The sequence below is a fragment of the Paracoccus sp. 08 genome (genome assembly GCF_024105395.1).
Classification (GTDB): Bacteria; Pseudomonadota; Alphaproteobacteria; order Rhodobacterales; family Rhodobacteraceae; genus Paracoccus; species Paracoccus marcusii.
This window is the reverse complement of the sequence record NZ_WEKR01000064.1, coordinates 264,835-369,181: the sequence shown is the minus strand read 5'-3', so window position 1 is coordinate 369,181 and position 104,347 is coordinate 264,835. Positions and strand designations below refer to the sequence as shown.

Genomic DNA, 104,347 nt, shown 5'->3' with positions numbered 1-104,347 from the left:
CCGCGGCAACTGTCATGACAACGCAGTCGCCGAGAGCTTCTTCCATCTGCTCAAACGCGAAAGGATCAGGCGCAGGACCTACCGGACACGCAAAGACGCAAGACAGGACGTGTTCGACTACATCGAGATGTTCTACAATCCGAAGCGAAAGCATGCGAGGAACGGGATGCTGTCGCCTGCCGACTTCGAACGGCGGCAGATGAGGAGACGCGAAGCCGTCTAAGAAAATCGGGGCTATTCAGTTCGAGCTTCAGACCAGCAGCCTCTAGGCGTCCGAGAGCGGCCTTGGGGTCAATGGCCGCAACAGACCCATTACTACGGTGATTGGCCCACAGGGCGTCCTGCCTACGGGCATGTTCATTTGCCCTCTTAACTGCCTCTAGCTGGTCGCTCGTCTTAAGGGAAAAGAACAGCTCCGATTGTGGCCTGCCCTTGGCATCCCTGTGCAAACCCTCATATCCCACAGCCACACGGCGGCGGAAATACCAGACGTTGCCCTTCTTCTGGATGTACTTGGCTGACAAGCGGAACGCCCCTGATTGGAACAGTAAGACCACGGTGTGTCGCCTTTTGTGTCACCCTGTGGCTGCTCGAACTGTCACCAAGCAGTTGATTTCCTAGGAAAAACCTGCGTTATGGTGGCGGAGACGAAGGGATTCGAACCCTCGAGACCCTTTCGGGCCTGCACCCTTAGCAGGGGTGTGCCTTCGACCACTCGGCCACGTCTCCGCCGACCCGTATATGGATGTCGCCAAGGGGGGGCAAGGGGCTTTCTGGCCCCTTTTTGCAGATCGCCGTGCGGCGCCGTCCAAGGGGTTCGACGGCGCCGGGCCGTGGCACGCGACAGTTCGTCCTCTTGGAACTGGGGCTGGAACCCGGAAGGCATTGACGCGATAGTCGGATGACGCAACCGGATGGCAGGACATGACCGAAATCTCTCGTCGCAAGTCGGATCACCTGCGCATCGTCACCGAAGGCCGCGGGGCGCAGGACCGGCTGGACAGCGGGTTCGACCAGGTCCGGTTCCTGCATCAGGCGCTGCCCGATCTGGACATGGATGCCGTCGACACGGGAACGCGGTTCCTGGGGCGCAGCCTGGGGGCGCCGCTGCTGATCTCGGCCATGACCGGCGGTCCAGAGGAGGCGGAACGCATCAACCTGCACATCGCCGAGGCCTGTGCCCATCACCGCATCGCCCTGTCCGTCGGATCGCAGCGCATCGCGGTCGAGACGGGCGGCAATGGCGGCCTGGGCGCCAGCCTGCGGGCGCGTGCGCCCCAGATTCCGATCCTGGGCAATATCGGCGCGGTCCAGCTGAATTATGGCTTTGGCGTGGCGCAGGCGCAGCGCGCGGTGGACATGATCCAGGCCGATGCGCTGATCCTGCACCTGAACCCGCTGCAGGAGGCGATCCAGGAGGGGGGCGACCGCAATTTTGCGGCCCTGCTGCCGCGGATCGAGGAACTCGCCACCAGCCTGCCGGTCCCCCTGGGCGTCAAGGAGGTCGGTGCGGGGCTGTCGGCGCCCGTGGCACGTCGTCTGATCGACGCGGGCGTGACGATCCTGGACGTCGCCGGCGCCGGCGGCACCAGTTGGGCGCGTGTCGAGGCCGAACGCGGTCCCGACCGCCTGCAGGCGCTGGCGGCGCCGTTCCACGACTGGGGCATCCCCACGACCGCGTCGCTGCGCGCGATCGCGCCGATGATGGGGCCGGACCAGGTTCTGGTCGGGTCGGGCGGGGTGCGTCACGGGCTGGACGCCGCGCGGGCCATCCGCCTTGGCGCGGACCTCGTGGGGCAGGCGGCCCGCGCGCTGCCCGCCGCGCGCCACAGCGCCGAGGCCCTGTCCGATCACCTGTCCGACGTCGTGACCCAGCTGCGCATCGCGATGTTCTGCACCGGATCGGGCGACCTTGCGGCGCTGCGCCGCGCGCCTTTGCTGGTGCCGGGGCCGGGTGGCCAATGGTCGCAAGCAACGGGGATGGAAACCGGCGATGCGGGACTGTAGTCTGCGCGGATCGCCGGTCCGGGGGACAAGATGAGCGCACATGCCCTGCCCAAGGCAGATCTGACCGCCACAAGCCTGATCGTCTCGGGCGGCATCATCGCTGCGTGGCTGGCCCTGCATGTGCATGCGCTGTGGTTTCTGGACGCGGCGGCGCATCCCATCCTGGCGGTCGCGAATTTCCTGGGGCTAACCTGGCTGTCGGTCGGACTTTTCATCATCGCGCATGACGCGATGCACGGGTCGGTCGTGCCGGGGCGTCCGCGCGCCAATGCGGCGATGGGCCAGCTTGTCCTGTGGCTGTATGCCGGATTTTCGTGGCGCAAGATGATCGTCAAGCACATGGCCCATCACCGCCATGCCGGAACCGACGACGACCCCGATTTCGACCATGGCGGCCCGGTCCGCTGGTACGCCCGCTTCATCGGCACCTATTTCGGCTGGCGCGAGGGGCTGTTGCTGCCCGTCATCGTGACGGTCTATGCGCTGATCCTGGGGGATCGCTGGATGTACGTGGTCTTCTGGCCGCTGCCGTCGATCCTGGCGTCGATCCAGCTGTTCGTGTTCGGCACCTGGCTGCCGCACCGCCCCGGCCACGACGCGTTCCCGGACCGCCATAATGCGCGGTCGTCGCGGATCAGCGACCCCGTGTCGCTGCTGACCTGCTTTCATTTTGGCGGTTATCATCACGAACACCACCTGCACCCAACGGTGCCTTGGTGGCGCCTGCCCAGCACCCGCACCAAGGGGGACACCGCATGACCAATTTCCTGATCGTCGTCGCCACCGTGCTGGTGATGGAGTTGACGGCCTATTCCGTCCACCGCTGGATCATGCACGGCCCCCTGGGCTGGGGCTGGCACAAGTCCCACCACGAGGAACACGACCACGCGCTGGAAAAGAACGACCTGTACGGCCTGGTCTTTGCGGTGATCGCCACGGTGCTGTTCACGGTGGGCTGGATCTGGGCGCCGGTCCTGTGGTGGATCGCCTTGGGCATGACCGTCTATGGGCTGATCTATTTCGTCCTGCATGACGGGCTGGTGCATCAGCGCTGGCCGTTCCGCTATGTTCCGCGCAAGGGCTATGCCCGCCGCTTGTATCAGGCGCACCGCCTGCACCACGCGGTCGAGGGGCGCGACCATTGCGTCAGCTTCGGCTTCATCTATGCGCCCCCGGTCGACAAGCTGAAGCAGGACCTGAAGACGTCGGGCGTACTGCGGGCCGAGGCGCAGGAGCGCACGTGACCCATGACGTGCTGCTGGCAGGGGCGGGCCTTGCGAACGGGCTGATCGCCCTGGCGCTGCGCGCGGCGCGGCCCGACCTGCGGGTGCTGTTGCTGGACCATGCCGCGGGACCGTCAGACGGCCATACCTGGTCCTGCCACGACCCCGATCTGTCGCCGGACTGGCTGGCGCGGCTGAAGCCCCTGCGCCGCGCCAACTGGCCCGACCAGGAGGTGCGCTTTCCCCGCCATGCCCGGCGGCTGGCCACCGGTTACGGGTCGCTGGACGGGGCGGCGCTGGCGGATGCGGTGGTCCGGTCGGGCGCCGAGATCCGCTGGAACAGCGACATCGCCCTGCTGGATGCGCAGGGGGCGACACTATCCTGCGGCGCCCGGATCGAGGCGGGCGCGGTGCTGGACGGGCGCGGCGCGCAGCCGTCGCGGCATCTGACCGTGGGTTTCCAGAAATTCGTGGGCGTCGAGATCGAGACCGACCGCCCCCACGGCGTGCCCCGCCCGATGATCATGGACGCGACCGTCACCCAGCAGGACGGGTACCGCTTCATCTATCTGCTGCCCTTCTCTCCGACGCGCATCCTGATCGAGGACACGCGCTATTCCGATGGCGGCGATCTGGACGACGACGCGCTGGCGGCGGCGTCCCACGACTATGCCCGCCAGCAGGGCTGGACCGGGGCCGAGGTCCGGCGCGAACGCGGCATCCTGCCCATTGCGCTGGCCCATGACGCGGCGGGCTTCTGGGCCGATCACGCGGCGGGGCCCGTTCCTGTGGGACTGCGCGCGGGGTTCTTTCACCCGGTCACCGGCTATTCGCTGCCCTATGCGGCGCAGGTGGCGGACGTGGTGGCGGGCCTGTCCGGGCCGCCCGGCACCGACGCGCTGCGCGGCGCCATCCGCGATTACGCGATCGACCGGGCACGCCGCGACCGCTTTCTGCGGCTGCTGAACCGGATGCTGTTCCGCGGCTGCGCGCCCGACCGGCGCTATACCCTGCTGCAGCGGTTCTACCGCATGCCGCATGGACTGATCGAACGGTTCTATGCCGGCCGGCTGAGCATGGCGGATCAGCTGCGCATCGTGACCGGCAAGCCTCCCATTCCCCTTGGCACGGCCATCCGCTGCCTGCCCGAACGTCCCCTGCTGAAGGAAAACGCATGAACGCCCATTCGCCCGCGGCCAAGACCGCCATCGTGATCGGCGCAGGCTTTGGCGGGCTGGCCCTGGCCATCCGCCTGCAGTCCGCGGGCATCGCCACCACCCTGGTCGAGGCCCGGGACAAGCCCGGCGGGCGCGCCTATGTCTGGCACGATCAGGGCCATGTCTTCGACGCGGGCCCGACCGTCATCACCGACCCCGATGCGCTCAAGGAGCTGTGGGCGCTGACCGGGCAGGACATGGCGCGCGACGTGACGCTGATGCCGGTGTCGCCCTTCTATCGACTGATGTGGCCGGGCGGGAAGGTCTTCGATTACGTGAACGAGGCCGATCAGCTGGAGCGCCAGATCGCCCAGTTCAACCCGGACGACCTGGAAGGATACCGCCGCTTCCGTGATTACGCGGAGGAGGTGTATCAGGAGGGCTACGTCAAGCTGGGCACCGTGCCCTTCCTCAAGCTGGGCCAGATGCTCAAGGCCGCGCCCGCGCTGATGAAGCTGGAGGCCTATAAGTCCGTCCATGCCAAGGTCGCGACCTTCATCAAGGACCCCTATCTGCGGCAGGCGTTTTCGTATCACACGCTGCTGGTGGGCGGGAATCCCTTCTCGACCAGCTCGATCTATGCGCTGATCCACGCGCTGGAGCGGCGCGGCGGGGTCTGGTTCGCCAAGGGCGGCACCAACCAGCTGGTCGCGGGCATGGTCGCGCTGTTCGAACGGCTTGGCGGCCAGATGATGCTGAACGCCAAGGTCGCCCGGATCGAGACCGAGGGCGCGCGGACCACGGGCGTCACCCTGGCGGACGGGCGGTCTTTAAGGGCCGACATGGTCGCCAGCAACGGCGACGTCATGCACAACTATCGCGACCTGCTGGGCCACACGGCCCGCGGGCAGAGCCGCGCGAAATCGCTGGACCGCAAGCGCTGGTCCATGTCGTTGTTCGTGCTGCATTTCGGTCTGCGCGAGGCGCCCAAGGACATCGCGCATCACACCATCCTGTTCGGCCCCCGCTACAGGGAGCTGGTCAACGAGATCTTCAAGGGCCCGAAGCTGGCCGAGGATTTCTCGCTGTACCTGCATTCGCCCTGCACGACCGATCCGGACATGGCGCCTCCGGGCATGTCCACGCATTACGTGCTGGCCCCCGTGCCGCATCTGGGCCGCGCCGAGATCGATTGGGCGGTCGAGGGGCCGCGCTATGCCGACCGCATCCTGGCGTCCCTGGAGGAGCGGCTGATCCCGAACCTGCGCGCCAACCTGACCACGACGCGCATCTTCACGCCCGCCGATTTCGCCAGCGAACTGAACGCCCATCACGGCAGCGCCTTCTCGGTCGAGCCGATCCTGACGCAATCCGCGTGGTTCCGGCCGCACAACCGCGACAAGACGATCCGCAACTTCTATCTGGTCGGCGCGGGCACCCATCCGGGCGCGGGCATTCCGGGCGTCGTGGGCTCGGCCAAGGCCACGGCCCAGGTGATGCTGTCCGACCTGGCGGGCGCATGAGCGATCTGGTCCTGACCTCGACCGAGGCGATCACCCAAGGGTCGCAAAGCTTTGCCACGGCGGCCAAGCTGATGCCGCCGGGCATCCGCGACGACACGGTGATGCTCTATGCCTGGTGCCGCCACGCGGATGACGTGATCGACGGTCAGGCCCTGGGCAGCCGCCCCGAGGCGGTGAACGACCCGCAGGCGCGGCTGGACGGCCTGCGCGTCGACACGCTGGCGGCCCTGCAGGGCGACGGTCCGGTGACCCCGCCCTTTGCCGCGCTGCGCGCGGTGGCGCGGCGGCATGATTTCCCGCAGGCCTGGCCCATGGACCTGATCGAAGGCTTCGCGATGGATGTCGAGGCGCGCGACTATCGCACGCTGGATGACGTGCTGGAATATTCCTATCACGTCGCAGGCATCGTCGGCGTGATGATGGCCCGCGTGATGGGCGTGCGCGACGATCCTGTCCTGGACCGCGCCTGCGACCTGGGGCTGGCGTTCCAGCTGACCAACATCGCGCGCGACGTGATCGACGATGCGCGCATCGGGCGGTGCTATCTGCCGGGGGACTGGCTGGACCAGGCGGGCGCGCGGATCGACGGGCCGGTGCCGTCGCCGGAGCTGTACACAGTGATCCTCCGGCTGTTGGATGCGGCGGAACCCTATTACGCGTCGGCGCGGGTGGGTCTGGCGGATCTGCCACCGCGCTGCGCCTGGTCCATCGCCGCCGCGCTACGGATCTATCGCGCCATCGGGCTGCGCATCCGCAAGAGCGGGCCGCAGGCCTATCGCCAGCGGATCAGCACGTCCAAGGCTGCCAAGATCGGCCTGCTGGGCGTCGGGGGCTGGGATGTCGCGCGATCACGCCTGCCGGGGGCGGGCGTGTCGCGGCAGGGCCTCTGGACCCGGCCGCATCACGTCTAGGCGCGCGCGGCGTAGGGCAGAACCCGTTCCAGCAGGGCCGCGATTTCCGGAGCCTGAAGGCGCTTGCTGCGCAGCATCGCGTCCAGTTGGGCGCGGCTGGCCTCGTAATGACGGGACACGTTCTGCAGGTCTGACACGGCCAGAAGGCCGCGCCGCAGGCCGGGGGCCGCCGCATCGCGACCGGTATCCTTGCCAAGAGCCGCCTGGTCGCCCACGACGTCCAGCAGGTCGTCATAGGACTGGAACACCCGGCCCAGCTGACGGCCAAAGTCGATCATCTGGGTCTGCTCCTCGGCGTCGAACTCCTTGATCACGGCCAGCATCTCCAGCCCGGCGATGAACAGCACTCCGGTCTTCAGGTCCTGTTCCTGTTCGACCCCCGCGCCGTTCTTGGCCGCGTGCAGGTCCAGGTCCTGGCCGGCGCACAGGCCCTGCGGCCCCAGGGACCGCGACAGGATCCGCACCAGCTGCGCCCGCACCGTGCCCGACGCGCCGCGCGCACCGGCCAGCAGGGCCATTGCCTCGGTGATCAGGGCGATGCCGCCCAGCACGGCACGGCTTTCGCCATGCGCCACATGGGTCGCGGGCTGGCCGCGGCGCAGCCCGGCATCGTCCATGCAGGGCAGGTCGTCGAAGATCAGCGATGCGGCATGCACCATCTCGACCGCGCAGGCGGCGTCGACGATCGTGTCGCAGACCCCGCCCGAGGCCTCTGCCGCAAGCAACATCAGCATGCCGCGGAACCGCTTGCCCGACGACAGCGCGCCATGGCTCATGGCCGCGCCGAGCGGCTGCGACACGGCACCGAATCCCTGGGCGATCTCCTCAAGTCTGGTCTGCAGAAGGGTGGCGTGGATCGGGTTGACGTCTCGTCTCATCAGTGCCTTCGCGCTTGGGTTCTGACCTGGCGGGAAGGTCAGGCCGGGGCGGCACCCCGTGACCCGTCATCCACCGTCAACAGTCCCCATGTTGGAACGGTTCACGCCCGATTGCGAGCCTTTTCGACGGCGACGCGGGGTCGCGCGGCAATTTGTCCAACAAGGTCAGTGGACCGGCGCGCCGATGGCTGCGCGCAGCCATGCATCCTTGGCCGGAAACACCCGCGCCGCATCGTGATCGGCCAGGATCGTCCGGCGCGCGGCGCGGCGCAGCTCGGCCGCGTCACCCGGATTGTCCAGCACCCAGGCCATCGCGTCCGCGACCTCGTCCGCGTCGTCCATGTCGACGATCAGGCCGTTCTCCATGTCGCGGACCAGTTCGCGCACCGGGGCGGTGTTCGATCCGATCACCAGGCATCCGGTGGCCATCGCCTCGGACAGGGACCAGGAGGTGACGAAGGGCTCGGTGAAATAGACATGCGCGTGCGAGGCCTGCAGCGTGCGGACATATTCATCGCGCGGGCGCATGGCGTTCACGTGGATGCGGCGGTGATCCAGGTCCAGCTGGTCGATCATCCGCAGCCACCAGCTGTCGCCGCGCGCCAGCGGTCGGCCATAGGACACGCTGTCATTGGCCAGGATCACCGTGTCGAAGTCGTCACGCCGCGCCTGCAGGCGGGCGACGCCGCGCAGGAATTGCGGAAAGCCGCGCAACGGCTCCATCCCGCGGGTGGCATAGGTGATCACGGGGCGGTCGGCGGGCAGGCGCAGCCAGTCGAAATCGATGCGCGCCTGCGGGTCGGGGCGGTGCAGGTCGCAATCGACCCCATCGGGCATCACGGTGATCTGGCGGCGCAGCACCGGGGGAAAGCGGCTGGCCTGGAACAGCGTCGGGCACCAGCTGGCATCGGCCAGGTCGAATTCGCCGGTGATCGGCAGGTTGCGCATCCGGTCCGAGATCATCACCGCCAGGTCGGCGGGCTTTTCCGCCCGGCGCTTGTCCCAGTTGCGGTCGGTGTAATACCATTCGTGATAGGCGACATAGGTGCAGTCCGGCCAGACCAGCTTGACCCCCAGTCCCACGCCCCAGCCCGCATGGGCCACCACGACGTCCGGGACATAGCCTTCGGAATGGCGCATGCGGAACATCAGCTCGGTCGCGCCCCGGCAGTTCTGTGCGGCATGGTCCAGGATGTGACGCGGATCGCCCGTGGGGATCGTGGTGTCGCGCAGCGCGAATCGGCGGGTGCGGATGCCGTCATGGGCAGGGNCGGCGTCGATGCCGCCATGCATGAAGGTGACGTCCCAGCCCTGGCCCGCCAGCCAGCGGCCCAGGAACTCGAACTGGCCGGGGCCGGACAGGTGCAGAAACAGGATGCGCGGCCGCTGCGCCACGGATGTCGCGACCGTCATGACCGGGGAACCGTCTGCCAACCCGTGCAGCCCGCCGCCAGCAGCGGCTGCTGATCGGTGCGGTTCACGATGGCCTGCACGCGGGCATGGGCGACGCCCAGGTCCAGCCGCGCCTTGGTCGCGACCAGGAACGTCGCATCGCCGTCCAGGACCGCGTGGACTGCGGGAAACGCGGCCTGCAGCAGGTCGCGGATCGCGGGCAGGGGGCCCGTTCCATGGATCAGCAGGACGCCGCCGTCGCCCGACAGGCGCCGCCCGGCGTGGCGGATGCGCGCCAGCGCCTCCGGACCGTGCAGCCAGTCGTCATCGGCCCCGGCGACGATCGCATCCAGCCGCGGCGCATCGGGTGCCGCATCCGACAGCTGCGCTGGCCGGAACGCCGCGCCAAGGTCAAGCGCCTGCATCGCCGCCATGGGCCAGCCCGCCGCGGGGTGATGCACCGTCAGGCCGGGCACCAGGGCCAGCGCCGCAACGGCCAGCGGCAGATGCGCCGGCCCTGTCACCATCACGTGCCGCAGGGCCGATGTCGCGCAGAGCAGCCCAAGGCAGCGACGCGCCCAACCCTCGACCGGCATGGCCGGGTTCAGCGCGTCGATCATGCCCAGGGGGGTGCCGTCGTCGTCCAGCACCTGCACCCGGCGGTCATCCAGCATGCGCAGCGCCGCCCCATCCAGGCGGTGCAGGCCGTGATTGATCGCCCGCGCGCGGCCCCGGACCGGGGCGTCGGTCGCCCGCAGCCAGGCGCGGTGGAAGGGCGTGACCCAGGAAAACGCATCGCGGTTGTCCAGCAGCTCGACCGCCTGCTGGACGGCGATTGCTAGCGGACCGTCCAGGTCCAGCGACAGGGGTAGGCCGCCCGGCTGCGTCCCGGCCAGGGTCACGCGCCGCGCACGCCAGGCATGGCGCTGGACGGGGCCGGTCTGGAGCCGCGTCTCGGCACGGTTCAGGTGCAGGTCAGACAGTGACGACAGGCGGGGGTTCAGCCGTGGGGCCCGCGCGGACATTACAGCCGACTGAAGAAAGCGCTGCCCAGGGGCGTGGCGCCATCCGCGGTCAGCAGCGCGTCCATCCGCGGAACGGCAACGCCAAGACCCAGGCCAACCTGGATGCCCCGGACCCCGCGCGGCGCGGACCAGCCGCGCACGGCCAGCATCACCCGCTGCCAGACGGCGGACCCGGTGGCGGTGTCGCGGATGTCGCTGCGCAGATGCGCCGTGTGGATCACCGTGATCCAGCTGGCGGAATGGGTCCGCATCGGTTCGAACGCGAACAGCGCAAAGGCCACCGGCTCGGCCTCCAGCGATACGACGACGGCACCGTGATAACCGCTGTTGTCATGGACCTGTGCCAGCAGGCGTTCCACCTGCGGCTGGTCGAAGGGCAGGTCCGCGAACAGGCTTTCCCGGTGCATCTGGCGGGCCAACGGCACGATCAGGTCGGGCCGGGCCGCGTGCCTGCCGACGGTGACATCGGTGCGGCGCAGCAGGGCGGGGGGCAGGTCGGTGTGGAGTGTCATGATCCCAAGCGGCCCAGCCTTGCCGTTGCCGACATGCTGGGCCTGTCCAATGACCGCAGGCCGGTCCTTACGAATACAGCGGGCGGTCGTTGCGGGCGTGGCGGGCGGCCAGCGAGCGTCCTTCGCGACCCTTCAGGAACGGGATGGCCGGATCGGTCTCGGTCATCGCCTCGAAATCGGGGAAAATCGCGCGCAGTTCGGACAGCTGGTCCTGGCTGAGAAAAGTCAGCGCCTGACGCCCGGGGAACAGGCTTTCGGCCTCGATCCCCTCGACCGACAGGATCTGGTGGTCTGCGAACATCAGGTGCAGGTACTGGACGCTGCGGGCGTCGCCGTCCACGTCGATGCCGTTCACGCCGATCAGCTGCTTGACCGCGACCAGCACCTCGGGGGCGCCGAACATCGTCTCGGCGATGGCCGAGCGGATGACGACGCGGTGCTGGGGCGAAAAGCGGATGTCGCGCAGGGGCAGGCCGTTGCCGAAGGCGCCGGCCGGCACCAGGATCGGCAGCAGCTTGGGGTTCCCTGCCAGATCGACCGCATCCAGCCTGCGCGAACCGATCCAGGCCAGGGCCTTGGGGCCGTTGCGGGTGATGACCGTGTCGCCCTGGCGCAGGGTCTCGATCGGGACCGCGCCACGGGGGGTGTCGATCAGCGTGCCGGCGGTGAAGCAGACCGCGTTGATCGCCTCGAAATTGGCAAAGCCCGACCGTGATGCCACCGTCGATCCGTCGCGAAGCGTCATCGTCCCATAGGAGACCGTGCCCTGCAGGATGCGCGGATAGGCCAGGATCGAGCCGATGTCGCTGTCGCTGTAGACGTTGGTGACCAGGTCGGCCTTGCCGTCGCCGTCGGTGTCCATGGTGACGTTGCCGCTGGACAAGGTCAGCGTCCACTCCCCGCCCAGGTTCAGCGTGTCCTGACCCTTGCCGCCGTCCAGCTTGGCGCCGCTGCGCATCTTGTCGGCATCCGACAGGCTGTGGTCCGGCTTCATGTCGAACCACAGGACGTCGTCGCCCTTGCCAAGGTCCACGCGCGCGCCGAACGACTGCTCCAGCTTCAGCGTGTCGTCGCCGTCGCCGGTAGAGATCGTCTCGAAGGTGGTGCGCGACAGATGGGCCATATCGTCGCCGGTGCCCATGTCGACCTGGCCGAAGGCGACGCGGGCGCCTTGGCCGAACAGGTTTCCGCCCTCCAGCGTGTCGTCGCCGCCCTTCATGCTGATGTCGTACACGCTGCGGTCGTCACAGGGTCCTGTCTGCCGGCTGAACGCCCAGTCTGACAACGTGACGTTCTGGGTGTCTTCCGAAGAGTTGCCCTGAAGAATGGTCGCGCCATCGCCATCATAGCTGCCAAAGATCGTGGCCATGACAGTCATCCCTCTTGAAAACGATTCTTGTTAACTTTGTATAAACGGCGTTACGCCCGCATGGCCACGGTTGTCAACATAATCCACGCACACGCCACGCGTGAAGACCGGTTTGGAGACCAATCTCGCACATCGTGCAATTCGTTGATTAACCTATGAACTTTCCGGTTCACATTGCACGTTGTGCAGGGCCGGTCAGGGTTGATCCGACGCGGGGGCCGGAGGCCGGCGTCCGCGTCGGATCTGCAACTGGAGGCTGTAAATTTGTGCGCTGTTAACTGTTTATTTACGGGTCAGCGGAACAGCAGCACGGATCTGCGGGAATCGATCAGCATGCGCGTGGTGACCGATCCGATGATCAACCGGCGGATGCGGCTGTGCCCATAGGCCCCCATGACCAGCAGGTCGTGATCCTGCTGTTCGATCCGTGCGATCAGCGCGCTGTCGGCGCTGCCGTCCAGCAGTTCGGCGCGCGCATCGCGGCCGGCGGCGCGCAGGCGCAGGATCGCCTCCTCCAGCTGGACCTGCGCCTCGCGGTTGGCCGGGGCGGCCATCGCCACCTCGATCCGCAGCCCGTCGAAGACCGGGCTGGAGGCCACGTGATCGACCGCCTTCATCGCCGACGCCCCGCCGTCAAAGGCCAGCATCACGCTGGCGATGGGGCGGAAGGCGCGGGCGGCGACCAGGACCGGCACCTTGGCCGCGCGGACCACGCGTTCCAGGTTCGATCCGGGATGGTCGGCCGCGAAATCGGCGGCCTCTCCGCGCTTGCCGATCACGATCAGGGCGGGGCCTGCGGCCTTGCCGGTCGCATGGGCGATCAGGTCGCCCTGTTCCAGGCGCGTCTCGACCCGCGCGGCGCCGGCGCCCAGGGTCAGGTTGCGCGCATCCTCCAGCAGGGCGCGGCCCTGGGCGTTCGCCAGGCGCGCGCGCTGTTCGTCAAGGCTTGCCAGCTCGTCCAGCAGGGCGCTGCGTGCGCCAAGGCGGATCGTGCCGGACAGGTCCTGCGACGGGGCGGGGGACCTGCGGCCCAGGACGTGCAGCAGTTCGACCGGCATGCCGCTGCGCGCCGCAAGCCAGCCCGCATGTTCGCACACCGAGGCCGCGTAGACCGAGCCGTCCACCAGGGCGATGATCTTGTCGTTCATGTGCCGGCTCCCCCTCTAATGCGCCGTCAGCTTGTCCAGGGCGCCGGGCTTGTCATGGATGGCAAGCCGGTCGACCAGCGTCTCCGAGGCGGCGTTCATGCCGATCAGCTGCACCTGCGCGCCGTCGCGCCGGAACTTCAGGATCGCCATGTCCAGCGCCTGCACCGAGCTGATGTCCCAGATATGCGCCCCTCTGACGTCGATGGTGACATGATCCAGCGGTTCTGCAAAGTCGAACGCGGCCATGAAATCCTCGACCGAGGCATAGAACATCTGCCCCTCGACGACATAGGTCCGGCTGCGGCCGTCCGCCGACAGGGTCGAGGTCACGCGGAACAGCTGTGCGATCTTGGCGGCGAAGAAGATCCCCGACAGCAGCACGCCCACCAGCACCCCGATGGCCAGGTTGTGGGTCCAGACGACCGTGGCGACGGTTGCCAGCATCACCACCGACGACGAGCGCGGATGGGTGCGCAGGTTGGCCAGCGACGACCAGCTGAAGGTGCCGATGGACACCATGATCATGATCGCGACCAGCGCCGGCATGGGGATGCGGCTGACCAGATCGCCCAGACCCACCACTAGGATCAGCAGCGCCACCCCGGCGGTGAAGGACGACAGCCGACCCCGCCCGCCGGATTTGACGTTGATCATCGACTGTCCGATCATGGCGCAGCCCGCCATGCCCCCGATGAAGCCGGTGGCGGTGTTGGCCAGGCCCTGGCCGATGCATTCCTGGTTGCGGTTGCTGCGCGTGTCGGTCAGCTCGTCCACCAGGTTCTGGGTCATCAGGCTTTCCAGCAGGCCCACGATGGCGACCGCGATGGAATAGGGCAGGATGATCTGCAGCGTCTCCAGCGTCAGCGGGATGTCGGGGATCAGGAACATCGGCAGCGTGTCGGGCAGCGCGCCCATGTCGCCCACCGTGCGCACGTCCCATCCGAAGGTCATCGCAAGACCGGTCAGCACGACGATGGTGACCAGCGGCGACGGGATCGCCTTGGTGATGCGCGGGAACAGGTAGATGATCGCCAGCGACGCCGCGACCAGCACGTAGGTGAACCAGGTCACGCCGGGTGCGGACAGGTCCAGTTCGGGCAGCTGCGCCATGAAGATCAGGATCGCCAGCGCGTTCACGAACCCGGTCATCACCGATTTCGAGACAAAGCGCATGAAGCGTCCCAGACCGGCCAGGCCGCAGCCGATCTGGATCAGGCCGGCCAGCACGGTGGCCGCCAGCAGGTATTCAAGCCCGTGATCGCGCACCAGCGTGATCATCAGCACCGCCGTCGCCGCCGTCGCGGCCGAGATCATGCCGGGACGCCCGCCGGTGATCGCGGTGATGACCGCGATCGAGAAGCTGGCATACAGCCCCACCTTGGGGTCCACGCCCGCGATGATGGAAAAGGCGATGGCCTCGGGGATCAGCGCCAGGGCCACGACAAGGCCTGAAAGCAGGTCGGGCCTGATGTTGCCCAGCCATTCGTTCTTGTAGGTCGTCAGTGAAAACATGTGTCATCCGTTCCTGACCCTGCCGTCGTGGCCTGCGGTCCGACAGTCAAGTGTCAAGGTTCGAATTGTCCGGCGGATCGGCGGCCGGAAGAGCCACCCGGAATCTCACCGGGTCCATGCACGTGTCGGGCTGATAGCCGCAAAGAGGCCGCTGGCGCAACCCCCTTGCGGCCAAGGGGCCTCAGCCGCGGGTGCGCAGCAGGCCCATGATGTCCTTGGTCCGCTCCAGGATCGGCATGGCGACGGCCGCCGCGCGGTCGGAACCGTCGGCCAGGATCGCGTCGATCTGGGCGGGGTCGGCCATGTATTCGGACATGCGCCGGGTGATGGGCGACAGCGCCTCGACCGCGACCTCGGCCAGGGCGGGCTTGAACGCGCCGAAGCCCTGACCCTCGAACCGGGCCAGGACCTGGTCGGGGGTCTCGTCCGTCAGGGCGGCATAGATGTTGATCAGGTTGCGCGCCTCGGGGCGGTCCTTCAGACCGTCCATCTGGCCGGGCAGGGGGTCGGCATCGGTGCGCGCCTTGCGGATCTTCTGGGCGATGGTGTCGGCGTCGTCGGTCAGGTTGATGCGGCTGGCATCCGACGGATCGGATTTCGACATCTTCTTGGAGCCGTCGCGCAGGGACATGACCTTGGTGGCCACGCCTTCGATCAGCGGTTCGGTGATCGGGAAATGCGTGACGCCGTAATCGTGGTTGAACTTGGCCGCGATGTCGCGGGTCAGTTCCAGGTGCTGCTTCTGATCCTCTCCGACCGGGACGGCGGTCGCCTGATAGGTCAGGATGTCGGCCGCCATCAGCGCCGGATAGGCCAGAAGGCCCAGGCTGACGTTCTCGGCGTTCTTGCCGGCCTTGTCCTTGAACTGGGTCATCCGGTACATCCAGCCCACGCGCGCGACCGTGTTGAACAGCCACGCCATCTCGGCATGGGCGCTGACCTGGGACTGGTTGAACAGGATCGACTGCGCGGGGTCCACGCCCGACGCCATGAAGGCCGCCGCCGCCTCGCGCGTGCGCGACAGCAGGATCTGGGGGTCCTGCCAGACGGTGATCGCGTGCAGGTCGACGATGCAGTAGATCGTCTGCGCGTCCGGGCCCTGCAGGGCCGCGAACCGCTTGAGCGCGCCAAGGTAGTTGCCAAGCGTCAGCCCGCCCGACGGCTGGATGCCGGAAAAGATGCGTGGGCGGAACTGGGCGTTGATCGGGTCGGACATGAGCGGCCTGCCTTGGAATTTCCTGCCCGCTGGCTTAGCGGTTGACCGGTGCCTTCGCAACCCAAGGAAACCCCATGCGATCAAGCCTGCCTGAATCGCCGCTGAACCCGCTGCCGCCCGTGATCTGGCTGCTGACCGTGCCCGTCATCGCCTCCGAGGCGGTCTTTGCCTTGGGCGGCGCGGGCCTGATCGGCGGGGCCGAGGGCGTGGGCCTGCGCCTGTCCGCGATCCGCATGGCGGCGTTTCCGCCCGAACTGGCGCAGCGGGCCTGGACGTTGGGGGCGTTCGATCTGGAACAGATGTACCGGTTCCTCAGCTTCGTGTTCATCCATGTCAACGCCATGCATGCGCTGTTCGTCGTGGTCTTCACGCTGGCTTTGGGGAACATGGTCGCGCAGAACTTCCGCCCCTGGGCGGTGCTGGCGCTGTATTTCGGGTCGGCCATCGGCGGTGCGCTGGTCTATGCCGCGATCATCCAGGCGGTGGGCGCGCGGTCCGCGCCGCTGATCGGCGGCTATCCGGCGGTCTATGGGCTGGTGGGGGCGTTCACCTTCCTGATCTGGACGCGGCTGGCGGCAGAGAACGCGAACCGGATGCGGGCCTTCACGCTGATCGGCATGCTGTTGCTGTTCCAGCTGGTCTTCGGCCTGATCTTCGGCGGCGCGGGCCTGGGCTGGATCGCCGAGATCGCGGGCTTTGGGTTCGGGTTCGCGCTGTCCTTCGTGCTGGTCGACGGGGGCATGGCCCGCGCGCTGGCGCAGCTGCGCCAGCGTTAACCGCGCCGGACGGCGGCGCGCAGTTCCGACGGGCGATAGCCGACGATGACAAAGGCCAGCGCGAAATAAAGCGCGGCGCCGCCAAAGACCAGGATCGCCAGCCCCGCGCCGCGACCCAGGCCCGCGGCCTCCAGCCAGCCGCGGGTCGCCCACAGGGCGGCGGCCATCAGCGCGGATGCCAGCAGGATGCGCGGGAACGACCGGCGCAGGCGCGCATCGGCGCGCGCCGCCTGACCCATCGACCGGGTGCCCCACCACAGCTGCGCCACCATGATCCAAGCCGCGATGGTCGTGCCAAGCGCCGCCGCCAGGAAGCCGAAGATCGGCATCAGGCCAAAGGCCGCGACGGCGTTCACCACCATCGAGATCAGGGCAAAGCGGAACGGGGTCCTGGTATCCTCGCGCGCGAAATACAGCGGCTGCAGGATCTTCTGCAGCACGAAGGCCGGCAGGCCAAAGGCATAGACGATCAGCGCCGCCGCCGTCTGCTGCGTGTCGAATGCGGTGAAGGCGCCGCGTTCGAACAGCGTGCTGACCATCGGTTCCGCGATCACCGCGATCGCGAAGGCCGAGGGCAGCGTCAGGAACAGCCCGAATTCCGTGGCGCGGGAATAGGCCGACTGGCCGCCCGCGTGGTCCTCGGCCCGGATGCGGCGGGCCAGTTCGGGCAGCAGGACGACCGCGACCGCCGCGCCCACCACGCCCAGAGGCAGCTGATACAGCCGGTCGGAATAGGACAGCCAGGCGATCGCGCCCTCGAACCGGGATCCGACCTGGCGGCCCACCAGCAGGTTGATCTGCACGACGCCGCCCGCGAATGCCGCGGGCAGGGCCACCGCGATCAGGCGGCGCATGTCGGGCGTCAGGCGCGGGCGGTGCGGCCAGAACGTGTATCCGGTCCGCCGCGCGTCCCACCAGACCAGCGCCAGCTGCGCCACCCCGGTGACGGGCGTGGCCCAGGCCAGGGTCAGGCCCAGGTCCCATCCCTGCCAACGCCCAAGCCCCATCGCCACGATGAACAGCAGGTTCAGCAGCACCGGCGCCGCCGCCGCCGCCGTAAAGCGGCCGTTCGCGTTCAAGACGCCCGAGATCATCGAGGCCATCGAGATCAGCAGGATATAGGGAAAGGTGATCCGCCCGTATTCGACCGCCAGGTCGAACCGTTCATCGCCCGCGAACCCCGACGCCATCAGCCAGACCAGCCCCGGCATGAAGATCATCGCCACCGCCGTCAGCGCCAGCACCGTCATGAACAGCCCCGAGAACGCCTCGCGCGCGAAACGCTGCGCGTCGGCCGGATCGTCCAGCTTCTTCGAGAACATCGGGATGAAGGCGGTGTTGAACGCGCCCTCGGCGAAGAAGCGGCGGAACATGTTGGGCAGGGACAGCGCGATCAGGAACGCCTCGGCCACGGCGCCGGTGCCCAGCCAGGCGGCCATCAGGATGTCGCGCACGAAACCCGACGCGCGCGAGATCAGCGTCCATAGCCCAACGGAGAGGAACCCCCGCACCAATCCGGATTTCATGCCTGTTCAGCCTCGGCCCGTTTCACGCCGTCGGCGATCGCCGTGCGCAGTTTCTTTTCCAGCCCGTCACGTTTCGCGGGGCTGTGCAGCTTCAGGCCGAACATGTCCTTGACGTAGAAGCTGTCGACCACCTGCGCCCCATAGGTCGCAATGACGGCGCTGACAATCTGGATGTGGTTCGCGGCCAGCGTCCGCGTCAGGTCGTACAGCAGGCCGGGGCGGTCGCGGGTGTCGACCTCGATGATGGTATAGATGTCGCTGCCTTCGTTGTCGAAGGTGATGTGGGTCGGGAACTTGAACTCTCGGTTGCGCTTTTTCGGCTTGTCCCGGCTGGCAAAGGCCTCGCGGGCGACGATCTCTCCGGCCAGGGTGCGCAGGATGGTCTGGCGCAGGCGGGGCAGGCGATCCTCGGCAAAGGGGTGGCCCTCCGCGTCCTGGACCCAGAATACCGCCGTCGCATATCCGTCCCGCGTGGTATAGGTCCGCGCATCGACCACGTTCGCCCCGGTCAGCGTCAGCGCGCCCGCCAGACGCGAGAAGATGCCCGGATGATCCGACAGCACGAAGGCCGCGCGGGTCGCATCCCGGTCGGGATCGGCGCGCAGGTCGATGCGGATCTCGTCCGCGCCCAGGCCGGACAGAAGGTCGGCAAAGACGGCCTGGGTCTGGGTCTGCAGGCCCGACCAATAGGCGTCGTAATGGCGCCCCAGTTCGGCGCGGATGGTGCGGGCGTCCCAACCCTTGGCGATCAGCAGGTGGCGCAGCGACCGTTTCGCCTCGGTCTGGCGACGGTCGCGGTTCAGCTCCTCCAGCCCATTCTCCAGCGCGGCCGCGGTCTCCTGGTGCAGCTGGCGCAGCAATGCGGCCTTCCAGTTGTTCCAGGTGCCCGGGCCCACGCCGCGGATGTCGCAGACGGTCAGCACCAGAAGCATGTCCAGCCGCTTGCGGGTCTTCACCGCCTTGGCAAAGTCGCGCAGCGTGCGCGGGTCGCTGATGTCGCGTTTCTGCGCCACGTCGGACATCAGCAGGTGATGGCGCACCAGCCATTCGACCGTGTCGATGTCGTCCTGGGCAAAGCCGAAGCGCGCCGCGATCCGCCGCGCGATACGCGCCCCCAGGATCGAATGATCCTCGGGGCGGCCCTTGCCGATGTCGTGCAGCAGCGTCGCCAGGTACAGCACCCGCCGGTTCACGCCGGCCTGGATGATCTCCGAGGACAGCGGAAGGTCCTCAGGATGTTCGCCGCGCTCGATCTCGGCCAGGGCGGCGACGCATTGGATGGAATGTTCGTCCACGGTATAGTGGTGATACAGGTTGAACTGCATCATCGCGACGACGGGTTCGAATTCCGGGATGAAGGCGGCCAGCACGCCCAGTTCGTTCATGCGCCGCAGCGCGCGTTCGGGGTTCCCGTGCCGCAGCAGCAGGTCCATGAAGATGCGGATCGCCTCGGGGTCGGACTGCACCTTGTCGTCGATGCGGTCCAGGTTCGCGGCCACCAGGCGCAGCGCCTCGGGGTGGATCAGCACGCCGGTGCGCAGGGCCTCCTCGAACAGGCGCAGGATGTTCAGCGGGTCGGCCAGAAAGGTCGCCTCGGTTTCATAGGACAGGCGACCCTGCTGATCGACGAAACCCGCGCGCATCTTGCGCCGCCGACGGAAGATGCGGCCCAGGAAGGGTGCTGCGCGGACATGGCGGGTCTCCAGTTCCGTCAGGAAGACGCGGGTCAACTCTCCGACACGGGTGGCGTGGCGGAAATAGTCCTGCATGAAGTACTCGACCGCGCGTCGGGCGGTGGTGTCGACATAGCCCATGCGCCGCGCCACCTCGACCTGCATGTCAAAGGACAGCACGTCCGACGGCCGCCCCGCGATCAGATGCAGGTGGCTGCGCACCGCCCACAGGAAATCCTCGGCCTGCCAGAAGGCCAGATGCTCGTCGCGGGTGAAGACGCCCAGATCGACCAGCTCGACCGCCCGGTCGACGCGGTGGATGTATTTCGCGATCCAGTACAGCGTCTGCAGGTCGCGCAGGCCGCCCTTGCCCTCCTTGACGTTGGGTTCCAGGACATAGCGCTGGCCGCCCTGCCGGGTGTGGCGCGCGGCGCGTTCCTCCAGCTTGGCCTCGATGAATTCGGGGATGGTCCGCTCGAACAGTTCCGCCCACAGGCGGGTGCGCAGCTCCTCGGCCAGGGGGGCGTGGCCCGTGACCAGGCGGTGTTCCACCAGCGAGGTGCGGATCGTCATGTCCGCCGCACCAAGGCGCAGGCAGTCGTCCACGCTGCGGATCGAATGGCCGATCTTCAGCTTCAAATCCCACAGCATGTACAGCATCGATTCGACGACGCTTTCCGCCCAGGGGGTGATCTTCCACGGGGTTAGGAACAGCAGGTCCACGTCGGAGGAGGGCGCCATCTCGGCCCGGCCATAGCCGCCGACGGCCAGCACGGCCAGGCGCTGCGTCTCGGACGAGGACTGCTGGGGGTGCAGGCGTGTCGTCGCCACGTGATGGACCGCGGTGACCAGCGCATCCGTCATCATGGCGATGGCACGCACCGTCTCGCGCGCGGCGCGGGGATGGGTGGCAAAGGCGGCCTCGATCGCCTCCATCGTCACGGATCGCGTCAGGGCCAGCATCGCCACGGTCTGCGCGCGGATCTGGCGGGGGTCGGTGGTTCCCGCCAGCTGCCGGTCCAGGCGGGCCAGCAGCTGGTCGGTGTCCAGGTCGGGTCGGGCCGCGACGATGGTCATCGGTCGGTGCGTCCGGCCCCGGTCACGATCCCAGCCCGCGCGAATTGCGCGGTGCGGGGTCCAGCACGACCAGCTGGCCGCCGCGGATGGTGGCAACCGCCAGGCCCCGCTGGACGGTGCCATCGCGCTGCAGGCGGAAGACGCCGCCCACGCCGTTGAAGCCCGCGCGCTGCGTCAGGCCCGTGGTGGTCAGCGCGTTGCGCTGTCCATTGCGCACCAGCGAGGAGATCGCCGCCACCCCGTCATAGGCCAGCGAAGCCAGCTGATGGGGCGCCTCGCCATAGGCACCGGCATAGCGGGCCTCGAACTGGCGCTGCAGGGTCTGGTCGGGGATCGCGAACCACCCCTCGGCCAGCTGCGGCATGCCTAGACGCGACGAAGGCTGGTCCCACCGGGTCAGGCCGATCATCTGCGTGCCGGGCGACCGCACGCCCGCCGCCGCCAGCTGTTCGGTCAGATAGGGCAGGACGGCCTGGTTGTTGGCGGTCATGAACACCGCGTCGATCGACCCCGACGTCGCGGCCTGGGTGATGCGGGGCACCACGCCGTCGACCCCGGTGATCGAGACCGGGTGGTCGACCCGACCCGCCATGCGGGCGCCGTTGCGGGCGATTGCGGCCTCGATCGCGCGGCCGCCCAGCTGGCCCGCCACGTCGTTCTCGGCCACGACCAGCAGGTTGCGCTTGTTCTGCGTCATGCCGTACCCGACCAGGCGGTCGGCCACGTTCTCGAAGCTGTTGCCCAGGATGAAGACGTTGCCGCCCGCGACCTGGGTGTTGTTGGAAAACGTCAGCACGTTGATGTCGCGCGCCTTCATGGCGTTGCCCACGGCGTTGGCGCCGTCGGCGAACAGCGGACCCAGCACGATCTGCGCGCCCGCGTCGGCGGCGGCGTTGGCCTGGGCCACCGCGCTTTCGGTCGATGCGCCGCTGTCATAGACGCGCAGGTCGATGGTCGCGCCCTGGGCGTCGGCCGCGGCCATGCGGGCCGCGTTCTTCAGGCTGCGGGCCAGCCACTCCAGGTCGTCCGACCCGGTCCCGCCCGGCGCCAGCAGCGCCACGCGCACCGGTTCGGACGGGTCGATCAGGGGGCCCGTCTCGGGGCCGCTGGCCTGCGTGGTTCCGCCGGTCGGCTCGCACGCGGCCAGAAACAGGGCCGATACCACCGTCGCCGCTTTCAAAAGGACATGGCGCAGACCCGCAGGCCGGGTTGTGGTGAAGGCTGACATGTGAAACTTCCCTGCTTTATGTTATGACGCGCGCGGATGGCGGCAGCCTATGTCCTGTCTTTGCGATTGGCAATCAGCGCCGGCCCCGTGCGGACCGGAACCGGAGGCAGGATGACCGACCGCCGCGACCCCCCGAACCATGGGCCGAACCCTATGCCGAACCATGGGCAGGACCCCGCCCGCCGCCTGGCCGCGCATGTCGAGGCCGCGCGCCTGGACCCCGGCCTATACCTGGTCGCGACCCCCATCGGGGCTGCCCGCGACATCACGCTGCGCGCGCTGGACGTGCTGAACAGCGCTGACATGCTGGCGGCCGAGGACACGCGCGTGCTGCGCCATCTTCTGGACATCCACGGCGTGCCGCTGCGCGGGCGGCGCATCCTGTCCTATCACGACCACAACGGCGACCGGGCGCGTCCCGCGCTGCTGGCGGCGCTGTCGGACGGGGCCAGCGTGGCGTACTGTTCCGATGCGGGCACGCCGCTGGTGGCCGATCCCGGCTATCGGCTGGCGCTGGACGCGGCAGAGGCCGGGGCGCGGGTCCATGCGCTGCCGGGGCCGTCCTCGGCGCTGGCGGCGCTGACGCTGGCGGGGCTGCCAAGCGACCGGTTCCTGTTTCTGGGCTTTCCGCCGGCCACCCAGTCCGCGCGCCAGACCTGGCTGCGCCGCTGGATGGCGGTCGATTCGACGCTGATCCTGTTCGAGAGCCCGCGCCGCGTGTCCCGCACGCTGGAGGATCTGGCCCTGATCGACCCCGCCCGCATCACCGTCGTCGCGCGCGAGTTGACCAAGAAGTTCGAGGAGGTGATCCGCGGCACCGCTGCCGACCTGTCCGCCGATCCGCGCATGGCCACGCTGAAGGGCGAGGTGGTGATGGTCCTTGACCGCCCCTCTGCCGTGGAGATGGACGAGGACCGCGTGCGCGCCGTCCTGAGCGCGCATATGCGCACCATGTCCGTCAAGGACGCCGCCCGCGAGGCCGCGCAGGAGCTGGGCCTGCCGCGCCGCGACGTCTATCAGCTGGCGCTTGGGCTGGCGGATCGTGACTGAGCCGGGCGGCAGGCGCGCGGGCCGGGGCCGCACCGCCGACCTGTCCGGCCGCCTGGCCGAGGAGGCTGTCCTGCGCCTCTATCACCAGCGCGGCGCGCAGGTTCTGGCCACGCGCTGGCGCGGGCAGGGGGCCGAGATCGACCTGATCGTGCAGGACGGTCCCGACCTGGTCTTCGTCGAGGTCAAGGCGTCGCGCAGCCATGCCGACGCCGCCCTGCACCTGCTGCCCGCGCAGATGCGCCGGATCACCCAAGCCGCGCTGGAATATTGCGACCGACAGGGCCTGGGCGAGGTTTCCATGCGTTTCGACGTGGCGTTGGTGGATGCCACCGGTCGGGTGGAGCTGATCCCCAATGCCTTCGGCGAGGTCTGAGGCAGGCTTGCATCCGCCCCGGCGGCGGGCCACAACTTGTCCGAAATTCAGGAGGGCCCCATGAGCCTGTATGTCGCCTTGCAGATGGACCCGATCGAGGATGTCTCGATCCACGCCGACAGCACGTTCCGCATCGGCCTGGAGGCCGAGGCCCGCGGCCACCGGCTGTTCCAGTACACCGTCGATCAGCTGCGCTATGACGAAGGGCGCATCGTCGTGCGCGGCCGCCCCGTCACCCTGCGCCGGACCGAGGGCGACCACGTCACCTTCGGCGACTGGACCGAGGTCGAGGCCGGCGATTTCGACGTGATCTGGCTGCGCCAGGACCCGCCCTTCGACATGGGTTACGTGACCTCGACCCATCTGCTGGACCGGGTGCATCCCCAGACGCTGGTGGTCAACGACCCGTTCTGGGTCCGGAACTGCCCCGAAAAGCTGATGGTGCTGGATTTTCCCGACCTGACGCCGCCCACCATGATCGCCCGCGACCCCGCTGCCTTCAAGGCGTTCCGGGCGCGCCACGGAGAGATCATCGTCAAGCCGCTTTACGGCAATGGCGGGGCGGGGGTGTTCCACCTGAAGCCCGGCGACCCGAACCTGTCGGCCCTGCTGGAGACCTTCGCGGGCATCAACCGCGAACCCATGATCGCGCAGAAATACCTGCCCGCCGTGGTCAAGGGCGACAAGCGCATCATCCTGGTCGACGGCGAACCCGTGGGCGCCATCAACCGCGTCCCGCAGGAGGGCGAGGCCCGGTCGAACATGCATGTCGGCGGGCGCGCCGAGAAGATCGGCCTGACCGAGCGCGAATTCGAGATCTGCACCCGCATCGCTCCCGTGCTGCGCGAGAAGGGCCTGATCTTCACCGGCATCGACGTCATCGACGGCTGGCTGACCGAGATCAACGTGACCTCTCCCACCGGCATCCAGGAACTGGAGCGGTTCGACGGCATCAATGCCGCCGAGGCCATCTGGGAGGCGATCGAGCGGCGCGTGGCCGCCAAGGGCTAACCCCCCGCGACGAAGGGCAGGCGATAGCTGATCGCCTCGGCCAGGTGGCGGGTCAGGACATGGTCCGACCCGTCCAGATCGGCGATGGTGCGCGCGCTGCGCAGGATGCGGTGATAACCGCGGGCCGTCAGGCCCAGCCTTTCCGACGCCTTCAGGATCAGCGCGCGCCCGTCCGCATCGGGCGCGGCGATCGCGTCCAGCAGCGGTGGCGGCGCATCGGCGTTCACCGTCACGCCGGGATGGTTGCGGAACCGCTTTGCCTGGATCGCGCGGGCCGCCGCGACGCGGGCCGCCACCGTCGCGGACGTGTCGCCCGCCGGCAAGTCCAGGTCGGTCAGGCTGACGCCCGGCACCTCCAGCCGCAGATCGAACCGGTCCATCAGCGGCCCGGAGATCTTGCCCAGATAGCTGTCGCCGCAGACCGGCGCGCGCGAACAGGCCCGGCCCGGATCGGCCAGATAGCCGCAGCGGCACGGGTTGGCCGCCGCGATCAGGAGGAACCGGCTGGGATAGCGGATATGCGCGTTGGCGCGGCTGACGAAGACCTCGCCTGTCTCGACCGGCTGGCGCAGGCTTTCCAGCACCTTGCGGTCGAATTCCGGCAGCTCGTCCAGGAACAGCACGCCGTTATGGGCCAAGCTGATCTCTCCCGGCTTGGCCTTGGGGCCGCCGCCGACGATGGCCGGGGAGGACGCGGTGTGGTGCGGGCTTTGAAATGGCGCACGGCGCGAGATCTGGCCGTTCTTCAGCAGCCCCGCCACCGAATGCACCATCGAGGTCTCCAGCGCCTCGCGTGCGGTCAGGGGCGGCATCAGGCCGGGCAGGCGTGCCGACAGCATGGATTTGCCAGCGCCGGGGGGACCGACCATCAGCAGGTGATGACGCCCCGCGGCGGCGATCTCCAGCGCGCGTTTGGCGCGTTCCTGGCCGCGGACATCGGACAGGCACGGGGGCTGGGGACCGTCGACGACCTGGCCGGGGCGGGCCGGCACGATGGGCGCGCGGTCGGTCAGGTGATCGACCACGGCGCGCAGCGTGTCGGCGGCCAGGACGGGAACCTGTTCGATCCACGCGGCCTCGGCGCCGCAGGCGCGCGGACAGATCAGCGCGCGGTCGCCATCCGCCGCCGCGACGGCGGCGGGCAGCGCGCCCGCGACCGCGACCAGCCGCCCGTCCAGCGCCAACTCGCCCAGGGCCACGCAGCGGGCCAGTTCCTCCCGGGGCACGATGTCCAGCGCGGCCAGCACCGCCAGCGCGATGGGCAGGTCGAAATGCGACCCCTCCTTGGGCAGATCGGCAGGCGACAGGTTCACGGTCAGCCGCTTGTTCGGCAGCGCGATGGCCAGCGCGCCAAAGGCCGCACGGACGCGTTCCTTGGCCTCGCTGACGGCCTTGTCGGGCAGACCCACGATGGAGAAGCCGGGCAGGCCTGCCGCCACGGCGCATTGCACCTCGACCAGGCGGGCCTCGATGCCTTCGAAGGCCACGGAATAGGCGATGGCGACCATGTTACCCCTCGGTTGTCCCGGAATGGTTAACGGCAGCGGGCTTAAGGAAGCGTTAACGGGCGCGCTTTCCTTGCGGCAGCGGCGCCGCGTCGCTATCTGGGGCGCAGGACCGATGGGGGTGGCGCATGCAGGGCAGGCGGATATTGCTGATCGTGGGCGGCGGGATCGCGGCCTTCAAGGCGCCGGCGCTGATCCGGCTGCTGCGCGCGGCGGGCGCGTCGGTGACGCCGGTGCTGACAGCTGCGGGCGCGCAGTTCACAACGCCCATGACCCTGTCCGTGCTGGCCGGAGAGCCGGTGCACGACACGCTTTGGGATCAGGGTGCCGAGGCCGAGATCGGCCATATCCAGCTGTCGCGGCAGGCCGATCTGGTCGTCGTGGCCCCGGCTACGGCCGATCTGATGGCCAAGATGGCCCAGGGATCGGCGAATGATCTGGCATCCACCCTGCTGCTGGCGACGGACAAGCGCGTCCTGATCGCACCGGCGATGAACGTGCGGATGTGGCACCACCCCGCGACACAGCGCAACCTGGCCACGCTGCGGGGCGACGGCGTGCTGTTCGTCGGCCCGGACGACGGCGACATGGCCTGCGGCGAATACGGCGCGGGCCGCATGGCCGAACCCGAGGCGATCGTGGCCGCGATCCGTGCGGCCCTGACCGACGGGCCGCTGACGGGACGGCATGTGATCGTGACGTCCGGCCCCACGCATGAGCCGATCGACCCTGTGCGCTATATCGCCAACCGCTCCAGCGGGGCGCAGGGGGCGGCGATCGCCGCGGCGCTGCGCGATCTGGGCGCGCGGGTCAGCTTCGTGACCGGCCCCGCATCCGTGCCCGCGCCGCAGGGCGTCGACGTGATCGCGGTGGAAACCGCGCAGCAGATGCGGGATGCGGTCGCGGCTGCGCTGCCCGCCGATGCGGCGGTGATGGCGGCGGCGGTGGCCGATTGGCGCGTGCTGAACGGCAGCGACCAGAAGATGAAGAAGACCGGCGACATGCCGACGCTGCAGATGGCCGAGAACCCGGACATCCTGGCCTGGATCAGCCGCGATGCGCGCCGTCCGCGCCTGGTCGTGGGGTTTGCGGCGGAAACGCAGGACGTGACCGCTCATGCAACCGGGAAGCGGCTGCGCAAGGGCTGCGACNGGATCGTGGCGAACGATGTCAGCCCCGCCACGGGCATCATGGGTGGCAGCCACAACACCGTCACGCTGATCACCGAAGCCGGGGCCGAGGACTGGCCGCGGATGGACAAGCATGCCGTGGCCGCCCGGTTGGCCGCGCGGATCGCGGAGGCCTTGGCATGAGAACCTATCTGGACTGGAACGCCACCACCCCGCTGCGCCCCGAGGTCAAGGCCGCCATCACCGAGGCGCTGGAAATCTCCGGCAACCCGTCATCGGTCCATACCGAGGGGAGGGCCGCCAAGATGGCGCTGGAACGCGCCCGCGAGCAGGTGGCCGTGGCCCTGGGCGCAGACGGGGCCGACGTGGTCTTCACCGCCGGCGCGACCGAGGCCGCGGCAATGGTCCTGGGACAGGGCGGGTTCCACTGCGCCCCCGTGGAACACAGCGCCGTCAAGGTCTGGTGCGAGGCGGACCTTGCCGTTGACGGCGACGGCATCGTCACCGTGACCGACCCCGCACGAACCAGCCTGCAGCTGGCCAACAACGAGACCGGCGTGATGCAGGACCTGCCGCAGGGGCTGCATTCCAGCGACCTGACGCAGGCCTTCGGCAAGGTGCCCATGGCGTTCAACTGGCTTGGCGTGACGGCAGGCTTCGTCAGCGCACACAAGCTGGGCGGGCCGAAGGGAATCGGTGCGCTGATCCTGAAGAAAGGCACCGACCTGCCTCCGCTGATCAAGGGCGGCGGGCAAGAGCAGGGGCGCCGTGCGGGGACCGAGAACCTGATCGGCATCCTGGCCTTTGCCGCCGCCGCCACGGCCGCGCAGCGTGATCTGGACGGCGGGCTGTGGGACGCGGTCCGCGAGCGGCGCGACGCGCTGGAGGCGCGGATCTGCGACATCGCGCCCGGCGCGGTGATCGTCGGAAAGGCCGTGCAGCGCTTGCCGAACACGACATGCCTTCTTACATCGGGGTGGAAGGGCGAAACCCAGGTCATGCAGATGGATCTGGCAGGGTTCGCGATCTCGGCCGGCTCGGCCTGTTCGTCGGGCAAGGTCCGGGCCAGCGGTGCCCTGCAGGCGATGGGGTTCGATGATCAGCTTGCGCAATCGGCGATCCGGATCTCGATAAGCCCCGCTGTTGGGGACGATCAGATCAACCGATTTGCGGATGCCTGGGAAAAGGCGTATTCACGCTGGCGCGACAGGAATGGACCGACCGCGGCCATTTGAGGAAAAGGACTGAAGGATGACGGACATCACCGATCTTGACGTGCGCGAAGGCGTAGACCGGGAAACGGTCGAGACTGTCCAGAACATGGGCAGCTATAAATACGGCTGGAACACCGAGATCGAGATGGACTATGCGCCCAAGGGCGTGAACGAGGATATCGTCCGTCTGATCTCGGCCAAGAACCAGGAACCGGAATGGATGACCGAATGGCGGCTGGAAGCCTATCGCCGCTGGGTCACCATGGCAGAGCCGAAATGGGCGATGCTGAACTATCCCGAGATCGACTATCAGGACCAGTATTACTATGCGCGTCCCAAGAGCATGGAGGAGAAGCCCAAGTCGCTGGACGACGTGGACCCCAAGCTGCTGGCGACCTATGACAAGCTGGGCATCCCGCTGCGCGAGCAGATGATCCTGGCGGGCGTCGAGGGCGCCGAGGATGCGCCCGCCGAGGGTCGCCGCGTGGCCGTGGACGCGGTCTTCGACAGCGTCAGCCTGGGCACGACCTTCAAGGACGAACTGGCCAAGGCCGGGGTGATCTTCTGTTCGATCAGCGAGGCGATCCGCGAGCATCCCGAACTGGTGCGCAAGTACCTGGGATCGGTCGTACCGCAGTCTGACAACTATTTCGCGACGCTGAACAGCGCCGTGTTCTCGGATGGCAGCTTCGTCTACATCCCGCCCGGCGTGAAGTGCCCGATGGAGCTGTCGACCTATTTCCGCATCAATGCGGAGAACACCGGCCAGTTCGAACGGACCCTGATCATCGCCGACAAGGGCGCCCATGTCAGCTATCTGGAAGGCTGCACCGCGCCCAAGCGCGACACCAACCAGCTGCATGCCGCAGTCGTTGAGCTGGTCATCCTCGAGGATGCCGAGATCAAGTACTCGACCGTCCAGAACTGGTTCCCCGGCGACGAGGACGGCAAGGGCGGCATCTACAACTTCGTCACCAAGCGCGCCGATTGCCGCGGCGACCGGGCCAAGGTGATGTGGACGCAGGTCGAGACCGGATCGGCGATCACCTGGAAGTACCCGTCCTGCATCCTGCGCGGCAATGAGAGCCAGGGCGAGTTCTATTCGATCGCCATCGCCAACAACTGGCAGCAGGCCGATACCGGCACCAAGATGATCCACCTAGGCAAGAACACGCGCTCGCGGATCGTGTCCAAGGGGATTTCGGCGGGGCAGGCGCAGAACACCTATCGCGGGCTGGTCACCATGCACCCGCGCGCCACGAACAGCCGCAACTATACCCAGTGCGACAGCCTGCTGATCGGCGACAAGTGCGGGGCGCATACCGTGCCCTATATCGAGGTGAAGAACAGCAGCAGCCGCGTGGAACACGAGGCGACGACCAGCAAGGTCGACGACGACCAGCTGTTCTATTGCCGGTCGCGCGGGATGGACGAGGAAGAGGCCGTGGCGCTGGTCGTCAACGGGTTCTGCCGCGAGGTCCTGCAGGCCCTGCCCATGGAATTCGCCATGGAGGCGCAGGCGCTGGTCGCGATCTCGCTGGAAGGCTCGGTGGGCTGATCGATCCGGCCGGGCATTGCTGCCCGGCCACCATAGATGCGGCGCCCCGGTGGCGCCTTTGCCGTTTGAGGGAAATATGCTGAAAATCAACAACCTGCACGTCAAACTTGAGGACGAGGACAAGCAGATCCTGAAGGGTCTGACGCTGGAGGTTCCGGCCGGAGAGGTCCATGCGATCATGGGCCCGAACGGGTCGGGCAAATCCACGCTGTCCTATGTCCTGTCGGGCCGCGACGGCTATGAGGTCACCGACGGCAGCGCCACGCTGGACGGCGAGAGCCTGCTGGACATGGAACCCGAGGAGCGTGCGGCCGCGGGCCTGTTCCTGGCGTTCCAGTACCCGGTCGAGATTCCGGGCGTCGGCAACATGACGTTCCTGCGCACCGCCGTGAACGCGCAGCGCAAGGCGCGCGGCGAGGCCGAGCTGACTGCAGGAGAGTTCCTGAAGGTCGTGCGCGCCAAGGCGGCAGAGCTGCAGATCAGCCCCGACATGCTGAAGCGCCCCGTCAATGTCGGCTTTTCGGGGGGCGAGAAGAAGCGCAACGAGATCCTGCAGATGGCCATGCTGGAACCCCGCATGTGCATCATGGACGAGACCGATTCGGGTCTGGACGTCGATGCGATGCGCCTTGTCAGCGACGGCGTGAACGCCCTGCGCAGCGAAGGCCGCAGCTTTCTGGTCATCACCCACTATCAGCGCCTGCTGAACCACATCCAGCCGGACGTCGTGCACATCATGTCCAACGGCCGGATCATCAAGTCGGGCGGCCCCGAATTGGCGCTGGAAGTCGAAGAGAACGGCTATGGCGACCTCTTGGCGGAGGCCGGCTGATGTCCGAATCCGCCGTTCAGGAAATCCAGACTCCGCAGGTCACCGGCGCGCCCAAGCCCGCCAATGCGCTGGATGCGCGGTTGGCTGCGACCACGCTGCCCACGGGTGGGTTCACCGCCGCCGCGCGCGCCGACGCGCTGGCACGGCTGCGCGCCATGGGCCTGCCGGGCCCGCGTGACGAATACTGGCGCTATACCGACCCGCGCCCGTTCAACGCGCCCGAGCCGCAGGCGCTGGCCATCGATACGGGCCCGGAATCGCCGCTGTTCACCGCGCGTGACAAGCTGACGTTGGTCTTTGTCGACGGCGCGTTCGACGCCGCGGCATCCGACGACCTGTCGCTGGAAGGGATCGAGATCACCACCCTGGCGCAGGCCGACCGGGCGGACGATCATTGGTCGGCCGACCTGTACGGGACGCTGGAACTGGCCGGTCAGACCCCGGTCAAGCGCCCCTTCGCGGCGCTGAACACCGCCGTGGCGGCCGACGGCCTGCTGATCCGCGTGACTGGCAAGCCCTCGCGTCCGGTGCATGTGCTGCATCGCCGCGGGTCGGACGCTGCGGATGCCGTCTGGCATCACGTGATCCGGGTCGAATCGGGTGCCGAACTGACGCTGCTGGAAAGCGGCATGGTCGGCGCGCGGTCGAACGGCATGATCGAGGCCGATCTGCTGCCGGGCGCCACGCTGCACCACATCGCGGCCAAGCGCGCCGTCGATCCCAAGGTCGGCCTGTCGCACCTGTTCGCCCGTGTGGGCGAAGGTGCGGTGCTGAAGAGTTTCGCGCTGGTCGTGAACGGCACCACCATGCGCCACGAGGCCGTCGTGGACATGGTCGGCGACGATGCGGTGGCCCATGTCGCCGCGGCGGTGCTGGGCGACGGCGATGTCGGTCCGTTCCACCATGACGACACCGTTTTCGTGACCCATGGCGCGCTGCGCGGCGAAAGCCGGCAGGTGTTCAAGAAGGTCCTGAAGAACGGGGCGACCGGCGTGTTCCAGGGCAAGATCCTGGTCAAGAACGGCGCACAGAAGACCGACGGCTATCAGATCAGCCAGGCCCTGCTGCTGGACGAGGCCAGCCAGTTCCTGGCCAAGCCCGAGCTTGAGATCTATGCCGACGACGTCAAGTGTTCGCACGGGTCCACGACGGGCGCGATCGACGAGGGTGCGTTGTTCTACCTGCGCTCTCGCGGGGTGCCCTATGACCGGGCGATCGTGTTCCTGGTGCTGTCGTTCCTGGCCGACGCCCTGGCCGAGGTCGACGACGAGAGCCTGCGCGACGAGATCAACGAACGGCTGGACGCGTGGCTGACCGAACGCCCGCAGGGATGACCGGCCCGCGCGGCGGGATGGTGCTGCGCGTGCTGGAAAGCTGGTGGGCCCCGCGCCGGGTGGTGCGGGGCCTGTCGGCGATGCCCGACAGCACGCTGCTGGTCGTGCTGATGGTGGCGATGCTGATCACGCTGGTCGGGCAGGCGCCGGGCCTGTCGCGCGCGGCGCAGTTGGACCCGTCGATCCCGCTGGACGCGCGGATCGGGGGTGCGGCCCTTGGGACCATGTTCATGATGCCGCTGGTGGCCTATGCCATGGCGGGGCTGACCGCGCTGCTCAGCCGCCTGACCCCGTGGCGGCTGGAGGCGCGCCATGCGCGTCTGGCGCTGTTCTGGGCGTTGATGGCGGTGGCGCCCGCGACGCTTTTGGGCGGGATGGTGGCGGGGCTGATCGGCCCGTCCCCCGCGCTGACCCTGACCCGCACGGTGGCGGGTGCGGGATTCCTGTTCATCTGGGGCGCCGGGATCATGGCGCTGGCGAGACGCAAATGACCTTCGACGACTTCAAGGCGCTGGCGCGCCGGACCATGCGCGATCCAGAAGGGGCGGCCCGCTGGTTGATCGACCAGCGCTGGCCGATGCAGGTGCGCTGGATGGCGCTGGTTCTGGCGGTGTCGCTGTCGGGGCTGCTGGCCTACGGCTCGACCCTGCTGTTCCCGCTGCCCTCGGACGAGGGGGCGGCCGTGTTCTCGATCAGCCGGCAGCCGCTGGTCCTGGCCGGAATGCAACTGGTCGCGATCGTGCTGGGCGCGGGTCTGATGGCCGGGGTCGGGCGCATGTTCGGCGGCCACGGCCGGTTCGAGGATGCCCTGCTGCTGACCGTCTGGATCGAGGTGATGCTGCTGGTCGTGCAATTGGCCCAGATCGTGCTGTCGCTGGCCCTGCCGGGGCTGGCGGGGATCCTGGGGATCATCGCGGTCGCGCTGTTCCTGTGGCTGACGGTGCAGTTCACCAAGGCGCTCCACGGGTTCACCAGCGGCCCCAAGGTGCTGCTGGTCATGTTCGGCACGCTGCTGGTCATGGGATTCGTCCTGTCGTTCTTCATGGCCGCGCTTGGCCTCATGCCGGAGATGCCGCAATGAGCTTTGACGTCAACGCTGTCCGCGCCGATTTTCCAATCCTGTCGACGACGGTCAACGGGCGCCCGCTGGTCTATCTGGACAGCGGCGCCAGCGCGCAAAAGCCGCGAGTCGTGATCGACGCCATCACCCGCGCCTATGAAGGCGAATACGCCAATGTCCATCGCGGCCTGCATTACCTGTCGAACCTTGCGACCGACAATTACGAACGCGTCCGCGGGATCATCGCACGGTTCCTGAACGCGCCCGCGGTCGACGAGGTGATCTTCACCAGCGGCTCGACCGAGGCGCTGAACCTGGTCAGCTATGCCTGGGCCGCCCCGCGCCTGCAGGCCGGCGACGAGATCGTGCTGTCGCTGCTGGAGCATCACGCCAATATCGTGCCCTGGCATTTCCTGCGCGAACGCCAGGGCGTGGTGCTGAAATGGGTCGAACCCGATGCGGATGGCAGTCTGCCGCCGGAAAAGGTGCTGGCCGCGATCACGCCGCGCACGCGGATGCTGGCGCTGACGCATATGTCGAACGTGACCGGGACGGTGGTGGACATCGCGGCGATCCGCCGTGGCACCGACCTGCCGATGGTCGTGGACGGGTCGCAGGCCGCGGTCCACATGCCGGTGGACCTGTCGACGCTTGGCGCCGATTTCTACTGCATCACGGGGCACAAGCTTTACGGTCCCTCCGGCTCGGGCGCGATCTGGATCCGCGCCGACCGCCAGGCCGAGATGCGGCCCTTTCTGGGCGGCGGCGACATGATCCGCACCGTCAGCCGCGATGCCGTCACCTATAACGACCCGCCCCTGCGGTTCGAGGCGGGCACGCCCGGCATCGTCAACCAGATCGGCCTGGGCGCCGCGCTTGAATACATGATGTCCTTGGGGATGGAGAACATCGCCGCCCATGAGCGCGCGCTGCGCGATCATGCCCGCGACCGCCTGCGCGCGCTGAACTGGCTGCAGGTGCAGGGCGATGCGCCGGGCAAGGGCGCGATCTTCTCCATGACGATGGACGGGGCGCACGCGCATGACATCTCGACCATCCTGGACAAGAAAGGAATCGCGGTCCGTGCGGGCAGCCACTGCGCCATGCCCCTGATGGAGCATCTGGGAATCAATGCCAGCGCCCGTGCCAGCTTTGCGATGTACAACACGCAGGCAGATGTGGACGCGCTGGTCGAAGGATTGATCTTCTGCCGCGAGCTTTTCGCCTGATTCTTGCAAAGATTTTGAGGGGCGTCGAAGAATGCCCGATAAATCTTGCCGGATGGCGGGAATGTCTGCATCCCTGACCCATCATCAGCGATGGGGGCGGGAATGGCCGAGGTTCTGGTTCTGGGTGCGGGTATGGTGGGCGTCAGCACCGGTCTGGCGCTGCAGGCGCGCGGGCATGACGTCACCATCATCGAACGCGGCGTGCCGGGGCGCGAGACCAGCTATGGCAATGCCGGCCTGATCCAGACTGAAGCGGTCGAGCCCTATGCCATGCCGTTGTCGCCCGGCGCGCTGTTCCAGATCGCCCTGGGGCGCGGCTATGACGTGAAATGGACGCCGCAGGGCCTGCTGTCGCAACTGGGCGCGGTGGCCACCTATGCGTGGAATTCGCGGCCTGCCGCGCACAGGCGGGCATCGGTGACCTGGGGCAAGCTGATCCGCCAGTCGACCGACCGTCACGGCCCGCTGATCGCGGCGGCGGGCGCCGACAACATCATCCGCCGCAACGGCTATATCGAGATCCACCGCACCCCCGCCAAGATGGAGGCCGCCCGCAAGACCGCCGAACGTTTCGCGACCGAGTTCGGCGTGCAGGCGCGGCTGATGAGCGGGGCCGAGCTGCGCGCGATGGAGCCCGCGATCCGCATCGAGGTCGAGGGCGCGACCCACTGGTCCGACAGCTGGAACTGCGCCGATCCGGGCGGCCTGGTCGCCAGCTATGCGGCGCTGTTCCAGAAGCGGGGCGGGCGCGTCGTGAACCTGACGCAGCGCTTTGGCCTCAAGGTGCCGATGGTATTCAAGCGCGGCTATCACAAGCATTATCACATGGAGCTGCCGCCCCATCACCCGATCGCCGATTTCGGCAATTCGGTCGTGCTGTCGCCCATGCGCCGCGGTTTGCGCATCGCCACCGCGGCCGAGCTGACGCCCCATCCGCGCCTGTCGCCGCCGCAGCTGAAGCATGGCGAGAAGGCCGCGCGCGAGCTGTTCGACATCGGGGCGGCGGTCGAGGCCGAACCCTGGACCGGACGGCGCCCCTGCATGCCTGACATGCTGCCCGTGGTGGGCCGCGTGCCGGACCAGCCGAACCTGTGGGCGCATTTCGGTCACGGCCACCAGGGCTTTACCCTAGGCCCGGTCACGGCCGAAATCCTGGCGGATGAGCTGTCGGGCGGCGAAGGCTGGGCGGAACTTCAGCCGGGGCGTCTGAAACGCGGTTGAAACCGGGCGGCTGCCATCACATCTTGAGGGCAACTCCGAACGGATCAGGAACCTCATGGGTCACAACAACACCAACGCGCCCGTGATGCGCGTTCCCGAAGTGACCCGCCCCAAGCTGGAGGGCGGGAAACGCTTTGCATTGAAAAGCGAATTTGAACCGGCGGGCGATCAACCCACGGCCATCGCCGAACTGGTGGCGGGCGTCGGCGCCGGAGAGCGCGACCAGGTGCTGCTGGGGGCCACGGGGACGGGCAAGACCTTCACCATGGCCAAGATCATCGAAGAGACGCAGCGTCCCGCGATCATCCTGGCGCCCAACAAGACGCTGGCCGCCCAGCTTTACGGCGAATTCAAGGGATTCTTCCCCGACAACGCGGTCGAGTACTTCGTCAGCTACTATGACTATTACCAGCCCGAGGCCTATGTGGCCCGCAGCGATACCTATATCGAGAAGGAATCGCAGATCAACGAGGCCATCGACCGGATGCGCCACAGCGCCACGCGGGCGTTGCTGGAACGTGATGACGTGATCATCGTGGCCTCGGTCAGCTGCATCTATGGCATCGGTTCGGTCGAGACCTATTCGGCCATGACCCAGGATATGGTCGTGGGCGAGAGCTATGACCAGCGCGAGTTCCTGGGCCAGCTGGTCGCGCAGCAGTACAAGCGGCTGGACACCAGCTTTCAGCGTGGCAGCTTTCGCGTGCGCGGCGATCTGGTCGAGGTCTGGCCCGCCCACCTTGAGGACCGCGCCTGGCGGTTCGACTTCTTCGGCAACGAGCTGGAGGCGATCACCGAGTTCGATCCGCTGACCGGGGTCAAGACCGACAGCTTCAAGCAGATCCGCATCTATGCCAGCAGCCACTATGTGACGCCGCGCCCGACGCTGCAGCAGGCCATCAAGGGCATCAAGCAGGAATTGGCGATGCGCCTGAAGCAGCTGACCGAGGAGGGCAAGCTGTTGGAGGCGCAACGCCTTGAGCAGCGCACCGCCTTTGACATCGAGATGCTTGAGGCGACCGGCGTCTGCAACGGCATCGAGAACTACAGCCGCTATCTGACCGGGCGCGCGCCCGGAGAGCCGCCCCCCACGCTGTTCGAGTTCATCCCGGACAACGCGATCGTCTTTGCCGACGAAAGCCATGTGTCGGTCCCGCAGATCGGCGGCATGTACCGGGGCGACTTCCGGCGCAAGTTCACCTTGGCGGAACACGGCTTCCGCCTGCCGTCCTGCATGGACAACCGCCCGCTGAAGTTCGAGGAATGGGACGCGATGCGGCCCCAGTCGGTGTTCGTGTCGGCCACACCTGCGCAATGGGAGATGGACCAGACCGGCGGCGTCTTCACCGAACAGATCATCCGTCCCACCGGCCTTCTGGACCCCAAGATCGAGATCAGGCCAGTCGAGATGCAGGTCGACGACCTGCTGGACGAGGTGCGCCGCGTCACCGCCGCCGGATACCGCACGCTGGTCACGACGCTGACCAAGCGCATGGCCGAGGATCTGACCGAATACCTGCACGAGCAGGGCATCAAGATCCGCTACATGCACAGCGACATCGACACGATCGAGCGGATCGAGATCCTGCGCGACCTGCGATTGGGCGCGTTCGACGTGCTGGTGGGCATCAACCTGCTGCGCGAGGGGTTGGACATTCCCGAATGCGGGCTGGTGGCCATTCTGGACGCCGACAAAGAAGGCTTCCTGCGGTCCGAGACGTCGCTGATCCAGACCATCGGCCGGGCGGCGCGAAATTCCGAAGGGCGGGTCATCATGTATGCCGACCGGATCACCGGCAGCATGGAACGCGCCATGGCCGAAACCGAACGGCGTCGCGCCAAGCAGATGGCCTATAACGAGGAGCACGGCATCACGCCCCAGACAGTCCGCAAGAATGTCGAGGACGTGCTGGCAGGCCTGTGGCAGGGCGACACCGATCAGTCGCGCGTGACCACGAAGGTCGACAAGCCACTGATCGGCGCGAACCTGGCCGCCCATCTGGACGCGATGCGCACCCAGATGCGCAAGGCCGCAGAGAACCTAGAGTTCGAGGAGGCCGCACGCCTGCGCGACGAGGTCAAGCGGCTGGAGGCGGTGGACCTGGCGATCTCGGACGATCCGATGGCGCGGCAGTCGGTGATCGAGGAGGCGGCCGAGGCCGCCGTCAAGTCATCGGGCCGTTCGACCGCCGGACGGGCCGGTCAGCGGGGCGGCAACAAGCGGTCCAAGCGCGGCCGCTAGCTGCATTCCACCCGGGCGATCCAACCCTTGGCGTCCAGGAACATGGTCAGGCGCGCGGGATTGAAGTCGCGCGTCATGACGCCTTGGTTGTGCACCTCGCGCTTGCGCAGGTTGGGCGGCAGGCGGACTTCTCCGATGTTGCGTCCGACCAGGGCTTGGTGCTGGGACAGGTCGCACTGGCGGGCGGGAATGTCATAAGGGCTGCCGGCGCAGGCGCCCAGGGTCAGCATCAGCAGCGACGCGCAAAGGACAGGGTGGCTAAAGGGGGTCATGATCACGTCTCTCTCATGTGACAACGGCGTGTTGGAATGCCAACGTGGGCCATGTTCAGTTGTTCCGGTGGCAAGATGATGAAACATACGGTTTGGGTGGCGATGGTGGCATTCTGGCCCGCCGTCGCGCAATCCTCGACGGACGAGGCATGGGCCGAACTGCGCGACCGCACCGTGGCGGAATGCACGCGCCTGGCACAGGACGCGGCGCCCGATGCGGAACTGTCCGTGACCCCGAACGAATTCGGCACCCAGACCCACGCGCTGGCACTGGTCGTCGCGACGCTGCCGGACCTTCCGTCGGAACTGTCGGTGTGCCTGCTGGACAAGCAGACCGGCGCGACGCAGCTGAGCGTTCCGTTCCAGGATCTGCCCGATACCCTGCAGCCCTGACCTGCGTCGGCATGACCGGGGCAGGGGGCTTGATCCGCCGCGCGGATTTGGCGATACAGCGGACAGTCAATCCGAAGGATCACCCATGCCCGTGCGCATCTATCAGCCCGCCCGCACCGCGATGCAGTCCGGTACCGCCAAGACCAAGGGCTGGGTGCTGGAATTCCCGCCCACCGACGCGCGCGAGGTCGATCCGCTGATGGGCTGGACCAGCAGCGGCGATACCCAAAGCCAGGTCCGCCTGCGCTTCGACACCCGGAAGCAGGCCGAGGATTACGCCCGCGATCATGGACTGGAATTCGTGGTGCAGGAACCGCACCGCCGTGGCACGAACATCCGCCCCCGCGGCTATGGCGAGAATTTCGCCACCGACCGCCGCGAGCCCTGGAGCCACTGAGGCCGCATCCGCCATCGACACAAATCTTTGCTGACCGCCCCCGGGCGGTCATCTGCATTTGAGGGATATTCCATGACCGTCACGCATCTTGTCACCCACTCCGGCGGCTTTCACGCCGATGAGGTCCTGTCCTCGGTCATCCTGACCCGGCTGCACCCGCAGGCGCGGATCATGCGGACGCGCGACGCCGACTGGATCACGCCTGCGGAAGGGCGGATCATCTATGACGTGGGCCGCGATTTCGATGCCGCGCGGATGATCTTTGATCACCATCAAAAATCTCCTCCGCTGCGCGACGACGGCCAGCCCTACAGTTCCTTCGGACTGATCTGGCGGCAGTTCGGGCGCGACTACCTGGCCGCGCTGCAGGTGCCCGAAGCAGATCTCGGGGCGATCCATGCGGCGATTGACGCCGACCTGGTGCTGCCCATCGACCTGGTCGACAACGGCGCGCTGTCGCCGACGGGGCCCCTGGCCGATCTGTCCCTGCCGATGCTGCTGGAGAGCCTCAAGCCCGTCTTCGATGACCGCAGCCCCGACGCCGACGACCGTGCCTTTGACGGTGCGGTCGCGATCGCCCGCGCCTTCGCCGAGGCGGCCGTGGCCCGCAAGGCCGCAAAGCATCGCGCCGAGGCCGTCGTTATGGCAGCCATTGCCGCTGCGGGTGACGGCCGGGTGCTGGAGTTGCCGATGGGGATGCCGTTTCGCTCCGCCATCACCGCGGCGGGGGCGGACCATCTGCTGTTCGTGATCCATCCGCGGGACACGGACTGGGCGCTGACCGGCATCCGCCGCGATGCGGACGGGTTCGCCCTGCGCGCTGACCTGCCGGCAGCCTGGGCCGGCCTGACCGATGGCGCCTTCGAGGCTGCATCGGGCGTTCCCGGGGCGCGCTTCTGCCACAATGCCCGCTTCATCGCCGTTGCCGCCGATCGCGACGCCGCTTTGCGTCTTGCCGACCTGGCGGTGGCGGCAAGCGAAGTGTGACGGCTGACAGCCGGAACCATTGGACAGCCCTGCGGTCGGAGGACTGCGGGGCGGTCGATTGGATGTGCAAGCTGTCGACCTGAGGGCGCGGCGGAGATCTTCGAAATTGGGAGAATGCTGTGCCGTCTATCTGGCACTTGTGTGTTTAACCAAACCTACTCAAGAACTTAGAGAGGTCTGGCTCCGGCGGTAGGGATCGAACCTACGACCAATTGATTAACAGTCAACTGCTCTACCGCTGAGCTACGCCGGAACACGGGGCGGATATAGCAACCTCGGTCAGGGGCGTCCAGTGGCGTTCTAGGGTTTTTTGTCATCCGGTCGAAAAAACCGTCTCGATCGTCAAAACGCCCGGAAAATCAATGGCTCCGATCTGGGACAGGGCGATCAGATGGGCCAGGACGTTGCGCGTGGCGATGGGAAGGACCGGTTCGGGCACCGCATAGATGCGGCGCGCGAGGCCCGCCGCGGAATCGGGCCGGACCCGCAGGGCGGCCAGGATCTGGGACGTGCGGTCGCGGCGGTGCCGCGTCAGTTCCGCGATCCGGTCCTGCGGGGCCGTGATCGCGGGCCCGTGGGTGGGCAGCAGAACACGCGGCGACAGTGCCGCCAGCCGTTCCAGCGAGCGGAAGTATTCCGCCAGGTCCCCATCCGGCGGAGAGATCAGCGTCGAGGACCAGCCCATCACCAGGTCGCCGCAGAAGATCCGGTCACCCCATTGGAACGACAGGTGCCCTGCCGCATGACCGGGCGTGTGCCACGCGGTCAGCGACCAGTCTGGCGTGGTGATCACCTCCTGGTCGCGCAGGTGGCGGTCGGGCGCGAAGGCGTGGTCCAGCCCCTCGCCCCCGCCAAGACCCTCCAGCGCCAGGCGGGACATCAGCGGCGACCGCCCTGCCAGCGCATCGCCGAAGGCCAGCACCGGGGCGCCGGTCAGGCGGGAAAGGCGTGCGGCTCCGGCGCTGTGGTCGCGATGCGCGTGCGTGATCAGGATATGGCTGATGCGGCCGCGGCCGGCGCGGGCGACGGCGTCGATATGGGCGGGATCGTCGGGGCCGGGGTCGATCACCGCGACATGGCTGTCGCCCAGCAGGAAGGTGGTCGTGCCCGGCCCGGTCAGGGGGGACGGATTCGGGGCCAGGATCTGCAGCGGCTCTTTCGCAGGGGGGGTCATGGGGCTAGCCTAGCGCGCAACGCAGGAGACCGCCATGTCGAACAATGCCGACGCCACGCAGATGCGCAAGCTGGTCCCGCGGGGCCTCTATGCGCGCGCGGCGCTGATCCTGTTCCTGCCGGTCGTGGTGGTGACGACTGTGGTCAGCGTGATGTTCCTGCAGCGCCATTTCGAGGGCGTGACCCGGCAGATGACCGCCAGCATGTCGCACGAGCTGACTTTCGTCGCGCGGCTGATCGACAGTGCCGCGACGCCCGAGGCGGCGCGGCGCGCCGGGGTGTCCGTCGCGCGCCCGCTGGAGCTGGAACTGGCGCTGCCGGTCGATCCGCCTGCCGAGGATCGGCGGCTGTTCTATGATTTTTCGGGGCGGGTGGTGACCGAGGTGCTGCGCGACGCGCTGCCGCAGGTGATCTCGGTCGATCTGGCCAGCAGCGACCGGCGGGTGTCGGTGGCGCTGGACGGGCCGCATGGACCCTATGCGCTGAGCTTCGAGCGGCGGCGGGTCAGCGCGTCGAACCCGCACCAGCTGCTGGTGCTGATGGTGTTCACGTCGGTCCTGATGACGGGGATCGCGATGATCTTCCTGCGCAATCAGCTGCGGCCAATCCGGCGGCTGGCCTATGCGGCCGAGGAATACGGCAAGGGGCGGATCGTGCCCTATCGCCCGTCCGGGGCGGTCGAGCTGCGCAGCGCGGGCACCGCGTTCCTGGACATGCGCAACCGGCTGGAGCGCCAGAACGACCAGCGCAAGCTGATGATGTCTGGGATCAGCCACGACCTGCGCACGCCGCTGACGCGGATGAAGCTGGGGCTGTCGATGATCGGGCCCGACATGCCGCCTGAGCCCGGTGACATCAGCGCGATGGAGGCCGACATCGCGGAGATGAACCGCATGGTCGACGGCTTTCTGGACTATGCCCGCGACGACGCGCAGGACAGCGCGCCCCAGCCCATCGCCGCCGCGGGTTTCCTGGAGGGTCTGGTGGCGGACGCGCAACGCGCCGGCCAGCAGGCCAGCCTGGTCCAGTTCGAGGGCGATCGGGACGGGCTGGCCACCTTCCGCCCCGACATGCTGCGCCGCGCGCTGGAGAACCTGATCGGCAACGCGGTGCGTTACGGCAGCCGCGCCGAGATGGACGCCTCGCTTGGCCCGCGCAGCCTGCGGATCGGGATCGAGGATGACGGCCCCGGCATCCCGGAGGACAGCCTGGACGCGGCCATGCGGCCCTTTACCCGGCTGGATCCGTCGCGGCGCAGGAACAGCGCGCAGGGGGCCGGGCTGGGCCTGGCCATCGCCGCGGACGTGGCGCGCGCGCATGGCGGGCAGCTGCGGCTTGGCCGCGGCCCGCGTCTGGGCGGTCTGCGGGCAGAGATCGTCATTCCACGCTGACGAAATAGGTGGCATTGTTGCGGTCATATTGAACGCGGGGGGCGACACCCCTAGATTGATCGCATGCAGAGGCCGCGCGTCGCCATGACGGGGCCGCGGCTTCGGGCAGAAAGGACATACCATGACGGAATTCACCACCCAGACCTATCCGGTGCTGCCCCTGCGGGATATCGTCGTCTTCCCGCACATGATCGTTCCCCTGTTCGTCGGACGCGAGAAATCGGTCCGCGCGCTGGAGGCTGTCATGGAGTCGGACAGCCCGATCCTGCTGGCCGCCCAGAAGGACGCAGCGATTGACGAGCCGACCGAGGACGGCATTTTCCGCGCGGGGGTTCTGGCCAACGTGCTGCAGCTGCTCAAGCTGCCGGACGGCACCGTCAAGGTGCTGGTCGAAGGGCGCGAGCGTGTCGAGATCACCGATTTTGTGCCTCATGACGACCATTTCATGGCCGAGGCGCGTGTTCTGGACGAGACCATGGGCGACGAGGCCACCGTGGCGGCTCTGGTGCGCACCGTGACCGAGGAGTTCGAGCGGTACGTCAAGGTCCGCAAGAACATCCCAGAGGAGGTCGTGACCGCTGTGTCCGAGGCGTCCGAACCCGGCAAGCTGGCCGACCTTGTTGCCGGACACATGGGCATCGACCTGGAGCGCAAGCAGGACCTGCTGGATACGCTGGAGGTCGCGGCACGCCTTGAGAAGATCTATGGCCACATGCAGGGAGAGATGTCTGTCCTGCAGGTCGAGAAGAAGATCAAGTCGCGCGTCAAGACCCAGATGGAGAAGACTCAGCGCGAATACTATCTGAACGAGCAGATGAAGGCGATCCAGAAGGAGCTGGGCGATGGCGAGGACGGCCAGAACGAACTGGCCGAGCTGGAGCAGAAGATCGCCGCCACCAAGTTCAGCAAGGAGGCCCGCGATAAGGCCGAGGGCGAGCTGAAGAAGCTGAAGTCGATGTCACCCATGTCGGCCGAGGCGACCGTCAGCCGCAACTACCTGGACTGGCTGCTGTCGCTACCCTGGGGTGTCAAGTCGCGCACCCGCAAGGATCTTGGCCGCGCCGAGGCGATCTTGGACGCCGACCACTATGGTCTGGACAAGGTCAAGGAGCGGATCGTCGAGTATCTGGCCGTGCAGGCCCGCAGCCAGAAGCTGAAGGGCCCGATCCTGACGCTGGTCGGTCCTCCGGGCGTTGGCAAGACCTCGCTTGGACGGTCCATCGCCAAGGCGACGGGGCGCGAGTTCATCCGCATCAGCCTTGGCGGCGTGCGCGACGAGAGCGAGATCCGCGGTCATCGCCGGACCTATATCGGATCCATGCCGGGCAAGATAATCCAGGCGCTGAAGAAGGCCAAGACGACCAACCCGCTGATCCTTCTGGATGAGATCGACAAGATGGGCCAGGATTTCCGGGGCGATCCGGCATCCGCCATGCTGGAGGTGCTGGATCCGGAACAGAACTCGACCTTCGTGGACCACTATCTTGAGGTGGAATACGATCTGTCGAACGTGATGTTCGTGACCACGGCCAACAGCTACAACATGCCGGGCCCGCTTCTGGACCGCATGGAGATCATCAGCCTGTCGGGCTATACCGAGGATGAAAAGCGAGAGATCGCCAAGGGCCACCTGCTGTCCAAGCAGATCGCCGCGAACGGTCTGCGCAAGGGGGAATTCGGCGTCTCGGACGAGGCCCTGACCCACATGATCCGGTATTACACCCGCGAGGCCGGCGTGCGTTCGCTGGAGCGCGAGATCGCCAAGCTGGCCCGCAAGGCCGTGACCGAGATCCTGAAGGGCAAGGTCAAGTCGGTCGAGGTGACGCCGGAGAAGGTCGAGGAATACCTCGGCGTGCGCCGCCACCGCTATGGCCTGGCCGAGAAGGAGGACCAAGTCGGCGTGGTGACGGGTCTTGCCTGGACCTCGGTCGGGGGCGATCTGCTGCAGATCGAGGCGCTGCGCCTGCCGGGCAAGGGTCGCGTCAAGACCACCGGCAAACTGGGCGAGGTGATGAAGGAATCGATCGACGCGGCGTCCAGCTTCGTGCGCTCGATCGCGCCGGATATCGGGGTCAGGCCCCCGGAGTTCGACAAGCGCGACATCCACGTCCACGTCCCGGAGGGCGCCACGCCCAAGGATGGTCCGTCGGCGGGCATCGCCATGGTGACCTCGGTCGTGTCGGTCATGACCGGAATTGCGGTCCGCAAGGACATCGCCATGACCGGCGAGGTGACGCTGCGCGGCAATGTGCTGGCCATTGGCGGGCTGAAGGAGAAGCTGCTGGCGGCCCTGCGTGGCGGCATCAAGACGGTGCTGATCCCGCAGGACAATGAAAAGGATCTGGTCGAGATCCCGGACAACGTCAAACAGGGGCTGACCATCATTCCGGTCAGCAACGTGCGCGAGGTTCTGCGCCACGCCCTGGTGTGCCAGCCCAAGGCCATCGAATGGGACGAGGCCGCCGAAGAGGCGGCCGAGGCCGCGCGGCTAGCCAACCATCGCGGCAGCGATGGACAGGGCAGCGCCGTCGCGCACTGACAGGAAAGGGCCGGGGCGATCCCCGGCCCTTTTCCCATGGTGCGGGCGGGCGTTAACATAGATTGACGCAACGTCAAATCGCGCTAGGCTGATCCCATCATTGCCTGACGGGGGGAACAGCAATGCCAGCCGAAATCATCGGGGCCGACGGCCCGACGCCCGTGCTGCACGATCCGCATGTGGCGATTGTCGTTCAGAAGCGAGACTTCATCGACCGGGTCGTGGCCGCGACGGGCGCCCGGCGCACCGATGCGCGCCCGATCATCGAGGCGACGCTGGCGCAGCTTGGCATGGTCCTGTCCGCCGGGCACACCCTTGCAGTGCCGCCCCTGGGGCGGGCGCGAATCAATCTGGAGCGTGACGCTCGCGGCGGCGATGTCATCACGCTGCGGCTGCGCCGCCGTGCCCCCCACCGGCCTGATGGCGTGGAAAACAGCTAGTCGAAACGCGCATCGCCCTCTTGCAACCGGCTGCGGCTGGCGGTAATGACCAGCCCGACGGGTGATTAGCTCAGTGGTAGAGCGCTTCGTTCACATCGAAGATGTCAGGGGTTCAAATCCCTTATCACCCACCATTTCCCTTGCCGGTTTGCGCTTTTCGCCGCGGGCGCCTATATCGGCGGCCTTGACCCGCAATCCCGGACCGCCCATGCCCGACCCGATCAGTGATGCCGCGCGCCTTTCGGTCGCGCCGATGATGGACTGGACCGACCGCAACTGTCGGCGGTTCCACCGGCTGATGTCGCGCCGTGCGCTGCTGTACACCGAGATGGTGACCGCGCCGGCGATCATCCACGGCGACCGGCCGCGCCTGCTGGATCATGATGCCGCGGAACACCCGGTGGCGCTGCAGCTGGGCGGATCGGACCCTGCGGAACTGGCCCAGGCCACGCGGCTGGCCGCCCCCTGGGGTTATGACGAGATCAACCTGAACTGCGGCTGTCCAAGCGACCGCGTGCAGTCCGGCGCCTTTGGCGCAATCCTGATGACCACGCCGCAGGTGGTCGCCGATTGCGTGGCGGCCATGCAGGACGCCAGCGCCGTGCCCGTGACCGTCAAGTGCCGCATCGGGGTGGACGACCAGCAGGCCGAACAGGTGCTGCCCGAGTTTCTGGACATGCTGCAGCGCACGGGCATCCGGCGGGTGACGATCCACGCGCGCAAGGCCTGGCTCAAGGGGCTCAGCCCCAAGGAAAACCGCGAGGTCCCGCCGCTGGACTATCCGCTGGTCCACGCGATGAAGGCGCAGTTCCCGGCGCTGCATCTGTCGATCAACGGCGGCATCGCGACGCTGGATCAGGCCCGTGACCAGTTGGCGGTGATGGACGGGGCGATGATCGGCCGCGCGGCCTATCACGAACCGTGGAACATCCTGGGCGGCGCGGATGCGCTGTGGGGCGACGTTCCGCCCTTTGCCGCCCCGGCCGAGGTCGCCGTGGCGATGCGCCCGATGATCGTCGATCACATCGCCAAAGGCGGGCGGCTGCACCAGTTCACGCGGCACATGCTGGGCCTGTTCCACGGCCAGCCCGGCGCCCGCGCCTGGAAGCGCACCCTGTCCGAGGGGGCGTCCAAGGGCGGGATCGAGGTCTATGACGCGGCCCTGGCGCAGGTGACCGAGGCCGCGCCGGCCTAACCGGTGGCCTTCTCGGCGACCTTGGCCGCGTTCCACAGGCGGTCCATCTCGGCCAGGTCGCTGTCCTCGGGGCGGCGGCCGTCGGCGGCCAGCGCGGCCTCGATGGCGGCAAAGCGGCGCGTGAACTTGGCGTTGGCGCGGCGCAGGGCCAGTTCGGGGTCGATCTTCAGGTGGCGGCCCAGGTTGGCCATCACGAACAGCAGGTCGCCGAACTCCTCCTCCATCGCGTCGGGGCCCAGGGTGTCGCGGGCCTCGACCAACTCGGCCGTCTCCTCGGTGATCTTGTCCAGGACGTCCGCAGGGCCGGGCCAGTCAAAGCCCACGCGCGCTGCCCTATTCTGCAGCTTAAGCGCCCGCGTCAGCGCGGGCAGGCCCATGGCGACCCCGTCCAGCGTGCCGCGTTCGGCCTTGCCGGCCCGTTCGACGGCCTTGATCGCCTCCCAGTCCTTGACCTGCTGTTCGGCGGACTTGTCGCGGGATTCGTCGCCGAAGACATGCGGATGCCGGAAGATCAGCTTGTCGCTGATCGCGGCGGCACAGTCGGCGAAATCGAACATCCCGGCCTCGCGCGCCATCTGGGCGTGAAACACCACCTGAAGCAGCAGGTCGCCCAGCTCTCCGGGCAGCTCGTCCCAGGCTTGGCGCTGTATCGCGTCCTCGACCTCGTGGGCCTCCTCGATCGTGTAGGGCGCGATCGAAGCGAAGTCCTGTTCGATATCCCAGGGGCAGCCGGTCTTGGGGTCGCGTAGGGCGGCCATGATGTCCAGCAGACGCGTGATCTGCGCGGCGGGGTCGAGGGTCATTGCAATTCCCTTCGTCAGGCGGAAGATGGCCCATCGACTGCCACAGCATAAGGCCCAAGTCCACATGCCCGTCCTGAACCGCATCGCCGATTTCGCAGATCAGATGACCGAATGGCGCCGCCACCTGCACCAGCATCCCGAACTGGGCTTCGACTGCGGCCAGACCGCCGCGTTCGTCGCGGCGCGCCTGCGCGAGTTCGGCGTGGACGAAATCCACGAGGGGATCGGCCGCACCGGAATCGTGGCGATCATCCGCGGGCAGGGAGAGGGCCCGACCATCGGCCTGCGCGCCGACATGGACGCCCTGCCCATGACCGAGACGACGGGCCTTCCCTGGGCCTCGACCGTGGCGGGGCGGATGCATGCCTGCGGTCATGACGGGCACACGACGATGCTGCTGGGGGCCGCGAAGTACCTGGCCGAGACGCGCAACTTTGCCGGCCGCGTCGCACTGATCTTCCAGCCCGCCGAGGAGAACGGCGGCGGCGGCGACGCGATGGTCCAGGACGGGATGATGGACCGTTTTGCCATCGAACGCGTCTTTGCGATGCACAACAATCCCGGCCAGCAGACCGGCAGCTTCCAGACCACCCCCGGTCCGATCATGGCCGCCGTCGACACGTTCGAGATCGACGTGCAGGGCCGCGGCGGGCATGGCGCGATGCCGCACCTGACCGCCGACCCGATCGTGGCCGCCGTGGCGGCACCGGCAGCGCCGACAACATCGTGCCGGACACGGCCTATATCTGCGGGACGGTGCGGACCTTCGCGCCCCATGTGCGCGACATGGTGCGCCGCCGCATGACCCAGATCTGCGACGGGCAGGCCCAGGCCTATGACGTGGAGATCCGCCTGAACTATCAGGAAGGCTATCCCGCGACGGTCAACGATGCCGAACAGACCGCCTTTGCCGTGCGCGTCGCCAAGGAGATCGCCGGCCCCGCCAATGTCGATCCCGACGCCGGCCGCGAGATGGGGGCCGAGGATTTCAGCTATATGCTGAACGCGCGGCCCGGCTGCTATCTGTTCCTGGGGCAGGGGGACGGCGCGGGGGTCCATCACCCGGCCTATGACTTCAACGATGCGATCTCTCCGGTCGGGGCCAGCTTCTTCGCGCGGCTGGTCGAACGGGCGCAGCCGGCGCAACCCTGATCACAAGGACGTTCGCCGCCCTTGCCAGCAAGGCGGCGGGCGCTTTCTTGCCAAGGGCGGACAGCGCGGCTAGGTTGCGCGCCAATCCTGACGCGGCCCCGGTCGCGCCCCCAGACCGAAAGGACCCTTGATGTTCGTGACCCCCGCCTATGCCCAAGCCGCCGGCGGCGCCGGTGCCGGTGCTGCATTCGCGCAGTTCATCCCGCTGATCCTGATCTTCGCGATCATGTACTTCCTGATGATCCGCCCCCAGCAGAAGCGTCTGAAGGCACATCGCACGATGGTCGAGAACGTCAAGAAGGGCGACCGCGTCGTCACCCAGGGCGGCATCCTGGGCAAGGTCGTGTCGGTGGGCGAGGACGAGCTGGAGGTCGAGATCGCGACCGGCGTGCGTGTCCGCGTGATCCGCAGCACCCTGGCACAGGTCGTCACCAAGACCGAACCTGTCGCCGCAAACAGCTGAAAAGGCCCTAGCCAAGATGCTTCAGATCGACCGATGGAAGCGCGTCCTGATTTTCGGGATCTGCCTTCTGGGCCTGCTATATGCCTTGCCCAACGCCTTCTACGCCCGCGTCGAGGCGCATAACGATGCCGTGGCCCAGATCGAGGCCACCGGCGTCGAGACGCCCGAACTGGCCGCGGCGCGGGATGGGTGGCCGTCGTGGATGCCGTCGCATCTGGTCAATCTGGGGCTGGACCTGCGCGGTGGCGCCCATCTGCTGGGCGAGGTGCAGGTCGACCAGGTCTACAAGTCGCGCATGGATGCGCTGTGGCCCGAACTGCGTCGCGCGCTGTCGGATGCCCGCGACACCGTCGGATCGGTCCGCCGCGTGGCCTCCCCCGACGGCGTTCTGGCCATCGAGATCGGCAATGCCGACCAGATGGCCGCCGCGACCGAGATCGTGCGCGGATTTTCCGCGCCCGTCACCACGCTGACCGGCGCGGGCCAGCAGTCGCTGGCGATCAGCACCCAGGGCGCGACCCTGACCATCCAGCTGTCAGATGCCGAAAAGGCCGTCACCGACGACCGCACGATCCAGCAATCGCTGGAGATCGTGCGCCGCCGCGTCGACGAGGTCGGCACGCGTGAACCCACCATCACCCGCCAGGGCGAGGACCGCATCCTGATCCAGGTGCCGGGCATCGGATCGGCCGCGGAACTCAAGGAGCTGATCGGCACCACCGCGCAGCTGACCTTCAACCCGGTCGTGGGCACCACCGCCGACCCGCAGGCCCAGCCCGGCGTCGGCCAGACGATCGCGCCGTCCATCGACCAGCCGAACCTGTTCTATATCCTGGAGCAAAGCCCCGTCGTCACCGGCGAGGATCTGGTGGACGCCATGCCCGCCAGCGACGAGAACGGCCTGCCTTCGGTCAACTTCCGCTTCAACCCGACAGGGGCGCGGGCGTTCGGGGCCTATACCTCGGCCAATATCGGCCAGCCCTTCGCGATCGTCCTGGACAACGAGGTCATCTCGGCCCCGGTCATCCGCTCGGCGATCACCGGCGGATCGGGCCAGATCTCGGGCTCGATGGACTTCGACCAGGCGAACCAGCTGTCGATCCTGCTGCGCGCCGGCGCGCTGCCGGCCGAGCTGACCTTCCTCGAGGAACGCACCATCGGCCCCGAATTGGGCCAGGACAGCATCGAGGCCGGGCGCATCTCGGCCATCGTCGCCACCGGGCTGGTCGCGGCCTACCTGATCGCCAGCTATGGGCTGTTCGGCGTGTTCGCCTCGATCGCGGTCGCGGTCAACGTCATCCTGATCCTGTCGATCATGAGCATGATGGGCGCCACCCTGACCCTGCCGGGCATCGCGGGCATCGTCCTGACGGTGGGCACCGCGGTCGACGCCAATGTCATCATCTTCGAGCGCATCCGCGAGGAGCTGCGCCGCGCCAAACGACCGTTCCGCGCCATCGAGGACGGCTTCCGCGAAGCGATGAGCGCGATCATGGACGCCAACGTCACCAGCTTCATCGCGGCGGCGGTGATGTTCTATCTGGGCTCGGGCCCGGTCAAGGGCTTTGCTGTCACGCTGACCATCGGTCTGGTCACCTCGGTCTTCACGGCGATCTTCCTGACGCGCCTGATGATCCTCACCTGGCTGGAATGGCGCAAGCCCGTCCAGCTGAACCTGTAAGGGGGACGCAATCATGGCCTTCCGTCTGAAACTGGTCCCCGACGTCACCCGGATCGACTTCTTCCGCTGGCAGTGGCTGACCGTCGGGGCGTCCGCCGTGGCGGTGGTCGTGTCGATCCTGGCCACGATCTTCATGGGGCTGAACTACGGCATCGACTTCCGGGGCGGCACGACGATCCGCACCGAAAGCACCACCGCCTTCGACATCGGCGACTATCGCCAGGCGCTGGACGGCATGGGTTTCAGCGACGTGTCGATCACCGAGGTGTTCGACCCGTCCTTCGGGGCCGACCGCCACGTCGCCATGGTCCGCATCGGCACGACGGACGAGGCGGGATCGGTCTCTCCCGAGCAGTTGGCCGAGGTCGAGGCTGCGTTGCAGCAGGTCGACCCGCAGGTGACCTTCGCCTCGGTCGAATCCGTCGGACCCAAGGTGTCGGCCGAACTGATCCGCACCGCCATCATGGCCGTCGCCGCAGCGACGATGGGCATCCTTCTGTACATCTGGCTGCGGTTCGAATGGCAATTCGCCATCGGGGCGGTGGTGGCGCTGTTGCACGACATCATCCTGACGGTCGGCATCTTTGCGCTCCTTCAGATGAAGTTCGACCTGACGACCATCGCGGCGCTGCTGACGACATTGGGCTTCTCGGTCAACGACACGGTCGTGGTCTTCGACCGGCTGAGGGAGAACCTGATCAAGTTCAAGACGATGAAGCTGATCGACGTCATGAACCTGACCGTGAACGAGACGCTGTCGCGGACCGTCATGACCGCGGTGACCACCGCCATCGCTCTGACCGCGATGCTGGTCCTGGGCGGCGACGTGGTGCGCGGGTTCGTCTTCGCGATGCTGTGGGGCGTGTTCGTGGGCACCTATTCCACGGTCTATGTCGCCAAAAGCGTCGTTCTGTGGCTGGGCGTGAAACGCGACTGGTCCAAGGACGGCGACGGTCCCAAGAAGAACGTGTCTCCCTTCGAGGGCGCCGAGGAGGTCTGATGCCCGCCCTGACGCCTACGGATTTCACCGGCCAGAACGCGGTCGACGGCTATGGACCCGGCTTCTTCCGCATTGCCGGAAAGGTCCATCAGGGCGCGCAGGTGGTCGAGCCCGACCGCGTGACGCCCTGGGGCGGGCTGGACGATCCCGGCCCGCTGCTGGCGCTGGCCGGGCACGTGGACGTGCTGTTCCTGGGCCTTGGGGCGCAGGTCGGCTATGCCCCGCGCGACCTGGCGGCGCAGCTGGACGCGCTTGGCGTGCGGGTCGAGGCGATGGCCTCGGCCACCGCGGCACGCACCTACAACGTCACCCTGTCCGAAGGGCGGCGCGTCGCCTGCGCCCTGATCCCCGTGTGAGCCTGCTGGCCGTCCATGACCTTGCCGTCGCGCGCGGAGGTCTGCGGACGGTCGAGGGCGTCAGCTTTGCCCTGGACCCCGGTCAGGCGCTGATCCTGCGCGGCCCGAACGGGCTGGGCAAGACCACGCTGCTGCGCACGGTCGCGGGGCTGCAGTCCCCGGTCGCGGGGCGGATCGACATGGCCGACGACGTCGTCGCCTATGCCGCCCATGCCGACGGGCTGAAACCGGCCCTGACGGCGCGCGAGAACCTGACATTCTGGGCGCGGGTCTTTGGCGGGCAGGGCGTCGATCGGGCCTTGGCCGCGATGGACCTGACCGCGCTGGCCACGCGCCCCGCCGCGGCGCTGTCGGCGGGGCAGAAACGCAGGCTGGGGCTGGCCCGGCTGCTGGTTACGGACGAGCCGACGGTGTCGCTGGATGCCGCATCGGTCGCGCGCTTCGCGCAGGTGGTGGCCGACCATCTGGGGCAGGGCGGTGCGGCGCTGATCGCCACGCATATCGACCTGACCCTGCCGCAGGCGCGCGTCCTGGACCTGACCCCGTTCCGCGCCCGGCCCGGCGCGCCCGTCGCGCGGCCGTCCGGCTTCAACGAGGCGTTCGGATGATCGCGCTCTTGATCCGCGACCTGCGTCTGGCCACGCGGGCGGGCGGCGGATTCGGCCTGGGCGTCGCGTTCTTCCTGATCCTGTCGGCGCTGGTGCCCTTTGGTGTCGGTCCGGACCGCGCCACGCTGGCCCCCGTGGCGCCGGGCATCCTGTGGGTCGGGGCGCTGCTGGCATGCCTTCTGTCGCTGGATCGCATCTTTGCGCTGGATCACGAGGACGGCAGCCTGGACCTGCTGGCCACCGCCCCCCTGCCGCTGGAGGGGGCGGTCGCGATCAAGGCTCTGGCCCATTGGATCACCACCGGCCTGCCGCTGGTGCTGGCCGCCCCGATCTTCGGGCTGCTGCTGCACCTGCCGCTGCAGGCCGTGCCGGCGCTGGTGCTGTCGCTGGCCCTGGGCACGCCGGCGCTGTCGATGCTGGGGGCCTTCGGGGCGGCGATCACCGTCGGTCTGCGCCGGGGGGGGCTGCTTTTGTCGCTGTTGGTCCTGCCGCTGTATATCCCCACACTGATCTTCGGCGCCGAGATCACCCGCCGCGGGGTCGAGGGGCAGGCCATCGGCACGCCGCTGGTGTTCCTGGCGGGCATCACGCTGGCGGTGCTGGCGCTGATCCCGCTGGCGGCAGCGGCGGCGCTGCGCGTCAATCTGCGGTGAGACGCCCTTGAGGGCGCGGGGAAAACAGGGAATACACGGACACATGTCGATCTGGGAATACGCAAACCCCGCCAAGTTCATGCGCACCACCGAAGGGGCCTTGCCCTGGCTGGTCGGCAGCGCCGCGATCTGCTGCGTGGGCGGGGTGGTCTGGGGCTTCATGACGCCCGAGGATTTCCGCCAGGGATCGACGGTCAAGATTGTCTTCCTGCACGTGCCCGCCGCGATGATGGCCATCAACATCTGGGTGATGATGCTGGTCGCGTCGCTGATCTGGATCATCCGCCGCCACCATGTCAGCGCGCTGGCCGCCCGGGCCGCGGCCCCCATCGGGGCGGTGATGACACTGATCGCGCTGGCGACCGGGGCCATCTGGGGTCAACCGATGTGGGGGACGTGGTGGGAATGGGACCCGCGCCTGACCTCGTTCCTGATCCTGTTCCTGTTCTACATCGGCTATATCGCGCTCTGGGCATCGGTCGAGGATCCCGACAGCGCCGCCGACCTGACGGGCGTACTGTGCCTGGTGGGGTCGGTCTTTGCCCTGCTGTCACGCTATGCGGTGCTGTTCTGGAACCAAGGCCTGCACCAGGGCGCCAGCCTGTCCGTCGCCCCGGGAGAGCGGATGTCGGCCGTCTATCGCCACCCGCTGTACCTGTCGATGCTGGGGTTCTTCCTGCTGACGCTGGCGCTGATCCTGATCCGCACCCGAACCGAAATCCGCAAGCGCCGCCTGGCCGCGCTGCAAGCCAGGGAGATGCGCGCATGATCGATCTTGGACGGTATGCCGGCACCGTGCTGGCCGCCTATGGGGTCAGCATCGTGCTGATCGCGGGGCTGGTCTGGCACACCGTCGCGGCCAATGCCCGCGCCCGCCGCGCCCTGCAGGAGTTCGAGCGCAATGGCTAGGATCGCGCCGCTGATGCTGCTGCCCCCGCTGGCCTTCGCGGCGCTGGCCGCGACCTTCCTGTGGGGCATGAACCGCGATGATCCTGGCAGCGTACCGTCGGCCATGATCGGGCGTCAGGCGCCGCCCGTGCCGGCCACGACGCTGCCCGGCAAGACCCAGCTGACCGACGCGATGCTGCGCGAGCCGGGGGTCAAGCTGGTGAACTTCTGGGCCAGCTGGTGCCCGCCCTGCCGGATCGAACATCCGACCCTGATGGCGCTGTCCGCACAGCTGCCCGTCTATGGCGTCGATCTGCGCGATGTCGAGGCCAACGCGCTGCAGTTCCTGTCTGCCGACGGCGACCCCTTCGCGGCGCTGGCGACCGATCCGCGCGGACGGGCAGCCATCGACTGGGGCGTGACCGCGCCGCCGGAAACCTTCATCGTCGATGGCGACGGGACGGTTCTGTACCGGTTCGCCGGCCCGCTGGTCGATGCCGATTACCAGACGCGATTCCTGCCGGAACTGGAACGCGCATTGGCCGACCAGGACTAGGCCGCTTGCACCCAGTCCCCTTGCGCGACATGCTGACCCAAAGGCACGCACAAATAAGGGAGACGGCAGATGACACGGACAGGTCTGGCACTGGCGCTGCTGATGGGCAGCACCACCTGGGGCATGGCCCAGCAGGCGACCGATGCGATCGCGCCCGAGGCCGCGTCGGGCACGCAGGTCGCGACCGAAGGCTTTGGTGATCTGACGCAGGCCGCCCGCGACGGGCTGGCCGCCAAGGCCGAGGGTCGCCCGGTTACCGCCCCCGACTGGATGATCAGCGCCGCCCACCCGCTGGCCGTGCAGGCCGGCGCCCGCGTGTTGGAACAGGGCGGCAGCGCGGCCGACGCGATGGTCGCGGTCCAGGTCGTGCTGGGCCTGGTGGAACCGCAAAGCTCCGGCTTGGGCGGCGGGGCGTTTCTTGTCTGGTACGACGCCGCCACGGGCGAGGTGACCACGCTGGACGGCCGAGAGACCGCACCGATGGCCGTGACCCCCACGCTGTTCCAGGATGACGAGGGTCAGCCGCTAGACTTCATGGAGGCGGTGGTGGGCGGTCGGTCCGTCGGTACTCCCGGCACGCCGCGCCTGCTGGAGACAGCGCACCGCAAATGGGGTCGCGCCAACTGGGCCGGGCTGTTCCAGGACGGCATCGATCTGGCCCAGAACGGGTTCACGGTGTCGCCGCGGCTGGCCTCGCTGGTCGCGTCCGAAGGCGATGCCCTGGCCCGCTATCCGGCGACGACGGACTATTTCTTTCCCGGCGGTCAACCCGTCGCGCAGGGGGCGACGCTGACCAACCCCGCCTATGCCGACACGCTGCGGGCGCTGGCCCGCGACGGTGCGGATGCCTTCTATGACGGTCCCATCGCGGACCAGATCGTCGCGGCGGTCCGCGGGGCCGAGGACAATCCCGGCCTGCTGACCCGGTCCGACCTGTCGGCCTATCGCGTCGTGGAGCGTCCGGCGGTCTGCGTCGAGTATCGCGATCACGACGTCTGCGGCATGGGGCCGCCATCCTCCGGGGGGCTGACGGTGGGGCAGATCCTGGGGATGCTGGGCGGCTATGACCTGGCTTCGTTTGGCGCCGAAAGCCCCGAGGCGTGGCGCCTGATCGGCGACGCCTCGCGCCTGGCCTTCGCCGATCGGGGCCGCTTCATGGCGGATGCCGATCATGTGGCGATGCCGACCCAAGGGTTGATCGACCCGGCCTATCTGGACGAACGCGCCGCCCTGCTGCAGGGCGACGACAGCCTGCCCGAGGTCACCGCCGGCTAGCCGGGGTGGAGCCACGCCGCCCTGTGGGGCCAGGACAGCGCGCTGGAACTGCCCTCGACCACCCATATCTCGATCGTGGATGGCGACGGGAATGCGCTGTCGATGACCACCACCATCGAAAACGGTTTCGGGTCGCGGGTGATGGCGGCGGGGTTCCTGCTGAACAACGAGCTGACCGATTTCAGCTTCGAGACGCATGATGCGGACGGCTGGCCCATCGCCAATGCCATCGCGCCGGGCAAGCGGCCGCGGTCGTCGATGGCGCCGACCATCGTGCTGAAGGACGACGCCCCGGTGATGGTGATCGGATCGCCGGGCGGCAGCCGGATCATCGGCTATGTCGCGCGGGCCATCGTGGCGCATCTGGACTGGGGCCTGGACATCCAGGCCACCGTGGCCGGGCCGAACCTGGTGAACCGTTTCGGCCCGATGGATGTCGAGGCGGGGCTGCCCGCGGCCTTGACCGACGGGCTGACCGCGATGGGGTTCGAGCTGAACGAGACCGAGCTGACATCGGGCCTGCAGGGGATCGTGGTCACCCCCGACGGGTTGCAGGGCGGCGCCGACCCGCGCCGCGAGGGTGTCGCCATCGGCGGCTGATCCGCGCCGGGCGGGGGGCTGTCCCAGCGTCGGTCCTCGCCGGGTTTTCGGCAACAAAGATGCCCGCCCCGGCGTGGTCGGCGCCCATCCTGGCCCTGGTCATGAAGAAACCCCCGGCGCGTTGCCGGGGGTTTCCTTTTCGCAGCGCGGGCGGATCAGGCGGCGGCGAGGTTGCGCAGCACATAGTGCAGCACACCACCGTTCTTCAGGTAGTCGATCTCGACCTCGGTATCGACGCGGGCCTTCAGCTGGATCGTCTTCTCGGTGCCGTCGGCGTACTTGATCGTGCAGGGTACCATCGACAGCGGCTTGAAGTCGCCGGCCAGCCCCTCGATCGTCACGACCTCGTCGCCGATCAGGTTCAGCGAATGGCGGGTGTCGCCATTGGTGAACTCGAACGGGATGACGCCCATGCCGACCAGGTTCGACCGGTGGATCCGCTCGAAGGATTCCGCGACCACGGCCTTGACGCCCAGCAGGTTGGTGCCCTTGGCCGCCCAGTCACGCGACGAACCTGCGCCGTATTCCTTGCCGCCGAAGATCACCAGCGGGGTGTCCTGTTCGACATAGGACATCGCGGCGTCATAGATCGCGGCCTGGTTGCCCGACGCGTCCTTGGAGTAGCCGCCCTCGACCCCGTCCAGCATCTCGTTGCGGATGCGGATGTTGGCGAAGGTGCCGCGCATCATGATCTCGTGGTTGCCGCGGCGCGAGCCGTAGCTGTTGAAATCGCGCGGCGAGACCTGGCGCTCCGTCAGGTACTTGCCTGCCGGGGTGGTGGGCTTGAACGAACCTGCGGGGCTGATGTGGTCGGTCGTGATCATGTCGCCCAGCAGCGCCAGGACGCGGGCGCCCTTCACGTCGCTGATCGTGCCCGCATCCTTGGACATGCCCTGGAAATAGGGCGGGTTCTGGATGTAGGTCGACGAGGCCGGCCAGTCATAGGTCTCGCTGTCGGTGATCTCGACGCCCTGCCAGCGCTCGTCGCCCTTGAAGACGTCGGCGTATTTCGCCTGGAACATCTCGCGGGTGACGATGGTGTCGACCAGGTCCGCGACCTCCTTGGAGGTGGGCCAGATGTCCTTCAGATAGACCGGCTTGCCGTCGGGCGTGTGCGCCAGCGGGTCCTTGGTCACGTCGATGTTCATGTCGCCCGCGATGGCATAGGCCACGACCAGCGGGGGGCTGGCCAGATAGTTCGCACGGACGTCCGGGCTAATGCGCCCTTCGAAGTTGCGGTTGCCCGACAGGACCGACACGGCGACCAGGTCGTTGTCGTTCACGGCCTTCGAGATCTCGGGCTGCAGCGGGCCCGAGTTGCCGATGCAGGTGGTGCAGCCGAAGCCCACCAGGTTGAAGCCCAGGGCGTCCAGGTCCTCCTGCAGGTTCGCGGCCTTGAGGTATTCCTCGACCACCTGCGAGCCGGGTGCCAGCGAGGTCTTGACCCAAGGCTTGCGGGTCAGGCCCAGGGCGCGCGCCTTGCGGGCGACCAGGCCCGCGGCCATCAGCACATAGGGGTTCGACGTGTTGGTGCAGGAGGTGATCGACGCGATCACGACCGAACCGTCACGCAGGGTATAGTCCTCGCCCTCGACGGCACCGCTGTTCAGGTGGCCGTGGCTGCCGCCGGGGATTTCCTCGGGCGCGGGATCGGGGGAACCGGCTTCCTCGGTCATCTCCGCCTTCTCCTCGGCCGGGACGGACGGTGCCGGGCGGATGCCGCGGATGTATTCGCCGAAGGCGGTCGCGGCCTCGGTCAGGGGGACGTGGTCCTGCGGGCGTTTGGGCCCCGAGATCGCCGGGACGACCGTGCTCTGGTCCAGCTCCAGTGTCGAGGAGTAGACGGGCGCATAGTCCGCCGTGCGCCAGAAGCCGTTCTCCTTGGCATAGGCTTCGACCAGGGCGATGCGGTCCTCCTCGCGGCCGGTCTGGCGCAGATAGCGCAGCGTCTCGTCGTCGATCGGGAAGAAGCCGCAGGTGGCGCCGTATTCGGGGGCCATGTTGGCGATGGTCGCACGGTCGGCCAGCGGCATGTGGTCCAGCCCCTCGCCGTAGAACTCGACGAACTTGCCGACGACGCCGTGGGCGCGCAGCATCTGGGTGACCTTCAGCACCAGGTCGGTGGCGGTGACGCCCTCGCGCAGCGCGCCGGTGACCTTGAAGCCCACGACCTCGGGGATCAGCATCGAGATCGGCTGGCCCAGCATCGCGGCCTCGGCCTCGATCCCGCCCACGCCCCAGCCCAGGACGGCCAGGCCGTTGACCATGGTGGTGTGGCTGTCGGTGCCGACCAGCGTGTCGGGATAGGCGACGGTCTTGCCGGTCTGGTCCGTGTCGGTCCAGACGGTCTGGGCCAGGTATTCCAGGTTCACCTGGTGGCAGATGCCGGTGCCGGGCGGAACCACGCGGAAGTTGTTGAACGCCTTCTGGCCCCATTTCAGGAACGTGTAACGCTCCATGTTGCGCTCGTATTCCAGTTCGACGTTGCGCTGGAAGGCGCGGGGGGTGCCGAATTCGTCGATCATGACCGAGTGGTCGATGACCAAGTCGACCGGGTTCAGCGGGTTGATCTGCTGCGGGTCGCCGCCAAGCGCCTTGATGCCGTCGCGCATCGCGGCCAGGTCGACCACCGCCGGAACGCCGGTGAAGTCCTGCATCAGCACGCGGGCCGGGCGATAGGCGATCTCGCGGCTGGACTTGCCGCCGTCGGTGGCCCATTGCGCGAATGCCTTGACGTCGTCGACGGACACGGTGCGGCCGTCATCCTCGAAGCGCAGCATATTCTCCAGCACGACCTTCAGCGCGGCCGGCAGTTTCGAAAAGTCGCCAAGCCCCGCCTCGGTGGCGGCGGCGATCGAGTAATAGTCGACGCTCTGCGCGCCCGCGCTCAGCGTGCGGCGCGTCTTGGCGGTGTCGGTTCCGGTCTGGATGGGCATCAAGGCCTCCCTGTCTGCAAGAATGGATGGGTCCGGCGTGTGCCTTGCTTTGCCCCATCGGGGGGCATCGCGCAAGGGTTGCGTCGCGAATTGTATGCGATTGCATACCATCTTTCGCGCTGTTGCTCAAGAGGCACGCATCGGTCCGTCGCACGCGCTGACGAAGCCTTGATTTGGTGTTTCACCGCGCCACCCGTTAACACGCTGGATGTGAAACATGACGGGAAACATCTTATGGCCCTGTGGCCCCGATCTGCGTTGCGGCCCTGCCGCGGGATGGGCGGGGCCATGATGCTGGTGGCGATGCTGGCCGCGGCGCCGGCGCTGGCGCAGGATGGCGGCCATGCCGACATCACGCAGCGCAGCGCGCCAAGCCCCGCGCCCAGCCAGATGAACCGCCCGGAGGCACCGCTGATCCTGGCGCCCGACGATCCGGGCCGGCAGAGCCCCTCGACGATGTCGCTGACGGAATCGGGCGGCGTGAACGGTTTCGTCCCGGCCGAGGCCGCGCCGCCGGTGACGGCGGACCTGCCCTCGGCCAACCTGCCGGTCGTGGTCGAGCTGTTCACCTCTCAGGGCTGTTCGTCCTGTCCCCCGGCCGATGCGATGCTGACCATGCTGGCGGGACAGCACGACGTGCTGCCGCTGTCCTTCCATGTCGACTACTGGGACTATCTGGGCTGGGCCGACAGCTTTGCCCGGCCCGAATTCACCGAACGCCAAAGCGCCTATGCCCATGCGGTGGGCGAACGGTCCGTCTATACGCCGCAGATGATCGTGGACGGACAGGACACCGCGGTCGCGCCGGGGCCCGCGCAGCTGATGGGCCTGATCGACGCCCACCGCTTTGCCCCCGCAGAGGTCACCATCCAGCGAGAGCGCACCGACGCCGGAGAGACGATCGAGCTGCAGCCCCTGTCCGATCTGGGCGGCAAGGTCGACGTGCTGCTGGTTCGCTATGCCCCCGAACGCCCTGTCGACATGACCGCCGGAGAGAACCGCGGCAAGACCGTCATCTATACCAATGTCGTCCTGGGGATGCAGCATCTGACGCGGTGGGACGGGCTGCAGCCATTGCGCCTGACGGTGCGCGCGGACCTGGTCGGCGATGCATCCTTTCCCGACGACACGCGCCACGCCCTGCTGGTCCAGCAGATGATGGGCAAGCGCGCCCTGCCGGGACCGATCGTGGCGGCCATCCGGCTGGATTGACCCGTCGCGTCTTGCACATCCTGCAAATCGGGGCCATCAGGCGGAATGGGAGATTTCATCATCCAGATCGCCGGGACCGAACAGGGGGCGCGGCTTGCGTCGATCCTGGCGATCACGGCGGCCTTCCTGCACGCGGTCTTCGGCGCGCTGCAGAAGGGGCGGCACGATCCCTGGATCAGCCGCGCCGCGATCGACCTGTCCTATCTGGTGCTGGCCCTGCCGGTGGCGCTGTTCCTGGTGCCGTGGCCCGATCCGCACCTGTGGCCGGTGCTGGCGGGCGCGATGGGCATCCATATTGCCTACAAGATCGCGCAGGCCAAGACCTATCAGCGGGGGGCTTTCACGGTCGTCTATCCCGTGGTGCGCGGTTCCGCGCCGCTGGTCGTCGTGCTGGTCGCGATGATCGTCTTTAACGAACGCTTCAACGCGGTGCAGTGGGTGGGGCTGGGCCTGCTGGTCGGCGGCATCTTCGGGCTGGCGCTGAACAGCCTGCGCAAGCTGAAGGTCGGTCGCGACACGCTGGTCCCGGCGCTGGCCTGGGCGCTGATCACCGGCGTGACGGTCGCGGCCTATACGACCTATGACGCCTGGGGCATCCGGCTGGCGGCGAACCCGTTCACGTTTCTGGCATGGTTCTTCGTGCTGGACGGCCTGTTCATGCCGCTGCTGAGCTGGCGCCGGCTGGCCGCCCTGCCGCGGGCCGAGGTCGCACCGCTGGCCGCGCGCGGCATGATCGGCGCCGTGGTGGCATTCGCCAGCTTCGGGTCGGTGATGCTGGCCACGCGCATCGACGACGTGGGCCGCGCCGCCGTGCTGAGAGAGACCTCGACCGTGTTCGCCGCCCTTGTGGGCTGGGTCATCCTGGGCGAAAAGGTGGGGCCGCGGCGCGTCGCGCTGATGGCGCTGATCGCGCTTGGCGCGGTCATCGTGGAATTCGCCGCCTGACGGGCGGCCACAGGAAGGCAGTCGGGATGGAAAACACGAAACCCTGGGTCAAGCCGGCGCTGGAGTTCGGCCCCCTGATCCTGTTCTTTGCGGTGTTCATGCTGTATCGCAACGACACCGTGACCATCGCGGGGGAAAGCTATGGCGGGTTCATCCTGGCCACGCTGGCCTTCATTCCTGCGCTGATGCTGACGACCGCGATCCAGTGGCGCATCACCGGCAAGCTGGCGCCGATGCAGGTGGCCACGCTGGTTCTGGTCATCGTCTTTGGCGGGCTGTCGGTCTGGCTGAACGATCCGCGCTTCTTCAAGCTGAAGCCCACGATCATCTATCTGCTGTTCGCGGCCATCCTGGGCGTCGGCCTGATGCTGCGCCGCAACTGGCTGGGTGCCGTCCTGTCCGAGGCGCTGCCGATGGACGCGGAAGGCTGGCGCAAGCTGACGCTGCGCATGGCGCTGTTCTTCGTGGCGCTGGCCATCGCGAACGAACTGGTCTGGCGCAACCTGTCGGACAGCACCTGGGTCTGGTTCAAGACCTTCGGCCTGCCGGTGCTGCTGTTCGCGTTCCTGCTGGGCAATGCGAAACTCTATCGCGATCACGCCTTGCCCGTCAAGGACGACGCCCAGCCCTAGGCCCGCATTCCGCCCAGGGACACCGGCCCCGCCCGCAGCCGCGACCAGCGCGGCTGTGGCCGCAGCGGCAGGTGATGGCGCAGCAGGCCCAAGGGCAGGGCCCAGGGGTGGCACAGCGCCGCACGGTAGAAGGCGAACAGTCCCTGGCGCCGATAGGGCGTCCAATGCGACATCAGCCGGGCTCCGCGGGCGGTGGGAAAGCCCAAGGTCTCCAGCGCCTCAAGGGTGGCGGCATCGTCGATCTGCAGGTCGACCCAGTTGGCGCGGGCCTGCGCCAGTCCTGCGCCAAGCGCCCGCCTGCGCCCGCGCGACAGCAGTTGTTCCAACGCGAAATCGAACAGGTCGTTTTCGCGGGCGGTGACGTTCAGCACCTCGGCCATGCGGCCCGCCGGACTGTCCAGCGCCGATTGGGCGGCGTCCTGGAATTCGGCGGCGTTCAGCAGGACGATCCGGCCGATACTGCCGGGCGTGGCATGGGCCAGCGCCTGCAGCGCCACGCGGCCGCCAAGCGAATGCCCGATCAGCCCGACGGGCCGCCCCGCAAGCGTCGCCAGATCGTCGATCATCGCGCCCAGGTCCGCCCCGGCCCCGGCGGCGCGGTCATAGGCGTGGCGCAGTCTGCCCCGCGCCTCCCATCCGCAAGCCAGGGCCAGGCCTTCGGACGGATCGCCCTGAAAGCCCAGCTGCTGCGGCCACGAGATGCCGCCGGGACCGGCCTGGGGCGACAGGATGTGGCGGTGCGGGTCATGCGCCGGATGGGCCGGGGAATAGCGATAGCCGTGCAGCATCACCAGGACCGGCGCCCCCGCGGGCAGGCGGCGCGCGGCGTCCCGCAGGGCAGGGGGCACAGGCTGGTCGGCATCCATCCGCATCACGGGCATCGCGGCCTCCGTTCCCGGTCGATCCCGGACTAGGGACAGGCTGCGACGGGCGCGTGAAAAATCTGTTAATGCTGCGTGACGTTGCGCGGCTGCCGCAAATTCGCCCATGCCTGGCCCGGATCGTTTTCGGCATTGAATTTTGATGGGTTCCACCGCTATGTTGGCCCCATGCGCAGGGCTGCCCGCAACCGGGGGTTGCCACGCGCCGAAAGTTTCGCAGCGCGGCACCTCTGATCCCGATACCGGGCAGCCATGTGTCCCGCGGAAAACCAAGCCTCCGTCGCGCCACCGCATTGCGGGGCGGCGCAGGAGGTCAGATGAACAGCGGCCCCGCCTTGCGGCATCGGGCCATCCTAGGGAACAGACGCGATGACGCGCGCTTTGGACGGCAGACTTCGGGACGGGCGGGCAGGATGCCCCGTCCGACCGGACGTCTTCGACGGTGACGCGCCCGTGTCCTCATCACACCGCAGACCGAACCGGGGCATGCCGATGGCGCCACCCGGTCTTCGGCTGCGCGAAAGACATAACAATGGCAATGAAAATGCTGATCGACGCCACCCATGCCGAGGAAACTCGGGTGGTCGTGGTCGATGGAACCAAAGTCGAGGAATTTGATTTCGAGACGGCCAACCGGCGCCAGATCGCCGGGAACATCTACCTGGCCAAGATCACGCGGGTCGAGCCCTCGCTGCAGGCGGCCTTCGTGGATTACGGCGGGAACCGCCACGGCTTCCTGGCCTTCGCGGAGATCCATCCGGACTATTACCAGATTCCCGCGGCCGACCGCGAGGCGCTGAAGGCCGAGGAACGCGCCGATGCCGAGGCCCAGGAGGCCGAGGAGGAGCGTGGCCGTTCGCGCCGCAAGCCCCGCGCCGAGGCGGTCGATGCCTCGGACGAGACGACGACCGACGACGCGGGCCAAGACGCGACCGACAAGGACGACGAGATCGAATCGGTCGCCGACGAGGACGTGACCGAGGAGGTCCGCGCGCCCCGAAAGCCGCGTGCGCGCCGCTACAAGATCCAGGAGGTCGTCAAGGTCCGCCAGATCATGCTGGTGCAGGTCGTCAAGGAGGAGCGTGGCAACAAGGGTGCCGCGCTGACCACCTATCTGTCGCTGCCCGGCCGCTACTGCGTCCTGATGCCCAACACCGCGCGTGGCGGCGGCATCAGCCGCAAGATCACCAATGCCGCGGATCGCAAGAAACTCAAGGACATCGCGGGCGAACTTGATGTGCCCAAGGGCGCCGGCCTGATCATCCGCACCGCGGGCAGCGAACGCACCCGGATGGAGATCCGCCGCGATTACGAATACCTGCTTCGCCTGTGGGAGCAGATCCGCGACCTGACCTTCAAGTCGATCGCGCCGGCCGCCATCTATGAGGAAGGCGACCTGATCAAGCGCAATATTCGCGATCTGTATTCCAAGGACATCGACGAGGTGCTGGTCGAGGGCGAGCGCGGCTATCAGCAGGCGCGCGACTTCATGCAGATGATCATGCCGACGCATGCCGACAGCGTGAAGCATTATCAGGACCAGATGCCGCTGTTCGCGCGCTTCCAGGTCGAAAGCTATCTGGCGGGCATGTTCAACCCGGTCGTGCAGCTGAAGTCGGGCGGCTACATCGTCATCGGCATCACCGAGGCGCTGGTCGCCATCGACGTGAACTCGGGACGGGCCACCAAGGAGGGCTCGATCGAGGAGACCGCGCTCAAGACCAACCTTGAGGCCGCCGACGAGGTCGCCCGCCAGCTGCGCCTGCGCGACTTGGCCGGGCTGATCGTCATCGACTTCATCGACATGGACGAGCGTCGCAACAACGCCGCCGTGGAGAAGCGCATCAAGGACAAGCTGAAATCCGATCGCGCCCGCATCCAGATCGGCCGCATCTCGGGGTTCGGCCTGATGGAGATGTCGCGCCAGCGCCTGCGCCCCGGCATGCTGGAATCGACCACGCAGCCCTGTGCGCATTGCCACGGCACCGGCCTGATCCGCAGCGATGACAGCCTGGCGCTGACCATCCTGCGCGCGATCGAGGACGAGGGCACCCGCAAGCGTTCGCGCGAGGTTCTGGTCAAGGCGCCCGTCGCCGTCGCCAACTTCCTGATGAACGCCAAGCGTGAGCATGTCGCCGGCATCGAGGCGCGTTACGGCCTGTCCGTGCGCGTCGAGGCGGACCCGGCACTGGTGTCCCCGGACTTCGCGATCGAGAAGTTCAAGACCGCGACCCGCGTGCTGCCCGAGCCCAGCCACGTTCCCCTGGGCGTCAATGCCGACCTGATGGCCAGCATCGACGAGGAGGAGGACCTGGACGTCGCCGAGCCGCAGGAGGAGCCGGTTGCCGAGGTCGTCGAGGCGTCCGAACCCGCTGCCGAGCCGCGGGCCGAGCGTCCCGCCGATGCGGATGCGGATGGCGAGGGTCGGTCGCGTCGCCGCCGTCGTCGTCGTCGTCGGAAATCCGGCGAGCGTCCCGAGGGCGAGGATCTGCGCGCCGATGACGATCAGGACGACGATGGCGAGGACCAGTCCGACGAGGACGTGGCAGCCCCCGCCGCCGCCGAACCGGTTGCCGCTGCTGCCGATGATCAGCCCGAGGCCGATGCGCCCCAGGCCGAGGAGGAGGCTCCTGCCGGTCGCACCCGGACGCGTTCGCGCGGCCGGTCGCGGTCCAGAAAGCCGGTCGATGCGCAGCCCCTGGCCGAGGTCGTCGACCTGCAGGACAGCCAGGATGCCCGCGCCGATGCGCTGCCCGGCCTGAACGCCGCCCCCGTCGCCGCCGAAGCGGTGGCCGAGGCGCTGGTCGAGACCGCCGCGGCCCCGGTCGATGCGGCACCCGCGGAGCCCGAACCGCAGGCCGAGGCCCAGCCCGAACCCGTCGCCGAGGCCGCGCCCTCCAAGCGGCGCGGATGGTGGTCGGGCCGGTAAGGTTCGCTGAACCAGGGGCGCGGTGGCAACGCCGCGCCCCTTTTGCCATCCGGCCCACGCATCCGTGACGCCATGGCCCCTGTCCTTTGCATCCCCACCCGCTAAGGTGTCGCGATGTTAGGAATCGAACTCGCCACCGCCGCCTTCCTGCCTGCCGCCTTCGTGGCGTTGCTGGCGGGTGTCCTGTCCTTCCTGTCGCCCTGCGTGCTGCCGATCGTGCCGCCCTATCTGGCCTACATGACCGGGGTGGGGGTGAACGGGCTGAAGACCCGCGAACGCAGCGCCGTCGTGCCCGCGCTGTTCTTCGTGCTGGGCCTGTCGACGGTCTTTCTTGTGATGGGCTTTGCCGCGTCGGCCTTCGGACGCGCCTTTCTGCAGTACCAAGACATCCTGGCCCGCGTCGCCGGTGTCATGGTGGTGGTGATGGGCCTGCATTTCCTGCACGTCATCCGCATCCCCCTTCTGGACCACGAGGCCCGGCTGCAATCGGGCCAGCAGGGCGGCGGCGCGTTGGGCGCCTATGTGCTGGGGCTGGCCTTCGCCTTTGGCTGGACGCCCTGCATCGGCCCGCAGCTGGGCATGATCCTGTCGCTTGCGGCCACCGGGGGCGAACTGTCCCGCGGAACCGCACTGCTGGCGGTCTATGCCCTTGGGCTGGGGATCCCGTTCCTGCTGGCGGCGATCTTCATCAACCGGGCCATCGGCCTGATGAACCGCGTCAAGCCGTACCTTAAGACCATCGAGCGCGTGATGGGCGCGCTTCTGGTGGTCGTGGGTGTCATGCTGCTGACCGGCGCCTTCTCGGCCTTCAGCTTCTGGCTGCTGGAGACGTTCCCCGCCCTGGCCACCCTGGGCTGAACCGCACAGCCGGCACGGGGCCGGGCGGCAGCGTGCCGGAGGCCGCTTGCGGGCTCCGGCCCCGTTGCGCGATCACGTTGCGGCGCGCGCCCCGCCCCGCGGACAATCTGTGGTAGCGCGCCTGCGACAATCGCGCTATCCTTGTGCCCAGATCCGGGCAAACCGGACAGGACAGAGGCAGTGACGGCGGTATTCCCATGACCGAGATGGTCTTCGGCACGACGCCCGTTCGGGCGGGCGACCCGATTCTTCCACGCTGGTGGCGAACCCTGGACAAATGGTCGTTGACCTGCGTCCTTGGCCTGTTCGCCATCGGTCTTCTGCTGGGGCTGGCCGCATCGGTGCCCCTGGCAGAAAAGAACAACCTGCCGCGGTTCTACTATGTCCAGCGACAGATGGTGTTCGGGGGAATGGGCCTGTTCGTGATGCTGGTCATCTCGATGCTGACCCCCCGCCAGATCCGCCGCATCGGCGTCCTGGGCTTTGCCGTGTCCTTCATGCTGATCCTGGCCCTGCCGATCATCGGCACGGACTTCGGAAAGGGCGCGACGCGGTGGCTGTCGCTGGGCTTCGTGTCGGTGCAGCCGTCGGAATTCCTCAAGCCGGGCTTCGTGGCGCTCTGCGCGTGGTTCATGGCCTCGGCGCAGGAACCGGGCGGCCCTCCGGGGCGGATCTATTCCTTTGGCGCCGCGATGACGATCGTCATCCTGCTGGCCCTGCAGCCCGACTTCGGCCAGGCCTCGCTGGTGCTGTTCTCGTGGCTGGTGATGTATTTCGTCGCCGGGTCGCCGGTCATCCTGATCGTCTGCGTCGCGGGACTGGCCGGGATGGGCGGTCTGTTCGCCTATAACGCGTCCGAGCACTTTGCCCGCCGGATCAACAGCTTCCTGTCATCGGAAATCGACGCGAACACCCAGATCTACTTTGCCACGAATGCCATCCAGGAAGGCCGCTTCTTCGGCGTCGGCGTGGGCGAGGGGACGGTGAAATGGTCGCTCCCCGATGCGCATACCGACTTCATCATCGCCGTCGCGGCCGAGGAATACGGCTTCATCATGGTCCTGGCGATCATCCTCCTCTACATGACCATCGTCATGCGCTCGCTGCTGCGGCTGGTGCGGGAACGCGATCCTTTCGCCCGCATCGCCGGCACGGGCCTGGCCTGCGCATTCGGCGTGCAGGCGCTGATCAACATGGGCGTCGCGGNGCGCCTGCTGCCCGCCAAGGGCATGACGTTGCCGTTCGTCAGCTATGGCGGCTCGTCCATGATCGCATCCGGTATCGCGCTTGGCATGTTGCTGGCGCTGACCCGCACCCGTCCGCAGGGCGAGTTCGCCGAAATCCTGCGCCGGTCCCGCTGATGGCCGCCCCCCTTGCTCTGATCGCCGCCGGAGGCACCGGCGGCCACATGTTTCCGGCCCAGGCCCTGGCCGAGCTGCTGCTGGCGCAGGGCTGGCGCGTCAAGCTGTCCACCGATGACCGCGGTGCGCGCTATGCCGGCGGGTTCCCCGAGGCGGTCGAGCGCCAGGTCGTGAAATCCGCGACCACCGCGCGCGGCGGGCTGTCGGGCAAGCTGGCGGCACCGTTCAAGATCGCAGCCGGGGTGCTGGCCGCCCGCCGGGCCTTCCGGCGCGACCGCCCGTCGGTCGTGATCGGGTTCGGCGGCTATCCGACCATCCCGGCGCTGTCGGCGGCGCATCTGATGGGCCTGCCGCGGATGATCCACGAACAGAACGGCGTCATGGGTCGGGTGAACCGGATGTTCGCGGCGCGCGTGCACCGCGTGGCCTGCGGCACCTGGCCCACGATCCTGCCGCAGGGCATTTCGGGCCAGCACGTTGGAAACCCGGTCCGCGGCGCGGTCCTGGACCGGGCCGCCAGCCCCTATGTCGCGCCGGGCGATGGGGCGCTGAACCTGCTCGTCATCGGCGGCAGCCAGGGGGCGCGCGTCCTGTCGCAGGTCGTGCCCGCCGCCATCGCCGCCCTGCCTCCGGACCTGCGCACCCGTCTGCAGGTCAGCCACCAGGCTCGCCCCGAGGATGCCGATCAGGTCACGGCCGCCTATGCGGCAGCCGGCATCGCGGCCGAGGTTCAGCCCTTCTTCACCGACGTCCCGGACCGCATCGCGGCCGCGCATCTGGTGATCAGCCGGTCGGGCGCATCGTCGCTGGCCGACATCACCGTGATCGGCCGCCCGGCGATCCTGATCCCCTTTGCCGCCGCCACCGGCGATCACCAGACCGCGAATGCGCAGGCGCTGGCCGATGCGGGCGCGGCGCATGTCCATCCCGAATCCGTGCTTGACGCGGACAGCCTCACGCGCGACATCCGCGCGATCCTGACGGACCCCGCCCAGGCCACGGCCATGGCGCAGGCGGCCCTGACCCTGGCGCGCCCCGACGCGGCGCGCCGCCTGTACGACCTCGTCGAGGAGATCACGCGATGAACGCAGCGACAAAACTGCCCGGAGAGCTGGGCCCCATCCATTTCGTGGGCATCGGCGGCATCGGCATGTCGGGCATCGCCGAGGTGCTGCTGACCCTGGGCTATCGCGTCCAGGGCAGCGATTCCAAGAAATCCAAGATCACCGACCGGCTTGAGACCCTGGGCGCCACCGTCTTCGAGGGCCAGCGCGCCGAGAACGTCGCGGGCGCAGGCGTCATCGTCATCTCGACCGCGATCAAGAAGGGCAACCCCGAGCTGGAGGAGGCGCGCCTGCGCGGCCTGCCCATCGTGCGCCGGGCCGAGATGCTGGCCGAACTGATGCGGCTGAAATCGAACATCGCCATCGCCGGCACGCATGGCAAGACGACGACCACCACGATGGTCGCGACCCTGCTGGATGCGGGCGGGCTGGACCCCACGGTCATCAACGGCGGCGTGATCCACGCCTATGGCTCGAACGCGCGGGCCGGTGCGGGCGAGTGGATGGTGGTCGAGGCCGACGAATCCGTATCGACCCCGAACACATGGAGCATTGGGGCAGCTTCGATGCGCTGCGCCAGGCCTTCACCAACTTCGCGTCATCGGTTCCGTTCTACGGCCTGGCCGTCTGCTGCACCGACCATCCCGAGGTGCAGGCGCTGGTGGGTCGGTTGACCGATCGCCGCGTGGTGACCTTCGGCTTCAACGCGCAGGCCGACGTGCGGGCGATGAACCTGACCTATGACAAGGGCATCGCGCATTTCGACATTGCCCTGCAGGGCGAGGCGACCGACGGTCCGATCCCGATGATCGAGGGCTGCACCCTGCCCATGCCGGGCGATCACAACGTCTCGAACTGCCTGGCGGCCGTGGCCGTCGCACGCCACCTGGGCATCAAGAAATCCGAGATCCGCACCGCGCTGGCGAAATTCGGCGGGGTCGGTCGCCGCTTTACCCGCGTCGGAGAGATCAACGGCGTGACCATCATCGACGATTACGGCCACCACCCGGTGGAGATCGCCGCCGTCCTCAAGGCCGCGCGCCAGGCCAGCACCGGCCGCGTGATCGCGGTCCACCAGCCGCACCGCTATTCGCGCCTGTCGAACCTGTTCGAGGATTTCTGCACCTGCTTCAACGAGGCCGACGTGGTCGCCATCGCCGACGTCTATTCCGCCGGAGAGGAGCCCATTCCCGGCGCCTCGCGCGACGACCTGGTGGCGGGGCTGATCGCCCACGGTCACCGCCACGCCCGCGCCATCCTGTCCGAGGACGACCTGGAGCGACTGGTCCGCGAACAGGCGCGGCCCGGTGACATGGTGGTCTGCCTGGGGGCGGGCACGATCTCGACCTGGGCCAACGGGCTGCCCGCGCGGTTGCAGGGCCAGGCCGCGTGACGGCCACGCCCGATCTTGCGATCCTGCCGCTGCTGGCGCTGGCGGGGGCGGCGGTCTGGCTGACGCTGGCCTGCCTGACCCCGCGCTTGAACGTTCTGGGCTTTGGACTGGGTCTGCTGATGCTGCTGGGCCGTCCGACCGCGCGGCGCCGCGCGGCGCGGCTGCCCACGCCCGCGCCCATGAACACCGCCGAAGGACAGCGATGAATCCCTGGATCATCGCGGGCTTGTGCCTGTCGGGCGCGGGCGTCATCGCCTGGGGCAGCGCGCGGCTGCAGCTGCGCTGGCCGCTTCTGGTCCTGGCGGCACTGCTGGCGGCCATCGCGCTGCAGCTGTTTCGGGCGGCGCAGGGGCAGGGGGGCTTTCACGACCTGGCGGCCGTCGTCGCGCAAAGCTTTACCGTCCTGCCCGCACTGCTGGGCATGGTGACCGGGCTGGCACTGGCGCGGATCCGCGGCCACCGCCTGGCGTGGCGCAGCCCCCAGATCGTCCTGGCGCTGGCGTCGATGCTGGTCGCGGGTCTGGCCGCCGCGGCGACGCTGGTCCTCTAGTCCCGCGGTTGACGGGCGGGGCGCCGCTGGCTACCACCCAAGGCCATGAGCATCGACCTTCCCACCCCCCGCGGCAGCCTGATCCCCGACAGAACCCTTGACGGCCTGACCTGGCTGCGCGTCGGCGGCCCCGCCGACTGGCTGTTCCAGCCCGCGGACGAGGATGACCTGGCCGATTTCCTTGCCGCGCTGGACCCCGGTGTCCCGGTCTTTCCGATGGGCGTGGGCAGCAATCTGATCGTGCGCGACGGCGGCATCCGCGGCGTGGTCATCCGCCTTGGCCGCGCCTTCAACAGCGTCGAGATCGACGGCGACACCGTCACCGCGGGTGCCGCGGCGCTGGACGCGCAGGTCGCGCGGCGGGCGGCGGAGGCGGGGCTGGACCTGACTTTCCTGCGCACGATACCGGGCAGCATCGGGGGCGCGGTGCGGATGAACGCGGGCTGCTATGGCAGCTATGTGGGCGACCACCTGATCGACGCGCAGGCCGTCACGCGGCAGGGCGCACGCGTCACGCTGACCCCCGCCGATCTGCGTTTCGGCTATCGCGAGACGCATCTGCCGGCCGATTGGGTGATCACCAGTGCCCGGCTGCGCGCCGCGCCGGGCGACCCCGACCGGCTGCACGCCAAGATGGCCGATCAGCTGGCACGGCGCGACGAAAGCCAGCCCACCCGCGAACGCAGCGCCGGTTCGACCTTTCGCAACCCCTCGGGGTTCAGCTCGACCGGGCAGGCGGATGACGTGCATGACCTGAAGGCATGGTCGCTGATCGACCGGGCAGGGCTGCGCGGACACAGCTGGGGCGGCGCGCAGATGTCGGAAAAGCATCCAAATTTCCTGCTGAACACCGGCGGTGCGACCGCAGCCGAGCTGGAGGCCCTGGGCGAACTGGTCCGGCGCCGCGTGCTGGAGGAGAGCGGCCACGACCTGCAATGGGAGGTCATCCGCATCGGCGACCCCGGTCCCGACACGGACTGACGCCCGCTGCGCAACATTCTGCGCAGACAGCCGAAATTGAGCTTTTGCGGTTCGCGCTTTGCTTGTAACCTGATGCGACATGACGCCTCCGTTCAAGGGGGCGCGGACCAGATCAAGCCCGGATCAACCGGGCACGAAAGGCGAAAAGTGGCGGGCAGGTCGAGCAGGACAGCCCACTCGGTCGCTGTTCTGATGGGCGGACCCTCGGCTGAACGCCAGGTGTCGTTGTCGTCGGGGCGCGAATGCGCAGATGCGCTGCGGGTGGCGGGATATCAGGTAACCGAGATCGATCTTGGCACCGCGCGCGGGGACGAGATCGTCCGGCGTCTGGCCGATGCCGCACCCGACGTCGTCTTCAACGCCCTGCATGGCCGTTGGGGAGAGGACGGCTGCGTCCAGGGCCTGCTGGACTGGCTGGACCTGCCTTATACCCATTCGGGCGTGCTGGCCTCGGCGCTGGCGATGGACAAGACGCGCGCCAAGCAGGCGTTCCGCGCCGCCGGTCTGCCCGTGGTCGAGAGCGTCATCGCTGACGCCGCCGAGGTGCGCCTGCGCCACGTCATTCCGCCCCCCTATGTGGTCAAGCCCAATGACGAGGGATCGTCCGTCGGCGTCTATATTGTCCATGACGGCGCCAACCAGCCGCCCGCGCTGTCCGCCGACATGCCCGAACGCGTGATGGTCGAGACCTATGCCCCCGGGCGGGAGCTGACGACCACGGTCATGGGCGACCGCGCGCTGGACGTGACCGAGATCTTGACCAGCGGCTGGTACGATTACGCCGCGAAATACACCGTCGGCGGGTCGCGCCACGTGATCCCCGCGGACATTCCCGACGACATCCGCGCCGCCTGCCTGGAGATGGCCGTGCGCGCGCACAAGGCGCTTGGCTGCACCGGCCTGACGCGCACCGATTTCCGGTGGGACGAGACGCGGGGCGTGGACGGGCTGATCATCCTGGAGCTGAACACCCAGCCCGGCATGACGCCGACCAGCCTTGCCCCCGAACAGGCGGCCCATGCGGGCATCGACTTTCCCGCGCTGATGCGCTGGATAGTGGAGGACGCGCTGTGCCGGTCGTGATCGATCACCGTCCCGGAAAGCAGATCACCCCGCCCGCCGCGCGGCAGCGCCGCGACCCCGCGCCGTCGCGCCTGAAGTACCGCCTGGAGCGGATGTGGCTTACGCCGCTGTACCGCCGGGTGCTGCGCGTGGGCCTTCCGGCCTTTGCCATCGCGATGGTCGGGGGGCTGTGGCTGGCCGACGAGGACCGTCGCGCCGCGCTGAACGACACCGTCGCCAGCGTGGTGACCAAGGTCCAGAGCCGCGACCAATTCCAGGTCCGCATCATGACGATCGAGGGGGCGACCCCGGTGGTGGACCGCGCCCTGCGCGCGATGCTGCCGGTGGATCTGCCGGCCTCCAGCTTCGACATCGATCTGGCGGCGCTGCGCCTGCAGGTGCTGCAGCTGGACGCGGTCGAATCCATCGACTTGCGCATCAAGCCGGGCGGCATCCTGTCGGCGGTGGTCAAGGAACGCGAACCCGCGATCCTGTGGCGCCACGCGCGCGGCATCGACATGCTGGACGCCGGCGGTCATCGCGTGGCCAGCCTGACCTCGCGCGAGGTGCGCGCCGACTTGCCGCTGATCACCGGAGAGGGGGCGGACCTGGCCACGACCGAGGCGCTGGCCCTGTTCGATGCCGCGGGTCCGATCCTTCCCCGCGTGCGTGGCCTTGTGCGGCGCGGCGAACGGCGGTGGGACCTGGTGCTGGATCACGGCCAGCGCATCCTCCTGCCCGAGACCGGCGCGGTGATCGCGCTGGAGGCGGCGATCGCGATGGACCGGGCCGAGGACATGCTGGGCCGCGACATCACCATCGTCGATCTGCGCGACCCGACGCGGCCCGTCCTGCGGTTGGGGATCGACGCGCGCAACACGATACGCACCGCACGCGGCCTGCCGCTGCTGGGACCCGATGGCAGCGTGCTGCCCGATGACAAGAAGACGGAGGGCTGAGGAATGGTGGACCTGTATCAGACGCAACGCGCGATGCGTAACATCCGCCGGGCGGCCCTGCAGCGGGGCGTGATCGGCATCCTGGACATCGGCACGTCCAAGATCGCCTGCCTTGTCCTGCGCATCGACGGCAATGGCACCTTCCGGGAAACCGACGGCGTGGGCCCGATGGCGGGGCAGGTCAATTTCCGCGTGATCGGCGCGGCATCGACCCGGTCGCGCGGGATGCGCCGCGGCGAGATCGAGACCATGGCCGAGACCGAGCGTGCGATCCGCACGGTCGTCGCCGCCGCGCAGAAGGTCGCGGGCGTGCGCGTCGATCACGTCATCGCCTGCCTGTCGGGCGGGCGACCGGCCTCGTATGGCCTGGCCGGAGAGATCGTGCTGGAATCCGGCAAGGTCGGCGAACATGACGTGGCATCCGTGCTGGCCGCCTGCGACGCGCCCGATTTCGGCCGCGGCCGCGAGGTGCTGCACGCGCAGCCGGTGAATTTCGCGGTCGACAACCGCAGCAACCTGGCCGACCCGCGCGACCATCTGGGAAACAAGCTGTTCTGCGACATGCATGTGCTGACCGTGGACGGCGATTCCATCGGCAACCTGGTCCAGTGCATCCGGCGCTGCGACCTTGAACTGGCGGGGATCGCCTCGGCGCCCTATGCCTCGGCCCGCGCATCGCTGGTCGAGGATGAGCAGGAGCTGGGCGCGGCCTGTGTCGATTTCGGCGGTGGCGGCACCGGCGTGTCGATCTTCGTCAAGAAGCATATGATCTTTTCCGATCACGTGCCCATCGGGGGCAACCTGATCACCCAGGACATCGCCCAGGGTCTGCGTGTCAGCCTGCCCGTGGCAGAGCGCCTGAAGACGCTGAACGGGGGCGTCGAGGCGACGGGCCGCGACGACCGCGACATGATCGAGGTCGGCGGAGAGACCGGGGACTGGGAGGCGGACCGCCGCCAGGTCAGCCGCGCCGACGTGATCGGCGTGATGCGCCCCCGCGTCGAGGAGATGCTGGAGCATGTCCGCGAGGTGCTGGACGCGGCCGGGTTCGACTGGATGCCCAGCCAGCAGATCGTGCTGACCGGGGGCGGCAGCCAGATCCCCGGCCTGGACGGTCTGGCGACGCGCATCCTGGGTCCGAACGTGCGCTGCGGGCGGCCGCTGCGCATCGACGGCCTGGCCCATCAGCTGACCGATCCCAGCTTTTCCAGCGCCGTGGGCCTGGCGCTGTTCGCCGCACATCCGCAGGATGAATGGTGGGATTTCGAGATGCCGGCCGACCGGTATCCCGCGCGCAGCCTGCGTCGCGCCTATCGCTGGTTCAAGAACAACTGGTGATTGCACCACCTTGGTTCTGGGGGGTGGCAAGGGTTTTCCCACCACATTCGGAAGACATGGCAAGATGCCGCCTATTTCAAGGGTAGCCCCTCCAGATTTTGCGAAACGCCCGGCTTTTTCGGGTGACGGAACTGGTGCCAATTGTTACGGTAACCATTAAGAAACGGGATTCGAGCGGTACACCCGCCTTCCCAATGCAGCAGCGGTAACAGGCGGACACCATGAACCTCAATCTGATGATGAATGACGAAGAAGAGCTGAAGCCGCGCATCACCGTCTTCGGTGTCGGTGGCGCAGGTGGCAACGCCGTCAACAACATGATTCAGAAGCAGCTCGACGGGGTCGAGTTCGTGGTCGCCAACACCGACGCGCAGGCGCTGCAGCAGTCGCGTGCGACCTCGCGCATCCAGATCGGGCCCAAGGTCACCGAGGGTCTGGGCGCGGGTGCCAAGCCCACGATCGGCGCCAAGGCCGCCGAGGAGACGATCGAGGACATCGTCGATCACCTGATGGGCGCGCATATGTGCTTCATCACCGCGGGCATGGGCGGCGGCACCGGCACCGGTGCGGCGCCGATCATCGCGCAGGCCGCGCGCGAGATGGGCATCCTGACCGTCGGCGTCGTGACCAAGCCCTTCCAGTTCGAGGGCACCAAGCGGATGCGCCAGGCCGAGGAGGGCGTCGAGGCCCTGCAGAAGGTCGTGGACACGCTGATCATCATTCCGAACCAGAACCTGTTCCGGCTGGCCAACGAAAAGACCACCTTCACCGACGCCTTCGCGCTGGCCGACGACGTGCTGTACCAAGGCGTCAAGGGCGTGACGGACCTGATGGTCAAGCCGGGCCTAATCAACCTGGACTTTGCCGACGTGCGGTCGGTGATGGACGAGATGGGCAAGGCCATGATGGGCACCGGCGAGGCCTCGGGCGAGAACCGCGCCCAGGAAGCCGCCGAGCGTGCCATCGCCAACCCGCTGCTGGACGAGATCAGCCTGAACGGCGCGCGCGGCGTGCTGATCAACATCACCGGCGGCTATGACATGACCCTGTTCGAACTGGACGAGGCGGCCAACGTCATCCGCGACAAGGTGGACGCCGATGCCAACATCATCGTCGGCTCGACCCTGGACCCCGACATGGACGGCACGATCCGCGTTTCGGTCGTGGCGACCGGCATCGACGCCGCCGTCGCGGTGGCCGAGGTTCCCTCGCCCCGCCGCGGCATGGCTGCGCCGCTGATCCAGAACCCGCAGGTCGGTGCCGCCGCCGAGGAGCAGCCGGCGATCCCGGCGCGCCGCGTGGCGCCCCCGATCGCATCCTCTGCCGAGACGGCCCGCGTCGAGGCCCCGCGCCACGACCCGCGCGCCGAGGACGACATGCCGCAGCCGGCCTATCAGCCGAAGGACAGCGCCCGCCAGAACGCCGTGCGCATCGACGACGACGCGTCGGCCTTTGTCGCGCCCCGTGCGCCGCAGTCCCCGCGTGCCGGCCAGCCCGCACCCGAGGTGATGGACCGCCTGCGCCGCGCCGTGGACAACCACGGTCGCGTCCCCGCACAGCCGCAGCAGCAGCCTGCACAGCCCGCCACCAGCCGGATGAGCGGTCTGGGCCGCATGCTGGAGCGCATGGCAGGCCATGGCAACGACCAGCCGGGCGGCGCCAAGCCGGCCGCATCCTCGATCGCCGAGCGTGTGAACGACCGCGTCGCCGTCCGCGCCCGTCAGCACGACACCGACTTCGACGATCTGGCCAGCCCCGACTCGAACGGCAAGGACAATGTCGAGATCCCGGCTTTCCTGCGCCGTCAGGCCAACTGACGTATCACGAAACCGGCACATCCACTGGTTGCAAGGGCCGCTTCAAAGCGGCCCTTTCCCTTTGCCAGTCAACCTCTTGGGCGAAAACGGCCATCGGGTTGCAGGGCAGGGCAGGGGAATGTTTCACCCCGTTACAAAACGTTAATTGAATGCGTTCACTGCCAGACCTAGCTGGAGTGACAGAAGGGGCAGGTGCGCCCCACGACGAATCCGAAGGCAGGCAGATCATGCAGGCGACGCTGAAAGACACGGTGACATTGCAGGGCGTCGGGCTCCACTCCGGTGCGCCCGCGCGTCTGGTCATGCATCCCGCACAGCCCGGCCACGGGATCGTCTTTCGCCGCACCGACCTGTCGCCTGCGGTCGACATTCCGGCATTGTGGGACCATGTGACGCCGTCCAAGCTGTGCACGCTGCTGGACAACGGTTTGGGTGTGACCCTCTCGACGGTCGAGCACGTGATGGCTGCGCTGGCCGGCACGGGTATCCACAACGCGCTGATCACCGTCGATGGGCCCGAAATTCCGATTCTGGACGGTTCGGCCGCGCCCTTCGTGGACGCGATCCTGGACACCGGCATCGCGCGTCAGGCCGCACCGCTGCGCGCGATCCGCGTCCTGCGCACGGTCGAGGTCCGCGAGGGCGAAGCCTTTGCCCGCCTGTCGCCCGCCGACCACCTGGAGATCGATTTCGAGATCGACTTTACCGACGCCGCGATCGGGCATCAGGAAAAGCGTCTGGACATGGCCAATGGCGCGTTCCTGCGCGAGTTGGCCGACAGCCGCACCTTCTGCCGCGCGTCGGATGTCGAGGCGATGCGCCGCAACGGCCTGGCCCTGGGCGGGACCTATCTGAACGCGGTCGTGGTCGATGGCGGGCGCGTCCTGTCGCCGGGCGGCCTGCGTCACGCGGACGAGGCCGTGCGCCACAAGATGCTGGACGCCACCGGCGATCTGGCGCTGGCCGGTGCGCCGCTGCTGGCGCGCTATACCGGCCACCGTGCGGGCCACGCGATGACCAACCGCCTGCTGCGGGCGCTGTTCGCCGACCCCACTGCATGGACTTGGGAGCGGTGCACGCCTGAGCTGGAAGGTCGCCTGCCGGGCGCGGGTGTCGCCGACTATGCACGCCCCGAACTTGCCGCGGCCTTTGCGGCCGAATGACGGTGCGGGGCGCCGGGACCTTGGCCGAATTCAACGGATTGCCATTTTGCGCCCCCTGATGTTCTGTGCTAGAGGATCCCGGCAGCGCCGCCCGCACGCGGGCAGCGCATCGGCAAATCGTAGGGCAGGATAAAGATGGCGGGCTCGAAAATCTCGGCTTCGGTGGTGGCTGCGGTGCTGGCGGGCGTTGTCCTGACTGGCTGCGGCGGCAACCGGGACGCGGCGCAAAAGCAGAATCTGGACCGCTTTACGGCCGAGGAAATCTACAAGCGGGGCGAGTTCGAGCTGGAGAACAGCGGCGATCCCGAGGATGCCGTCGTCTATTTCAGCGAGATCGAGCGGCTGTATCCCTATTCCGAATGGGCCAAGCGCGCGCTGATCATGCAGGCCTATGGCAACCACAAGGCGGGCAATTACGAAGAGGCCCGCGGCGCGGCGCAGCGGTTCCTGGACACCTATCCGACCGATGAGGATGCCGCCTATGCACAGTATCTGCTGGCGCTGTCCTATTACGATCAGATCGATGACGTCGGGCGCGATCAGGGCCTGACCTTTCAGGCACTGCAGGGGCTGCGGACGGTGATCGAGCAGTATCCCGACAGCGAATATGCCCGCAGTTCGATCCTGAAATTCGACTTGGCGTTCGATCACCTGGCCGCCAAGGAAATGGAGATCGGGCGTTATTACCTGAAGCAGGGGCATTACGCAGCGTCGGTGAACCGGTTCCGCGTGGTGGTCGAGGAGTTCCAGACGACCACCCAGACCCCCGAGGCGCTGCTGCGTCTGGTCGAGGCCTATCTGGCCCTTGGACTGCTGGACGAGGCGCAGACGGCGGGCGCCATCCTGGGACACAACTTCCAGTCCTCGCCCTTCTATGACGACGCGTTCCGGCAACTGCGCGGCCGCGGCCTGTCGGCCGAGGTGCGCGGTGACAGCTGGCTGACCAACGTCTATCGCCAGACCATCCAGGGACGCTGGCTGTAATGCAGGCCGTGCGCAGGGGCCGTGGCCCATGCTGAGATCGCTGGACATCCGCGACATGCTGCTGATCGACCGGCTGGAGCTGTCGTTCGGCCCCGGCCTGAACGTGCTGACCGGAGAGACCGGCGCGGGCAAGTCCATCCTGCTGGATTGCCTGGGGTTCGTCCTGGGCTGGCGCAGCCGCGCCGAACTGGTCCGCCAGGGGGCCGCGCAGGGCGAGGTTCAGGCGGTGTTCGACCTGCCGGAGGTTCATCCCGCCCGCGCCCTGCTGGCCGAGGCCGGGATCACGATCGATGACGACGAACTGATCCTGCGCCGCGTGAACACGCTGGATGGACGCAAGACGGGCTGGGTCAATGACCGCCGGGTGTCGGGCGAGGTTCTGCGGCAGCTGTCCGAGGTCCTGGTCGAGCTGCACGGGCAGCATGACGACCGCGGGCTGTTGAATCCGCGCGGGCATCGCACCCTGCTGGACGCGTTCGGCGCTATGGACCTGTCGGCGGTCCGCCGCACCTGGGCCGCACGGCGCGATGCGGACCGGGCGCTGGCCGAGGCCGAGGCTGCGTTGGCCGCTGCTCGGCAGGAGGAGGAGTTCCTGCGCCACGCCGTGGCGGAACTGGACAAGCTGGCCCCCGAACCCGGCGAGGAACAGCGCCTGGATATTGCGCGCCGCGCCATGCAGGGCGCGGAGCGCATCCGGGATGACGTGGCGCGCGCTCTGCAGATGCTGGCGGGAGACGGNGCCGAAGGCGCGATGGTAGACGCCGCGCGCTGGTTGGAGGGCGCATCCGAGCAGGCCGAAGGTCGACTGGACGAGCCCCTGGCCGCCCTGTCACGCGCGCTGATCGAGCTGGGCGAGGCCACCCGCGGGGTCGAGGACACGCTGGCCGCGCTGGATTTCGATCCGCACGCGCTGGAATCGACCGAGGAGCGGCTGTTCGCGCTGCGTGCCTTGGCGCGAAAGCATGACATCCTGCCCGACGATCTGGCCGGTCTGGCGCAGCAGTTGCGCGACCGGCTGGAGCGTCTGGATGCCAGCGAGGCGCGGATGGGCGATCTGCGCCGTGCGGCGCGGGACGCTCAGGCGGACTATGATGCCGCGGCCGATGCGCTGACCGCTGCCCGCACCGAGGCCGCGACCCGGTTGGACCGCGCCGTAACCGCTGAATTGGTGCCGCTGAAGATGGAACGTGCGGTCTTTCGTACCGTCGTATCGCCCGCCGAGCCCGGGCCGGACGGGCGCGATACCGTGGCGTTCACGGTGGCGACCAACCCGGGCGCACCGTCGGGACCGCTGGACAAGATCGCCTCCGGTGGCGAACTGTCCCGCTTTCTGCTGGCGCTGAAGGTCTGCCTGGCGCGGGGGAATGACGCGCTGGTCATGATCTTTGACGAGATTGATCGCGGGGTCGGCGGGGCCACCGCCGATGCCGTCGGCCGCCGTCTGCAGAATCTGGCGGATGGTGCGCAGGTGCTGGTCATCACCCATTCGCCGCAGGTCGCGGCCTTGGGCGCGGTGCATTTCCGTGTGTCGAAATCGGTGACCGACGGGATGACCACCTCGACCGTCACGCCGCTGCCCGAACCCGAGCGCGTGGCCGAGATCGCGCGCATGCTGTCAGGCGACCGTGTCACCGATGCTGCGACCGAGGCTGCGCGCGCCTTGTTGGACGGTTAGTCCAGAATCCGCGGTGCGGGTCGCAGAACCGACAGGATACGCCCGTCATCGGCATCGATCCGCACCAGATGGCCACCGACCACGGCATAGCTGTCGCCATCGGGCGCCTGAGACAGGCCATAGCGGCCCGGCGCGTTGACACGATGCAGCTGGTCCTCCGGAACGCTGTCACCGACCATCGGCATGGTCGCATGCCCGCCCAGACATTCCGTCGTACATGCCGGCACAGCCTGCAGGCCGCGGGTCGGCGTGGTGTTGGGGGCGGTCAGGGCGGCGAGGCCGAGCATTGTCCCGGCCGCCACGGCGGCAAGGGGGTGCAGCGGCGTCATCATATCCTCGGATCAGTTACAACGGGTCAACCCGGGATTGCCTGACGGGTTCCGCTGCGACGCCGCATGGCAGGCATGCCGATGCGGAACTGCCACGTTCAGTCGGGCAGGGGCCGCAGGATCGACAGGATCTTGCCGCTGCCGATCTGGATGCGGACCAGATGGCCCGATACGACGGCATAGACGCTGCCCGGCAGCTGCGGCCCAAGGCCCACGGCGCCGGGCTTGTCGATCTGGCGAACCTGCTCGGGCGCCGGCACCTCACCGACGGTGGGGCGCTGCTGGGCAAAGCCGTCCTGAGGGACCAGCGCGCATGCGCCGATCAGCAGGGCGGTGGAGAGACGTCGCAAGATCCGGTCCATGATGGCTGCACCCCGTTCGCAGGCTCGCCACCGCATATCACCACGGCAGGGGTTAACAACCCGTTCCGATCAACTGTTCCGCGCCGTAAATCGGGGCAGCATGGCCGAAAAATCCTGTCCCCGGCCGTCTTCGCGGGTGACGAAGTCGTCATATTGTTGATGCGCCAACGCCCCCATCGGGGTCTGCGCGCCGACCGATTCGGCCGCCTGCTGGGACAGGCCAAGATCCTTGAGCATCAGTTCGGCGGCAAAGCCGGGCTTGTAGCCGTTGTCCGCGGGGCTGACAGGGCCCACGCCCGGCGCCGGGCAGTAGGCGTTCATCGACCAGCTATAGCCCGAACTGGTCGACACGACGTCGAACATCTTCTGGCGGTCCAGCCCCAGCTTGTCGGCCAAGGCAAAGGCTTCGCAGGTGGCGATCATGGTGACGCCCAGGATCATGTTGTTGCATATCTTGGCCGCCTGTCCGGCGCCGATGTCGCCGCAATGGACGGCCTTCTGGCCCATGACCGCGAACAGCGGCTGGACGGTGGCGAAATCGGCTTCGGCGCCACCCACCATGAAGGTCAGGGTGCCAGCCTGTGCGCCGCCGGTGCCGCCCGAGACGGGCGCGTCCAGCGCACCCAGCCCCGCTGCGCGGGCCGCCTGCGCCACGTCGCGTGCGCTGTCCACGTCGACGGTGGAACAGTCGCACAGGACCGCGCCCTGCTGCATGGCGGGGATGATCTGGTCGGCCACGTCGCGCAGGATCTGGCCATTGGGCAGCATGGTGAAGACAACATCCGCGCCCGACACCGCCTTGGTCGCGCTGGCGGCGAGGGTCACGCCCGCGGGGGCGGGGGCCGCGGTGTCGAAACCCGTGACCTGATGGCCCGCGGCAGCCAAGTTGGCGGCCATGGGCGCGCCCATGTTGCCCAGTCCGATGAAGCCGATCTTCATTCTGCAGTCTCCCATTGCAGTTCGTCATCCCCAAGCGGGGCCAGCATCGCGCGCAGCGTGTCATCGGACGCGTCGCGGCGCCAGACGGGCTTGCGATCCTTATCGATGATCTGGGCGCGCACGCCCTCCAGGAAATCGCTTTCGGCCGTGGCGCGGGCGGTAAAGCGGTATTCGCGAGACAGCGACTGCTGCATGCAATCGTCGCCGCGGGCCGCACGCACCATCGCCAGCCCCGCCGCCATCGACAGCGGCGAATTGCGCCGCAGCGCCTCCAGCGATTCGTCGTCGCCCGCCTCCTGCAACGCGGCGGTGATATCGGCCAGGGTGCGGCCACCAAAGGCGGACAGGTCGCGCCGGTCCAGCGTCGCCGCGGGGGCAGGGTGGCCGCGCAGGCCGGTCACGTCGCCGCTGTCCTCCAGCATGGCGATCAGGCCCGGCCAGTCCGCTTCGGGAATGTACATGTCCGCAAAGCCGGCATGGATCGCGTCGCCTGCCGTCATCCGACCACCGGTCATCGCCAGGTATTCACCGATCCGCCCCGGCGCGCGACCCAGCAGCCAGGTGCCGCCCACGTCGGGGATCAGGCCGATGCCGCTTTCGGGCATCGCGATGCGCGTCGTGTCGCCGACGATCCGGTGGCTGGCATGACCGCCCACCCCCACGCCGCCGCCCATGACGAACCCTTGCATGAAAGCCACGATGGGCTTGGAAAAATCGGCGATGGCCGCGTTCATGCGGTATTCGTCGCGAAAGAAGTCGCGCCCGACCTGGTGATCGCCCTCGCGGCCCGCGTGATAGACGGCGGCGATGTCGCCCCCGGCGCAGAAGGCGCGGTCCCCTTCGGCATCGATGATGACCAGCGCGACCGCAGGATCGTCGCGCCAGCCGTCCAAAGCGTCGTGGATGGCGCGGGCCATGGCATGGGTCAGGGCGTTCAGCGCCTTGGGCCGAGTGAAGGTGATGCGCCCGGCGCGCCCGGCGGTGCGGATGGTCAGGTCGTCCATGTCAGGCCCTTTCCGCCAATAGGGCGCGGCTGATGATCAGGCGCATGATCTCGTTCGTGCCCTCCAGGATCTGGTGGACGCGCAGGTCGCGCACGATCTTCTCGATGCCGTAATCGGCCAGATAGCCGTATCCGCCATGGAGCTGCAGGCATTGGTTGGCGACCTCGAAGGCGCGGTCGGTGACGTGCAGTTTCGCCATGGCGCAGAACTTGGTCGCGTCCGGCGCGCCCTGATCCAGCTTCCACGCCGCCTGGCGCAGGAAGATGCGGGCCGATTGCAGGGCGGTCTCCATTTCGGCCAGGCGGAACTGCAGGGCCTGGAACTGGTCCAGCGATTTGCCGAAGGCCTTGCGGTCGCCCATATAGGCCAGCGTCCGGTCCAGCGCCGATTGCGCACCGCCCAGGGCGGCTGCGGCGATGTTCAGGCGCCCGCCGTCCAGCCCGGCCATGGCATAGCTGAAGCCGCGGCCCTCCTCGCCCAGCAGGTTGTCGGCGGGCAGGATGCAGTCGTCGAACTGGACCTGGGTCGTAGGCTGGGACCGCCAGCCCATCTTGTCCTCAAGCCCCCCGAAGGAGAGGCCCGGCGTGCCGTTTTCGACGATGACGGTGCTGATGCCCTTGGGGCCGTCGCCGCCGCTGCGGACCATGGCGACATAGACGTCGTTGTAGCCGCCGCCGCTGATGAAGGCCTTGGTCCCGTTCAGCCGCCAGCCCTGATTGTCACGGTCGGCGCGGGTGCGGAGCGCGGCCGCGTCGGACCCGGACCCCGGTTCGGTCAGGCAATAGCTGAAGATGCGGGTCATCGAACACAGGTCGGGCAACCAGCGGTCGCGGGCCTGATCGGTGCCGAACTTGTCGATCATGCCGCCGCACATGTTGTGGATCGACAGGAAGGACGCGACCGAGGGACAGGCCATCGACAGCGCCTCGAAGACCAGCGTGCCGTCCAGACGGGAAAGCCCCGTGCCGCCGTGATCCTCGGAGACGAAGATGCCGCCCAGGCCCAGGGCCGCCACGTCGGGCCAGAGGTCGCGCGGGATGGTGCCCTGACGTTCCCAGTCCTGCGCATGGGGCGCGATGCGGTCGGCCCCGAAATCGCGGGCCATGTCGAAGATGGCCTGCTGTTCCTCGGTCAGTGCGAAATCCATCGGCAGCCCCTCCCCGGACCGGTCTGAATTGAACAGGTGTTTAATTGCCAGATGTTGCGACAGTGTTGCAAGCGGTTACAGGTCGCGGGTGAACTCCTGCACAAGATGGCGGGTGACGGCGCGCAAGGCGTCGTCGCGGTCGGCCCCGGCCTGGCGCGCGCGGGCATGGACGGCGCACTGCGCTTCGGCCGCCGTGCCATGCGCCACCATGTCTCGCAGGCGGGCGACGTGGGGCTGACAGTTCAGCGCGTCGGCATCCTGCGCGATCAGGCCCAGCCAGTCGTCGGCGATCTGGTCGAACGGAATGATCCGCCCGGCACCAAAGTCGATCAGCCCCTCGGTCGTGCCATAGCGCAGCGCGCGCCAGCGGTTCTCGGCCAGCAGGAAGGGCTCGTACTGCCGCCAGCGCTGATTGCCGCGCGACAGGCGCCACAACATGCGCAAGGTGGTCTGGATCAGGGCAGCCAGGGTCAGCGCATCCTCGATCCGCGGGCAGGCGTCGCAGATGCGGGTCTCCAGCGTGGGGTATTTGCTGCTGGGGCGCAGGTCCCACCAGATCTTGCTGCTGTCCTCGATGATGCCCAGGTCGGTCAGGGCCTGGACCGAGCGTTCGAATTCGTCCCAGCTGCCCATCTGCGGCGGCAGGCCGGTGCGGGGCATGTCGCCGAAGACCGTGGTGCGGTACGAGGCAAGGCCCGAATCCTCGCCCATCCAGAAGGGGCTGGAGGCGGACAAGGCCAGCAGATGCGGCAGGAAATAGGCCAGCTGGTTCATCAGGTCGATGCGCTGCGCGGGGTCGGGGATGCCCACATGGACATGCATGCCGCAGATCAGCATGCGCCGCGCCACGCCGCCCATGTCGCGCGACAGCTGGTTGTAGCGGTCCTTGTCGGTATGATCCTGTTCGCGCCAGTCGGCCTGCGGGTGGCAGGAGGCCGAGATGGGCGCCAGCCCATGTTCCGCGGCGCGCCGGGCGACGGTGCCGCGCAGGTGGCGCAGGTGATCGCCCGCGGCGCGGATGTCGGCGCTGACCGGGGTGCCGATCTCGACCTGGCAGCGCAGGAATTCGGGGCTGACCTGCTCGCCCAGATCGGCCGTGAGCGCCTGCATCAGCGCCTCGGGCGCCGCGGCCAGCTGCAGCGTGTCGGCATCGACGAGGAGATATTCCTCCTCGATGCCCAGGGTGAAGTCGGGATCAGTCGTCATGCGTCCGTCCTGGTTGCCACGACGCGCCGGGCTTGCGTCCCGCGAGGTGCCGGGGGGCTGGCTGCCCCCCGGACCCCCCGCGCAGCGCCCCCCGCATGGGGAAGGCCGGTTCCGGCGTCAGTCCATGGCCTTAAAGTTGAACTCTCCGCCTTCCTTGATCCCCGACGGCCAGCGCGCCGTCACGGTCTTGGTCCGCGTATAGAAGCGGAACGCATCGGGGCCGTGCTGGTTCAGGTCGCCGAAGCCCGATTTCTTCCAGCCGCCAAAGGTGTGATAGGCCAGCGGCACCGGGATCGGCACATTAATGCCCACCATGCCAATATTGATGCGGTTCGCGAAGTCGCGCGCCGTGTCGCCGTCGCGGGTATAGATCGCGGTGCCGTTGCCGTATTCGTGGTCGAGCGCCAGCTTGATCGCGTCCTCATAGGTCGCGGCGCGGACGGTGGAGAGGACCGGGCCGAAGATCTCGGTCTTGTAGATGTCCATGTCCGGGGTCACGCGGTCGAACAGGTGGGGTCCGACGAAGAAGCCGTCCTCATAGCCCTGAAGGTTGAAGTCGCGGCCGTCGACGACCAGCTCGGCGCCTTGATCCACGCCGGACTGCACCAGGCGCAGGATGTTCTCCTTGGCGGCCTTGGTCACGACCGGGCCGTAGTCGATGTCGTTGCCGGCGGTCCAGGGACCGACCTTCAGCCTTTCGACCCGCGGGATCAGCTTCTCGATCAGCGCGTCGGCGGTCTTCTCGCCCACCGGCACCGCGACCGAGATCGCCATGCAACGCTCGCCTGCCGCGCCGTAGCCCGCGCCGACCAGCGCGTCGGCGGCCTGGTCCAGGTCCGCGTCGGGCATGATGATCATGTGGTTCTTGGCACCGCCGAAGCACTGCGCGCGCTTGCCGGTCGCGGCGGCGCGTTCATAGATGTACTGCGCGATCGGGGTCGAGCCGACAAAGCCCACGGCCTGGATGACCTCGCTGTCCAGGATCGCGTCGACCGATTCCTTGTCGCCGTTCACCACCTGCAGCACGCCGTCGGGCAGGCCCGCCTCCTGCAGCAGCTTGGCCAGCATCAGCGGCACCGAGGGGTCACGCTCGGAGGGTTTCAGGATCATCGCATTGCCGGCGGACAGGGCCGGGCCCATCTTCCACAGCGGAATCATGGCCGGAAAGTTGAAGGGCGTGATGCCCGCGACCACGCCCAGGGGCTGGCGCATGGAGTACATGTCGATGCCGGGGCCGGCGCTGTCGGTGAACTCGCCCTTCAGCAGATGCGGCGCGCCGATGCAGAACTCGATCACCTCCAGCCCGCGCTGGATGTCGCCCTTGGCATCGGGAAAGGTCTTGCCGTGTTCGCTGGACAGGGCCTCGGCCAACTTGTCCATATCGCGGTTGATCAAGCCGACAAAGGCCATCATCACGCGGGCGCGGCGCTGCGGATTGGTGGCGCCCCATGCGATCTGGGCCTTGGCGGCGCGGGCGATGGCGTCGTCCATCTCGGCCTTGGTGATCAGCGACAGGCGGGCCTGAACCTCGCCCGTGGCGGGGTTGTAGACGTCGGAAAACCGGCCAGAGGTGCCCTTGTATTCCTTGCCGTCGATCCAGTGATGTATCTCTTTCATCGCGTCCTCCTGCAACTGTTGGGCGCAGCCTAGTCTTGCGGATTTGCGGAAGAAAGGGGAATGCTGGCAAAAGGGTTTTGCGTTTTTGCAAAGGGCGGCGATGGATTGGGATGATCTGCGCATCTTTCTGGCCGTCGCGCGGGCCGAAAGCCTGTCGGGCGCAGGGCGCAGGCTGGCGATGGACGCATCGACCGTCGGCCGCCGCATCGCGCGGCTGGAGGCGTCGATCGGAGCGGCGCTGTTTCTCAAGACGCCCGGCGGCTATCAGCTGACCGCCGAAGGGGCGCGCCTGATGGCCCCGGCCGAGGCCGCCGAACGCGCCGCCACCGCCGCAGCCGAGGCCGTCAGCGGGGATGCGGGCCTGTCGGGACAGCTGCGCATCGGGGCGCCCGACGGCTGCGCGAACTATCTGCTGCCGCAGGTCGCGCGCGNCCTGTGCGCCGCCCATCCGGGGCTGGAGATTCAGATCGTGGCCCTGCCGCGCGTCGTGAACCTGACCCGGCGCGAGGCCGACATGGCCATCGCCGTGTCGCCGCCCGACACGGGGCGGCTAATGGTCCAGCGGCTGGTCGACTATCACCTGCACCTGGCGGGGCATGACGATTACCTGTCGCGCCACCCGCCGCTGGACCGGCTGGAGGATCTGCGCGGGCATCGGATGATCAGCTATATCCCGGACATGATCTTCGACCGCGAGCTGGATTATCTGTCCGCGACGGGGGTCGAGGCGGCCCAGATCAGCAGCAATTCCGTGGCGGTCCAGATGCAGGCCGTGCGCGCCGGGGCGGGCCTTGGCATCGTGCATGATTTCGCGATCCCCTTTGCGCCGGGGGTGCGCCGCGTGCTGACCGGACGCATCGCGCTGAAGCGCAGCTTCTGGCTGATCCGGCATGCCGACGACCGCGCCTCGCGCCGGCTGACCCTGCTGGCAGAGGCGGTGGCCCAGGGCATCCGCACCGAGGTCGCCCGGCTGGAGGGGCAGCTTTCCGCGGCCCCCGATGGTCGCACTTGACGCGAACCGATTTGGCGAAAATGATGAAGGGGAACAAGTCCGAGGGAGGCCCGTGATGCTGGTCAAACAGTTGCTGTCGATGAAGTCCGACAATGCCAAGCCGTGGATCGATTCCGCGACGATCGTGACCATCGCGCCGACCACCACCCTGGGCGAGGCCGCGACGCTGCTGGCCGAAAAGCGCATCGGCGCGGTGGTCGTGTCCACCGATGGCCGGAGGCCCGAAGGCATCCTGTCCGAACGCGACATCGTCCGTCAGCTGGGCAAGCACGGACCCGACGTGCTGTCCCAGCCCGTCAGCGGCGTGATGACCACTCAGGTCCAGACCTGCACCACCGGAGAGGACGCGCTGACCATCCTGGAGCGCATGACCCAGGGGCGGTTCCGCCACATGCCGGTGGTGGACGGTCAGGGGGACATGCTGGGCGTGATCTCGATCGGCGATGCGGTCAGCGGGCGCCTGAAGGAACTGGCGGCCGAAAAGGAAGCCCTGACCGGGATGATCATGGGCAGCTGACGCATCGTCGCAGCCGTTCACGATCTTGCAATCCGGGGTCAAATGCGGTTTGCCTTGGGGTCAGGACCATGACCCCAAGGACGCGACATCCATGCGCATCGGCCTTTATCCCGGAACCTTCGATCCGATCACGCTTGGACATATCGACATCATCCAGCGCGCGATGGCGCTGGTCGACCGTCTGGTGATCGGCGTGGCGATCAACCGCGACAAGGGCCCGCTGTTCGACCTGGAGGCGCGCGTGGCCATGGTTCAGGCCGAATGCGACGCCATCGTCGCCAAGACCGGCGGAGAGATCGTCGTCCACCCGTTCGAGAACCTGCTGATCGACTGTGCGCGCGACGTGGGTGCCAGCATCATTGTGCGCGGCCTGCGCGCGGTGGCCGATTTCGAGTACGAATTCCAGATGGTCGGCATGAACCGTGCCCTGGACAGCAGCATCGAGACCGTCTTCATGATGGCCGACGCCCGGCGCCAGGCCATCGCCTCCAAGCTGGTCAAGGAGATCGCGCGCCTGGGCGGGGACGTGTCCAAATTCGTCACCCCCCCGGTCGCGGACGCGCTGCTGCGCCGCTATGGCTAGCCGCGCCCGATGAAGGGCATGTTGGTCGCCATCAGCGTCATGAACTGAACGTTCGCGCCCTGGGGCAGCGTGGCCATGTGCCAGACGGCATCGGCCACGGTGGCGACGTCGATCACCGGTTCGGCATCGGGATCGCGGGCGGCGGCCTCGCGCAGCAACTGCGTCGCGGCATTGCCCACGTCGATCTGGCCGCAGGCGATGTTCACCGCGCGCCCGTCCAGCGACAGGCTGCGCGTCAGGCCGGTCACGGCATGCTTGGACATCGTATAGGCGACGGAGCCCGCCCGCGGCGCATGGGCCGCGACCGAGCCGTTGTTGATGATCCGCCCGCCCTGGGGCGACTGCGCCCGCATCGCCGCAAAGGCCGCGCGCGCACAGAGGAACATGCCCGTCACATTGGTCGCGATCACGTCGCGGAAATCGTCCGGCGACAGATGGTCGGGATCGGCCAGCGGGGCGGCGCGTCCGGCATTGTTGAACAGGACATCCAGGCGGCCCCAGCTGCGGACGGCCTGCGCGAATGCCGCCTCGACTGCGGCGTCGTCGGTGATGTCGCAGGGCAGGACCAGCGCGCCGTCATGCCCGTCGGCGGTCTGGTGCAGGGGGTCGGGCCTGCGCCCGATCAGCCCCACGCGCCAGCCGCGATCCAGAAACAGCCGCGCCGTGGCCTGCCCGATGCCGCTGCCGGCGCCCGTGATCAGAATGCTTTTCATCATTTTCTCCCGTGATCGCCTATCCTGTGACGGGCGCGCCCGCATGCACATCCGTCGCTGTCCCGCGGTTCGGGCGCATTGGACCCGCATCGCAGGGGGACCGCAATCCATGAAAAAGGCCCGCGAAACGCGGGCCTTGTCGGGATCGGTGGCAGAGGCCGATCACTCGGTCGGCGGGGCCAGCTTCTTGGTGCCGCCGTTGTTCAGCGGGTCTTCCTGGCGCTGGACCGAGCCCTCGAAATGGGCGCCCGATTCGATGGCGATGGTCTTGTGGATGATGTCGCCCTCGACCCGCGCGGTGGCGGTCAGGCGGACCTTGAGGCCGCGCACGCGACCGATGACGCGGCCGTTGACGATGACGTCGTCGCCGACGATCTCGCCCTTGATGGTGGCGGTTTCGCCGATGGTCAACTGATGGGCGCGGATGTCGCCTTCGACCGTGCCCTCGATCTGGATATCGCCCTGCGTCTTGATGTTGCCCGTCACAGTCAGGTCGGCTGACAGGACCGAGGGTGCCACGCGCGCACGGGGTGCGGCGGCCGGTGCCTGCGCCTCGGGGGTGCTGCGCTCGGGCGCGACGGGGGCCGCCTGCGGGGCTGCGTCGGGGGTCGGGCGGGTCTCGGTCACGCGGGTCTTACTGAACATTGTCTGCTGCCTTGATGAAGCTCATCGGGTCCACGGCCCGACCGTTCATGCGCACTTCATAATGCAGATGCGGCCCGGTCGAGCGTCCGGTATTCCCCATATCACCGATCCGGTCGCCTTGCGACACCCGATCGCCAACTTTTACATGGATGCGGCTCAGGTGGGCATAGCGGGTCTCGGTGCCCAGCTCGTGGCGGATCTTGATCAGGTTGCCATAGGCGCCGCTGCGCCCGGCAAAGGTCACGACGCCGTCGCCCGTGACGTGGATCGGCGTGCCGACGGGACCGGCCATGTCGATGCCCTCGTGCATGCGACCCCACCGGCGGCCGAAGCCCGAGGTATAGCGGAAGTTGTCGGTGACCGGCATGGCCAGCGGCAGCTTCTCGATCGCGATGCGATAGGTGTTCATCTGCTCCAGGGTGACGATGATCTGGCGGGCCTTCAGTTCGGTGTCGGTCAGCGCCGCGTTGCCGCGGGTCGAATAGGACATCGGCGTCAGCGGTCCGCCCTGCCCGGAATAGCCGCTGCGGATGGTGCGCAGAACCTCGTCCGGGTTCATGCCGACATTGCGGAAGACCTCGTCCAGGGGGGCCACGGACACGGTCACGGCGTCCTCCAGCTGGGTCAGGATCTCGTCGTTGCGGGCCAGGATCTGGTCGCGCTCGACGGTCAGTTCCTGTGCGGTCAGCTTGGCGGCCTCGGCCTCCTCGACGGCCTCGGACCGCTGGTCGGCCGAACTGCGCAGCTCTCCCGACAGGATATCCAGCGCGACCGAGAATTCCTCGGTCCGGTCGGGGGCGGGGGTCGTGCCCGCATCGGCGGCGGCGACGGCGGTGTCGCGATCGGCCAGCGTGTCGCGCAGCGTGGACTGGACGGCAGCCAGGCCGGTCTCCATCTCGCGGCGGCTCTCCTCGGAGGAGAGGAGCTGCGACTGCATCTGCGAGACCTGGTCCAGCGCCACGGCAAAGCGCGACTGCGCGGCCAGCGCCTCGGCGGCGCGGGCGTCGCGTTCGGCCTGCAGCTCGGCCAGGCGCTCCTCGAAGGCGGCTTGGCTGCGCTGGATCTGTTCGCGGGTGTTGCCCGAACTGACGGCGTCGATGACCAGGAAGGAACTGGCCACCAGCGTCCATCCGAAGACCAGCGTGATGCCGCTGATGCCGACCATCTGGGTCACGGGGCGCAGGCGGACAAAGCGTGTCGTATCATCCGAGCGGAGGAAAAGGCGTTGCTCCGGCAGCCACTTTTCCAGCGACCCGTTCAGTCGATCCATCACCGTCATTGTCAGATACTGTCCCTCGAAGGCACGCCGTTGTCAGCAGTTCGGCGGGTTGTTCCGTTCGGTCACGGGTAAACAGCAGCTGTGCCTTCTTGGCAACAAGACCCTACGGTCTGGTTCCCCGCATTGGCGGAACCCTGCCTTTATCGGCAAGGATCCGCCAATCGTGCAACCTGGGGGCGAGAAACCTAAGTGATTTCATAGGGCAGGGGGCCATCGCGATCCGCGGGGATTCGCAGCGGCCGGTCGATCGGCGGGACCGACCGCTGATGGCAGTCCGGGCGCGGGCAGATCCGGCACGAAATCCCGATGGGCTGATAGGCGCGCGGCTTGGTCAGGTCCAGCCCGTCGGCATAGACCAGCCCGCCCGCATGCGCGACCTCGACCCCCAACCCGATAGCAAATCGGCGGACCGGCGCGTTGAAGGCGCCCGCATGCTTCGAGACGTCGCGCGCCAGCAGCAGGTAGCGGACCCCGTCCGGAGTCTCTGCCAGCTGACGCAGGAAGCGGCCCGGCTGCTCGAACGCCTGATGGACGTTCCACAGCGGGCAGGCACCGCCAAAGCGGGCGAATTGCAAGCGGGTCGCGGAATGGCGCTTGGTGATCGTGCCCGCCTGATCGACGCGCACGAAGAAGAACGGCACCCCCTTGGCGCCCGGCCGCTGCAGCGTGGACAGCCGATGCGCGACCTGTTCCAGCGACGCGTCGAACAGGTGCGATAGCCGTTCCAGGTCATGGCGTTCGGCCTGGGCCGCGGCCATGAACGCGCGATAGGGCATCAGCGCGGCGCCGGCGAAATAGTTGGCCATGCCAAGGCGGGCGATCTGGCGGGCGGTGGGGCTGCGAAAGCGTGCCAGGTCCAGGGTCGCCTCCAGCAGGTCGGACTGGCGTTCCAGGGCGACCAGATGCAGCAGCTGGAACAGGCGGGTCGGCGCCTCGGCCGCGGCATTGACCAGCAGCCGGTCCAAGGCGGCCAGGCGTTCCTGGCCTTCGCGATGGGCGCGGTACAGGTCCAGGAAGGCGCGGGCCAGCACCGGGGCATTGGTCGCGGCCAGGCGCAGGTCGGCCAAAGGGGGTGCCGCATCGAACAGCGGGTCGGCCAGGGCCTCCTGCATGTCGATGACCATGCGCTCGGCATCGCCCGCGGCCAGAGTGGTCAGGTCAACGCCGAATTCCTGCGCCAGGCGCAGCAGGACGCCCGCGCTGATGGGACGGTGGTTGTTCTCCATCTGGGACAGATAGGGCAGGGACACGCCCAGCTTTTCGGCAAAGCGGCGTTGGGTCAGGGCGGCCCGGGCGCGGGTTTCGCGCAGCGCGCTGCCGGCATAGATCTTTTGTGTCGCCACGTCCCATCCCCCGTTTGCAAAGCCGGTTCTAGCGGTTGCAAAGGCGGTCGGGCAAGAGGTTCAGCCCTGCAGGGCCAGCTGACGTTCGCGGCGCAGCACCCAGGTGATCGCCAGCAACCCGCCCAGGGCGGAGGCGCACATGATCGCCAGCAGGGGCGTGGCGCCGCTGCCCGGTTGCAGCAGCGCGCCCGCCAGCGCCGAAAGCGCTGCGCCACCGGCCACGGCCAGGGCGCCGCCCAGGCCCGACGCGGTCCCGGCCAGTTCGGGGCGCACGCTCATCATGCCGGCATTGGCGTTGGGCAGGACCATGCCGTTGCCCAGCCCCATCAGCGCGATGGCGCCGAAGAAGACAAGCGGGTGCACCACGCCCGACAGGTCGACCAGCAGCGCGGCCGACAGCGCGACGAGGCAGATGACCGCGCCGATCAGGATCATCCGGTTCAGGCCCATGACCGGAGAGAAGCGCGCCGACAGGAAGTTGCCCAGCAGATACCCGATCGAGGGCGCCGCGAACCAGTAGCCCACCTGGGCGGGGGTCAGGCCGAAGACCTGTTCCCCGACGAAGGGCGCGCCGCCCAGATAGGCGAAGAACGCGCCCGACGACAGGGTCGCGGCCAGACAATAGCCCCAGAACCGGTGCGATCGGGCAAGGATCGGATAGTTGACCATCTGGGCGCGCAGGCTCATCCCGCCGCCACGGACGGTCTCGCCCATGTCGCGATAGGCCAGCGCCAGGACGGCGATGCCCAGAAGGCCCATGACGGCGAAGTTGGCCTGCCAGCCGAACAGCTCGTCCAGAACGCCACCAAAGACGGGGGCCATCATCGGCACGACGGCCATGCCCATCGTGACGTAGCCCAGCATCGAGGCGGCGCGATCACCGTCATAGAGGTCGCGGATCACGGCACGGGGGACCAGCATGCAGACGGTGATGACCGACTGCGCCAGCCGAAAGACCAGGAAGGTGGTGGCCGTGGTCGCCAGCAGCGTACCGATGGTGGCCAGCAGGAAGCCGATGAGCCCCCAGATGACCACGGGCCGGCGGCCAAAGCGGTCGCTGAGCGGGCCGCCCAGCAGCTGAAGGACCGCGCTGGCCCCGATATAGGCCGAGACCGACAGCTGCATCACGCCGTAATCGACCTGGAAATCGCGCGCCATGCCGGGCAGTGAGGGCAGGAACACGTTCATCGACAGCGCGGACACCCCGGACAGGGCGACGAGGGTCAGAAGATGGGGGGGCGTGCGCATGGTCGGACCTTTCGAGGGGCGGAATGCACGATCTGCAAAACCTCCGCGCGAAATCCATAGCGCGGCTGCGGGGGGATGCGCCAGATGGATTGCGTCCCGCGCAGCGAGCCGGGGGGCTGGCCCCCCGGCCCCCCCGCCGGCGGGGGCGGCGCCCCCTCCGGGCCACCCCCGCGATCAGCCGAAGTCGTGGAAGATGAACCAGGCGCCCAAGCAGATCAGGGAGAAGCCCACGCCGTGCTGCCAACCGATCCGTTCGCCCAGATAGACCCAGGAGAAGATCGCGAAGACCGAGAGGCTGATGACCTCTTGGATGGTCTTGAGCTGGGCGGCGCTGAAATAGCCGTAGCCGATGCGGTTCGCGGGCACCTGCATCAGGTATTCGAAGAAGGCGATGCCCCAGCTGATGAAGATCACCGTCACCAGGGGGGCGGTCTTGAACTTGAGGTGACCGTACCACGCGACGGTCATGAAGATGTTCGAGGCCAGCAGCAGGCCGATCGTGGCGACGGGAACCGGCAGGGTCATCGGATCAGTCCCACTGGCTCTGGCGGTCGCGGGCAAGGTTGCCGAAGCGGGTGAACTGGCCCTCGAAGGCCAGCTCGACCGTGCCGATGGGGCCGTGGCGCTGCTTGCCCAGGATCACCTCGGCCTTGCCATGGACGTTCTCCATCACCTGCTGCCAGCGGGCCATCGCGTCCAGGTCGCTGTCCGAGGGCTTTTCGCGTTCCTTGTAGTATTCCTCGCGGAACACGAACATCACGATGTCGGCGTCCTGCTCGATCGAGCCGGATTCGCGCAGGTCCGACAGCTGCGGGCGCTTGTCCTCGCGGTTCTCGACCTGGCGCGACAGCTGGGACAGGGCGATGACGGGGATGTTCAGCTCCTTGGCCACGGCCTTGAGGCCCTGGGTGATCTCGGACACCTCGTTCACGCGGCTGTCCTTGGCGGTCGCGGCCTTCAAGAGCTGAAGGTAGTCCACGATCAGCACGTCCAGCCCATGCGTGCGCTTCAGCTTTCGGGCGCGGGCGGCCAGCTGGTTGATGGGCAGGGCGGGCGTGTCGTCGATGAACAGCGGACAGTTCTGCAGCGCATGCGCGGCCTCGACGAAGCGGCGGAATTCGCCCTCGTCCATGTTGCCGCTGCGGATGCGCTCGGACGGCACCTCGGCGGCCTCGGACAGGATGCGGGCGGCCAGCTGTTCGGCCGACATCTCGAGGCTGAAGAAGCCGACGACGCCGCCCTCGATCGAGCCCTGGGTGCCGTCGGGCTTTTCGCCCAGCTTGTGAGACTTGGCGATGTTGAAGGCGATGTTGGTCGCCAGCGCGGTCTTGCCCATCGACGGGCGGCCGGCCAGGATGATCAGGTCCGAATTGTTCAGACCGCCCATCTTGCCGTCCAGGTCGATCAGCCCGGTGGAAATTCCCGACAGCTTGCCGTCGCGCTGATAGGCGGCGTTGGCCACCTGAACCGCGCCGGTCACGGCCTTGAGGAAGGACTGGAACCCGCGTTCGGCCACCCCGGCCTCGCCCAGCTTGTAGAGCGTCTGTTCCGCGGCCTTGATCTGCTCCTCGGCGTCGTCGCCGACTTCGACGGTGGCGGCGCGGGCGGCGATGTCCTGGCCCAGGGTCATCAACTCGCGCCGCAGGGCGAATTCGCGGATCATCTGGGCATAGTCGCGCGCGGCATAGGCGCTGATCGCCGCTGCCGCCATGCGCGCCAGATAGGCCGGGCCGCCCAGTTCCTTCAGGCCGTCGTCGTTTTCAAGGAAGGCCTTGATCGTGACGGGGCTGGCCAGCGCGTTGCGGCGGATGCGTTCGGCGCAGATGTCGAAGATGCGGGCATGGACCGGGTGATAGAAATGGTCCGACTTGATGATCTGGCTGACCCGGTCGAACACGTCGTTGTTGGTCAGCAGCGCGCCCAGCAACTGCTGCTCCGCCTCCAGCGAAAAGGGGATGGCCTGCTTGTCCTCGGGCCCGTCGGCCTGTCCGGGAACGATGAAATGCGCGCTGGTGACGGTGAGAGTGCTCATGGTCTGCCTGCCCCTTCGTTGGTTGCGGTCCAGATTAAACCGAAGCGGCCGGCCGCGTCATGGGGCCGGCCGCAGTTTGTTGGGGATAACCCCGGATCAGCCGTTTGCCGCCTGCCACGCGCGGGGGTCGGTCAGGAAGGCCTCGACCTCGGTCAGGGTCGCGTCGTCAAAGGCCCCCTGGGCGCGGGCTTCGGCCAGGACGTCCCACCAGGTGCACAGGTGATGCAGCGCCACGCCGTGATCGGCCAGCCGCTGCGTGGTCTTCGGAAAGATGCCATAGTAGAAGATCACCGCCGTATGCGCGCAGGTCGCGCCCGTCTCGCGGATCGCGTCGACAAAGGACAGCTTGCTGCCGCCGTCGGTGGTCAGATCCTCGACCAGCAGGACCCGCTGGCCCTCGGTCATCACGCCCTCGATCCGGGCGTTGCGGCCGTAACCCTTGGGCTTCTTGCGCACATAGGTCATCGGCAGACCCAAGCGTTCCGCGACCAGCGCGCCGAAGGGGATACCCGCGGTCTCACCGCCCGCGACGTTGTCGAAGGCCTCGAAGCCCGCGTCGCGCATGACGGTCGCTGCCATGAAATCCATCAGCGTGGCGCGGACGCGCGGAAAGCTGATGATGCGACGGCAATCGACATAGGTCGGCCCCTTGAGACCGGACGCATAGGTGAAGGGCTGGGCGGCGTTGAAGTCGACGGCCTTGATTTCCAGCAGCATCCGGGCGGTCAGGCGGGCGATCTCGTCGCGCGCGGGGAAGGTCAGGCTCATTGGTCCTCCAGATGCCAGAACAGCGGGAAACCGGGGTCGAAGACGGTGACGGTCTCGTCGCCCGCGGTGATCTGCGCCGGATAGTCGACGGCCGTGTCGCGGCGCGTCAGGGTGATGCGGTCCGCGTTCGGCGCCATGCGATAGAAGGCTGCGCCGTTCAGGCTGGTGAAGGCTTCCAGCCGGTCCAGAGCGCCGTCGTCCTGGAACACCTGCGCCAGGATCGACATGGTGTTCGGCGCCGTGAAGCAGCCCGCGCAGCCGCAGGGCTGCAACTTCGCCGCGTCTGTGTGCGGCGCGCTGTCGGTGCCCAGGAAGAACCGCGCATCTCCGCTGGTCGCGGCCTCGCGCAGCGCCAGGCGGTGGGATTCGCGTTTTGCGACCGGCAGGCAGTAGTAATGCGGCCGGATGCCCCCCGCCAGGATGGCATTGCGGTTGATGACCAGATGATGCGTCGTGATCGTCGCGCCCAGGTCGTCGCCGCCCGCGCGGGCGTAATCGACGCCCTGTGATGTCGTGATATGCTCCATCACCACGCGCAGGCCCGGCGTGCGGCGGCGCAGCGGGTCCAGGACCGTGTCGATGAACACGGCCTCGCGGTCGAAGATGTCGACGGACGGGTCGGTGACCTCTCCGTGCACGCACAGCGTCACGCCGGCCTCGGCCATCGCCTCCAGCACGGGCTGGACGCGGTCGAAATCGGTCACGCCCGATGCGCTGTTCGTGGTGGCACCCGCCGGATACAGCTTGACCGCGCGGATGATCCCGTCTCGGAACGCGCCCACGACATCGGTCGCGTCCGTCGTATCGGTCAGGTACAGCACCATCTGCGGGTCCAGCGCGGCACCCTGGGGCAGGGCGGCGCGGATGCGGTCGCGATAGGCGGCAGCCTGGGCGCCGGTCGTGACCGGCGGCACCAGATTGGGCATGATGATCGCGCGGCCGAATTGCGCGGAATGCGGCGCGACCGCGGCCAGCATCGCGCCGTCGCGCAGATGCAGGTGCCAGTCGTCCGGGCGGCGAAGGGTCAGCGTCTGTGTCATGAGGCTGCCTCTAACCACGGCAGCACCGTCTTGCCAAGCAGCCGCGTTCAGATTTCGGGAACCCTGTCCGAAAGTCGCGGTTGAGTGTCTGCGCCATGGGGCGCAATGTGGCTTTGCCGGGCAGTTCCTGTGATGGCAGCCGAAAGGACCCTCGCCGATGAACCCGATGATGCCGATGATTCTTCCCGCAGCCCAGGCCCGGCTTGCGTCCCAGTTCGCGCGGATCGCGATCGAATCGAACATGGTGATCGGGCTGCGCATGGCGGGGATGATGGGCCTGATGGTCCAGGCCCCCGGAGAGCCGTTCCGCATGGTCGCCGAAAAGCAGGCTGCGGTATCGGAATCGCTGTTTGCGATGGCCAGCGCGGGGATGCGTGGGCACAGCGCCGAACGCATGCTGTCGGCCGGCATGCGGCCCTACGCCCGACGGACCCGCGCGAATTCCCGGCGCCTGTCCGCGGTCAAGGCCGGCTGAGGCGGAACAAGCCGTGCATCCGCCCCGTTGGTCCCTAACGCAACATCGGGATGGAGCGGGCGGATGAAGACGGCACTGATCACCGGCGGCGCACAGGGCATCGGCAGGGGCATCGTCACCCGCCTGAGGTCCGACGGCTGGCGCGTCGCGGTCTTTGATCTGGATGCAGAGGCGCTGGACGAGATCGGCGCGGCCGATCCCGGCCTATTGGCCCTGCCCATCGATGTCGGCGACGAACGGCAGGTGGCGCAGGGGATGCTGGCCCTGCAGGGCTGGCTGAAGGGGGCAGGGCTGAACCTGGTGGTGTCGAATGCGGGCATCGCCGACCCGGTCAGCGGCCCCATCGAGGATCTGAGCCTTGAGGACTGGCAGCGGTGGCAGGACAGCCACGTGACCGGGGCCTTTCTGGTGATCCGCGCGACGGTGCCACTGCTGCGTCAGGCGCGGGGCAGCATCGTCACGATGGCATCGACCCGTGCGCTGCAATCGGAACCCGACACCGAGGCCTATGCCGCGGCAAAGGGCGCGTTGGTCGCGATGACCCATGCGCTGGCGGTCAGCCTGGGGCCCAAGGTGCGCGCGAACTGCATCCTGCCCGGCTGGATCGACACAGGGCCGTGGCAGAAGGCCGCGAACCGCAGCGATGCGGACCATTCCGACGCCGACCGCAATCAGCATCCCGTGGGCCGCGTCGGCCGGGTCGAAGATATCGCCGGGCTGGTCGCCTGGCTGGCCTCGGACGAGGCCGGGTTCGTGACGGGCCAGCGCTTTGTCGTCGATGGCGGCATGACGGTGCGGATGATCTATGCCGACTGAATGTGGCGTCTTGCCATGAAAAAGGGCCCCGCAACGGGGCCCTTTCCTTTGGCACGGCAGGGGTGTCAGATCAGTTTGCCCATCGCCACGGCCGTATCCGACATGCGGTTCGAGAAGCCCCATTCGTTGTCGTACCAGGTCAGGATGCGGACCATGCGGCCTTCCATGACCTTGGTTTGGTCCATGTGGAAGATCGACGAATGCGGGTCGTGGTTGAAGTCGGACGACACCAGCGATTCCTCGGTATAGCCCAGGACGCCCTTCAGCGGGCCGTCGGCGGCCGCCTTGATGGCACCGTTGATCTCGGCGACCGAGGTGTCGCGGCTGGCCTCGAACACCAGGTCCACGACCGAGACGTTGGGCGTCGGCACGCGGATGGCCACGCCGTCCAGCTTGCCCTTCAGTTCCGGCAGGACCAGCCCCACGGCCTTGGCGGCCCCGGTCGAGGTCGGGATCATCGACAGCGCCGCGGCGCGGGCGCGGTACAGGTCCTTGTGCATCGTGTCCAGCGTCGGCTGATCGCCGGTATAGCTGTGGATCGTGGTCATGAACCCGCGGTCGATGCCGATCGTGTCGTTCAGGACCTTCGCCACCGGCGACAGGCAGTTCGTCGTGCAGCTGGCGTTCGAGACGACCAGGTCGTCCTTGGTCAGCGTGTCGTGGTTCACGCCATAGACGATGGTCTTGTCCGCGTTCTCGCCCGGGGCCGAGATCAGGACGCGCTTGGCACCGGTGGACAGATGCGCCTGCACCTTCTCCTTGGAGGTGAACAGGCCCGTGCATTCCATGATCACGTCGACATCGCCCCAGGGCAGTTCGGCCGGGTTGCGGATCGCGGTGACCTTGATCGGGCCGCGGCCCACGTCGATGCTGTCGCCCGACACCGTGACCTGTGCCGGAAAGCGTCCGTGAACGCTGTCATAGCGCAGCAGGTGGGCGTTGGTCTCGACCGGGCCAAGATCGTTGATGGCGACGACCTCGATATCGGTGCGGCCCGATTCGATGATTGCGCGCAGGACGTTGCGACCGATCCGGCCGAAGCCGTTGATGGCGACCTTGACTGCCATGGGTATCCCTCTCGAGCAGGTGATGGTTGCCCGTGGTGTAGCGTGGCGGCAGGGGCGATGCAAATGCCGAAACGGGCAGCAGCCCCGCCCGTCAGCGCCAGAAGCTGAGATACTCTATCAACCGATCCATCGCCCGCGCGGCCATCAGCGGCAGGTGTCCGTCCAGCCACACATGGTCCACGGCAAAGGCCGCAGCGATCAGCAGCAGCAGGGCAATCGCGATCTGGTTGGTCATCTGCGCCTCCGGTCGCCGGGGTTATCGCGCGGGGACCTGCCCGCGCCAAGACCCTATTCGTCGTCCTGCGGCATCTTCAGGGTCAGCTGACCCGCCTCCTGCAGGCGGCGGATCGCGCTGATGACCTCGGTCATTGCCTCCTCGACATCCTTGGGGCGGGGCTTGCCCAAGGCCTCCCGCTCCTCGCGCAGGCCGTCGGACATGCGCTGCGACAGGTTCGACAGGATGAATTCCGCGGCAGCCGCATCGGCCTCGGCCGGCGCGGCCAGGGCGCGGACCAGCGTGGTCTGATCCAGTTCGCGGACGATCTTGGGCACCTCGCGAGGTTCGATCCGGGTGGGGATATGGGCAAAGATGAAGATCGCCTTGCGCACGCCATCCGCGAATTCCATGTCGCGTTCGTCCAGCGCGCCCAGCACGTCATCGCGCAGATCGGCGGTGGCAAAGTTCAGGATCGCGCCCATGCGGTCGCAGGCCGGCGTGGCGATGGCGGGCTTGGGCAGCGCCTCGGCCGCCTGCAGCAGCACCAGCCCGACCCGGCGCAGCGCCGCGGGCGTCACGCCCGAGGTCATCGACATCGCCTGCGCCACCACGCGCGCCCGGTCGCGGGGCAGGGCGATGAAGGTGGCCGATGCCGCCTCGACCGGCAGCTTGGACAGCATCAGCGCCACCAGTTCGACGGATTCGGCATTGGCCAGCGTGATCAGGGATTCCTTGGGAAGGTTGCACAGGCGCACCCAGGGGTCGGACTGCCCGGTGATCGCCGCAGTGCGCCGCAGCGCGTCAGAACTGTCGTCCGACAACCGTGCGCCCAGCATGGCCAGCGTGCCGTCCAGATCGCCCGGAAAGGTGACACCAACCGATTCCAGCCGGTCGCAGAATTCGGTGATGACGGCGTCGCGGGTGTTGCGGTCGATCAGCTCCATCCCCGCCATCTCCTGCGCCAGCAGGGTCTGGGCATTGGGGTTCAGGCGGTCCAGTCCCGCGACCTCGTCATCGTCCAGCAGAAGGCGCACGATCACCGCCGCCTTCTGCCGCTGGTTCAGCCCTGTCTGGCCCGTCATCGCCGCCTCCGTCATCGCATCCGACGGCAGATTGCCACGACAGCCTTAACGCAAGGTTGACGGCGACCCGAAATTACAGCGGGTCGGCGCCGAAGACGCGCGCAAAGATCGTATCGACATGCTTGGTGTGATAGCCCAGATCGAACTTCTCGTTGATCTCGTCCGGGGTGAGGGCGGCGGTCACCTCGGCATCGGCCAGCAGTTCGGTGCGGAAATCCGCGCCCTTTTCCCAGACCTTCATAGCGTTGCGCTGAACCAGGCGATAGCTGTCTTCGCGCGACACGCCGGCCTGCGTCAGGGCCAGCAGCACCCGCTGGGACATGACCAGACCCTTGAACTGGTTCATGTTGCGCAGCATGTTTTCTGGATAGATCACCAGCTTCTCGACCACGCCCGCCAGGCGGTGCAGCGCGAAATCCAGCGTGATGGTCGTGTCCGGCCCGATCGCGCGCTCGACCGAGGAATGGCTGATGTCGCGCTCGTGCCACAGGGCGACGTTCTCCATCGCAGGGATGACCGACATGCGCACCAGCCGCGCCAGACCGGTCAGGTTCTCGGTCAGGACGGGGTTGCGCTTGTGGGGCATCGCGGACGAGCCCTTCTGGCCGGGGCTAAAGAACTCCTCGGCCTCCAGAACCTCGGTGCGCTGCATGTGGCGGATCTCGATGGCGATGTTCTCGATGCTGGAGGCGATCACGCCCAGGGTGGCAAAGAACATCGCATGGCGGTCGCGCGGGATGACCTGGGTGCTGATCGGTTCGGGGCGCAGGCCCAGCTTCGCACAGACATGCTCCTCGACGGCGGGGTCGATATTGGCAAAGGTGCCGACCGCGCCGCTGATCGCGCCGGTGGCGATCTCCTCGCGCGCGGCCTGCAGGCGCGCGCGACCGCGGGCCATCTCGGCATAGAAGCGGGCGAAGGTCAGGCCCATGGTGGTCGGTTCGGCGTGGATGCCGTGGCTGCGGCCGATGCGGACGGTGTCCTTGTGTTCATGCGCGCGGGCCTTCAGCGCGGCCAAAACCCGGTCCATGCCCGCCAGCAGCAGGTCGCTGGCGCGGACCAGCTGCACGTTCAGCGTGGTGTCCAGCACGTCGCTGCTGGTCATGCCCTGGTGGACGAAACGCGCCTGGTCGGCGCCCACATGCTCGGCCAGATGCGTCAGGAAGGCGATGACGTCATGCTTGGTGACGGCCTCGATCTCGTCGATGCGGGCCACGTCGAACTGGACGTCGCGGGCCTTCCAGACGGCCTCGGCATTCTCGCGCGGGATCACGCCCAGATCGGCCTGCGCATCGCAGGCATGGGCCTCGATCTCGTACCAGATGCGGAACTTGGTCTCGGGGGACCAGATGGCGACCATTTCGGGGCGGCTGTAACGCGGGATCATGGCGGGCTCCTTTTGCTGGGTCGGGGCATAGCGGGGCAGGGGGGC

At 67.9% G+C, this 104,347-nt stretch carries 96 protein-coding genes, 3 tRNA genes, 3 pseudogenes and 1 other annotated feature; of the genes and pseudogenes, 63 read left to right on the top strand and 39 right to left on the bottom strand.

What is annotated here, in order from left to right:
• The coding region (locus tag GBO37_RS15795; RefSeq protein WP_252929957.1) for an IS3 family transposase at positions 1-223 on the top strand (223 nt) is incomplete at its 5' end.
• A gap of 416 nt (positions 224-639) precedes the next feature.
• On the opposite strand, the gene GBO37_RS15790 is transcribed toward GBO37_RS15795, so the two are convergent.
• Positions 640-729 (bottom strand) — tRNA-Ser (locus GBO37_RS15790).
• Positions 730-924: 195 nt separating this feature from the next.
• Here GBO37_RS15790 and fni point away from each other — a divergent pair.
• From fni to GBO37_RS15760, 6 genes are read left to right on the top strand one after another with little or no spacing between them, the layout of a single operon-like run.
• Positions 925-2,007, top strand: a complete 1,083-nt coding sequence (fni, locus tag GBO37_RS15785) for a type 2 isopentenyl-diphosphate Delta-isomerase (protein WP_252929956.1) — start codon at positions 925-927, stop codon at positions 2,005-2,007.
• Positions 2,008-2,037: 30 nt separating this feature from the next.
• On the top strand, positions 2,038-2,766 hold the full coding sequence (locus GBO37_RS15780; protein ID WP_045982217.1) for a fatty acid desaturase: 729 nt from the start codon (positions 2,038-2,040) through the stop codon (positions 2,764-2,766).
• Entirely contained in the window at positions 2,763-3,251 is a 489-nt protein-coding gene (locus tag GBO37_RS15775) for a sterol desaturase family protein (protein WP_045982218.1), read from the top strand. The genes GBO37_RS15780 and GBO37_RS15775 overlap by 4 nt, the downstream gene beginning before the upstream one ends.
• The gene (gene crtY / locus GBO37_RS15770; protein WP_252929955.1) at positions 3,248-4,408 is read left to right on the top strand and encodes a lycopene beta-cyclase CrtY; all 1,161 of its coding nucleotides are present in this window, start codon (positions 3,248-3,250) and stop codon (positions 4,406-4,408) included. Before GBO37_RS15775 ends, crtY begins: the two co-directional genes overlap by 4 nt.
• Positions 4,405-5,910 carry a phytoene desaturase gene (locus GBO37_RS15765; protein WP_139085606.1) on the top strand — a complete coding sequence of 502 codons (1,506 nt, stop codon included), beginning with the start codon at positions 4,405-4,407 and terminating at the stop codon, positions 5,908-5,910. The genes crtY and GBO37_RS15765 overlap by 4 nt, the downstream gene beginning before the upstream one ends.
• A complete protein-coding gene (locus tag GBO37_RS15760) occupies positions 5,907-6,821 on the top strand; it encodes a phytoene/squalene synthase family protein (RefSeq protein WP_127898121.1) in 915 nt (304 codons plus the stop codon). The genes GBO37_RS15765 and GBO37_RS15760 overlap by 4 nt, the downstream gene beginning before the upstream one ends.
• On the opposite strand, the gene GBO37_RS15755 is transcribed toward GBO37_RS15760, so the two are convergent.
• From GBO37_RS15755 to trpS, 8 genes are all read right to left on the bottom strand, one after another.
• Complete coding sequence (locus GBO37_RS15755; protein WP_252929954.1) at positions 6,818-7,699, bottom strand: polyprenyl synthetase family protein; 882 nt, start codon at positions 7,697-7,699, stop codon at positions 6,818-6,820. The genes GBO37_RS15760 and GBO37_RS15755 overlap by 4 nt on opposite strands.
• A 165-nt stretch (positions 7,700-7,864) precedes the next feature.
• The gene (locus tag GBO37_RS15750) at positions 7,865-9,112 is read right to left on the bottom strand and encodes a glycosyltransferase family 4 protein (RefSeq protein ID WP_252929953.1); all 1,248 of its coding nucleotides are present in this window, start codon (positions 9,110-9,112) and stop codon (positions 7,865-7,867) included.
• Positions 9,109-10,116, bottom strand: a complete 1,008-nt coding sequence (locus GBO37_RS15745; RefSeq protein ID WP_252929952.1) for a hypothetical protein — start codon at positions 10,114-10,116, stop codon at positions 9,109-9,111. The genes GBO37_RS15750 and GBO37_RS15745 overlap by 4 nt, the downstream gene beginning before the upstream one ends.
• Complete coding sequence (locus GBO37_RS15740) at positions 10,116-10,628, bottom strand: hypothetical protein (protein WP_252929951.1); 513 nt, start codon at positions 10,626-10,628, stop codon at positions 10,116-10,118. Before GBO37_RS15740 ends, GBO37_RS15745 begins: the two co-directional genes overlap by 1 nt.
• Positions 10,629-10,695: 67 nt before the next feature.
• Positions 10,696-11,997: a Hint domain-containing protein gene (locus GBO37_RS15735; protein WP_252929950.1), complete on the bottom strand. Its 1,302-nt coding sequence runs from the start codon at positions 11,995-11,997 to the stop codon at positions 10,696-10,698.
• 293 nt (positions 11,998-12,290) lie between these two features.
• Positions 12,291-13,145: a universal stress protein gene (locus GBO37_RS15730; protein ID WP_127898126.1), complete on the bottom strand. Its 855-nt coding sequence runs from the start codon at positions 13,143-13,145 to the stop codon at positions 12,291-12,293.
• A 15-nt stretch (positions 13,146-13,160) separates the two neighbouring features.
• Positions 13,161-14,657, bottom strand: coding sequence for a SulP family inorganic anion transporter (locus tag GBO37_RS15725; protein WP_127898127.1), 1,497 nt, complete (start codon positions 14,655-14,657; stop codon positions 13,161-13,163).
• Between the two features lie 63 nt (positions 14,658-14,720).
• Positions 14,721-14,776, bottom strand: a sequence feature (sul1 is cis-regulatory element that is thought to sense ions involved in sulfur or methionine metabolism; They are found in Alphaproteobacteria).
• A 62-nt stretch (positions 14,777-14,838) separates the two neighbouring features.
• Positions 14,839-15,873, bottom strand: a complete 1,035-nt coding sequence (trpS, locus tag GBO37_RS15720) for a tryptophan--tRNA ligase (protein ID WP_045982226.1) — start codon at positions 15,871-15,873, stop codon at positions 14,839-14,841.
• A gap of 74 nt (positions 15,874-15,947) precedes the next feature.
• On the opposite strand from trpS, the gene GBO37_RS15715 reads away from it, so the two are divergent.
• Positions 15,948-16,649 (top strand): rhomboid family intramembrane serine protease, encoded by a 702-nt coding sequence (locus tag GBO37_RS15715; RefSeq protein ID WP_045982227.1) that lies wholly within the window; start codon positions 15,948-15,950, stop codon positions 16,647-16,649.
• Here GBO37_RS15715 and murJ read toward each other — a convergent pair.
• Genes murJ through GBO37_RS15700 form a run of 3 tightly spaced genes read right to left on the bottom strand, consistent with a single transcriptional unit; the run spans position 16,646 to position 22,153 of the window.
• Positions 16,646-18,175 carry a murein biosynthesis integral membrane protein MurJ gene (murJ, locus tag GBO37_RS15710; protein WP_252929949.1) on the bottom strand — a complete coding sequence of 510 codons (1,530 nt, stop codon included), beginning with the start codon at positions 18,173-18,175 and terminating at the stop codon, positions 16,646-16,648. The genes GBO37_RS15715 and murJ overlap by 4 nt on opposite strands.
• The gene (locus GBO37_RS15705) at positions 18,172-20,925 is read right to left on the bottom strand and encodes a [protein-PII] uridylyltransferase (RefSeq protein WP_045982229.1); all 2,754 of its coding nucleotides are present in this window, start codon (positions 20,923-20,925) and stop codon (positions 18,172-18,174) included. Before GBO37_RS15705 ends, murJ begins: the two co-directional genes overlap by 4 nt.
• 22 nt (positions 20,926-20,947) lie before the next feature.
• Positions 20,948-22,153, bottom strand: coding sequence for a penicillin-binding protein activator (locus GBO37_RS15700; RefSeq protein ID WP_252929948.1), 1,206 nt, complete (start codon positions 22,151-22,153; stop codon positions 20,948-20,950).
• A 153-nt stretch (positions 22,154-22,306) separates the two neighbouring features.
• Between GBO37_RS15700 and rsmI the strand changes: the two genes are divergently transcribed.
• Genes rsmI through gshB form a run of 3 tightly spaced genes read left to right on the top strand, consistent with a single transcriptional unit; the run spans position 22,307 to position 24,587 of the window.
• Positions 22,307-23,203 carry a 16S rRNA (cytidine(1402)-2'-O)-methyltransferase gene (rsmI, locus tag GBO37_RS15695; protein WP_371927605.1) on the top strand — a complete coding sequence of 299 codons (897 nt, stop codon included), beginning with the start codon at positions 22,307-22,309 and terminating at the stop codon, positions 23,201-23,203.
• The gene (locus GBO37_RS15690) at positions 23,196-23,576 is read left to right on the top strand and encodes a YraN family protein (protein WP_252929946.1); all 381 of its coding nucleotides are present in this window, start codon (positions 23,196-23,198) and stop codon (positions 23,574-23,576) included. Before rsmI ends, GBO37_RS15690 begins: the two co-directional genes overlap by 8 nt.
• 60 nt (positions 23,577-23,636) lie before the next feature.
• The gene (gene gshB, locus GBO37_RS15685; RefSeq protein ID WP_045982231.1) at positions 23,637-24,587 is read left to right on the top strand and encodes a glutathione synthase; all 951 of its coding nucleotides are present in this window, start codon (positions 23,637-23,639) and stop codon (positions 24,585-24,587) included.
• Here the strand turns inward: gshB and GBO37_RS15680 are convergent.
• On the bottom strand, positions 24,584-26,095 hold the full coding sequence (locus GBO37_RS15680; RefSeq protein ID WP_252929945.1) for a YifB family Mg chelatase-like AAA ATPase: 1,512 nt from the start codon (positions 26,093-26,095) through the stop codon (positions 24,584-24,586). The genes gshB and GBO37_RS15680 overlap by 4 nt on opposite strands.
• Positions 26,096-26,220: 125 nt before the next feature.
• On the opposite strand from GBO37_RS15680, the gene coaBC reads away from it, so the two are divergent.
• The 10 genes from coaBC to uvrB all read left to right on the top strand — a co-directional run bounded on the left by coaBC (position 26,221) and on the right by uvrB (position 37,912).
• A complete protein-coding gene (gene coaBC / locus GBO37_RS15675; RefSeq protein WP_252929944.1) occupies positions 26,221-27,405 on the top strand; it encodes a bifunctional phosphopantothenoylcysteine decarboxylase/phosphopantothenate--cysteine ligase CoaBC in 1,185 nt (394 codons plus the stop codon).
• Positions 27,402-28,457, top strand: coding sequence for a cysteine desulfurase family protein (locus tag GBO37_RS15670; protein ID WP_045982234.1), 1,056 nt, complete (start codon positions 27,402-27,404; stop codon positions 28,455-28,457). The genes coaBC and GBO37_RS15670 overlap by 4 nt, the downstream gene beginning before the upstream one ends.
• 16 nt (positions 28,458-28,473) lie before the next feature.
• Positions 28,474-29,994 (top strand): Fe-S cluster assembly protein SufB, encoded by a 1,521-nt coding sequence (gene sufB / locus GBO37_RS15665; RefSeq protein WP_045982235.1) that lies wholly within the window; start codon positions 28,474-28,476, stop codon positions 29,992-29,994.
• A gap of 76 nt (positions 29,995-30,070) precedes the next feature.
• Entirely contained in the window at positions 30,071-30,826 is a 756-nt protein-coding gene (sufC, locus tag GBO37_RS15660; RefSeq protein ID WP_045982236.1) for a Fe-S cluster assembly ATPase SufC, read from the top strand.
• On the top strand, positions 30,826-32,160 hold the full coding sequence (locus tag GBO37_RS15655) for a SufD family Fe-S cluster assembly protein (protein WP_252929943.1): 1,335 nt from the start codon (positions 30,826-30,828) through the stop codon (positions 32,158-32,160). Before sufC ends, GBO37_RS15655 begins: the two co-directional genes overlap by 1 nt.
• Positions 32,133-32,651 (top strand): hypothetical protein, encoded by a 519-nt coding sequence (locus tag GBO37_RS15650; protein WP_232303350.1) that lies wholly within the window; start codon positions 32,133-32,135, stop codon positions 32,649-32,651. The genes GBO37_RS15655 and GBO37_RS15650 overlap by 28 nt, the downstream gene beginning before the upstream one ends.
• Positions 32,648-33,241 carry a Yip1 family protein gene (locus GBO37_RS15645; RefSeq protein ID WP_217844618.1) on the top strand — a complete coding sequence of 198 codons (594 nt, stop codon included), beginning with the start codon at positions 32,648-32,650 and terminating at the stop codon, positions 33,239-33,241. The genes GBO37_RS15650 and GBO37_RS15645 overlap by 4 nt, the downstream gene beginning before the upstream one ends.
• Positions 33,238-34,449, top strand: a complete 1,212-nt coding sequence (locus GBO37_RS15640; RefSeq protein WP_127898138.1) for a cysteine desulfurase — start codon at positions 33,238-33,240, stop codon at positions 34,447-34,449. The genes GBO37_RS15645 and GBO37_RS15640 overlap by 4 nt, the downstream gene beginning before the upstream one ends.
• Positions 34,450-34,551: 102 nt before the next feature.
• Positions 34,552-35,670: an FAD-binding oxidoreductase gene (locus GBO37_RS15635; protein ID WP_252929942.1), complete on the top strand. Its 1,119-nt coding sequence runs from the start codon at positions 34,552-34,554 to the stop codon at positions 35,668-35,670.
• A gap of 55 nt (positions 35,671-35,725) precedes the next feature.
• Positions 35,726-37,912 carry an excinuclease ABC subunit UvrB gene (gene uvrB / locus GBO37_RS15630; protein WP_139597686.1) on the top strand — a complete coding sequence of 729 codons (2,187 nt, stop codon included), beginning with the start codon at positions 35,726-35,728 and terminating at the stop codon, positions 37,910-37,912.
• On the opposite strand, the gene GBO37_RS15625 is transcribed toward uvrB, so the two are convergent.
• Positions 37,909-38,184, bottom strand: a complete 276-nt coding sequence (locus tag GBO37_RS15625; RefSeq protein ID WP_252929941.1) for an I78 family peptidase inhibitor — start codon at positions 38,182-38,184, stop codon at positions 37,909-37,911. The two genes, uvrB and GBO37_RS15625, sit on opposite strands and share 4 nt — an antisense overlap.
• Before the next feature lie 75 nt (positions 38,185-38,259).
• Here GBO37_RS15625 and GBO37_RS15620 point away from each other — a divergent pair, with 75 nt between their 5' ends.
• The 3 genes from GBO37_RS15620 to GBO37_RS15610 all read left to right on the top strand — a co-directional run bounded on the left by GBO37_RS15620 (position 38,260) and on the right by GBO37_RS15610 (position 39,961).
• Positions 38,260-38,577 carry a hypothetical protein gene (locus tag GBO37_RS15620; protein WP_252929940.1) on the top strand — a complete coding sequence of 106 codons (318 nt, stop codon included), beginning with the start codon at positions 38,260-38,262 and terminating at the stop codon, positions 38,575-38,577.
• 85 nt (positions 38,578-38,662) lie between these two features.
• Positions 38,663-38,974: an ETC complex I subunit gene (locus tag GBO37_RS15615; RefSeq protein WP_127898143.1), complete on the top strand. Its 312-nt coding sequence runs from the start codon at positions 38,663-38,665 to the stop codon at positions 38,972-38,974.
• Between the two features lie 72 nt (positions 38,975-39,046).
• Positions 39,047-39,961, top strand: a complete 915-nt coding sequence (locus GBO37_RS15610; RefSeq protein WP_252929939.1) for an MYG1 family protein — start codon at positions 39,047-39,049, stop codon at positions 39,959-39,961.
• A gap of 178 nt (positions 39,962-40,139) precedes the next feature.
• On the opposite strand, the gene GBO37_RS15605 is transcribed toward GBO37_RS15610, so the two are convergent.
• Both GBO37_RS15605 and GBO37_RS15600 read right to left on the bottom strand, forming a co-directional pair.
• Positions 40,140-40,214, bottom strand: a tRNA-Asn gene (locus GBO37_RS15605).
• 60 nt (positions 40,215-40,274) lie between these two features.
• Complete coding sequence (locus tag GBO37_RS15600) at positions 40,275-41,135, bottom strand: MBL fold metallo-hydrolase (protein WP_252929938.1); 861 nt, start codon at positions 41,133-41,135, stop codon at positions 40,275-40,277.
• Positions 41,136-41,169: 34 nt separating this feature from the next.
• On the opposite strand from GBO37_RS15600, the gene GBO37_RS15595 reads away from it, so the two are divergent.
• The 5 genes from GBO37_RS15595 (at position 41,170) to dusA (ending at position 46,699) form a co-directional block, all read left to right on the top strand.
• A complete protein-coding gene (locus GBO37_RS15595) occupies positions 41,170-42,525 on the top strand; it encodes an ATP-binding protein (protein ID WP_252929937.1) in 1,356 nt (451 codons plus the stop codon).
• Between the two features lie 121 nt (positions 42,526-42,646).
• Complete coding sequence (lon, locus tag GBO37_RS15590) at positions 42,647-45,064, top strand: endopeptidase La (RefSeq protein ID WP_252929936.1); 2,418 nt, start codon at positions 42,647-42,649, stop codon at positions 45,062-45,064.
• Positions 45,065-45,186: 122 nt separating this feature from the next.
• Entirely contained in the window at positions 45,187-45,504 is a 318-nt protein-coding gene (locus GBO37_RS15585) for a DNA-binding protein (protein WP_252929935.1), read from the top strand.
• 59 nt (positions 45,505-45,563) lie between these two features.
• Positions 45,564-45,638: transfer RNA gene (locus tag GBO37_RS15580), tRNA-Val, on the top strand.
• Between the two features lie 74 nt (positions 45,639-45,712).
• On the top strand, positions 45,713-46,699 hold the full coding sequence (gene dusA, locus GBO37_RS15575; RefSeq protein ID WP_252929934.1) for a tRNA dihydrouridine(20/20a) synthase DusA: 987 nt from the start codon (positions 45,713-45,715) through the stop codon (positions 46,697-46,699).
• Here the strand turns inward: dusA and mazG are convergent.
• A complete protein-coding gene (mazG, locus tag GBO37_RS15570; RefSeq protein ID WP_252929933.1) occupies positions 46,696-47,502 on the bottom strand; it encodes a nucleoside triphosphate pyrophosphohydrolase in 807 nt (268 codons plus the stop codon). The genes dusA and mazG overlap by 4 nt on opposite strands.
• Before the next feature lie 64 nt (positions 47,503-47,566).
• Between mazG and GBO37_RS15565 the strand changes: the two are divergent.
• The 11 genes and pseudogenes from GBO37_RS15565 (at position 47,567) to ggt (ending at position 56,734) form a co-directional block, all read left to right on the top strand.
• Positions 47,567-48,654, top strand: a pseudogene (locus GBO37_RS15565) (M20 aminoacylase family protein).
• A gap of 130 nt (positions 48,655-48,784) precedes the next feature.
• The gene (gene yajC, locus GBO37_RS15560; RefSeq protein WP_045981124.1) at positions 48,785-49,117 is read left to right on the top strand and encodes a preprotein translocase subunit YajC; all 333 of its coding nucleotides are present in this window, start codon (positions 48,785-48,787) and stop codon (positions 49,115-49,117) included.
• Positions 49,118-49,133: 16 nt separating this feature from the next.
• Positions 49,134-50,798: a protein translocase subunit SecD gene (gene secD / locus GBO37_RS15555; protein ID WP_252929932.1), complete on the top strand. Its 1,665-nt coding sequence runs from the start codon at positions 49,134-49,136 to the stop codon at positions 50,796-50,798.
• 13 nt (positions 50,799-50,811) lie between these two features.
• Positions 50,812-51,798, top strand: a complete 987-nt coding sequence (gene secF / locus GBO37_RS15550) for a protein translocase subunit SecF (RefSeq protein ID WP_045981126.1) — start codon at positions 50,812-50,814, stop codon at positions 51,796-51,798.
• A complete protein-coding gene (locus GBO37_RS15545) occupies positions 51,798-52,154 on the top strand; it encodes an Mth938-like domain-containing protein (RefSeq protein ID WP_148910672.1) in 357 nt (118 codons plus the stop codon). Before secF ends, GBO37_RS15545 begins: the two co-directional genes overlap by 1 nt.
• Positions 52,151-52,762, top strand: coding sequence for a heme ABC exporter ATP-binding protein CcmA (ccmA, locus tag GBO37_RS15540; RefSeq protein WP_252929931.1), 612 nt, complete (start codon positions 52,151-52,153; stop codon positions 52,760-52,762). Before GBO37_RS15545 ends, ccmA begins: the two co-directional genes overlap by 4 nt.
• Entirely contained in the window at positions 52,759-53,415 is a 657-nt protein-coding gene (gene ccmB, locus GBO37_RS15535) for a heme exporter protein CcmB (protein ID WP_127898150.1), read from the top strand. The genes ccmA and ccmB overlap by 4 nt, the downstream gene beginning before the upstream one ends.
• Before the next feature lie 43 nt (positions 53,416-53,458).
• Positions 53,459-54,184, top strand: coding sequence for a heme ABC transporter permease (locus GBO37_RS15530; protein WP_127898151.1), 726 nt, complete (start codon positions 53,459-53,461; stop codon positions 54,182-54,184).
• Positions 54,181-54,324, top strand: a complete 144-nt coding sequence (gene ccmD / locus GBO37_RS15525) for a heme exporter protein CcmD (RefSeq protein ID WP_045981131.1) — start codon at positions 54,181-54,183, stop codon at positions 54,322-54,324. The genes GBO37_RS15530 and ccmD overlap by 4 nt, the downstream gene beginning before the upstream one ends.
• Positions 54,317-54,859, top strand: coding sequence for a DsbE family thiol:disulfide interchange protein (locus GBO37_RS15520; protein WP_240542525.1), 543 nt, complete (start codon positions 54,317-54,319; stop codon positions 54,857-54,859). The genes ccmD and GBO37_RS15520 overlap by 8 nt, the downstream gene beginning before the upstream one ends.
• 69 nt (positions 54,860-54,928) lie before the next feature.
• Positions 54,929-56,734 (top strand): annotated as a pseudogene (gene ggt / locus GBO37_RS15515) (gamma-glutamyltransferase).
• Between the two features lie 155 nt (positions 56,735-56,889).
• On the opposite strand, the gene acnA reads toward ggt, so the two are convergent.
• Positions 56,890-59,670: an aconitate hydratase AcnA gene (acnA, locus tag GBO37_RS15510; RefSeq protein ID WP_252929930.1), complete on the bottom strand. Its 2,781-nt coding sequence runs from the start codon at positions 59,668-59,670 to the stop codon at positions 56,890-56,892.
• Positions 59,671-59,904: 234 nt separating this feature from the next.
• On the opposite strand from acnA, the gene GBO37_RS15505 reads away from it, so the two are divergent.
• Genes GBO37_RS15505 through GBO37_RS15495 form a run of 3 tightly spaced genes read left to right on the top strand, consistent with a single transcriptional unit; the run spans position 59,905 to position 62,459 of the window.
• The gene (locus GBO37_RS15505) at positions 59,905-60,882 is read left to right on the top strand and encodes a thioredoxin family protein (protein WP_139597696.1); all 978 of its coding nucleotides are present in this window, start codon (positions 59,905-59,907) and stop codon (positions 60,880-60,882) included.
• 45 nt (positions 60,883-60,927) lie between these two features.
• Entirely contained in the window at positions 60,928-61,827 is a 900-nt protein-coding gene (locus GBO37_RS15500) for a DMT family transporter (RefSeq protein ID WP_252929929.1), read from the top strand.
• 26 nt (positions 61,828-61,853) lie between these two features.
• The gene (locus GBO37_RS15495; RefSeq protein ID WP_252929928.1) at positions 61,854-62,459 is read left to right on the top strand and encodes an inner membrane-spanning protein YciB; all 606 of its coding nucleotides are present in this window, start codon (positions 61,854-61,856) and stop codon (positions 62,457-62,459) included.
• Here GBO37_RS15495 and GBO37_RS15490 read toward each other — a convergent pair.
• Positions 62,456-63,340, bottom strand: a complete 885-nt coding sequence (locus tag GBO37_RS15490) for an alpha/beta fold hydrolase (RefSeq protein ID WP_252929927.1) — start codon at positions 63,338-63,340, stop codon at positions 62,456-62,458. The two genes, GBO37_RS15495 and GBO37_RS15490, sit on opposite strands and share 4 nt — an antisense overlap.
• 532 nt (positions 63,341-63,872) lie before the next feature.
• Between GBO37_RS15490 and GBO37_RS15485 the strand changes: the two genes are divergently transcribed.
• The 15 genes and pseudogenes from GBO37_RS15485 to recN all read left to right on the top strand — a co-directional run bounded on the left by GBO37_RS15485 (position 63,873) and on the right by recN (position 81,474).
• Entirely contained in the window at positions 63,873-66,269 is a 2,397-nt protein-coding gene (locus tag GBO37_RS15485; protein WP_252929926.1) for a ribonuclease E/G, read from the top strand.
• Between the two features lie 114 nt (positions 66,270-66,383).
• Positions 66,384-67,127 (top strand): cytochrome c biogenesis CcdA family protein, encoded by a 744-nt coding sequence (locus GBO37_RS15480; protein ID WP_045981138.1) that lies wholly within the window; start codon positions 66,384-66,386, stop codon positions 67,125-67,127.
• Between the two features lie 197 nt (positions 67,128-67,324).
• Complete coding sequence (gene ftsW, locus GBO37_RS15475) at positions 67,325-68,488, top strand: putative lipid II flippase FtsW (RefSeq protein ID WP_252929925.1); 1,164 nt, start codon at positions 67,325-67,327, stop codon at positions 68,486-68,488.
• Positions 68,488-69,573, top strand: a complete 1,086-nt coding sequence (locus GBO37_RS15470) for a UDP-N-acetylglucosamine--N-acetylmuramyl-(pentapeptide) pyrophosphoryl-undecaprenol N-acetylglucosamine transferase (RefSeq protein ID WP_252929924.1) — start codon at positions 68,488-68,490, stop codon at positions 69,571-69,573. Before ftsW ends, GBO37_RS15470 begins: the two co-directional genes overlap by 1 nt.
• Positions 69,570-70,945: pseudogene (murC, locus tag GBO37_RS15465) on the top strand (UDP-N-acetylmuramate--L-alanine ligase). The gene GBO37_RS15470 and the pseudogene murC overlap by 4 nt, the downstream one beginning before the upstream one ends.
• Positions 70,942-71,151 (top strand): hypothetical protein, encoded by a 210-nt coding sequence (locus tag GBO37_RS15460; RefSeq protein WP_252929923.1) that lies wholly within the window; start codon positions 70,942-70,944, stop codon positions 71,149-71,151. Before murC ends, GBO37_RS15460 begins: the two are co-directional and overlap by 4 nt.
• Entirely contained in the window at positions 71,148-71,495 is a 348-nt protein-coding gene (locus tag GBO37_RS15455) for a hypothetical protein (RefSeq protein ID WP_194885290.1), read from the top strand. The genes GBO37_RS15460 and GBO37_RS15455 overlap by 4 nt, the downstream gene beginning before the upstream one ends.
• Positions 71,496-71,540: 45 nt before the next feature.
• Complete coding sequence (gene murB / locus GBO37_RS15450; protein WP_252929922.1) at positions 71,541-72,476, top strand: UDP-N-acetylmuramate dehydrogenase; 936 nt, start codon at positions 71,541-71,543, stop codon at positions 72,474-72,476.
• 147 nt (positions 72,477-72,623) lie between these two features.
• A complete protein-coding gene (locus tag GBO37_RS15445; RefSeq protein ID WP_252929921.1) occupies positions 72,624-73,559 on the top strand; it encodes a D-alanine--D-alanine ligase in 936 nt (311 codons plus the stop codon).
• Complete coding sequence (locus GBO37_RS15440; protein WP_252929920.1) at positions 73,547-74,497, top strand: cell division protein FtsQ/DivIB; 951 nt, start codon at positions 73,547-73,549, stop codon at positions 74,495-74,497. The genes GBO37_RS15445 and GBO37_RS15440 overlap by 13 nt, the downstream gene beginning before the upstream one ends.
• Before the next feature lie 3 nt (positions 74,498-74,500).
• The gene (gene ftsA / locus GBO37_RS15435; RefSeq protein ID WP_045981146.1) at positions 74,501-75,835 is read left to right on the top strand and encodes a cell division protein FtsA; all 1,335 of its coding nucleotides are present in this window, start codon (positions 74,501-74,503) and stop codon (positions 75,833-75,835) included.
• 221 nt (positions 75,836-76,056) lie between these two features.
• A complete protein-coding gene (ftsZ, locus tag GBO37_RS15430) occupies positions 76,057-77,652 on the top strand; it encodes a cell division protein FtsZ (protein ID WP_252929919.1) in 1,596 nt (531 codons plus the stop codon).
• A gap of 227 nt (positions 77,653-77,879) precedes the next feature.
• The gene (lpxC, locus tag GBO37_RS15425; RefSeq protein ID WP_127898163.1) at positions 77,880-78,815 is read left to right on the top strand and encodes a UDP-3-O-acyl-N-acetylglucosamine deacetylase; all 936 of its coding nucleotides are present in this window, start codon (positions 77,880-77,882) and stop codon (positions 78,813-78,815) included.
• A gap of 135 nt (positions 78,816-78,950) precedes the next feature.
• Positions 78,951-79,799 (top strand): outer membrane protein assembly factor BamD, encoded by an 849-nt coding sequence (locus GBO37_RS15420; protein ID WP_045981149.1) that lies wholly within the window; start codon positions 78,951-78,953, stop codon positions 79,797-79,799.
• A 28-nt stretch (positions 79,800-79,827) separates the two neighbouring features.
• Positions 79,828-81,474 carry a DNA repair protein RecN gene (recN, locus tag GBO37_RS15415; RefSeq protein WP_252929918.1) on the top strand — a complete coding sequence of 549 codons (1,647 nt, stop codon included), beginning with the start codon at positions 79,828-79,830 and terminating at the stop codon, positions 81,472-81,474.
• Here recN and GBO37_RS15410 read toward each other — a convergent pair.
• From GBO37_RS15410 to GBO37_RS15380, 7 genes are all read right to left on the bottom strand, one after another.
• Positions 81,471-81,803, bottom strand: coding sequence for an RcnB family protein (locus GBO37_RS15410; RefSeq protein ID WP_252929917.1), 333 nt, complete (start codon positions 81,801-81,803; stop codon positions 81,471-81,473). The two genes, recN and GBO37_RS15410, sit on opposite strands and share 4 nt — an antisense overlap.
• A gap of 98 nt (positions 81,804-81,901) precedes the next feature.
• Complete coding sequence (locus GBO37_RS15405; protein ID WP_045999512.1) at positions 81,902-82,165, bottom strand: hypothetical protein; 264 nt, start codon at positions 82,163-82,165, stop codon at positions 81,902-81,904.
• A gap of 69 nt (positions 82,166-82,234) precedes the next feature.
• Positions 82,235-83,104 carry a 3-hydroxyisobutyrate dehydrogenase gene (mmsB, locus tag GBO37_RS15400; protein WP_252929916.1) on the bottom strand — a complete coding sequence of 290 codons (870 nt, stop codon included), beginning with the start codon at positions 83,102-83,104 and terminating at the stop codon, positions 82,235-82,237.
• Positions 83,101-84,108 carry an enoyl-CoA hydratase/isomerase family protein gene (locus tag GBO37_RS15395; protein WP_252929915.1) on the bottom strand — a complete coding sequence of 336 codons (1,008 nt, stop codon included), beginning with the start codon at positions 84,106-84,108 and terminating at the stop codon, positions 83,101-83,103. The genes mmsB and GBO37_RS15395 overlap by 4 nt, the downstream gene beginning before the upstream one ends.
• 1 nt (position 84,109) lies before the next feature.
• Entirely contained in the window at positions 84,110-85,255 is a 1,146-nt protein-coding gene (locus GBO37_RS15390; protein WP_252929914.1) for an acyl-CoA dehydrogenase family protein, read from the bottom strand.
• Between the two features lie 75 nt (positions 85,256-85,330).
• Positions 85,331-86,461 carry a carboxylate-amine ligase gene (locus GBO37_RS15385; RefSeq protein WP_252929913.1) on the bottom strand — a complete coding sequence of 377 codons (1,131 nt, stop codon included), beginning with the start codon at positions 86,459-86,461 and terminating at the stop codon, positions 85,331-85,333.
• 117 nt (positions 86,462-86,578) lie between these two features.
• Positions 86,579-88,078, bottom strand: a complete 1,500-nt coding sequence (locus GBO37_RS15380) for a CoA-acylating methylmalonate-semialdehyde dehydrogenase (RefSeq protein ID WP_252929912.1) — start codon at positions 88,076-88,078, stop codon at positions 86,579-86,581.
• A 100-nt stretch (positions 88,079-88,178) separates the two neighbouring features.
• On the opposite strand from GBO37_RS15380, the gene GBO37_RS15375 reads away from it, so the two are divergent.
• The 3 genes from GBO37_RS15375 to coaD all read left to right on the top strand — a co-directional run bounded on the left by GBO37_RS15375 (position 88,179) and on the right by coaD (position 90,190).
• Positions 88,179-89,090 (top strand): LysR family transcriptional regulator, encoded by a 912-nt coding sequence (locus GBO37_RS15375; protein WP_252929911.1) that lies wholly within the window; start codon positions 88,179-88,181, stop codon positions 89,088-89,090.
• A 55-nt stretch (positions 89,091-89,145) separates the two neighbouring features.
• Positions 89,146-89,607, top strand: a complete 462-nt coding sequence (locus tag GBO37_RS15370) for a CBS domain-containing protein (RefSeq protein WP_045981159.1) — start codon at positions 89,146-89,148, stop codon at positions 89,605-89,607.
• A gap of 91 nt (positions 89,608-89,698) precedes the next feature.
• Positions 89,699-90,190: a pantetheine-phosphate adenylyltransferase gene (gene coaD, locus GBO37_RS15365; RefSeq protein WP_045999505.1), complete on the top strand. Its 492-nt coding sequence runs from the start codon at positions 89,699-89,701 to the stop codon at positions 90,188-90,190.
• Here the strand turns inward: coaD and GBO37_RS15360 are convergent.
• The 9 genes from GBO37_RS15360 to pyrC all read right to left on the bottom strand — a co-directional run bounded on the left by GBO37_RS15360 (position 90,187) and on the right by pyrC (position 99,258).
• Positions 90,187-90,903 (bottom strand): SDR family oxidoreductase, encoded by a 717-nt coding sequence (locus GBO37_RS15360; protein WP_252929966.1) that lies wholly within the window; start codon positions 90,901-90,903, stop codon positions 90,187-90,189. The two genes, coaD and GBO37_RS15360, sit on opposite strands and share 4 nt — an antisense overlap.
• Positions 90,904-91,065: 162 nt before the next feature.
• A complete protein-coding gene (locus GBO37_RS15355; RefSeq protein WP_045981162.1) occupies positions 91,066-91,548 on the bottom strand; it encodes a polymer-forming cytoskeletal protein in 483 nt (160 codons plus the stop codon).
• A complete protein-coding gene (locus tag GBO37_RS15350; protein ID WP_371927600.1) occupies positions 91,538-92,818 on the bottom strand; it encodes a DUF5930 domain-containing protein in 1,281 nt (426 codons plus the stop codon). The genes GBO37_RS15355 and GBO37_RS15350 overlap by 11 nt, the downstream gene beginning before the upstream one ends.
• Positions 92,819-93,012: 194 nt before the next feature.
• Positions 93,013-94,170, bottom strand: coding sequence for a short-chain fatty acyl-CoA regulator family protein (locus GBO37_RS15345; protein ID WP_252929909.1), 1,158 nt, complete (start codon positions 94,168-94,170; stop codon positions 93,013-93,015).
• A 60-nt stretch (positions 94,171-94,230) separates the two neighbouring features.
• Positions 94,231-95,418, bottom strand: coding sequence for a multidrug effflux MFS transporter (locus GBO37_RS15340; protein WP_045981165.1), 1,188 nt, complete (start codon positions 95,416-95,418; stop codon positions 94,231-94,233).
• 174 nt (positions 95,419-95,592) lie between these two features.
• A complete protein-coding gene (locus GBO37_RS15335) occupies positions 95,593-95,943 on the bottom strand; it encodes a DMT family protein (RefSeq protein ID WP_045981166.1) in 351 nt (116 codons plus the stop codon).
• Between the two features lie 4 nt (positions 95,944-95,947).
• Positions 95,948-97,450 carry a replicative DNA helicase gene (locus tag GBO37_RS15330; protein ID WP_084693681.1) on the bottom strand — a complete coding sequence of 501 codons (1,503 nt, stop codon included), beginning with the start codon at positions 97,448-97,450 and terminating at the stop codon, positions 95,948-95,950.
• 96 nt (positions 97,451-97,546) lie between these two features.
• Entirely contained in the window at positions 97,547-98,218 is a 672-nt protein-coding gene (locus GBO37_RS15325) for an orotate phosphoribosyltransferase (protein WP_252929908.1), read from the bottom strand.
• Positions 98,215-99,258 carry a dihydroorotase gene (pyrC, locus tag GBO37_RS15320; RefSeq protein ID WP_252929907.1) on the bottom strand — a complete coding sequence of 348 codons (1,044 nt, stop codon included), beginning with the start codon at positions 99,256-99,258 and terminating at the stop codon, positions 98,215-98,217. Before pyrC ends, GBO37_RS15325 begins: the two co-directional genes overlap by 4 nt.
• Positions 99,259-99,415: 157 nt before the next feature.
• On the opposite strand from pyrC, the gene GBO37_RS15315 reads away from it, so the two are divergent.
• Both GBO37_RS15315 and GBO37_RS15310 read left to right on the top strand, forming a co-directional pair.
• Positions 99,416-99,733 carry an antibiotic ABC transporter gene (locus GBO37_RS15315; RefSeq protein WP_232303263.1) on the top strand — a complete coding sequence of 106 codons (318 nt, stop codon included), beginning with the start codon at positions 99,416-99,418 and terminating at the stop codon, positions 99,731-99,733.
• Positions 99,734-99,796: 63 nt separating this feature from the next.
• Positions 99,797-100,549 (top strand): SDR family oxidoreductase, encoded by a 753-nt coding sequence (locus tag GBO37_RS15310; protein ID WP_045981169.1) that lies wholly within the window; start codon positions 99,797-99,799, stop codon positions 100,547-100,549.
• Between the two features lie 65 nt (positions 100,550-100,614).
• On the opposite strand, the gene gap is transcribed toward GBO37_RS15310, so the two are convergent.
• From gap to purB, 4 genes are all read right to left on the bottom strand, one after another.
• The gene (gene gap / locus GBO37_RS15305) at positions 100,615-101,616 is read right to left on the bottom strand and encodes a type I glyceraldehyde-3-phosphate dehydrogenase (RefSeq protein WP_045981170.1); all 1,002 of its coding nucleotides are present in this window, start codon (positions 101,614-101,616) and stop codon (positions 100,615-100,617) included.
• 91 nt (positions 101,617-101,707) lie between these two features.
• Complete coding sequence (locus GBO37_RS15300) at positions 101,708-101,851, bottom strand: hypothetical protein (protein WP_045981171.1); 144 nt, start codon at positions 101,849-101,851, stop codon at positions 101,708-101,710.
• A 53-nt stretch (positions 101,852-101,904) separates the two neighbouring features.
• Positions 101,905-102,915 (bottom strand): FliG C-terminal domain-containing protein, encoded by a 1,011-nt coding sequence (locus tag GBO37_RS15295; RefSeq protein WP_252929906.1) that lies wholly within the window; start codon positions 102,913-102,915, stop codon positions 101,905-101,907.
• A gap of 73 nt (positions 102,916-102,988) precedes the next feature.
• Positions 102,989-104,302 (bottom strand): adenylosuccinate lyase, encoded by a 1,314-nt coding sequence (gene purB / locus GBO37_RS15290; protein ID WP_045999497.1) that lies wholly within the window; start codon positions 104,300-104,302, stop codon positions 102,989-102,991.
• Between the last annotated feature and the right edge of the window lie 45 nt (positions 104,303-104,347).

What these genes read in the sequence shown, in the direction of transcription:
- fni (WP_252929956.1), top strand. Translation starts at nt 925, where the DNA reads ATGACCGAAATCTCTCGTCGCAAGTCGGATCACCTGCGCATCGTCACC.
- GBO37_RS15780 (WP_045982217.1), top strand. Translation starts at nt 2,038, where the DNA reads ATGAGCGCACATGCCCTGCCCAAGGCAGATCTGACCGCCACAAGCCTG.
- GBO37_RS15775 (WP_045982218.1), top strand. Translation starts at nt 2,763, where the DNA reads ATGACCAATTTCCTGATCGTCGTCGCCACCGTGCTGGTGATGGAGTTG.
- GBO37_RS15765 (WP_139085606.1), top strand. Translation starts at nt 4,405, where the DNA reads ATGAACGCCCATTCGCCCGCGGCCAAGACCGCCATCGTGATCGGCGCA.
- GBO37_RS15760 (WP_127898121.1), top strand. Translation starts at nt 5,907, where the DNA reads ATGAGCGATCTGGTCCTGACCTCGACCGAGGCGATCACCCAAGGGTCG.
- GBO37_RS15755 (WP_252929954.1), bottom strand. Translation starts at nt 7,699, where the DNA reads ATGAGACGAGACGTCAACCCGATCCACGCCACCCTTCTGCAGACCAGA.
- GBO37_RS15745 (WP_252929952.1), bottom strand. Translation starts at nt 10,116, where the DNA reads ATGTCCGCGCGGGCCCCACGGCTGAACCCCCGCCTGTCGTCACTGTCT.
- GBO37_RS15740 (WP_252929951.1), bottom strand. Translation starts at nt 10,628, where the DNA reads ATGACACTCCACACCGACCTGCCCCCCGCCCTGCTGCGCCGCACCGAT.
- GBO37_RS15735 (WP_252929950.1), bottom strand. Translation starts at nt 11,997, where the DNA reads ATGGCCACGATCTTTGGCAGCTATGATGGCGATGGCGCGACCATTCTT.
- GBO37_RS15730 (WP_127898126.1), bottom strand. Translation starts at nt 13,145, where the DNA reads ATGAACGACAAGATCATCGCCCTGGTGGACGGCTCGGTCTACGCGGCC.
- GBO37_RS15725 (WP_127898127.1), bottom strand. Translation starts at nt 14,657, where the DNA reads ATGTTTTCACTGACGACCTACAAGAACGAATGGCTGGGCAACATCAGG.
- trpS (WP_045982226.1), bottom strand. Translation starts at nt 15,873, where the DNA reads ATGTCCGACCCGATCAACGCCCAGTTCCGCCCACGCATCTTTTCCGGC.
- GBO37_RS15715 (WP_045982227.1), top strand. Translation starts at nt 15,948, where the DNA reads ATGCGATCAAGCCTGCCTGAATCGCCGCTGAACCCGCTGCCGCCCGTG.
- murJ (WP_252929949.1), bottom strand. Translation starts at nt 18,175, where the DNA reads ATGAAATCCGGATTGGTGCGGGGGTTCCTCTCCGTTGGGCTATGGACG.
- GBO37_RS15705 (WP_045982229.1), bottom strand. Translation starts at nt 20,925, where the DNA reads ATGACCATCGTCGCGGCCCGACCCGACCTGGACACCGACCAGCTGCTG.
- GBO37_RS15700 (WP_252929948.1), bottom strand. Translation starts at nt 22,153, where the DNA reads ATGTCAGCCTTCACCACAACCCGGCCTGCGGGTCTGCGCCATGTCCTT.
- rsmI (WP_371927605.1), top strand. Translation starts at nt 22,307, where the DNA reads ATGCCGAACCATGGGCAGGACCCCGCCCGCCGCCTGGCCGCGCATGTC.
- gshB (WP_045982231.1), top strand. Translation starts at nt 23,637, where the DNA reads ATGAGCCTGTATGTCGCCTTGCAGATGGACCCGATCGAGGATGTCTCG.
- GBO37_RS15680 (WP_252929945.1), bottom strand. Translation starts at nt 26,095, where the DNA reads ATGGTCGCCATCGCCTATTCCGTGGCCTTCGAAGGCATCGAGGCCCGC.
- GBO37_RS15670 (WP_045982234.1), top strand. Translation starts at nt 27,402, where the DNA reads ATGAGAACCTATCTGGACTGGAACGCCACCACCCCGCTGCGCCCCGAG.
- sufB (WP_045982235.1), top strand. Translation starts at nt 28,474, where the DNA reads ATGACGGACATCACCGATCTTGACGTGCGCGAAGGCGTAGACCGGGAA.
- sufC (WP_045982236.1), top strand. Translation starts at nt 30,071, where the DNA reads ATGCTGAAAATCAACAACCTGCACGTCAAACTTGAGGACGAGGACAAG.
- GBO37_RS15655 (WP_252929943.1), top strand. Translation starts at nt 30,826, where the DNA reads ATGTCCGAATCCGCCGTTCAGGAAATCCAGACTCCGCAGGTCACCGGC.
- GBO37_RS15645 (WP_217844618.1), top strand. Translation starts at nt 32,648, where the DNA reads ATGACCTTCGACGACTTCAAGGCGCTGGCGCGCCGGACCATGCGCGAT.
- GBO37_RS15640 (WP_127898138.1), top strand. Translation starts at nt 33,238, where the DNA reads ATGAGCTTTGACGTCAACGCTGTCCGCGCCGATTTTCCAATCCTGTCG.
- GBO37_RS15635 (WP_252929942.1), top strand. Translation starts at nt 34,552, where the DNA reads ATGGCCGAGGTTCTGGTTCTGGGTGCGGGTATGGTGGGCGTCAGCACC.
- uvrB (WP_139597686.1), top strand. Translation starts at nt 35,726, where the DNA reads ATGGGTCACAACAACACCAACGCGCCCGTGATGCGCGTTCCCGAAGTG.
- GBO37_RS15625 (WP_252929941.1), bottom strand. Translation starts at nt 38,184, where the DNA reads ATGACCCCCTTTAGCCACCCTGTCCTTTGCGCGTCGCTGCTGATGCTG.
- GBO37_RS15620 (WP_252929940.1), top strand. Translation starts at nt 38,260, where the DNA reads ATGATGAAACATACGGTTTGGGTGGCGATGGTGGCATTCTGGCCCGCC.
- GBO37_RS15615 (WP_127898143.1), top strand. Translation starts at nt 38,663, where the DNA reads ATGCCCGTGCGCATCTATCAGCCCGCCCGCACCGCGATGCAGTCCGGT.
- GBO37_RS15610 (WP_252929939.1), top strand. Translation starts at nt 39,047, where the DNA reads ATGACCGTCACGCATCTTGTCACCCACTCCGGCGGCTTTCACGCCGAT.
- GBO37_RS15600 (WP_252929938.1), bottom strand. Translation starts at nt 41,135, where the DNA reads ATGACCCCCCCTGCGAAAGAGCCGCTGCAGATCCTGGCCCCGAATCCG.
- GBO37_RS15595 (WP_252929937.1), top strand. Translation starts at nt 41,170, where the DNA reads ATGTCGAACAATGCCGACGCCACGCAGATGCGCAAGCTGGTCCCGCGG.
- lon (WP_252929936.1), top strand. Translation starts at nt 42,647, where the DNA reads ATGACGGAATTCACCACCCAGACCTATCCGGTGCTGCCCCTGCGGGAT.
- GBO37_RS15585 (WP_252929935.1), top strand. Translation starts at nt 45,187, where the DNA reads ATGCCAGCCGAAATCATCGGGGCCGACGGCCCGACGCCCGTGCTGCAC.
- dusA (WP_252929934.1), top strand. Translation starts at nt 45,713, where the DNA reads ATGCCCGACCCGATCAGTGATGCCGCGCGCCTTTCGGTCGCGCCGATG.
- mazG (WP_252929933.1), bottom strand. Translation starts at nt 47,502, where the DNA reads ATGACCCTCGACCCCGCCGCGCAGATCACGCGTCTGCTGGACATCATG.
- yajC (WP_045981124.1), top strand. Translation starts at nt 48,785, where the DNA reads ATGTTCGTGACCCCCGCCTATGCCCAAGCCGCCGGCGGCGCCGGTGCC.
- secD (WP_252929932.1), top strand. Translation starts at nt 49,134, where the DNA reads ATGCTTCAGATCGACCGATGGAAGCGCGTCCTGATTTTCGGGATCTGC.
- secF (WP_045981126.1), top strand. Translation starts at nt 50,812, where the DNA reads ATGGCCTTCCGTCTGAAACTGGTCCCCGACGTCACCCGGATCGACTTC.
- GBO37_RS15545 (WP_148910672.1), top strand. Translation starts at nt 51,798, where the DNA reads ATGCCCGCCCTGACGCCTACGGATTTCACCGGCCAGAACGCGGTCGAC.
- ccmB (WP_127898150.1), top strand. Translation starts at nt 52,759, where the DNA reads ATGATCGCGCTCTTGATCCGCGACCTGCGTCTGGCCACGCGGGCGGGC.
- GBO37_RS15530 (WP_127898151.1), top strand. Translation starts at nt 53,459, where the DNA reads ATGTCGATCTGGGAATACGCAAACCCCGCCAAGTTCATGCGCACCACC.
- ccmD (WP_045981131.1), top strand. Translation starts at nt 54,181, where the DNA reads ATGATCGATCTTGGACGGTATGCCGGCACCGTGCTGGCCGCCTATGGG.
- GBO37_RS15520 (WP_240542525.1), top strand. Translation starts at nt 54,317, where the DNA reads ATGGCTAGGATCGCGCCGCTGATGCTGCTGCCCCCGCTGGCCTTCGCG.
- acnA (WP_252929930.1), bottom strand. Translation starts at nt 59,670, where the DNA reads ATGCCCATCCAGACCGGAACCGACACCGCCAAGACGCGCCGCACGCTG.
- GBO37_RS15505 (WP_139597696.1), top strand. Translation starts at nt 59,905, where the DNA reads ATGGCCCTGTGGCCCCGATCTGCGTTGCGGCCCTGCCGCGGGATGGGC.
- GBO37_RS15500 (WP_252929929.1), top strand. Translation starts at nt 60,928, where the DNA reads ATGGGAGATTTCATCATCCAGATCGCCGGGACCGAACAGGGGGCGCGG.
- GBO37_RS15495 (WP_252929928.1), top strand. Translation starts at nt 61,854, where the DNA reads ATGGAAAACACGAAACCCTGGGTCAAGCCGGCGCTGGAGTTCGGCCCC.
- GBO37_RS15490 (WP_252929927.1), bottom strand. Translation starts at nt 63,340, where the DNA reads ATGCCCGTGATGCGGATGGATGCCGACCAGCCTGTGCCCCCTGCCCTG.
- GBO37_RS15485 (WP_252929926.1), top strand. Translation starts at nt 63,873, where the DNA reads ATGGCAATGAAAATGCTGATCGACGCCACCCATGCCGAGGAAACTCGG.
- GBO37_RS15480 (WP_045981138.1), top strand. Translation starts at nt 66,384, where the DNA reads ATGTTAGGAATCGAACTCGCCACCGCCGCCTTCCTGCCTGCCGCCTTC.
- GBO37_RS15470 (WP_252929924.1), top strand. Translation starts at nt 68,488, where the DNA reads ATGGCCGCCCCCCTTGCTCTGATCGCCGCCGGAGGCACCGGCGGCCAC.
- GBO37_RS15455 (WP_194885290.1), top strand. Translation starts at nt 71,148, where the DNA reads ATGAATCCCTGGATCATCGCGGGCTTGTGCCTGTCGGGCGCGGGCGTC.
- murB (WP_252929922.1), top strand. Translation starts at nt 71,541, where the DNA reads ATGAGCATCGACCTTCCCACCCCCCGCGGCAGCCTGATCCCCGACAGA.
- ftsA (WP_045981146.1), top strand. Translation starts at nt 74,501, where the DNA reads ATGGTGGACCTGTATCAGACGCAACGCGCGATGCGTAACATCCGCCGG.
- ftsZ (WP_252929919.1), top strand. Translation starts at nt 76,057, where the DNA reads ATGAACCTCAATCTGATGATGAATGACGAAGAAGAGCTGAAGCCGCGC.
- lpxC (WP_127898163.1), top strand. Translation starts at nt 77,880, where the DNA reads ATGCAGGCGACGCTGAAAGACACGGTGACATTGCAGGGCGTCGGGCTC.
- GBO37_RS15420 (WP_045981149.1), top strand. Translation starts at nt 78,951, where the DNA reads ATGGCGGGCTCGAAAATCTCGGCTTCGGTGGTGGCTGCGGTGCTGGCG.
- GBO37_RS15410 (WP_252929917.1), bottom strand. Translation starts at nt 81,803, where the DNA reads ATGACGCCGCTGCACCCCCTTGCCGCCGTGGCGGCCGGGACAATGCTC.
- GBO37_RS15405 (WP_045999512.1), bottom strand. Translation starts at nt 82,165, where the DNA reads ATGGACCGGATCTTGCGACGTCTCTCCACCGCCCTGCTGATCGGCGCA.
- mmsB (WP_252929916.1), bottom strand. Translation starts at nt 83,104, where the DNA reads ATGAAGATCGGCTTCATCGGACTGGGCAACATGGGCGCGCCCATGGCC.
- GBO37_RS15395 (WP_252929915.1), bottom strand. Translation starts at nt 84,108, where the DNA reads ATGGACGACCTGACCATCCGCACCGCCGGGCGCGCCGGGCGCATCACC.
- GBO37_RS15390 (WP_252929914.1), bottom strand. Translation starts at nt 85,255, where the DNA reads ATGGATTTCGCACTGACCGAGGAACAGCAGGCCATCTTCGACATGGCC.
- GBO37_RS15385 (WP_252929913.1), bottom strand. Translation starts at nt 86,461, where the DNA reads ATGACGACTGATCCCGACTTCACCCTGGGCATCGAGGAGGAATATCTC.
- GBO37_RS15380 (WP_252929912.1), bottom strand. Translation starts at nt 88,078, where the DNA reads ATGAAAGAGATACATCACTGGATCGACGGCAAGGAATACAAGGGCACC.
- GBO37_RS15370 (WP_045981159.1), top strand. Translation starts at nt 89,146, where the DNA reads ATGCTGGTCAAACAGTTGCTGTCGATGAAGTCCGACAATGCCAAGCCG.
- coaD (WP_045999505.1), top strand. Translation starts at nt 89,699, where the DNA reads ATGCGCATCGGCCTTTATCCCGGAACCTTCGATCCGATCACGCTTGGA.
- GBO37_RS15360 (WP_252929966.1), bottom strand. Translation starts at nt 90,903, where the DNA reads ATGAAAAGCATTCTGATCACGGGCGCCGGCAGCGGCATCGGGCAGGCC.
- GBO37_RS15355 (WP_045981162.1), bottom strand. Translation starts at nt 91,548, where the DNA reads ATGTTCAGTAAGACCCGCGTGACCGAGACCCGCCCGACCCCCGACGCA.
- GBO37_RS15350 (WP_371927600.1), bottom strand. Translation starts at nt 92,818, where the DNA reads ATGGATCGACTGAACGGGTCGCTGGAAAAGTGGCTGCCGGAGCAACGC.
- GBO37_RS15340 (WP_045981165.1), bottom strand. Translation starts at nt 95,418, where the DNA reads ATGCGCACGCCCCCCCATCTTCTGACCCTCGTCGCCCTGTCCGGGGTG.
- GBO37_RS15335 (WP_045981166.1), bottom strand. Translation starts at nt 95,943, where the DNA reads ATGACCCTGCCGGTTCCCGTCGCCACGATCGGCCTGCTGCTGGCCTCG.
- GBO37_RS15330 (WP_084693681.1), bottom strand. Translation starts at nt 97,450, where the DNA reads ATGAGCACTCTCACCGTCACCAGCGCGCATTTCATCGTTCCCGGACAG.
- GBO37_RS15325 (WP_252929908.1), bottom strand. Translation starts at nt 98,218, where the DNA reads ATGAGCCTGACCTTCCCCGCGCGCGACGAGATCGCCCGCCTGACCGCC.
- pyrC (WP_252929907.1), bottom strand. Translation starts at nt 99,258, where the DNA reads ATGACACAGACGCTGACCCTTCGCCGCCCGGACGACTGGCACCTGCAT.
- GBO37_RS15315 (WP_232303263.1), top strand. Translation starts at nt 99,416, where the DNA reads ATGAACCCGATGATGCCGATGATTCTTCCCGCAGCCCAGGCCCGGCTT.
- GBO37_RS15310 (WP_045981169.1), top strand. Translation starts at nt 99,797, where the DNA reads ATGAAGACGGCACTGATCACCGGCGGCGCACAGGGCATCGGCAGGGGC.
- gap (WP_045981170.1), bottom strand. Translation starts at nt 101,616, where the DNA reads ATGGCAGTCAAGGTCGCCATCAACGGCTTCGGCCGGATCGGTCGCAAC.
- GBO37_RS15300 (WP_045981171.1), bottom strand. Translation starts at nt 101,851, where the DNA reads ATGACCAACCAGATCGCGATTGCCCTGCTGCTGCTGATCGCTGCGGCC.
- GBO37_RS15295 (WP_252929906.1), bottom strand. Translation starts at nt 102,915, where the DNA reads ATGACGGGCCAGACAGGGCTGAACCAGCGGCAGAAGGCGGCGGTGATC.
- purB (WP_045999497.1), bottom strand. Translation starts at nt 104,302, where the DNA reads ATGATCCCGCGTTACAGCCGCCCCGAAATGGTCGCCATCTGGTCCCCC.